This is a genomic window from Shewanella sp. BJSY2023SW001, assembly GCF_047314685.1.
GTDB classification, from domain to species: Bacteria; Pseudomonadota; Gammaproteobacteria; order Enterobacterales; family Shewanellaceae; genus Shewanella; species Shewanella indica.
Genome location: NZ_JBKORF010000049.1, coordinates 1 through 81,013 on the forward strand (window position 1 = coordinate 1; position 81,013 = coordinate 81,013).

74 protein-coding genes are annotated in these 81,013 nt (G+C 53.2%); 17 read left to right on the forward strand and 57 right to left on the reverse strand.

Annotation, left to right across the window (positions count from 1 at the left end):
• Both ACMHXH_RS10960 and ACMHXH_RS10965 read right to left on the reverse strand, forming a co-directional pair.
• Positions 1-281: transposase (locus tag ACMHXH_RS10960; protein WP_413738063.1), on the reverse strand; the 281-nt coding region annotated here is incomplete at its 3' end.
• Positions 184-639, reverse strand: coding sequence for a winged helix-turn-helix domain-containing protein (locus ACMHXH_RS10965; protein WP_413738049.1), 456 nt, complete (start codon positions 637-639; stop codon positions 184-186). The genes ACMHXH_RS10965 and ACMHXH_RS10960, both read right to left, overlap by 98 nt.
• A 461-nt stretch (positions 640-1,100) precedes the next feature.
• Between ACMHXH_RS10965 and ACMHXH_RS10970 the strand changes: the two genes are divergently transcribed.
• Positions 1,101-2,291: an NAD(P)/FAD-dependent oxidoreductase gene (locus ACMHXH_RS10970; RefSeq protein ID WP_039035186.1), complete on the forward strand. Its 1,191-nt coding sequence runs from the start codon at positions 1,101-1,103 to the stop codon at positions 2,289-2,291.
• A 61-nt stretch (positions 2,292-2,352) separates the two neighbouring features.
• Here ACMHXH_RS10970 and ACMHXH_RS10975 read toward each other — a convergent pair whose 3' ends face one another.
• The 6 genes from ACMHXH_RS10975 to ACMHXH_RS11000 form a co-directional block, all read right to left on the reverse strand.
• Complete coding sequence (locus tag ACMHXH_RS10975; RefSeq protein WP_039035185.1) at positions 2,353-5,496, reverse strand: efflux RND transporter permease subunit; 3,144 nt, start codon at positions 5,494-5,496, stop codon at positions 2,353-2,355.
• 8 nt (positions 5,497-5,504) lie between these two features.
• A complete protein-coding gene (locus ACMHXH_RS10980; protein ID WP_071477116.1) occupies positions 5,505-7,157 on the reverse strand; it encodes an efflux RND transporter periplasmic adaptor subunit in 1,653 nt (550 codons plus the stop codon).
• 26 nt (positions 7,158-7,183) lie between these two features.
• Entirely contained in the window at positions 7,184-7,504 is a 321-nt protein-coding gene (locus ACMHXH_RS10985) for a heavy metal-binding domain-containing protein (protein WP_039035183.1), read from the reverse strand.
• Positions 7,505-7,619: 115 nt separating this feature from the next.
• Positions 7,620-8,087 carry a hypothetical protein gene (locus ACMHXH_RS10990; RefSeq protein WP_226685176.1) on the reverse strand — a complete coding sequence of 156 codons (468 nt, stop codon included), beginning with the start codon at positions 8,085-8,087 and terminating at the stop codon, positions 7,620-7,622.
• 122 nt (positions 8,088-8,209) lie between these two features.
• Entirely contained in the window at positions 8,210-8,665 is a 456-nt protein-coding gene (locus ACMHXH_RS10995) for a DUF2057 family protein (RefSeq protein WP_039035182.1), read from the reverse strand.
• A gap of 69 nt (positions 8,666-8,734) precedes the next feature.
• Entirely contained in the window at positions 8,735-9,100 is a 366-nt protein-coding gene (locus tag ACMHXH_RS11000) for a hypothetical protein (protein WP_039035181.1), read from the reverse strand.
• Between the two features lie 388 nt (positions 9,101-9,488).
• Between ACMHXH_RS11000 and ACMHXH_RS11005 the strand changes: the two genes are divergently transcribed.
• Positions 9,489-10,052, forward strand: a complete 564-nt coding sequence (locus ACMHXH_RS11005; RefSeq protein ID WP_039035180.1) for a NapC/NirT family cytochrome c — start codon at positions 9,489-9,491, stop codon at positions 10,050-10,052.
• A 120-nt stretch (positions 10,053-10,172) separates the two neighbouring features.
• Here ACMHXH_RS11005 and ACMHXH_RS11010 read toward each other — a convergent pair whose 3' ends face one another.
• The 15 genes from ACMHXH_RS11010 to gspC all read right to left on the reverse strand — a co-directional run bounded on the left by ACMHXH_RS11010 (position 10,173) and on the right by gspC (position 23,746).
• Entirely contained in the window at positions 10,173-10,607 is a 435-nt protein-coding gene (locus tag ACMHXH_RS11010) for a GNAT family N-acetyltransferase (RefSeq protein WP_039035179.1), read from the reverse strand.
• Positions 10,608-10,611: 4 nt separating this feature from the next.
• Complete coding sequence (gene cysQ, locus ACMHXH_RS11015; protein WP_039035178.1) at positions 10,612-11,424, reverse strand: 3'(2'),5'-bisphosphate nucleotidase CysQ; 813 nt, start codon at positions 11,422-11,424, stop codon at positions 10,612-10,614.
• Between the two features lie 59 nt (positions 11,425-11,483).
• A complete protein-coding gene (nudE, locus tag ACMHXH_RS11020) occupies positions 11,484-12,047 on the reverse strand; it encodes an ADP compounds hydrolase NudE (RefSeq protein WP_039035177.1) in 564 nt (187 codons plus the stop codon).
• Between the two features lie 216 nt (positions 12,048-12,263).
• The gene (locus ACMHXH_RS11025) at positions 12,264-13,025 is read right to left on the reverse strand and encodes a type II secretion system protein N (protein WP_039035176.1); all 762 of its coding nucleotides are present in this window, start codon (positions 13,023-13,025) and stop codon (positions 12,264-12,266) included.
• Positions 13,026-13,034: 9 nt separating this feature from the next.
• Positions 13,035-13,514 carry a type II secretion system protein M gene (locus ACMHXH_RS11030; protein WP_039035175.1) on the reverse strand — a complete coding sequence of 160 codons (480 nt, stop codon included), beginning with the start codon at positions 13,512-13,514 and terminating at the stop codon, positions 13,035-13,037.
• Positions 13,515-14,705: a type II secretion system protein GspL gene (gspL, locus tag ACMHXH_RS11035; RefSeq protein WP_071477114.1), complete on the reverse strand. Its 1,191-nt coding sequence runs from the start codon at positions 14,703-14,705 to the stop codon at positions 13,515-13,517.
• A gap of 48 nt (positions 14,706-14,753) precedes the next feature.
• Positions 14,754-15,746 (reverse strand): type II secretion system minor pseudopilin GspK, encoded by a 993-nt coding sequence (gspK, locus tag ACMHXH_RS11040; RefSeq protein ID WP_335912513.1) that lies wholly within the window; start codon positions 15,744-15,746, stop codon positions 14,754-14,756.
• Positions 15,746-16,489: a type II secretion system minor pseudopilin GspJ gene (gene gspJ / locus ACMHXH_RS11045; protein WP_039035172.1), complete on the reverse strand. Its 744-nt coding sequence runs from the start codon at positions 16,487-16,489 to the stop codon at positions 15,746-15,748. The genes gspK and gspJ overlap by 1 nt, the downstream gene beginning before the upstream one ends.
• Positions 16,470-16,853, reverse strand: coding sequence for a type II secretion system minor pseudopilin GspI (gene gspI, locus ACMHXH_RS11050; protein ID WP_039035171.1), 384 nt, complete (start codon positions 16,851-16,853; stop codon positions 16,470-16,472). The genes gspJ and gspI overlap by 20 nt, the downstream gene beginning before the upstream one ends.
• A complete protein-coding gene (gspH, locus tag ACMHXH_RS11055) occupies positions 16,840-17,415 on the reverse strand; it encodes a type II secretion system minor pseudopilin GspH (RefSeq protein WP_039035170.1) in 576 nt (191 codons plus the stop codon). Before gspH ends, gspI begins: the two co-directional genes overlap by 14 nt.
• Before the next feature lies 1 nt (position 17,416).
• Entirely contained in the window at positions 17,417-17,851 is a 435-nt protein-coding gene (gene gspG / locus ACMHXH_RS11060; protein ID WP_039035169.1) for a type II secretion system major pseudopilin GspG, read from the reverse strand.
• Positions 17,852-17,900: 49 nt separating this feature from the next.
• On the reverse strand, positions 17,901-19,124 hold the full coding sequence (gspF, locus tag ACMHXH_RS11065; protein ID WP_335912511.1) for a type II secretion system inner membrane protein GspF: 1,224 nt from the start codon (positions 19,122-19,124) through the stop codon (positions 17,901-17,903).
• 3 nt (positions 19,125-19,127) lie between these two features.
• Positions 19,128-20,693: a type II secretion system ATPase GspE gene (gspE, locus tag ACMHXH_RS11070; protein WP_039035167.1), complete on the reverse strand. Its 1,566-nt coding sequence runs from the start codon at positions 20,691-20,693 to the stop codon at positions 19,128-19,130.
• The gene (gene gspD, locus ACMHXH_RS11075) at positions 20,686-22,809 is read right to left on the reverse strand and encodes a type II secretion system secretin GspD (protein ID WP_039035166.1); all 2,124 of its coding nucleotides are present in this window, start codon (positions 22,807-22,809) and stop codon (positions 20,686-20,688) included. Before gspD ends, gspE begins: the two co-directional genes overlap by 8 nt.
• Before the next feature lie 25 nt (positions 22,810-22,834).
• On the reverse strand, positions 22,835-23,746 hold the full coding sequence (gene gspC, locus ACMHXH_RS11080; protein WP_039035165.1) for a type II secretion system protein GspC: 912 nt from the start codon (positions 23,744-23,746) through the stop codon (positions 22,835-22,837).
• A gap of 258 nt (positions 23,747-24,004) precedes the next feature.
• Here gspC and hslR point away from each other — a divergent pair, with 258 nt between their 5' ends.
• The 4 genes from hslR to ACMHXH_RS11100 all read left to right on the forward strand — a co-directional run bounded on the left by hslR (position 24,005) and on the right by ACMHXH_RS11100 (position 28,921).
• Positions 24,005-24,403, forward strand: a complete 399-nt coding sequence (hslR, locus tag ACMHXH_RS11085) for a ribosome-associated heat shock protein Hsp15 (RefSeq protein ID WP_039035164.1) — start codon at positions 24,005-24,007, stop codon at positions 24,401-24,403.
• A 19-nt stretch (positions 24,404-24,422) separates the two neighbouring features.
• A complete protein-coding gene (hslO, locus tag ACMHXH_RS11090; protein WP_039035163.1) occupies positions 24,423-25,286 on the forward strand; it encodes an Hsp33 family molecular chaperone HslO in 864 nt (287 codons plus the stop codon).
• Between the two features lie 165 nt (positions 25,287-25,451).
• On the forward strand, positions 25,452-26,993 hold the full coding sequence (locus ACMHXH_RS11095; RefSeq protein ID WP_039035162.1) for a phosphoenolpyruvate carboxykinase: 1,542 nt from the start codon (positions 25,452-25,454) through the stop codon (positions 26,991-26,993).
• Between the two features lie 188 nt (positions 26,994-27,181).
• Positions 27,182-28,921, forward strand: a complete 1,740-nt coding sequence (locus ACMHXH_RS11100; protein WP_335912507.1) for a hypothetical protein — start codon at positions 27,182-27,184, stop codon at positions 28,919-28,921.
• A 119-nt stretch (positions 28,922-29,040) separates the two neighbouring features.
• Here ACMHXH_RS11100 and urdA read toward each other — a convergent pair whose 3' ends face one another.
• The 6 genes from urdA to ACMHXH_RS11130 all read right to left on the reverse strand — a co-directional run bounded on the left by urdA (position 29,041) and on the right by ACMHXH_RS11130 (position 35,209).
• On the reverse strand, positions 29,041-30,795 hold the full coding sequence (gene urdA, locus ACMHXH_RS11105; protein ID WP_039035160.1) for a urocanate reductase: 1,755 nt from the start codon (positions 30,793-30,795) through the stop codon (positions 29,041-29,043).
• A 42-nt stretch (positions 30,796-30,837) separates the two neighbouring features.
• On the reverse strand, positions 30,838-31,602 hold the full coding sequence (locus ACMHXH_RS11110) for an outer membrane protein OmpK (RefSeq protein ID WP_039035159.1): 765 nt from the start codon (positions 31,600-31,602) through the stop codon (positions 30,838-30,840).
• Between the two features lie 267 nt (positions 31,603-31,869).
• Positions 31,870-33,081 (reverse strand): sensor histidine kinase, encoded by a 1,212-nt coding sequence (locus tag ACMHXH_RS11115; RefSeq protein ID WP_039035158.1) that lies wholly within the window; start codon positions 33,079-33,081, stop codon positions 31,870-31,872.
• A gap of 2 nt (positions 33,082-33,083) precedes the next feature.
• On the reverse strand, positions 33,084-33,746 hold the full coding sequence (locus ACMHXH_RS11120; protein WP_335912506.1) for a response regulator transcription factor: 663 nt from the start codon (positions 33,744-33,746) through the stop codon (positions 33,084-33,086).
• 1 nt (position 33,747) lies between these two features.
• Positions 33,748-34,488 (reverse strand): helix-turn-helix transcriptional regulator, encoded by a 741-nt coding sequence (locus ACMHXH_RS11125; RefSeq protein WP_039035156.1) that lies wholly within the window; start codon positions 34,486-34,488, stop codon positions 33,748-33,750.
• 337 nt (positions 34,489-34,825) lie between these two features.
• Positions 34,826-35,209 (reverse strand): hypothetical protein, encoded by a 384-nt coding sequence (locus ACMHXH_RS11130; RefSeq protein ID WP_413738055.1) that lies wholly within the window; start codon positions 35,207-35,209, stop codon positions 34,826-34,828.
• Positions 35,210-35,572: 363 nt separating this feature from the next.
• Between ACMHXH_RS11130 and ACMHXH_RS11135 the strand changes: the two genes are divergently transcribed.
• Positions 35,573-37,387 (forward strand): M14 family metallopeptidase, encoded by a 1,815-nt coding sequence (locus ACMHXH_RS11135; RefSeq protein ID WP_413738065.1) that lies wholly within the window; start codon positions 35,573-35,575, stop codon positions 37,385-37,387.
• 32 nt (positions 37,388-37,419) lie between these two features.
• Complete coding sequence (locus tag ACMHXH_RS11140; protein ID WP_039035152.1) at positions 37,420-37,836, forward strand: GFA family protein; 417 nt, start codon at positions 37,420-37,422, stop codon at positions 37,834-37,836.
• A 75-nt stretch (positions 37,837-37,911) separates the two neighbouring features.
• Here ACMHXH_RS11140 and ACMHXH_RS11145 read toward each other — a convergent pair whose 3' ends face one another.
• The 14 genes from ACMHXH_RS11145 to ACMHXH_RS11210 all read right to left on the reverse strand — a co-directional run bounded on the left by ACMHXH_RS11145 (position 37,912) and on the right by ACMHXH_RS11210 (position 54,974).
• Positions 37,912-39,249 (reverse strand): coproporphyrinogen III oxidase family protein, encoded by a 1,338-nt coding sequence (locus ACMHXH_RS11145; RefSeq protein ID WP_144362056.1) that lies wholly within the window; start codon positions 39,247-39,249, stop codon positions 37,912-37,914.
• A gap of 257 nt (positions 39,250-39,506) precedes the next feature.
• Positions 39,507-41,093 (reverse strand): methyl-accepting chemotaxis protein, encoded by a 1,587-nt coding sequence (locus ACMHXH_RS11150; protein WP_144362057.1) that lies wholly within the window; start codon positions 41,091-41,093, stop codon positions 39,507-39,509.
• Between the two features lie 430 nt (positions 41,094-41,523).
• Entirely contained in the window at positions 41,524-42,504 is a 981-nt protein-coding gene (locus ACMHXH_RS11155) for a formate dehydrogenase subunit gamma (protein ID WP_039035150.1), read from the reverse strand.
• Between the two features lie 53 nt (positions 42,505-42,557).
• Positions 42,558-43,127 carry a formate dehydrogenase FDH3 subunit beta gene (gene fdh3B / locus ACMHXH_RS11160; protein WP_025010615.1) on the reverse strand — a complete coding sequence of 190 codons (570 nt, stop codon included), beginning with the start codon at positions 43,125-43,127 and terminating at the stop codon, positions 42,558-42,560.
• A 29-nt stretch (positions 43,128-43,156) separates the two neighbouring features.
• Positions 43,157-46,009 (reverse strand): molybdopterin-dependent oxidoreductase, encoded by a 2,853-nt coding sequence (locus ACMHXH_RS11165; RefSeq protein WP_071239161.1) that lies wholly within the window; start codon positions 46,007-46,009, stop codon positions 43,157-43,159.
• 18 nt (positions 46,010-46,027) lie between these two features.
• Positions 46,028-46,225: a twin-arginine translocation signal domain-containing protein gene (locus ACMHXH_RS11170; RefSeq protein WP_039035148.1), complete on the reverse strand. Its 198-nt coding sequence runs from the start codon at positions 46,223-46,225 to the stop codon at positions 46,028-46,030.
• Between the two features lie 373 nt (positions 46,226-46,598).
• Positions 46,599-47,597, reverse strand: coding sequence for a formate dehydrogenase subunit gamma (locus ACMHXH_RS11175; RefSeq protein WP_039035147.1), 999 nt, complete (start codon positions 47,595-47,597; stop codon positions 46,599-46,601).
• Between the two features lie 45 nt (positions 47,598-47,642).
• Positions 47,643-48,239: a formate dehydrogenase FDH3 subunit beta gene (gene fdh3B / locus ACMHXH_RS11180; protein WP_039035146.1), complete on the reverse strand. Its 597-nt coding sequence runs from the start codon at positions 48,237-48,239 to the stop codon at positions 47,643-47,645.
• 27 nt (positions 48,240-48,266) lie between these two features.
• Positions 48,267-51,116 (reverse strand): molybdopterin-dependent oxidoreductase, encoded by a 2,850-nt coding sequence (locus tag ACMHXH_RS11185; protein ID WP_335912500.1) that lies wholly within the window; start codon positions 51,114-51,116, stop codon positions 48,267-48,269.
• 18 nt (positions 51,117-51,134) lie between these two features.
• Positions 51,135-51,332 (reverse strand): twin-arginine translocation signal domain-containing protein, encoded by a 198-nt coding sequence (locus tag ACMHXH_RS11190; RefSeq protein ID WP_025010612.1) that lies wholly within the window; start codon positions 51,330-51,332, stop codon positions 51,135-51,137.
• Positions 51,333-51,407: 75 nt separating this feature from the next.
• Positions 51,408-52,064, reverse strand: a complete 657-nt coding sequence (locus tag ACMHXH_RS11195; protein ID WP_039035144.1) for a molecular chaperone — start codon at positions 52,062-52,064, stop codon at positions 51,408-51,410.
• A gap of 10 nt (positions 52,065-52,074) precedes the next feature.
• Positions 52,075-53,739, reverse strand: a complete 1,665-nt coding sequence (locus ACMHXH_RS11200; RefSeq protein ID WP_071477118.1) for a 4Fe-4S binding protein — start codon at positions 53,737-53,739, stop codon at positions 52,075-52,077.
• 150 nt (positions 53,740-53,889) lie between these two features.
• Positions 53,890-54,516: a DUF3306 domain-containing protein gene (locus tag ACMHXH_RS11205; RefSeq protein WP_101094684.1), complete on the reverse strand. Its 627-nt coding sequence runs from the start codon at positions 54,514-54,516 to the stop codon at positions 53,890-53,892.
• Positions 54,516-54,974: a DUF3305 domain-containing protein gene (locus ACMHXH_RS11210; protein WP_025010609.1), complete on the reverse strand. Its 459-nt coding sequence runs from the start codon at positions 54,972-54,974 to the stop codon at positions 54,516-54,518. The genes ACMHXH_RS11205 and ACMHXH_RS11210 overlap by 1 nt, the downstream gene beginning before the upstream one ends.
• 278 nt (positions 54,975-55,252) lie before the next feature.
• Between ACMHXH_RS11210 and ACMHXH_RS11215 the strand changes: the two genes are divergently transcribed.
• Positions 55,253-56,083, forward strand: coding sequence for a formate dehydrogenase accessory sulfurtransferase FdhD (locus ACMHXH_RS11215; protein WP_039035142.1), 831 nt, complete (start codon positions 55,253-55,255; stop codon positions 56,081-56,083).
• Between the two features lie 24 nt (positions 56,084-56,107).
• Positions 56,108-57,013, forward strand: a complete 906-nt coding sequence (locus tag ACMHXH_RS11220) for a helix-turn-helix transcriptional regulator (RefSeq protein WP_039035141.1) — start codon at positions 56,108-56,110, stop codon at positions 57,011-57,013.
• 42 nt (positions 57,014-57,055) lie between these two features.
• Here ACMHXH_RS11220 and rlmF read toward each other — a convergent pair whose 3' ends face one another.
• Positions 57,056-58,129 (reverse strand): 23S rRNA (adenine(1618)-N(6))-methyltransferase RlmF, encoded by a 1,074-nt coding sequence (rlmF, locus tag ACMHXH_RS11225; RefSeq protein ID WP_335912497.1) that lies wholly within the window; start codon positions 58,127-58,129, stop codon positions 57,056-57,058.
• Positions 58,122-58,529, reverse strand: a complete 408-nt coding sequence (locus tag ACMHXH_RS11230) for a flagellar basal body-associated protein FliL (protein ID WP_025010605.1) — start codon at positions 58,527-58,529, stop codon at positions 58,122-58,124. The genes rlmF and ACMHXH_RS11230 overlap by 8 nt, the downstream gene beginning before the upstream one ends.
• 105 nt (positions 58,530-58,634) lie before the next feature.
• Between ACMHXH_RS11230 and ACMHXH_RS11235 the strand changes: the two genes are divergently transcribed.
• Positions 58,635-59,213, forward strand: coding sequence for a chorismate--pyruvate lyase family protein (locus ACMHXH_RS11235; RefSeq protein WP_039035139.1), 579 nt, complete (start codon positions 58,635-58,637; stop codon positions 59,211-59,213).
• Positions 59,214-59,282: 69 nt separating this feature from the next.
• Here ACMHXH_RS11235 and ACMHXH_RS11240 read toward each other — a convergent pair whose 3' ends face one another.
• The 4 genes from ACMHXH_RS11240 to ACMHXH_RS11255 form a co-directional block, all read right to left on the reverse strand.
• The gene (locus tag ACMHXH_RS11240; RefSeq protein ID WP_335912495.1) at positions 59,283-62,096 is read right to left on the reverse strand and encodes an immune inhibitor A domain-containing protein; all 2,814 of its coding nucleotides are present in this window, start codon (positions 62,094-62,096) and stop codon (positions 59,283-59,285) included.
• On the reverse strand, positions 62,093-62,380 hold the full coding sequence (locus tag ACMHXH_RS11245; protein ID WP_039035137.1) for a hypothetical protein: 288 nt from the start codon (positions 62,378-62,380) through the stop codon (positions 62,093-62,095). The genes ACMHXH_RS11240 and ACMHXH_RS11245 overlap by 4 nt, the downstream gene beginning before the upstream one ends.
• A gap of 99 nt (positions 62,381-62,479) precedes the next feature.
• On the reverse strand, positions 62,480-64,609 hold the full coding sequence (locus ACMHXH_RS11250) for an MGH1-like glycoside hydrolase domain-containing protein (protein ID WP_335912493.1): 2,130 nt from the start codon (positions 64,607-64,609) through the stop codon (positions 62,480-62,482).
• A 32-nt stretch (positions 64,610-64,641) separates the two neighbouring features.
• Entirely contained in the window at positions 64,642-65,229 is a 588-nt protein-coding gene (locus ACMHXH_RS11255; RefSeq protein ID WP_039035135.1) for a YhgN family NAAT transporter, read from the reverse strand.
• A gap of 186 nt (positions 65,230-65,415) precedes the next feature.
• Between ACMHXH_RS11255 and ACMHXH_RS11260 the strand changes: the two genes are divergently transcribed.
• Together ACMHXH_RS11260 and ACMHXH_RS11265 are read left to right on the forward strand one after the other, a co-directional pair.
• Entirely contained in the window at positions 65,416-67,050 is a 1,635-nt protein-coding gene (locus tag ACMHXH_RS11260; RefSeq protein ID WP_335912491.1) for a metal transporter, read from the forward strand.
• Between the two features lie 78 nt (positions 67,051-67,128).
• Entirely contained in the window at positions 67,129-67,908 is a 780-nt protein-coding gene (locus tag ACMHXH_RS11265; RefSeq protein WP_071477102.1) for an NRDE family protein, read from the forward strand.
• Here ACMHXH_RS11265 and ACMHXH_RS11270 read toward each other — a convergent pair.
• Together ACMHXH_RS11270 and ACMHXH_RS11275 are read right to left on the reverse strand one after the other, a co-directional pair.
• Positions 67,871-68,440, reverse strand: coding sequence for a DUF3365 domain-containing protein (locus tag ACMHXH_RS11270; protein ID WP_335912489.1), 570 nt, complete (start codon positions 68,438-68,440; stop codon positions 67,871-67,873). The genes ACMHXH_RS11265 and ACMHXH_RS11270 overlap by 38 nt on opposite strands.
• A 62-nt stretch (positions 68,441-68,502) precedes the next feature.
• The gene (locus ACMHXH_RS11275) at positions 68,503-68,928 is read right to left on the reverse strand and encodes an SgcJ/EcaC family oxidoreductase (protein ID WP_319619109.1); all 426 of its coding nucleotides are present in this window, start codon (positions 68,926-68,928) and stop codon (positions 68,503-68,505) included.
• A 384-nt stretch (positions 68,929-69,312) separates the two neighbouring features.
• Here ACMHXH_RS11275 and ACMHXH_RS11280 point away from each other — a divergent pair, with 384 nt between their 5' ends.
• Both ACMHXH_RS11280 and ACMHXH_RS11285 read left to right on the forward strand, forming a co-directional pair.
• Entirely contained in the window at positions 69,313-69,870 is a 558-nt protein-coding gene (locus ACMHXH_RS11280) for a lysophospholipid acyltransferase family protein (protein ID WP_162207099.1), read from the forward strand.
• Between the two features lie 64 nt (positions 69,871-69,934).
• Positions 69,935-70,555 carry a LysE family translocator gene (locus ACMHXH_RS11285; protein WP_071477100.1) on the forward strand — a complete coding sequence of 207 codons (621 nt, stop codon included), beginning with the start codon at positions 69,935-69,937 and terminating at the stop codon, positions 70,553-70,555.
• A gap of 30 nt (positions 70,556-70,585) precedes the next feature.
• On the opposite strand, the gene ACMHXH_RS11290 is transcribed toward ACMHXH_RS11285, so the two are convergent.
• Together ACMHXH_RS11290 and ACMHXH_RS11295 are read right to left on the reverse strand one after the other, a co-directional pair.
• A complete protein-coding gene (locus ACMHXH_RS11290; protein ID WP_039035189.1) occupies positions 70,586-71,866 on the reverse strand; it encodes a mechanosensitive ion channel family protein in 1,281 nt (426 codons plus the stop codon).
• Positions 71,867-71,996: 130 nt separating this feature from the next.
• Positions 71,997-72,431, reverse strand: coding sequence for a hypothetical protein (locus ACMHXH_RS11295; protein ID WP_039035129.1), 435 nt, complete (start codon positions 72,429-72,431; stop codon positions 71,997-71,999).
• A gap of 519 nt (positions 72,432-72,950) precedes the next feature.
• Here ACMHXH_RS11295 and ACMHXH_RS11300 point away from each other — a divergent pair.
• On the forward strand, positions 72,951-73,625 hold the full coding sequence (locus ACMHXH_RS11300; protein WP_101094675.1) for a DUF3157 family protein: 675 nt from the start codon (positions 72,951-72,953) through the stop codon (positions 73,623-73,625).
• Between the two features lie 128 nt (positions 73,626-73,753).
• On the opposite strand, the gene hutH is transcribed toward ACMHXH_RS11300, so the two are convergent.
• The 3 genes from hutH to hutC are packed head-to-tail and all read right to left on the reverse strand — an operon-like array spanning position 73,754 to position 77,735.
• Positions 73,754-75,295, reverse strand: coding sequence for a histidine ammonia-lyase (hutH, locus tag ACMHXH_RS11305; protein ID WP_071477099.1), 1,542 nt, complete (start codon positions 75,293-75,295; stop codon positions 73,754-73,756).
• Positions 75,295-76,965, reverse strand: a complete 1,671-nt coding sequence (gene hutU, locus ACMHXH_RS11310; RefSeq protein WP_335912487.1) for a urocanate hydratase — start codon at positions 76,963-76,965, stop codon at positions 75,295-75,297. Before hutU ends, hutH begins: the two co-directional genes overlap by 1 nt.
• Positions 76,966-77,012: 47 nt before the next feature.
• Positions 77,013-77,735, reverse strand: a complete 723-nt coding sequence (hutC, locus tag ACMHXH_RS11315) for a histidine utilization repressor (protein WP_071477097.1) — start codon at positions 77,733-77,735, stop codon at positions 77,013-77,015.
• A 145-nt stretch (positions 77,736-77,880) separates the two neighbouring features.
• On the opposite strand from hutC, the gene hutI reads away from it, so the two are divergent.
• Positions 77,881-79,107 carry an imidazolonepropionase gene (hutI, locus tag ACMHXH_RS11320; protein WP_335912486.1) on the forward strand — a complete coding sequence of 409 codons (1,227 nt, stop codon included), beginning with the start codon at positions 77,881-77,883 and terminating at the stop codon, positions 79,105-79,107.
• A 792-nt stretch (positions 79,108-79,899) separates the two neighbouring features.
• Here the strand turns inward: hutI and ACMHXH_RS11325 are convergent.
• The gene (locus tag ACMHXH_RS11325) at positions 79,900-80,559 is read right to left on the reverse strand and encodes a pentapeptide repeat-containing protein (RefSeq protein WP_335912484.1); all 660 of its coding nucleotides are present in this window, start codon (positions 80,557-80,559) and stop codon (positions 79,900-79,902) included.
• Positions 80,560-81,013: the final 454 nt, after the last annotated feature.

Sequence of the window (81,013 nt, forward strand, 5' to 3'; positions counted from 1 at the left end):
TCCTTATTAACAAACGGCGTGATGATGGCTTCAGTTTCTCCTGTTGCGGGACAGACTGCGCCGAAGAGGTGCGCGTATTCAAACTGCTGCTGTTTTAGCGCTCTGGGTCTACTGCCTTTCGGTGCCCAGAGTCGTGTTGTTGTATTTTGCTGACCAAATCTGGCTTCGTCCTGAAACCAAATATCAATCTGGTGTGGTCGTATATGGATAGGTGTGTGAAGGATCGTTTCCAGAGTAAACTTTTTTAAAAGCGTTCTGCACGCCTTGAGTCTGTTTGGGATGCCTGGAGCGGCTGGTTATCCAGCTGAACCCCATGCCTTTGAGTAGCTTGTAGATATGATTGAGGTGGTACTCGACACCAAACTCACTCGATATGTATTGCTGGATATCAGCCCCGGTTAGCCTGCCTCCCTCATTCGATTGTGCTTTGAATTCAATATATCTGGCGAGCCTCCGCTTTTGGTCATTGGACAATGATGGTCTTTTGCCGGGTCGCTGCTTATCTTCAAGCCCTACGAGCCCTTGCTCAAGATAGTTTGAGACCCATGAGTTGACGCTGGATCTTGCCACCTTCAACTGGTTCGCTACTTGAGTACGATTACGGGATTGCAAAAATATGGACACGGCGAGTAACCGCATACGCTTTGGGGATTTTTTCTTTTTTAGAGAGGCAAAGCAAGCTTTCGGCAGTTTCAGATTTCATGGGCCAACTATAAGTGTTGAGTTGCCTACCATTAGATCAGACTTCAATGCGGATTGGTCTTAGTTTCCATCGGTAAGTTTTTTAAAAGCCGCTTGAGCTTCATCAGATTGCTTGGGGTGTTTTGAACGGCCTTGGCCGGTTTGCGCAAGCACAGTGACCATTATCAATCGATTTTAGCTGGATGATGAGGGTTTGTTGATTTTGCTCGGTATGGACGGCTTCAAAGCCTTCCCAGAGCGCAATGGTAAAGGTAAGATTCGACATCGAGAATGGTTGGGGTTGGTCATTGTTTTTGTTTGGCGACTAAACAATAACTCCAACCGTTTTCGTTTCCAGTCCACACTAATCTGCGATGAACCTTTTTTATTGCCCCTTGTTGGGCCAGAGAGTGAGCGTTATGTCAGTTAAACAGCATCAGGTGATCATTATCGGCGCTGGCGCCGCAGGGTTAATGTGTGCCCTCACTGCCGGGTATCGGGGCCGGGATGTCCTTTTGCTGGATAACGCCAAACAACTGGGGCGCAAAATTCTGATCAGTGGCGGCGGTCGCTGTAACTTCACCAATCAGAACATTGAACCGGGCGCCTACCTCTGCAGTAACCCACACTTCGTCAAGTCGGCGCTGGCTCGTTTCAGCCAGTGGGACTTTATCGCCATGGTCGAGCGGCACGGCATCGATTATCACGAGAAGACCCTTGGACAGCTGTTTTGCGATGACTCGGCCAAAGATATTGTCGATATGTTGACCACAGAGTGCGATTGGGCAGGAGTCAAAATTCAGCTGCGTACCGAAATTCTGTCTGTGGCAGCCACAGATGGTGGTTACAGCCTGCAAACCAGTGAAGGGGAATACCGTTGTAAATCTCTGGTGATAGCCACTGGTGGCTTGTCCATGCCGAAGCTCGGGGCAACACCGTTTGGATTCCGTATCGCCGAGCAGTTTGCCATCAAGGTGCTGCCGACCACTGCCGGGCTGGTTCCCTTTACCTTACAGCCTGAAGACAAGGCCAGGTTTGAAGGCCTGTCCGGCATCAGCTTGCCGGTTATCGCCAAAGCCGAATGCGGCAGGCAGTTTAGAGAGGCCATGCTATTCACCCACAGGGGTTTGTCCGGGCCGGCTGTGCTGCAGATCTCCTCCTACTGGCAGCCAGGCCAGAGTGTGCTGTTTGATTTACTGCCGGACCTGGATTTTGTCGACTGGTGCAAAACAATCACTGCTGAATCACCAAAATTGTCGCTTAAGAATGGACTATCTCGGCTGTTACCTAAGCGCTTGGTTGAGAGGCTGCAGGAGCTGGGTGAATTACCGAACAAGAACTTTAACCAACTGTCCAAGGCAGATGTGGCGGCGCTGGACAGTTATTTCCATTGCTGGCAGATCCAACCCGGCGGCACCGAGGGTTATCGCACCGCCGAGGTGACTCTGGGCGGTGTGGATACCGATGAGTTATCTTCCAAGACCATGGAGGCCAAGCGTCATCCCGGGCTCTATTTTATCGGTGAAGTGGTGGATGTCAGTGGCTGGCTCGGCGGCTATAACTTCCAGTGGGCCTGGAGTTCCGGCTACGCCGCCGGTGAAGTGGTGTAACTGAGCTCAATCCAATAAAAAACGGCTGCATTGGCAGCCGTTTTTGCGAGCATCAGTTTGCTTATTCAGCCTTGGCCTTGCTCAAGTGGCGACGGTAGATCAGCAGATAGAGCGCCGGCAGCACAAAGAGCGACAGCACTGGGGCGGTAACCATACCACCGACCATGGGCGCGGCAATCTTCTGCATCACGTCGTTGCCCGAACCTGCGCCCCACATAATAGGGAGCAGACCGAAGAAGATGGTCGCCACTGTCATCGCCTTGGGGCGGATCCGCATCACTGCACCTTCAATCAGAGCGTCCTTGAGGTCTTCCACTCTGTGGTATTCGCCTCTGTCCTGCTTGTGCTTGATGGCATTATTGAGATACACCAGCATGACCACACCAAACTCGGCGGCGACCCCGGCGAGGGCTATCATGCCCACCGCGACAGCGACCGACATGTTGTAGTCCAGCAGATACAACAACCAGGTACTGCCCACCAAGGCGAACGGCAGCGACAGCATTATGATGCTGGCCTGCATGGATGAGCCGAAGGTCATCATCAGCAGAATGAAGATCACCGCTAGCGCCATGGGGATCACTTGCTGCAGTTTGGCATCGACCCGCTGCATATATTCATACTGACCGGCAAAGCTGTAGCTGTACCTGGCAGGCAGATCCAGTTCCTGCTCCAATACCGGCTTGACGGCTTCGATATACTCACCAATGGACGTGCCGTCAATATCGACAAATACCCAGGAGATCAAACGACCATTCTCGCTCTTGAGCATAGGCGCGCCATCAGTGATTTCGATGTCGGCCAGATTGCGCAGCGGCAGATAGTGGCCACTCTTGGTGATCACCGGCAGCTCTCTGAGCTTTTCGATATTGTCACGCAACTCTCTTGGATAGCGCAGGTTGATGGGATAGCGCTCGGCACCTTGAACCGACTCACCGATATTCATGCCGCCAATGGCGTAACGTACTACGTCCTGAATATCGCTCAGGGTCATGCCATATCTGGAGGTCACCTCGAGTTTCGGTGTGATGTCTATGTAGCGGCCGCCACCCACCCGCTCGGCATAGGCCGACTTGGTATGAGGCTGAGCCGATAGAATCGCTTCTATCTGGGCCCCTATCTCCTGCAGTTGATTGACATCGGCGCCGGTGATCTTAATCCCCACTGGTGTCTTGATACCGGTAGACAGCATGTCGATACGGGTCTTGATCGGCTGTACCCAGGCGTTGGTGAGACCGGGCACTTTTACCGTACTTTGCAGCTGAGCAATGATGCCGTCGAGATCCATGCCTTCGCGCCACTGCTCTTTGGGTTTGAGCATTATGGTGGTTTCCAGCATGGTCAATGGCGCAGGATCCGTGGCGGTTTCGGCGCGGCCTACTTTGCCAAACACCCGCGCCACTTCCGGAACGGTTTTGATCAGCCGGTCGGTTTGCTGCAGCACTTCGGCGGCCTTGCTGGCGCTGATGCCCGGCAAGGCTGTTGGCATGTACAGAAGATCCCCTTCCTCGAGCTCTGGCATAAACTCGCTGCCCATATGACTCACTGGATACCAGGCACTGGCCAGCGCCACCAGAGCCGCCAGCAAGGTCAGCTTGGGGAAGCGCAGCACGGCATTGAGCATAGGTTTGTAGATGGCTATCAATACCCGGCTCAGTGGGTTGCTGCTTTCCGAGGGGATCTTGCCGCGGATAAAGAAGCCCATCAGGATAGGCACCAAGGTGATTGACAACACAGCCGCGGCCGCCATGGCAAAGGTTTTGGTATAGGCCAGAGGGCTGAACAGCCTGCCTTCCTGGGCTTCGAGGGCAAATACCGGCACAAAGCTCAGGGTAATGATCAGCAAGGAGAAGAAGAGTGCCGGGCCCACCTCAATAGAGGCTTCGGCGACAATTTTCCAATGCTCTTTGGTGTCGGGTTGGCGCTGATGGTCTTGTTTGAAATGCTCGAGGTGCTTGTGCATATTCTCGATCATCACAATGGCACCATCCACCACGGCCCCGATGGCGATAGCGATACCGCCAAGACTCATGATATTGGCGTTAACCCCCATCTTGTTCATCACAATAAAGGCGATCAGTATCGACAGTGGCAGGGTAATAACGGCCACCAGGGTCGAGCGGGCGTGCAGCAGAAACAGCAAGCAAACAATGCCGACCACTACCATCTCTTCCAACACCTTGTGCAACAAGTTGTCGACTGAGTTTTCAATCAGTTGCGATCTGTCGTAGGTGGGAACTATCTCCACGCCTTCGGGGAGACCCGCCTTGAGTTCTTCCAGCTTGGTTTTCACCGCCTCGATAGTCGCCAGGGCGTTTTCCCCATAGCGCATGACTATGATGCCACCGACGACTTCGCCCTCACCATCGAGTTCGGCTATGCCACGGCGAGATGCCGGGCCCTTGCGTACGGTGGCAACGTCTTTCAGCAGCAGCGGTGTGCCTGAGGGACTGGTGATCCCCAGCGGGATTTCACGAAAGTCCGCCAGTGTTTGACGATAGCCCTTGGCGCGCACCATGTACTCGGCTTCGGCCATCTCCACCACAGAGCCGCCGGCCTCGTTGTTGGCCTTGGTAATCGCCTGCTTGACCGAGGCGATGTCCAGCTTGTAAATCGCCAGCTTGTCCGGCTCCAGCACTATCTGATAGGTCTGTTCCATGCCACCGACAGTGGCGACTTCCGATACCCCGGCAACACTCTGCAATTCCAGCTTCAGATACCAGTCCTGCAAACTCTTGAGTTGCGAAAGGTCCAGATTACCGCTGCGGTCTACCAGGGCATATTCATAGATCCAACCGACCCCGGAGGCATCGGGCCCCAGTGAGGGTTGCACCCCTTCGGGTAAACGACTGCTTATCTGGCTCAGGTATTCCAATACCCGGGAGCGGGCCCAATAGATGTCGGTGCCATCTTCAAAGATCACATAGACATAGGAGTCACCGAACATGGAATAGCCGCGCACCGTCTTGGCCCCGGGCACGGCCAGCATGGCGGTAGACAAGGGATAGGTCACCTGTTCCTCTACCAGCTTGGGCGCCTGTCCCGGATAGGCGGTTTTGATGATGACCTGCACATCGGACAGATCCGGCAGGGCGTCGAGCGGCGTGGTACGCAGCGCCTGAATCCCCCAAACCGTCACCATCAGGGTGACAATCAGCACCATCACCCTTTGTTTGATGGAGGCTTCAATGATTTTTTTCAGCATGTTGCCTCCTAGTGCTGGTGGCCTGAGCTCAGGCGCATCAGGCTACCCTTGAGACTGGCTTCTGAATCCAACAGGAATTGCCCGGAAATCACCACGTTTTCGCCTTCATGCAGGCCTTCGAGGATCTCTGCCTTACCCTGACTCAACATGCCGACAGTGACCTTTCTGGCACTGAAACTGGCATCATCCTGTTTGACTATGACCCGATTTTCCTTGCCTGTTTGGATCAATGCTTCCTGGGGGATCACCAAAGTATCGCGTTTCGGGCCACCATAGAGGGAAACCTTGGCCAAGGTCTTGGGCCTGAGCTCCATCGCTTGATCATTGTTGAGTACCACTCTGACTCTCAGGCTGCGGGTGATGGGATCCAGTTCGGGATAGATGTAATCAATCTTGCCTTCTATGCCCTTGAGCCCCATGGCGGGGATATTGACCTCGGCGGTCTGGCCCACTTCCAGCCAGCTCTGCTCGTTTTCAAACACATCGGCAATGACCCAGACCTTGGAGAGGTCAACCAGTGACATGACCTCGGTCTGAGGTTGTATATACATGCCGTCACGCACCGCGAGTTGTTTGACTACGCCGCTTTCGCGGGCGTAGAAAGGAACCCGGTATTGGGTCTTGCCTGTCTTGGCCAGCTGTTTGATCTGCTCTTGGTTCATGCCCAGCAGTTCGAGGCGTAGCCCGGCCTTGCGCAATAGCTCTTGGTAGTTGGCACTGTTGCCTGAGCGTTTCAGCGTCTCCTGGGCCAACAGATAGTCGTCCTGGGCATTGACCAGGTCCGGTGAATAGATCTCGTACAGCAACTGACCTTTCTCGACCCTGTCACCGACAGACTCTACTTTAAGTTTTTCAATCCAGCCGTTGACCCTGGCATGGATATGATTGATTTGGCTCTCGTCATAGTCTATCTGGCCGACTGTTTTGACAAACTTCCACAGCGTGTCCCTTTCCACCTTGGCTACCTTGAGGGCCAAGGCTTGTTGCATCTGGCCTGAGACATCAATCTCAACGGTTTCCGAGTGGCCGCCCATCTCGACTTTTTCCAGATTCATGCCGCAGATGGGGCAGGTGCCGGGCACATCGCTGATGATATGCGAATGCATGGGGCAAACATATTTGATGTTACTGCCCTGATCCAGAGGAGCAGGTTTGATCTCCAATGCGGGTTTGCTCTGCTGCATGGCGTGCTGGCTATGGTCATTAGCCTGGTTTTCCGCGGCTTTAGTTTCTGTAGCCAGGGTTTCTGCAGCTTCGGCGTGACCGGCATGGGAACCTGGCTCCTCTTCTTCCTCTTCGACCAGGAACATATTGCATTTGGGGCAACGTCCCGGCTCGTGACTGGTCACTTCCGGATGCATGGGGCAAACATAGGTTTTTTGCTGAGCCTGTGTTGGTTCTGCCAGGGCTTCAGTGGCCTCATCTTTGACCAAAAACATGTTGCACTTGGGGCAGCGTCCCGGCTCATGGCTGGTGACTTCCGGATGCATGGGGCAGTAATACTCCTGGGTTGCCGTCCCATGTTGATGATCTTTGTGTTGTTCCTGCCCTTGGGGCTGATTGCCCTGGGCCATTGCCTGCATACTCCATTGCGGGCCGACAGCCAGCACCAGACTAAGCGCACAGGCCAGTCGTTGGCGTTTACGGTTTGAATCGCTCATATGCCTCATCTCCAGCTACAGCTTGTTTAGTGGTGGTGGTGTTTCTGGCCAGCTACAGGCTCAAGATTCATACCACACTTGGGGCAGGAGTCACCTTTCTTGCCTGTCACTTCAGGATGCATGGGACAGTGATAGTCGGCTTGTTGCGGTTTTTCCAGAAACATGCCGCATTTGGGGCAGGAATCGCCTTTGTTACCTGTCACCTCCGGGTGCATGGGGCAGCTATATTCGGCAGTTACCACGGCTTGTTGCTGACCGTGGTGATGATCTCGTTCACTTGCGAAGCTGGCTCTGGCCAGGGTGACAGACAATAGGGCAATAATCAGGACGCTGATAAAGGTTTTCATTGATTCACTCCGTTTGGGATACGCTTTGGCCAGGTGCAACTGTGCACTCTTGGGGCTTATCCCATTAAAAATTTGTATTTATTGGCAGATTTTGGGCACAGGTGTGCCTTGGATATCAAACTATGGGTGGCTTGATTGTCTGGCCGATAGAAACAGAGTGGAAATGAGGCATAGGCGTGGCCACGGCGGCTTCGGGCAGAGACATCACCGGCCAGGAACCGACGGCAATGAGAGTACCCGCTACGGATATCACCAGACAATGGTTACAGTCGCTCTTGCAGAATCCTTTGCCTTCACAACAATGACTCACAGTGTCGGGAAGCACTGTATCAATTTGCGAGTCATCGCAGCAGTGACTGGCATTTGTCTGTTGAGTGTGACAATCCATGGTGGCAGCCATTGAGTGTGCCGTGGAGTCCATTTTTCCGGAATGCGCTTCAGCTGTTGGCACCATCCAGTGTCCATTGGTTAGCATACCCTGCCCGAGCAATGCGAGCATGGTAAACAGAACCAGGATGTGGCGGCGAACCGATAGCATCTTGAGCTTGAACTCCAGAGAGAATGGACCCCAATAGTCTACCATGCTTTCAAAAGCTTGCCTTGATATGACTCACATCTGAAGAAGTGTGATGACATTGCTACACTTTTTCCGGCAATCATTGTTAGCAGCATGGTAGAGCCTCTGTCTCATTCCACTCTGAAAACTCAGCGGCGCAGCTGTGCCAACCAGTCGGCCATCAGGCCTCCGTGGGTCATTACCTCGGCAGGAACAGCCTGACCGGCTTCATCAACAACTTGTAACTGTGGACTGCGAATAAAGGCGTTGGCTTCTGCCTCGGTATCCAGAGTCGGTAGCTGCAGTTGCAGACTTTGTTGTTCGGCAACAGTCAGTGTCAGATAAAGAGGACCGGATTTAACCCAAGCGCCCGAGTCATCGGCATTGACGGCAAAAATGTCCCGGTATTTGAGTTCGACAACATGTTTTCCGGCGGCTAACTGGTGGCGGTCAAAGTTGGATACAGCTTGGCCATCAATAGCTTTGATCACCAGATTATCCGGCAGGTTCAACTCGGCTGCGAAACTGCCCGAAGCCATAAACAGGCTGGCAAAGATTAACAGGGCGGCGCTAAAACGAGATGCAGAAATTTTGTATGCAGACATAGTGGGAACTCCCAAAAAATATTCAGATGTAAAAACATTAACTAAAGCTTTGCGGCCGTAAGGCCAGAGTTACATCTGTGCTGAATTGGGAGGGGGTGTTTGCTGTGAGAGTATAGCGGTTTGCAAGCTCCAGCTAGGCAGGGCGATCTGCTGGCTTCCTGTCACCAACAAAGGATGGCCGGCGGTAAGCAGGCTTACCCCTGGTGTGCAGTGGCTGGCACAGTTGCCCATGGTGCCGCAATCCATACCCAGATCGCAGTCTGGGCAATGCTGCTGGCCTTGGCAGCAATCCATATCCATAACCATGCTGGTGGATGCAGATGAGTTCATGGCTGCCATTGACTGATGCTCAGACACTGAAACAGACGCGGCTGCAGGCATCACGGCCTGTCCCAGCGTCATTATCAGTGTCAGTATCAACAGCAAGCTTCTCATCGTTATCCTTTCGTTCTGGTGAAGCACGCAGTCTGTGCTTACCTCAATAGACAGACATCTTGATTAAATAGTTTCGTCTTGTCCAAAATAAAATTGTTCATTACCTCCTTAGCGTCGTCTGGATCACATTTATTGTTTCGAGAATTAGTTGTATGTTAATTATTCGATTGACTATGCTTGATTAAGCGTGTGCCATGCTTTAAGTTTAGGAAAAGTGCATATATGGCATTAACTTAAAATTCAGTCGTCATTAGGCCTTGAGAGTTAGAGCTAAGTCTCATTTTGCACTTTTCGGGTCAGATTAATGAAAGAAAACTGGTTTATAATCAAATTTCAGAACAACGAATAGCTCAATATAGATATAAGAATTTTATTTTGGAGAAGAGTGATGAACTGGCGTGCAATCTTTAAACCCAGCGCAAAGTATTCCATCCTGTCGCTACTGGTCGTCGGCATAGTGATAGGTGTTGTTGGCTACTTCGCTACCCAGCAGACGCTGCATGCAACCAGTACAGATGCGTTCTGTATGACCTGCCACAGCAACCACTCACTGAAAGATGAAGTGTTGGCATCTGCCCACGGTGGTGGTAGTGCCGGTGTTACTGTTCAGTGTCAAGACTGCCACTTGCCTCACGGTCCGGTTGACTATCTGGTGAAGAAGATCATTGTTTCCAAGGATCTCTACGGCTTCCTGACTATCGATGGCTTCAATACTCAGGAGTGGTTGGACGCTAACCGTAAAGAGCAGGCTGATAAAGCACTGAACTACTTCCGTGCCAATGACTCTGCCAACTGTCAGCATTGCCATACCCGCATCTATGAGAACCAGCCTGAAACCATGAAGAAAATGGCTGTTAGAATGCACAGCATGAACTTCAAGAAAGATCCTGAAAGCAGAAAGACCTGCGTGGATTGCCACAAGGGTGTAGCGCATCCTTATCCAAAGGGTTAATCATTTTGAGCTGGAAAAACCGCTGCTTGCAGCGGTTTTTTTATATCTGAAGTGAAGCCGGACTAGCGATCGACAGGCTTGATGGGGGCTGGAGCGATTAAACAAAACACTCGGTGTTTTTTATCTTTGCCAGCGCATCAATAGTCTGTGTTCACCAACGCCAAAATAGTCGGCTTCCAGCCCCAGGTTTTCAAACCCCATGCGGCTGTAGAGATGGCGGGCGGAATTATCCGGCGCTACCGTCAATAACAGTTCATCGACACAGTGGCTGCAATCATCCAGACAAGCACTGAGTAATTGCTTACCTATCCCTTGACCTTGTTTCGTCGGAGATACAGCCAGCGACAACAGCCAGTGCTGTCCAGGCTTTTCGCTGCTCACCCGCAGCAGGTAACCTACCAGCTGACCGTCGACAAAGCTCCCCAGAAAACCACTGGACCAAGCATCCAATGCCTGACGGAAAAAGAAGTCCGGGTAGCAATGCTCACCGAAGGTTGCCAGTTCCAAGGCCAATACTGCATCCAGATCGGCTCTGGATATTGGTCTTATCTGCATTAGATTAATCTCCGGTCAGTATCTTGTCCCATTCGAGGTTCGGGGAACCGACCACGATAAAGTTGGGGTTTTCCAACGACTCACGCTCGTTGTAGGTCAAGGGTTGCAGTTCAGTATCCATTAATTGACCACCGGCTTCTTCTATGATGATTTGCGCTGCGCCTGTATCCCACTCGCCCGTAGGGCCGACACGTACATAACAATCCGCTCTGCCCTCGGCGACCAGACAGCTCTTGAGCGCAGCGCCACCGAGCGCTACAAGTTCACAATGTTTGGGTTGGTTGAATAGCTTGAGCACGGACTGCGGATCCTGACGGCGACTGACCGCCAGGCGCAGGGCGTTATTCTGTTCTTTCGGTAACAGCTTGCTGTGAATTCGCAGCTCCGTCAGGGAAGTGCGCTTATAAGCTCCGAGTCCCGCGATGGCGTAGTAGCATACTTCGGTCATGGGCGCATAAACTACACCCATAATAGGACGGTTGTGCTCAACCAAGGCGATAATCACCGAGAAATCGCCGCTGCCGGCAATAAATTCTCCGGTGCCATCCAAGGGATCCACCAACCAGTAGCGGCGCCACTGGCTGCGTTCAGAAAGGGGAATATCAGCTGCTTCCTCAGATAATACCGGGATATCCGGTGTCAATGCCTGCAGGCTGCTGCAGATGATATTGTGGGCCGCGATATCGGCCGAGGTGACAGGGGTATTATCTTCCTTGGTTTCCTTGCTGAAACTGCCTTGTTGGTAGATCTGGCGAATTTTCTGCCCTGCTTCCATTGCAATGGCGATAACATGATCTATCAACTCTTCTGGCTTCATAACTACTCCAAACGCTTTCCATCGGATAAGCAAAAGTCAGTGGCCGGGAGTGGCCATTTTTAGGGGGATTCAGTCAGTCTCAGCTGTTTCATCGCCAAAAACAAGGCGCTGACGCTGCGTCCTTCTGAAAAATCATTCATGTCCAGCAGTTCTTGCCAGCGTTCCAGCGGCCAGGGAACCAGCTCTATCGGCTCAGGTTCATCGCCTTCCAGGCGACTCTCATAGAGATCTTCGGCCAGGAAAATTTGCATCTTACTGGCGAAATACCCGGGAGCCAGACTCAACTCCTTCAGCTTGGTCAGTTTACGGGCACCATAGCCTATCTCTTCCTGCAGTTCACGGTTGGCGGCTTCAGCGGCGGTTTCACCCGGGTCGATCAGTCCCTTGGGAAAGCCAAGCTCATAGTTGTGGGTTCCCGCGGCATACTCGCTGCCCAGCAGTAACCACTCACCATTGAGAACCGGCACCACCATAACAGCACCACGGCTGGCACTTTTCATCCGCTCGTAGTGACGTTCCTCTTGATTGGAGAAACGCAGGTGTACCTGTTCTATTTGAAACAGACGACTGCGGGCTACAACTTCGGTGTGCAATATTTCCGGCTTCTTCTGCCGCTCTGTCATAGAGGCCTCTGACGCTGACAAACTGAAAATGTGACTCAGTCTACAATGTTATACCAATTCACACGAAATAACAGAGCTGCAGAGTTTGTCGGGGCGGTGGGGTTTTTCGGATTAGTTGATTTAGATGCAAGCGTTTGCGGGTTTTCGCAAGAGTTTTAAACGGGAAAGCTCAACTTGAATAAACGGCAGCCGGGAGGAGCCCGGCTACCTACTTATTTAAAGACCCGGGATTTTGCCGTTGTAATTGATGGGGAAATATCCTTGGGGATCACGCTTGCCCAGAAATGGCAGCGCTTTTTTCAGATCTTCAGACTGAGCCTGAGTCTCACGAATGCGAGCCTTGACCTCAAGTTGTTCATTGGCCTTGAGCAGCAAGGTGCCGGCCACGCCTATGGCGTTTTTCTCCTCATCGGTCGCCAGTTGCACCTGACCGGCAACACACTGCAGGCCGAGTTCTATGTCTCCCAAGGGATATTGACCAAACTGGTTCTTGATGCCGACCCGATTGAGAAATACTTTGCCGCTGAGCGCCTCACACCAAGGCTGGCCTTGTGCCAGAGTATCCAGCAACACAGAGACATCACCGCTCACTTGAGTGCGAAATGGCAGACGACTGCCAGCCAAGAGAAACTCGGCCGGTGCTTCAAAACGCAGCTTCTCAGCGCTGATAGCGCCGGCAGCCAAGGTGACTTGCCCCTTGGCGTTGACGGCACTGGCGCGACTGCCCAGCTGGAAGTCCAGTTTGGCTTTGCCGGTCAGCAGTGCCCAGGGACTGAGCTCCCAGCTCAGCTGCTCCAACTGACGTTGTTGCAGCTTAATGACATCAATACTGCCGCTCCAGATAGTGCCGCTGACGCCACCGAGTTGCAGATTATTTGGCAGAGGCGCCAGCGAAACCGCCAACCTTGCGGGAAAGAGTGCCAGCATAAATGCCAGGTAAATCAGCACACAGAGTATTATTTTACTAATCAGTTTCAAGATTACACCTTACGACTGAGATAACTGGATTCGTCTGACTTTCACCATGCCAGGGCTATCACCTTCGGCCAGATCCAGGCTGTCCAGAGACAATCCCTGTTTCTGTACCAGATCCCCAAGATAGGAGATCAGGCTATCAAAGGGCACTTCATCCATCCAGATCTGGATCTGTTTCCCCTGTGGTGCCATGCGGGTGATCTCTAAGTCATAGCTGGCGGCACTCTGGGTCACCACAGTGCTGAGACTACCCTTGAGAGCCGGTCTGTTGCCGCTCTGTTTGATCCCGGCAATCTTATTGGCCGTCTGTTTCACAAAGCTGAGCATCTGGGTCTGAGCATTGAGGTTATTCTGTGCCTTCTGTTCGGCATTGCTTATCGGTGTCCAGATCCCCCAATAAAGGACCCCGACAGCGACTATTACTGCCATGGCCGCGACCAATTGCTGCTCCCGCTGTGCCAGAGATTCCCACCAGTTACGCAAATTTTCCATTTATTTGCTCCTTAGGGTCAGAGTACTGGTAACCGCATTTTCAGTACTGTTCATTGCCCCTCCCTCGAGATGGAATTGACGCCCGGCCAGCTCTTTGAACTGTTCTATCTGGGCGTAGCTCTTGGCCGTCACCTGCATACGGATTTCATTGCGCCCGGCATCAAATCTTAGGCTGTTGGGTTTAAGATCCGGCACTTGTTTGAATGCACCTTCCAGTCTATCCAGCATGGTAAAAAACTCGCCACCCGAGCCGCTACCCTGCAGGGCTCTGAGTTGAGATTCCAGCTGTGAGCGCAGATTGACTATCCGTGAACTGCCGGGAACCACCTGGCGATAAATGCTTTCGCTCTGGGCCTTCAAGTCATCGGCCTCGGTCTGCATCTGATGTATGTTGAGCCCTTTGTTAACCAAGCCAAGCAGCAGGGCTATGGTGGCGACGATTGCCACCCGTTTCCAAAGCAGTAGGTGCTTGCTGTATTCACGCTTGGGAACATAGGGGCCGGATAGCAGATTGATAGGTGACTTGAGCAGCCCTTTGGCCAACACCAGCATGGGCATTTCCAGCGGCATCTGCCGACACTCCAGATCCGGCCATTGAAATTCGGTATAGCAGGCCAGGCTCGGTGCTGTTTGCTGCTCTTCGAGCAACCCGGGCAGTAAGGGTTGCAGCCAGTCCTTGGGCATGCTCATACCCATGCCCTCGGCTGTACGCAGTAAGAGTTGATCTTCATAGGCCATCAGGGCCCAATCACAGTCTTCCCGCTCCAGTGCCAGACAATCCGGTACCATTTTACGCACTTTGAGCCCGGCCTCGTTCAGCCAGGAGAGCCAGTTTTGCATCTGCTCATGGGCAACCACGGCCACACTCAGGCTCTCGCCGCTGCGGGGGCCAACGACAAAGTGCAGCTCATCAACATTCTGGGCCAGGGTATCTTCAAGCAGGAAAGGCAACGCCTTGAGAGCCTGGCGTTGGCCCTTCTCCGGTAGTTCGACCGAAGTGAGCTGAATGGCACTGGCCGGCACCAACACATCGACCGGCCGATTACCGGCTCGTTGCGTCAGGGTCGCCAGCGACCGCGCATCAACCAGCTCTCCCGAGGCAATAATCTCCTGTTCCTGCTCAGACCATACGACCCAGGCGCAGGGCGAGCCCAGGTTTTTGCCTAAACGGATAAATAAGCGTTCACTCACTATTATTCTCCACAATCCCTGGCCTTGGAGGCTTAGGGGCTTGTCCTGTTATTCTTGTCCGCCATATTGCCGGGTCAACACTTCGAGATGATTCCCACCCACTATATGCAGCATACTCTCCAATCGGAACAGGGCATCATCTACCCTGGCCTTGGCCTCCAGCTTAAAAAACTTACTGTTGACCACAAAACTGGACTTGAGCTGATCATTCTTACTGGCAATCGAGGTCAAAGAACCCAGCGCCCAGAAATCTTCTATTTTGTCGAAGCCCCCCGCTGGGCGCTGGTTAATAATGCTTTCTGCTTCGCCTACCGAGATCTGGTTTTCCAGCATGCCAGCCAGCAGTGCAGCCTGCTCAACCTTGATGGTGTTGACGTTCAACAACTGTCGGTCATTTCCCGGTATGGCGCAAACATAGGGCTTTAAAATGCGATAAGTCTCTTGGTTAAAGCCAAACACAGCCCTGAGTTCACTGCTGTGGCTCATTAGCGTGTTGGCCGCCCGGTAAGGGACAACCCGCGCTTCATACTCGGCATCTTCGGCGCCAAAGGGTGAGGCTATCGAATCCTCATCCAGATAATCTTTCAACGTATGGGTCAGACGTTCGGCACCGAATTCATCCATCCCCAAGGATTCCAGCAATCCTTTGAACTGTCTGGCGGCCAGCGGCATCTTCTGCGGTTGCCCATCTGTCGTCTCTTTGCTGCTGACACTCAAGGCATTGAGGTTAAAACAGCTGCGAAGATCGGAAATGGTGCCGCCGATTTCGCCATTTTCTGCCGGGAGAATGACATCTGCCAGTGCCCAGTATTGTTGCAGATGCACCCGACCTTCAGAGTCATCCAGATCCTGTTTCAATACTTTACGCGCTAACTCTTCGGCCGAAATGGCATACCAGTAAGCTTGGTCATACTGCGCCAGATTTAAGGTTCTGCGCACTGATAACTGATTGCGCCCGGTAATACTGGTCGCCAGCACGGCCACAATCGCTACTATCAGCAGCACCACTATCAGAGCAACCCCTCTTTGTTTGCCTTTCATCAGAGTTCCTCTTTACCTTGGCCTGAGTCGTTACCCTCTTGGCCGTCCGACTCCTGCTGACCACCATCTGTATTAGTGCCGCTGTTGTTATCCCCTTTGTTAGTGTCGCCACTATTATCATTCTGTTTGTCGGCTGCCGGGGCTCCAATCGGCAACAGGAATTTGCGGCTGATAACGCCTCTGTCCTCTGTTTCTATCTCTATGGCGATCGCCTTGGGTAACTTGCTGGCATCGGCTTTACGTTGCCACTTGTCCTCGACAAAAAAGGCGTACTTTACCGATAGCACCTTGTCCATCAATACGGTTTTAATCGGCTCGGCGCCGAATTCCGGCTCTGGATAAGGATAGTACCAACGCTCAAGTCGGCCTTCCTGTACTACATAGGCCACAGACTGCAGGCTGCCTCTTGGCAGTAAACCTCCCGGGTTGAGCCACCCGAGACGAAAAAACACCAGCGCCTCGGATTCAGAGTCCAGAATATCAGTCCCGGTTTGAAACACTGTGCTGCCACGGCCGCCTTCCAGTAGCCTGGGAGTACGGGCCACCATCTGGCCCAGATCCCGCTCCAACACCCCAAAGCCCTGCTGCAGGTATTTGAGTTGCTGTGAAAAATCGCGGGTCACCTCATCGTTCTTCAGCACAGTTTGTAATACAGCATTGGCTGCCAGGCCCAACATGGCGAAGATCGCTATGGCGATCAGCATCTCCAGCAGGGTAAAGCCGCTATTCCTGCTTGAGTACATAAGAGTTCACCTGAGCGATGATCCGCTCGAATTTGTCATCATCGCTAACACTGATACGGATCATCCGAAAATTATCATCTGTGGTCTTGACCACCTCTTTGCGCCAATACCAGGTTTGGCCGGCCAGTTCGCTACGACCATCTTTGCGTCCAAGAGCAGGAAAGCCTTTTTCCAACCTGGCATCCACCATCTGGTTATCGGCCACCCACTGTGCCAGGGTGCGCTGTTCCAGAATCGGCATATTGGCAATCTGATCGCCTATGCTCTTGGTAATGGCCACCGCCGCAATGGCAAACACTGCCAGAGCGACTATCACTTCCAGCAACGTCATCCCCTTTTGCCGGGCAAGTTTATTCGAAATCATCGAACCTCCCCAGCTTGAGGCGACCCAGGCTATCACCACTGACCAACACCTCAACGGTTTCGCCCAGGCTGTCGCTGGCAATAAAGCTCAGCTCGAAAGCTGTCATTTCGCCACTTGGCAACAGCATGATCTGCGGCTCGGGAAACTTCTTTTTGTCCGCGTCCGATTCTTCGATAAAGGGCTCGTCGAACCAGGAGTCCTGCTCTTCATCTTCCTGCACCAAAGGCAGGCCTTCGAGCTCGACCGACAGTTTGATGCCTTCCGGCAACTGCTTTTCGGCCAGTAGCCTGTCCTGCTCCAGCGGTTGCCATTTGTTCTCTTTAAACAGCACGAAGTGGTACTTGTCCTTGTCCACCACTATGCCGATAAACTGGCCACTGAGTACGGTTTCATCCAGTACTGTCTCGGTGGCCGCCATAAATCTCTGCGCCTCACGGGTTAACTGTTGCTTGGGACCGCTGTCCCCCATTGTCATGGTCACAGCCGTAGCTGCCAGCCCCATCAGCAGCACTACCAACATCACTTCCAGCAGGGTAAAACCCCGTGAGTGCTTGTTTTGCATCTTATTGGAAATCTTGCAGATTCCAGTTGCCTATATCGTCTTCTGTGCCGGGCTGGCTATCAGGGCCTGAGCTGAAGACGTCAATCTTGCCGTGTTCGCCCGGGCTCATCAGTAGATAAGGATTACCCCAGGGATCCATAGGCAGACGCTTAACGTAGCCTCCGTCGCGGTAGTTACGTGGCTCAGGAGAAATGGTCGGCTTCTGGACCAGAGCTTCCAGTCCCTGTTCGGTTGTGGGGTACACGCTGTTGTCCAGCTTGTACATGTCCAGCTGGTTTTCCAATGCGACTATGTCAGACACCGCCTTTTGTTGGTCGGCCTTGTCCTTGTTACCCATCAGATTGGGTACCACCATGGAGGCCAAGATCCCCAGGATCACTATCACCACCATCACTTCCAACAGGGTAAAACCTTTCTGTCTGTTGTTGCTTTGCATTAACTTACTTCCTCCTAAAAAATCTCACATGGCTGCGGTGAAATAAGACTCAGCCACTAATCATATTGTTGAGCGCCAATATCGGTTGCAAAATTGCCAGAACAATAAACAACACTATCCCGGCCATACTCACCACCAACAGAGGTTCGAACACCCCCAAGGCGATATTGACGTTGGACTCGAACTCCCTGTCCTGGTTATCTGCGGCGCGCTCCAGCATCTGCTCCAGTTCACCACTCTTCTCACCCGAGGCTATCATATACAACATCATCGGCGGGAACAGCTTGGTATTAGTCAGTGCCGCTCCCAGACTGGTTCCCTCACGCACTCTGGCCGTGGCCTCTTCCACTGCCTGACGTACCCGCACATTCAGCAAGACCTCACTGGCAATCCGCATGCCATCAAGCAGCGGCACTGAACTGGCACTGAGGATACTCAAGGTTCGGGCAAAGCGTGACGTATTCAGCCCCTTACTGACTTTGCCCACCACAGGCAAACGTAGCAACAGCTCGTGATACTTGAGTTTGAAGGCGGGTTTGGTGAGCATCTTCTGAAACAGCAGCGCCAGCAATACTATGGCGCCGAGGACGAATAGCCCGTAATGCTGGACAAAGTCAGAGGCGGCAATCAAAAACTGAGTGGTACCGGGTAACTCCTGGCCCATATGTTCAAATTGACCAACTACTTTGGGCACTACGGCCGCCAGCAGCACGGCGATAACGCCGATAGCCACTGTGGTCAGCACTATGGGGTAGATCATCGCCTGGGTCAGCTTAGTCTTGAGCTGTTGGCGCCGCTCCGTGTAGTCCGCCAGGCGATTGAGCACCACTTCCAAATGGCCGGACTTTTCACCCGAGGCCACCATGGCGCGGTAGAGATCATCAAACACATGGGGAAACTCGGCCATGGAGTCGGCCAGCGAGTAGCCTTCCACCACTCGCGAGCGTACCGCCATCACCATGGAGGCGAGACGGTCTTTTTCGCACTGTTGGCCTACGGCCTTGAGGGCTTCTTCCACCGGCAAACCGGCAGCGACCAGAGTCGCTATCTGGCGGGTGATCAGCGCCAGTTCAGCCACAGAGATCTTCTTGCGCCGCGCCAACCAACTGCCACTGCTGGCCTTGGCTTCTTTTTCGGTGACCGGGGCGATATCCAGCGGCATCAGCTTCTGTTCACGCAGCTGACTGCGGGCCAGTCTGGCGGTATCGGCTTCGATAACCCCTTTGACCTGCTTTCCGGCTTGATTGAGCGCCTTATACTCGAATGCCGCCATGAATTACTCCTCGCGGGTCACGCGCAGCACTTCTTCCAGGGTAGTGATCCCCGCCAGCACCTTGACCATGCCATCATGGCGAATGCTGGGGTTGTGCTGACGAATATATTTTTCAATCGCCAGTTCGCCACGGCCACCGTGGATGAGTTCGCGGACGTTGTCGTCCACCAGCAGCAGTTCATGGATCCCGGTACGGCCACGATAGCCGTTATGGCCACAGCTCTTGCAGCCCTTGGCGCGATAGATCACCGCATCTTCATCGCCTATGCCCAGGAGCTCACGTTCGCGGGCATCCGGGGTATGGGCTTCCTTACACTCGTTGCATAGAGTCCGCACCAGGCGCTGGGCCAGCACCCCCAGCAGACTGGAAGACACCAGGAAAGGCTCAACGCCCATGTCCTGCAAACGGGTAATGGCACCGGAAGCCGTGTTGGTGTGCAAGGTAGAGATCACCAGGTGGCCGGTGAGTGAGGCCTGCACCGCTATCTGCGCCGTTTCCAGGTCACGGATTTCCCCTATCATCACCACATCAGGATCCTGACGCAAAATGGCCCGCAAGCCGCGGGCGAAGGTCATATCCACCTTGGTGTTGACCTGGGTCTGGCCTATGCCTTCCAGCTCGTATTCAATTGGGTCTTCAACTGTGAGTATGTTGATGTCGTTGTGATTGATTTCGGTCAGACCGGCATAGAGGGTAGTACTCTTGCCCGAACCCGTAGGGCCGGTGACCAGAATAATGCCGTGAGGTTTACGGATCAGTTCATCGAACTGGTGGCGAATACTGTCTTTCATTCCCAGTTGTGCCAAGTCCAGATTGCCAGCGTTCTTGTCCAGCAGACGCAGTACGACCCGCTCGCCGTGGCTCGATGGCATGGTCGATACCCGGACATCCACAGCGCGGCCACCGATACGCAGTGAGATCCGGCCATCCTGCGGCACCCGCTTTTCGGCGATATCCAAACGGGCCATAACCTTGATCCGCGATACCAGGAGCGAAGAAAGCTTACGGTTCGGCTTGAGTACTTCCTTGAGCACGCCATCAACCCGGAAACGCACCACCAGCTGCTTCTCATAGGTTTCAATATGAATATCCGAAGCTTCCTCTTTGATGGCTTCGGACAATAAGGCGTTGATCAGCTTGATGATGGGCGCATCATCTTCTCCTTCCAGCAGATCTTCGGTCTGCGGCATCTCTTCTGCCAGGGTAAAGAGATCCATCTCATTGCCTATGTCTTCCATCAGCTGCTGCGCCTCGGAAGAGTTACTCTGATAGGCCTGAGTCAGGTAGCGCTCAAACTCATGGGCTTCCAGTTTGTGCAGCGGCAGTTCCTGGCCGGCATAGCGACGCACCTCAAACAACACAGACAAAGGCGTTGCCTGGGTGTAATAGAGGGTCAGCCGTTCATCTTGGCCTTTACTGAGCACCAGGTTGTATCTGTGAGCAAAGGCAAACGGCAGCCGCTCACGGCTGCTTGAGTGAAACAGCTCGTCACTTTCAGCCTCGGCGGTCAGCGCCAGTTCACTGGAAACCTGGGCCAGATCGTCTGTTGGCGGCTGGACTTCAGTCATCGGCTTCGTCCTGCTTGTTTTCTTCCAAGGTCTTCAGGGTGGAGTCTGTTTTACGCATCTTGGTATCCAGTCCCTTACCCTGCTTGTAACGATCGAGGATCTCATTGACTTCGGGTGGCAGGTATTCTTCCTGGCTCCACTCTTCCAGCATGGGCACATCAGTCCTTGGCATCAGGTTGATACCACGTTCCTGCTGTTCCAGCTGCAGGGCTCGGAAGTAGTTGTATTTACGGCCGGCAATGCCTTCCATGGTGACACCATCACGGATGATGGTCGGCTTGATAAATACCATCAGGTTCTTTTTCTTCTTGCCGCTGCTGGATGACTTGAACAGATGCCCCAGAATCGGGATATCGCCCAGGAAAGGTACTTTCTGGACGCTTTCCTGTACCTCTTCATTAATTAGCCCCCCCAGCACCACGATTTGACCCGAGTCGGCCATTACGGTAGTCGTCAGGCGGCGGGTGGCAAAGGTCACGTCCACATTGGTCTTGCCGTTGATGCCGGAGACTTCCTGCTCAATGGTGAGCTTGACGGCATTGCCTTCGTTGATCTGCGGCACTACCTTGAGCTTAACCCCGACTTCTTTGCGTTCAACGGTTTGGAATGGGTTGCTGTTGCCATTGCTGGAGTTCTGCGCGCCAGTAAGGATGGGCACTTCGTCACCGACGATGAAGGAGGCTTCCTGGTTGTCCAGGGTGGTAATAGAAGGGGTCGCCAATACGTTGGAGTTGGTATCGCTGGACACCGCCTGTATCAGAGCGCCAAAGTCGCCCATGGTCACACCCCAGGCCATGCCGTTTACCTTACCGAGCGCCTGGGCCAACAGGGTGATATCGCCCTTGGTGTCAGGGTTATCGGTACAGGTCAGGTTGTCACCCGAACCGGTACAGGTCTGGGAGGCTTTCTTGTCCTGCGCATTCCAGATACCCGCACCAATTTCACCTATGGTGGGTCCCAGGTTGTTGAACTGAGTACCACCACCGGCCTCTGTGGCCCATTGGATACCGAAGCCCACATCATCCCCTTCGGCGACCTCGACTATGATGGCCTCCACCAGTACCTGGGCGCGGCGGATATCCAATTGGTTGATCACGCTCTCCAGGGTACGCATCTGATCTGGCTCAGCGCTGATCACCAGGGCATTGGTGTCTTCATGGGCCATGATATTGATTTCATTGCGGCGTTTACCGCCGGCGCTGCCGGGGGCTGGTGCTGCACCATCTTTCGCTTCCAGTTTTTGGGCAAACCCTGTCAGCACTTCCACCAGGTCTTCGGCCTTGGCATAACGCAGATAACGCACCTTGGTATTGCCTGTGCTGGCCTGTTCGGCATCGAGGCGATGAATAAGCTCTACTACCCGCTGACGACTGCGTTCATCACCACTGACCACCACGGCGTTGATCCGCTCATCGGCCACCACCTTGGGCGCCTGTCCCGGTAGCTGTGCCTGGTTGGCACTGGCGCGATAGAGGGTATCTATGATCCGCACCATCTCACCGGCAGAAGCGTATTCCAAGGGCACCACCTGCACTTCAGTGTCACCCTGCTTGTCTACCCGGCGCACGATTTCCACTAGCTTGTTGACCACATTGGCGCGGCCGGTGATCATCAATACATTGGAAGGATCATAGTTGACCACGTTGCCGCCACCGGCATTGTCATTGAGCTGACGCAGCAAAGGTGCCAGTTGCTTGGCTTCTGTGTTGTACAGCGCCACTATGCGGGTCACCATCTCGTCGCCAAGACCCGGGGTATTGTCATCGGCAACCCGAATCGAAGAGGTCTTGGCGTCTTTGTCTTTAATCACCTTGATGACATTGTTTTCCAGCTCGACCACAGCATAGCCGTAGACCTGCAGCACGTTGAGGAAAAATTGGTAATATTGCTCGTCGTTGAGCATGTCATAGCTGCGGACGTTGATTTTGCCGCGAATAGTGGGATCGACAATGATGGTCTTGTTGAGGTTTTTACCAACTATGTTGATAAACTCCTGAATATCTGTGCCTTTAAAGTTTGCCGCATATTGCTCAGACCAAGCGCTTGGCTGGGTCAGCAAGGCCGCGGTAGCTACCAGACCAGCGATAAGCTTGGTTCGAATCCGTTTATTGTTCATTATTGTGCTTTCCTCTAAACCTGCTTTATTGCGGCAAACTGAACATGATTTCAACCAACTGACCTTCGCGCTCTACCATCACAGAGACTTCGGTCAGCTCCGGCAACTGGCCCATCACCTCCAGCGCCTGACTCATATCAGTTAAATCATAACCATTGATGGATTTTGCCAGGTCATTGGGCTGGAACCCGGCATCCTTGAATAATCCGGCATCTTTGCCCGGATTGAGTCTGTACCCTTGCACTTCGCCATCCTTTTGAACCGGTGAAATTGCCAGGTAATCGGTAATCTTGCTGGGATCGGCCAGCAACTCATCGCGGGAAGCCACCAACTCGCGGCCAATGTCGGCATCACGGCGGTCAACCTTGGTCACGTCACCACCGCTGCGGGCCTGTTGCAGCTGAGCATTGGCTTGTGACTGAGTAGTATATTGCAGGCCGTCGAGCATCAGGGTTTCGTAACGACCGGCATTGGTAATAATGATACGGTCGGCATACACCTCTTTCAGCGATGCTGAGGTGCCCTTGATCTTATCGCCCAGACTGTAGGTTTCCTGGCTGCCTTGAGACTCGATAATCGCCAGGCCTTTCTGCTCGGCGCTGGACGCCACCACCCCGGTCAACAGAATCGACAGTGACGTTTTGGGCGCATCTGTGATCATTTCAGTTGAGACTTCTTTAGGCTTGGTGCTGCTGGCGTCTTTTTTGCCGAACAGCGCCAAACCATTGATACCGCTGATATCGACATTCTGTGATTGGGGACCAGACACCGGGGTTGGTGTCCAGTTGGCAGTCGGTTTTCCTGTTGGGATCAGTTTCCAGCTAATCTGTGCCGTCAAATACAGAACCAATAGCAACAATAGCCAAAACACGGCGGTGCTGGCGGGTTTTTGCGGTATGCTGCCCGTCTTGGCGATAATCTTATCCAATAAATCCATATTTTCCGGACCCTCTAATCAGGTCTCTGTTCTGATTATAATAGTGAATGAAACCTTCGCCATGCTAACTCACACTCTTGTTTGCAACAAGACCATAACAGGGGGTTGGTTGGCGAAAATTGTACGATTATGCTACCTTTGCGCGCCTGGAAAGGGTGTGAAGCGCTCCACTGTTTAACCCCGTATTGGCGGCTTGGACAAGGGGTTTATCCCCGAGTTGTGAGCTCATCCCCTTTTTCAATTATGACAGGAGTATCCATGGCCAATAGCAATGACAACGCCGAGGCGGTCCGGCTCGATAAATGGCTCTGGGCGGCGCGCTTTTACAAGACCCGCGCCCTGGCCAAAGAGATGATCAACGGCGGTAAAGTACATTACAACGGTCAAAGAGCCAAATCCAGCAAGCTGGCAGAAGTCGGTGCGCGCATTAGGTTACGCCAGGGATATGACGAAAAAGAGATCGTCATAAAAAAAGTTTCCGGTGTCCGTCAGGGAGCGGCTATCGCCCAGAGCCTGTACGAAGAAACGCCGCAGAGCATACAAAAACGGGAAAGCAATGCTGAAGCCAGAAGGCTCAACATATTGCATAATCCGGCGCCCGATACCAAGCCGGATAAGAAACAGCGGCGGCAAATCATTCGCTTCCGCGAGACCTGAATTAACTGTGAGAAACCCAATGAACCAAGATACTCTCCATCGCTATCTGTTTGATAACGCTGATGTAAGGGGTGAACTGGCCCAACTTGGTGACAGCTATCGCCAGATAATTAGCACCCATGATTACCCGGAGCGCCTTAAGGTACTGCTGGGTGAATTGCTGGCGGCGACTTCGCTGCTGACGGCAACACTGAAATTTGAAGGTGATATCAGTGTACAGCTGCAGGGGCAGGGTGGTCCGGTGTCACTGGCGGTGATCAACGGCAATAACCGTCAGGAATTAAGGGGCGTTGCCCGCTGGCAAGGCGAGATTGCCACAGATGCAACACTGGATCAGCTCTTTGGCCAAGGTTATATGGTCATCACCCTGACTCCGACCGAAGGTGAGCGTTATCAAGGGGTAGTGGCCCTGGATAAGCCCAGCATCGCAGAATGTCTTGAGAGCTACTTTGCCCAGTCGGAGCAATTGCCTACAGGTATTTGGTTATTTGCCAATGGTGAACATGCCGCCGGTATGCTGTTGCAGGTATTGCCGAGTGAGCAGAGTGAAAATACCGAGTTTGAACACCTGACTCAGCTGACCGCTACTATTAAAGCTGAAGAATTGTTCAGCCTGCCGGCTACTGAAGTCCTGCACCGTCTTTACCATCAGGAGCAGGTACGGTTGTTCGACCCAGTAAGCGTCAGCTTCAAGTGTACCTGTTCCCGTGAGCGCAGCGCTGCAGCGATCCGCACCCTGGCGAAGGAAGAGATAGACGCTATCATTCAGGAGAAGGGGCTGGTGGAGATGGGCTGTGAATATTGCAACAGTCACTACCGCTTCGATGCCATCGATATCGAAGCCATCTTTGCCAACAGTCAGACACCTAATACTCCCCAATAACGGGGGCAATATTCAGTTGTTTTTAAGAGAGCGAGTGATCGCTCTCTTTTTTTTGTCATTTTTCAGAACGTGCTCACACTTTAGCCGCGGCTTAAGTTACAATCGCGCCAACCCGACAGCAGACCGGGACTATATCAGACCTCATAATAGATGGAGACCTTACTTATGGCGGCAGAAGCAAACCGCATTCAACTCAACCTCAACAGTGCCCAACTGGTAGAGCAGGCGATTCTGCGCGGTGAAGGCAGATTAACAGCCAACGGTGCTCTGGTGGCTCAGACCGGCGAGCGCACCGGCCGTTCCCCCGCCGACCGTTTTATCGTCAAGGAGCCGGGTACCGAGGCTGATATCGAGTGGGGCGTGGTCAACCAGGCGTTTGAACCTCAGAAGTTTGCCGCCCTGTGGGAGCAAGTCGAAGCCTATCTGGCCGACAAACAAGTATTTGTCTCTGAGCTGGAAGTCGGCGCCGATGCCGAACACTACCTGCCTATCAGAGTCACGACCGAATACGCCTGGCACCAATTGTTTGCCCGTAATCTGTTTATCGTACCTGAGCACTATAACCAGAGCCACAAACCCGAGTGGCAGATCATCAACGCCCCAGGCTTTGTCTGCTCACCCGAGCGCGATGGCACTAACTCGGACGGTGCAGTGATCATCAACTTCGCCGAGCGTAAGGTACTGCTGGCCGGTATGCGCTATGCCGGTGAAATGAAAAAATCCATGTTCTCGGTACAAAACTTCCTGCTGCCGGCCAAAGATGTACTGCCTATGCATTGCTCGGCCAACGTCGGCAAAGATGGCGACACCACTCTCTTCTTTGGTCTTTCAGGTACAGGCAAGACTACATTGTCTGCCGATCCCAAGCGTTTTCTGATCGGTGATGATGAACACGGCTGGGCTGAAGGCGGCGTCTTCAATATTGAAGGCGGCTGCTATGCCAAGTGTATCGATCTCAGTCAGAAGAATGAGCCGGTGATCTGGGATGCGATTCGCTTCGGTACTGTGCTGGAAAACGTGGTGCTGGATGCTCAGCGAGTGCCTGACTACAAGGATGCCAGCCTGACCGAGAACACTCGCGCCGCTTACCCACTGGAGCATATTGCCCAGCGTAAGGAAGATAATCGTGGTAACGAGCCTCACGCCGTGGTGTTCCTCACCTGTGATGTTTCCGGCGTCTTGCCTCCGGTAGCCAAACTTAGCAAGGAGCAGGCAGCTTATCACTTCCTCTCGGGGTATACCGCCAAGGTAGGTTCCACCGAAGTGGGCTCAACCGCCGCGATTCAGTCGACTTTCTCCACCTGTTTCGGTGCTCCCTTCTTCCCTCGTCCTGCCGGGGTTTATGCCGAGCTGTTGATGAAGCGTATCCAAGCCTTCGGCAGCCAAGTTTACCTGGTGAACACAGGTTGGACCGGCGGCCCTTATGGCGTCGGCAAACGTTTCGACATTCCTGTCACCCGCGCCATAGTGGATGCCATCGTCAGCGGTGAACTCAAAGAAGTGCCGACCGAACATATCGAGCAGTTGAATCTGGATGTCCCGGTTGCCATTCCCGGCGTCGACAGCGCGCTGCTCAATCCGGTCAACACTTGGGCTGACAAGGAAGAATACGCCAAGTATGCCAAACAGTTGGCTGAATCTTTCCAGAGCAACTTCGCTAAGTATCAGGTCTCCGATGCCATTAAGGCTGCCGGTCCTAAAGCTTGATGACAGCAGTAAATGACAAAAACGGCTCCTGAATGGAGCCGTTTTTATTGGCCAATTCCTGCTCTTGTCATAAAAGGGATTTAGTCTATTCAATGGACTCGCAAAGACTTAGTGCTTTCGGGGGGTTGTGATCACCCCAAAGGCTAAGGAAAATGCACCTTCAAATTTAATTAATCACGGACGATCAAATGGTTAAACCAAAGTATCTCGCAGTACTTCTTAGCGCCACGCTGCTTTCCGCCTGCGGTAATTCCGACTCAGATGACAACCAACCACCTGTGACCAAGGATATCAGTGTTCTGGGACAGGTCAGTTATTTGGGGGCTGTAGCTGGTGCTGATGTTTGCGCCGATCTCAATCGTAACTTGTCTTGTGATGCCGATGAGCCCACAACAACAACCGACAGCGACGGCAAGTATCAGCTCGATTGGCGCAGCGATGAGCCTACGCCCGATTATTATCTGCTGGCCAGCTGGATAGCGCAGACCAGCGACAACCCCCCGGCCAAACAGCAGCACAATAAGCAGAGTGTCACTGCCCGAACCGCTGATGACGGCAGCCTGATGCTCTTTGCCCTGAACCAGCATACGGGCGCCATCAACCTGGTAACCCATTTGGAATTCAGTCGTTTCCAGCAGATGTTGCAGGCGGGCATTAGTGATGCCAAGCGCGATTCCCTGCTTAAGGAACTCAGGCAGTTATATTCTCTGCTGTTCGCCACTGAAGGCAAGACCCCCTACCAGATCCCAGCCGAGGTCACAGCAGCGCCGACCTTTGCCGAGGCCTTCTGGCTACTGCAACATATTCACGCTTTGACAGCAGCTCAGATAGAAAAGCTTCTCGGGGAAGGTAATCATGAGGCAATTCTGGCGGCCGAACAGACCCTGGCTATGACTCTGAATGAGCTGCGACACTTGATTGCTGCCAGTGGTCAGACAGCGGCGACATTCCTGGCCACAGATCCCCAAGAGGTGCGGAACAAGGTAAACAACGCCATGGTGGTCCTGGGTTATCTGGAGCCTCAGGATGATAAAACCATGAACGACAATGACTGGGTGATAGTGCTCAATGGTTTGATGGAGGATGATGAGCAAGCTCATCTGCTGGATTTGGGGCTGAGTGGCGCACCGGAGTTTTTCTCCCTGCAATATGGTGATCCCTCAAAATTTTTGATCGGTAGTGTCAACCAAGGCAAGGTTTTGGCCCAGGATATTCCTCTGGGAGATGAAGTCGCTTCCGAGTGCTGGAATACCCAAATGGAGCGCTGGATAAATGCCGAACGCAAGGATCAAGGCTATCGCCCAAGCGCGCCGGTTATCGAAGGCAATCAACTGCACACCTTCTATGATGGTACTCAGGTGCCAATCACTATGCAGGTGGACAAGTACCAGACCGGCGATGAAGACTGGCAAAGCTTGTTGGCAGGCACCCCGGCTGTCCTGCAGTTAGCCAAGCTCGAATGGCCTGGGCAGGTTTACCGCATCTGGACAGCGCAGCAAGCCGATGTGATGTGTCGCAATGAAGAGTTTGTTTCCTGGGAGATGCCGGTTGCCAACGCCGAAGCTCTCGACTCCAGGGCCTTGATTACCCTCTTTTGGCCTATAGCAACAGAGGATGAAATTACCCTGGATGGCGAACAGCGTTTTACGCTTAACTTTGGCGATGCCCCTGAAAGCTACGAGTGGCAGCTAATCCAGAGCCCGAGTGGTGCGCCTTTGTTGCAGATCACTGAGCTGCTGGACAATCCTGAGTTGGCCGACAAGGTTTTACCCAGTGAATATTTGATCCAAGGTGGCCAACTCATTGAAGTGGATATCTACCGTGCCTTTGATTTCGATGCCGGCAGGCAGCAGTTACGACTCACCTACGAGCAAAGCTTCAGCGAGCCCTTGTATCAACATCTGAAGCAATTGGCACAGGCTAATTGAATACGGTGGGATGGAAGTGAATGTTTGTTGCTATCGCCTTCAATGAAGGAATCGCGATAAAAAAACGGCCCTTACGGGCCGTTTTGAGTTCTGGGGAGATAGATGAGTTGTTTGGCGGCTTAGTTGGCGGCAGCCTGCTGACCGGCGATACGGCCAAAGACAATGATGTCAGTATAGGCGTTGCCACCCAGGCGGTTAGTACCGTGAGTCAAACCTGTCACTTCACCGGCGGCAAACAGACCTGGGATTACCTTGCCTTGTTCATTCAGCACGTGGGTCTTGGTATCTGTTACCAGACCACCCATGGTGTGGTGTACTGATGGCGTGGCTTTCAGGATCCAATATGGGCCCTTGCTCAAGTCCACCAGCCCGGCTCTGTGGTTGAAGGCTTCATCCTTACCGGTTTTCGCATAGTGGTTCACATCCTTGATGGTCTTCTTGAGGTTTTCCAGCGGAATGTTGAATACCTTGGCGGCTTCTTCAATGCTGTCTACTTCATACATCAGACCACGGCTGGTGAAGTCTTTGTATTCACCCTGGTGCATACCAATGGTACCGGCTACATCATCAATGTCCTTGTTCCACAGAACATAGGTGTAACGACCGGGTTGTTCCAGAATCGCATGGGAGATCACGTCGCGACGTTCCAGCTCTTCCACAAAGCGCTCACCGTTTTGGTTGACCAGAATCGCGCCAAAGAAACGGGAGTCGGCGATCAGGGCAATGGCTCCTGTCTCTGGGTTACAGATAGGGTAGGTTTGGATATAGCCCAGGTTACGGGTGTCGGCATGGATCTTCTCACCCATGACAATACCGTCACCTGTACCACCTGAAATACCTGTTGTACCGTAACGCTCATCCAGCTCTGGGTTGTATTGCTTGCGCATAGCCACGTTGGCAGAGAAACCACCGGTAGCGACAACAACACCGCGCTTGGCATGATAAGTGATCTTCTTGCCGTTCTTGGTCGCCTCAACACCGACCACACGGCCATTGTTGTCCATCAGCAGACGGTCGGCGGTAGTGTTGGTGTGAATAGGCAGACCGACTTCTTCGGCTTTCTTGGCAAACTTGCCGATCACTTCGGCGCCCGTGTGGCCTTTGGGGATCAGGGCGCGCTTGACGCTGTGACCACCAAACTGGAACAACTGGTTGGGATAGAACTCAACCTTAACATAGTCACGCAGCCATTCGGCGGCATTGACGGCATTGTCCACCATCACCTTGACCATCTCAGGGTCACCCTTGAAGTCGCCCCCTTTGAGTGTGTCTTGGATAAACAGCTCTTTGGAGTCGGTAATCTCCATGTTTTTCTGTACCCAGCTACCGGCTACGTTCATTTCGGCGCCGGAGATCAGTGAGTTACCACCTATGATGGGCATTTTTTCAATGATAACGGCAGAAGCACCGGCTTCCATGGCCTCCAGACCGGCACTGAAACCGGCGCCGCCTGAACCTATCACGACTACGTCATAGGTGTATTCGGCTGGTGTCAAAGCTTCATTATGCTTGGCCGTGGCACTTGCGGCTACCAGGGTCACCCCGGCAGCTTCAATACTGGCGGCTACGGCTTTCTTGAGAGCATCTGAGGTCACGGTTGCACCGGAAACCCCGTCAACTTCTACAGAGTTGTTATCTATAATGGCTTGCTTTACATCTTTGAATGCGGCGGCGGCCAACACAGGGTTTTCTTTCTGCTTCAGCACGTCGATAGCCACAATACGGCCATCCTGAATGCTGGTTTCAACCTGGATCTCACCATGCTTGCCCTGGGCAGTCCCCTGACTCTTGATGATCTCATGGGTCACCTGACAGCCGGTAATCACCACGGCAGTGGATACGGCCACGCCCAAAACGGATTTGTTCAACTGCATATTCAGTTCCTGTCGATTAAAAAAGGGAGCTTGGCTCCATTGTTAAAACTGGTATCCGAAAGCCAACCCATACTCGATACCGTCGTTGTACTGTGCGCCCCAGCTATCGTACTGAGTCAGGTGCAACTTGCCGTAGAAGGCATCGGTAAAGTGGGTCTGCCACCCTAGAATGATCTGGTGCCCATAGCTGTCGTAACTAAACAGCTTTTGGTGCTCTTCGTCCCTGTCTATCTGCGCTTCGTAGTTGACGGATAAGTTGTGCTTCAATCCGGCAAAACTCAGCGGGTATTTGGCGTTGAGCACCAGGGCGTAACCTGAAATGTCATTGAAGTTCTCATCTGTTGGTGAGAAATGACCAAAGGTATAGTTGAAGCCAACCCCATAGTTCAGTGCCAAATTGCCAAACTTACTGTTGTGCGTAACCCCCAGATAAAGGTTGTCTTCGACCAGAGTCTCACTGGCAGAGATAAAGTTCTGGGCCCAAAAGTTAAAGCCGCTTTCACCCAGTTTGTGCTCTATGATTGCCAATGCCTTTAGAGTGGTTTTACCATCTTCATTCTTCTGGTTTTCTGCGACTTCCCCCGGATTCTCCAGCTTGATATTGGCGAAATAACTGCCCCAATCGGCCAAACCCAAATGATTTAACTTGAGAAAGGGTTGGTTAAAGACGCCAGGGTTATCATCTTCGGTATCACTGGTATAAAATTTATAACCAAGATCCAGGCTGGTTTTGGTCACATCGGCCTGCACATTGGCAGAAAATGCCATAGCCAGTGCCACCCCACTCAACAACCATTTTGAGTTCATAATATTTCCTCAGACAAATAAAATGCCAAGTAATTGAAAACTTTAAACACATGAATTAGACGAGGAAATAATAATTAATTGTTGCCAATAACTGCTGTGATCTTGGTCGATTACAATCCTTAAAAAAATAAACTCTGTGGTTTAAGGAAGTAGGTGATAAGAGAACATAAATTAAGTGAAAATTCCGTCAAATAAATAAAAAAGAGACAGCGAAAGCCATCTCTTTTTAAAATGGTAATAAAATATAAGCCTAACTCACATTTTCCTTTAATCTGTAATTTCTATCTCGGCAATAAACATTTGTGGAGTTCTATATTCCTTGAACTGCCAGCCCAGTTGTTTCGCCAGCCGTTTGACCAACATTAGTCCCAGACCAAAGCCTCCCAGACTATCCTGTAAGGTCGAGTTACTGACCCTGATATGTTTACCTCTCTGCTCCACTTTGACCTCACCTGTGCCATGTTCGAGTGCGTTGCGTAGCAGATTATTGAGCATGATGGACAGAGGCTCTTTCAGCACCTGAAGTTGGGTATCGTCACAGTCCAACTGAATCATGCCCTGCTTGCCCTGAGCATGTTCCTGCTCGGCGGCCAACTGTTGCAGCAATTCAGCCGGCATCAAAGGTTGTTTCTCCAGCTGAGTGCTGCTCTTGTTGGTGAGCCAAAGCAGAGTTTCTATGATGGATTTCATCTGCGCTGTCGCTTGGCTGGCGGCCAGTACTGGCCCGGTCAACTTGCCCTTTTGCAAGGTGAGCAGCTCAAAGGATGACTGGCAGATAGCCACAGGCGTGCGCAGTTCGTGGCTGGCAAAGCGCAGGAAGTTGAGCTCCCTCTGCTGCGCTTTTTGTAATTGCTGCAACGAAGTATTGAGCGCATCCACTATCGATTGCAGCTCGGCATAGCCTTGTTTGGGAAAACTGAAGCCATTCATGCTTTGCCAGTCGTGTTGCTTGATCGCCTGACTGATTTTGTGCACCGGAGTGATTACCTGTTTTTGCATGTGAAACGCCAGGCTGGCCACCACCCCGAAGGTCATCACTATCAGCAATAAAATGGCGGTCATGTTCTTGGGTGCAAAGACAAGATCATGGGTGGCATCATAATGTAGCCATAGATACAGCGGCTGGCCTGAAGCCGTGTAGTGGACACTTAAGGCATCGATATAGGGGCCATCGAGATGCTGGTAGCGGATGCCGGTTTCTGCAGTGGGAGGCTGAAAGTCATTGATGGCTTTTATCTTATCCGGTACCCGCTGCCAGTCGGCAAATACACTGATGTTGTCGGTATCCAGCTCGGTACTGCCTTGGGTAAATACCGCCTCGGCTGCCTGGCCTGCGTTATGCAAGGTGATTTCATGCATGGAAAACATGCCGGTGCACATCATGCAAAGGGGGATGATGCTATTGATGGCCAGAGTGACCGCCAGAAAAATAAGCCCATAAATTTGATAGCTGCGCTTGAGACTGAACTTGGGCATCATCTTCAGTCACTCCTCAGGCAGAGTCCTACCCCGCGAATAGTGTGGATTAACTGGCTGTCGAACGGCTTATCCACTACCCGCCGCAACAGATGCAAATGGCTGCGCAAGCTGTCGCTGTCCGGGGGACAATCGGGCCAGAGCATACGTTCTATCTCTTCCCGCTCCACGGTTTCCGGGCTGCGGCGAGCCAGCAAAGCCAGTATCTGCCAGCCGGTGCGGCTTAGAGATAACAACTGTCCCTGGCGATAGGCTTCGTGCTTGCCAAAGTCCATCTCCAACTCACCCAATTGTAGTTTTGGCGGTGCTGGACGGCGCTGAGCCACTACCTTGATGCGGGCGACCAGCTCCTCCATGGCGAAGGGCTTAATAAGATAATCGTCGGCGCCGGCATCAAAGCCGCTCAATCTGTCATCCAGACCACTGCGGGCGGTGAGCATGATCACCGGCGTAGTAATACACTGGGCCTTCCAGCCCTGGCATGCTCGCACACCGTCCCCGTCAGGCAAGTTGAGATCCAGCACCACCACATCAAAATGCTGCTGTCTCAGCAGTTCATTGGCTTGAGCCAAGGTTTCGGCATAGTCACATTCAATACCCTTTATCGCCAGGTATTGAATGATATTGTTTGCCAACAGACGATTATCTTCGACCAGCAGTATTAACATGTCAGATCAACTCAAATTGATGGGCCAGATGGATTAGATTTGCCCTGTTGCTGGCACCCAGTTTTTTACGCATTGACTCCATATGGTATTCAACCCCACGGACACTAATGTGCAGTCGATCAGAGATCTCATGATTTTGCAGTCCGGTTGCCGCCATTCGCAGCACTTTTCTGGCGTTGGCCTTGAAGATCCGGCTTTGCAGAAACGGATTGAATCTCTGCCTGTCATGTTCAAACAATAGACTCTGAGCCAAGATCAGGGTCTGTTGCAAACGCTCAGGTTGCGGATCCGGATGACCTGAACCCAACAGCATAAAACGGCCAAACCAAGTCGGGTTGGCATAGCTGGGCACGGGGAAGCTCAGAACAGTGTCATAACCATGTTTGGCGAACAGGACTTTTACTGGGTCATCCTCTTGCCAGCGGTAACACCAGGCTTTGTTTGCGCATAAAGACTCGGCGAAATTATTGTCGCTGCGGGCATAGTGTTCCAGATAGTACTGTTGCAGGGTTGCTATCCGACAGGAGGACGCCAGTGACGCGATTGGCCTTCGTAGCCACACGGGGGCGAATAGGCCTTGATTTCCCGGGTGCTCCAAATACTCCCTGGCGTTGCTTGGCAGCCCTTGAAACCAAAACCCCTGGAATCCTTGCGCGGCAATCAAAGGACCGACGGTTTGCAGCACTTGCCTTAAACTGCTCTCTGCTTCTGTGAGTGCAGTCTTGTTCAATACTGTACTCATGCGATTACTCCTCAAGAACAAGAATCAAAGCCAAAATAACCCAGGCTATGAAGTGAACAAAGATAGTTGAAACAGATATATAGGCTAGGCTACAAAAATGTAACTCTATGTAAAGTCGCCGGTTATTTTGACGTTATTTTGACATCGATTGTTCTATGATGCCAAAACAAGCAGCAAGTTGGATATAGCGTACGCTTGACTTTAAAGCGACAGCTATGGCGCTCAAGAGCGCTAAACATCTTCCCGTATCGGTTACACGGTCGAGCAACAGTCCGCAGCAGTCCGCATCAGTTCACCACTACGCTGGCTCATTATGTCAGAGTCCAAGGCATCTGACTCAGTGCCCGAAAACCCATTGAGCAAAGGCTATTCCCGGTTCTTTCAACATAGAGCCCCGGAGGTCAATCCTACCGGGGCTTGGTTTTCTTGGAACTTCATCAGGAATTGCGTTGAGGCCTCGACATCCGGGGTAAACAACCTGTTTGCGCAGCGCCTTTAATAGTTGCTCATTCTGGGGTGACAACTGCCTGTGATTCACTTTCTTCTGCAGATCCAGCGCCACCTGCATCAGCTCAAAGCCATAGATACGTGCCACGCCATCCACTACCTTGCTGAGATTCTTACCGGCCTGGAAGCCGACGCAGAGCACACATGGGACTTGTTCGCACTTTCCCTTATTAATGTGAATGCCAAAAGCACCATTGATAATTAAAACGGCCATCACATTAAAATACTACTTTACCTATATAAGCTATTTGTCCAGCCGTTAATGATCACTGGTATAGATATAAAATTCTTTTTTAATTTTCTTAGTTAAGAAATTACAACACAGAAAATAACTTAAGAAGTGAGACTAGATATTTATTCAGACTGGACTGCAAATATGTAAATTACTGCCCTTGAATGCCATTTTTTGACATTACTTTGACGAAACAAGATTTAGGGAGGGGCAGTTTGCTTTCATTGCTATAACCACAAAATAAAGAGAGAGTCACTCCGGGTGACTTGCAGGGGTGAGTAAATTGGTTAAAGATAGAGCGCTTCAACAATAACAATATTCTGTATCCCGGAGCCTTTCATGCGCATGCTGTCCCTGCTCTGGCTCGCTGTCGCGACGTTCCCCGGCGCCGCACTTGCCGAACCAGCCACCCAAGCCAACACCTATATCAATGATGCCATTTTGCCGCCGCTCAAACCCTGGAGTGGTGCCAGCGAGGCCTTAATGCGTCCAGCCGACGACGGCTGGGCCACGCCTTTTGAGCAATCCGGCGGTATTGAAAGCCCAAGCTATCAGCAGACCTTTGCCTGGCTGGATAGGCTGATGACCCAGAGCAATAAGCTCAACAAGGTGAGCCTGGGCAAGAGCCCCCAGGGCCGTGATATCTGGATGATAGTGGCCAGCGCCGAAGGTGCCGCCACCCCGGCACAGCTGAGACGCAACCATAAGCCCAATATTCTGGTGCAAGCCGGGATCCACTCGGGTGAAATTGACGGCAAGGATGCCGGCATGATGTTATTGCGGGATATCATAGTCGGCGACAAGGCCGAGCTGTTGGAACAGGTCAACCTGCTGTTTGTACCTATTTTCAGTGTCGATGCGCACGAGCGCTCCAGCCAAAGCAACCGGGTTAATCAACGCGGCCCACTGAGCATGGGCTGGCGAACCACCAGCCAAAACATCAACCTCAATCGTGACTACGCCAAGGCCGACAGCATAGAGATGCAACACATGCTGACCGCCATCAACGACTGGCAGCCACAGCTGTATATCGATGTGCATGTCACCGACGGTATCGATTACCAATATGATGTGACCTTTGGTTACAACCTGTCTCAGGGGCTGAGCCCCGCCGGCTACAACTGGCTGCAACAGGAGTATCGCCCGGCGATAGAACAGGCGCTGACCCAGGCAGGTCATATCCCGGGACCTCTGGTCTTCGCCTTGGACAATACTGACTTGAGCAAGGGCATGTCACTGTGGAATGCTTCGGCCCGTTATTCCAACGGCTATGGCGATGCCAGACACCTGCCGACCATATTAATTGAAAACCACAGCCTCAAGCCGTTTCGGCAACGGGTGCTGGGCACTTATGTGATGCTGGAGCAAACCCTCAAGACGGTGGGGGCCAAAGCGACCAAGCTGCGTGCGGCGATAGAGAAAGACAAGTACCGCTACCCACGGCTGGTGCCCCTGACCTGGAAGTCACAAAAGCAGCAGCAGGGCTGGGATTTCAAAGGCATAGACTACCAATTGGAACAGAGCCCCATTTCGGGCAAACAAGTGGTGCGTTGGACCGGCGAGTCCAAGCTGTATCCCAACCTGCCGGTAATAGGTAATACAGAGGCGGATATCCGGGTCAGCCGCCCGGCCGCTTACTATATTCCGCCCCAGTGGCAAGAGGCGATTGCCAAGCTATCGCTGCACGGCATTCGCATGACTCGCCTGGAACAACCTCAAACACTGAAGTTGCAACAATATCGCCTCAGCGACCCCCAGTTTGCCGCCAGTGACTATGAAGGCCGCCAGAGAGTCAGTGCCAAGGCCAAACTGGAAAAGGTTGAACTCACCTTGCCTGTCGGCACGGTCAAGATAAGCACTGAGCAGCCGCTCGGCGATCTGGCGATGATACTGCTGGAGCCGCAATCGGCCGACTCACTGCTGCAGTGGGGATTATTCAACATCATATTCACCCGCACCGAGTATATTGAGGACTATGCGGTTGAACCTCTGGCACAACAGATGCTGGCCAATTCCAAAGCGCTCCAGGCCGAATTTGACCAGGCGCTCAAAGACCCGGCATTTGCCGCCGATGCCAAGGCCAGGCTGCGTTGGTTTTACGAACGCAGCCCTTACTATGATAAGGCTTACCTGGCTTATCCCGTCTATCGCGCCAGATAGGTGCTGACGATAAGCTATTCCGGAGTCGAGCGATGAAACAGCAGGATCAGTTACAGGGAGGCTGCCTGTGCGGCGCCATACGTTATCGCCTCGAGGGGGAGCCGTTCGATGCCGACCACTGTTACTGCGGTCAATGTCGCAAGAGCACAGGGGCTGTGGTAGGCAGTTGGATGGACTTCAGGCTGGAGCAACTCACTTGGCAGGGGGAAGCCGTGCGGCAATACGCCTCCTCGGCCAAGATCCGCCGCGGCTTTTGCCCAAACTGCGGCACCAGCCTGAGTTATCGCAGTCTCGATCATCCCGAGTTTATCAGCTTGAGTATTGCTTCTTTGGATGACCCAGACAGAGTGGTGCCCAGATATCATATCTACTGCGCCGACAAACCCGCCTGGTTGGAGATTAGCGACGATTGCCCCCGTTATCCCGCTAATCGCAGTCAAGGCGACTAGCCGTCGGCAGAACCTTTATTGCACAATAAAAAAATCCGCTCAGTGGCGGATTTTTGTCATTGATTGCGCCAAAGATTACATATCACAAGGCTTCAGCGGTTTACGCAGCTGCGCCCGGACATTATCCATACCGGAATAAAACTCTTTCATCATCAGCAGACCCATCATCTTGCCGTTGTCTGTGATGATCAGCTCATCCGGATTTTTAGGATCATTCTTGATAGCGCCAATCAATTTCATCGAGCTCATCTCTTTGAACAGGGCTGTGTCCAGATTAACGCCAAAGGTATCGCGGAAATACTTGCGCGACAGACGACCGGAGAACATCCCGAGCAAGAAACGATACTGCATCACATCTTTCTTGCTGTACTGCTTTTGCTGCTCAACACCCATCTTGCCACTGGCGATCCGCTCCTGATACTTGCGCAGCGAGAAAGTATTCACATGCAGGGTATCGTTAAGGAAACTGAATGAGCCTGAACCCACACCCAAGTATTCGTCGTAGTCGATTACGTATTCGTCAAAGCCTTCATCGTTGGCCTTACCAAAGGCCCAGGCCGACAACTGGTTGTACTGGCCATTAAGGGTATTGAGGATCATTCGGTACTGGTTGGCCATATCGGCCTGAGGCGCCGCCAGTTTCCCTTTGACGCTCTTGCGGGTCTGGTGGGTGATCATCAAGGGATAAGTGGTGATCTGGCGCGGATCCAGTCTGGAAGCCATATCCAAGTCATGTTGGATCACTTCGTCTGTCTGACCGCGGAAACCGAAGATCAGATCGACGTTGATAATCGGAAACAGCTCTTTGGCGGCCATGATCTTGTCGAATGTCTGCTGGCCGGTACCGAACTTTTCCAACCTGTCTGTCATCTTGAGGATGTCATCATTGAAGCTCTGCACCCCGATGGACATGCGGTCAACCAAGCCCTTGAGCTGTTTAAAGCCAGGGCTGTCCAGGTGTTGGGGATCCGATTCACAGGAGACTTCCTTGATGGAAGGGAACAGGGTCTTGGCATACTCGATAGTACGCGCCAGCTCATCTTCAAGCACTGTTGTAGTGCCGCCACCTATGTACATGGACTCGAAGTCGTAGCCCAACTGCTTGACCATATCCATCTCTTTACGCAGCGCCACAAAATAAGCGCGGGCCTTGTCTTCCTTGAACAGGAAACGATGGAAGGTACAGTAAGAGCAAAGCGTGTGGCAGAAAGGGATATGGGCATAGAGCATGTATTTCTTGCCCTCTACCGGTGCCGGCATTACATCCGCAGAAATAGTGTCCAGCCTCAGGTTCTTATCAACATAGTACTGCATCACCCGCTCCATAGCCCCCAGCATCCAGTTGGGTACTGTGATATTGGCTTGGTATGGGGTGACCAGTTGGCGATCGAGAGTTTGGATAATTGACGACATAAGGCTTCCTGTTAGTTTTGCTAATCCTTAGATACCACAATCAGTTAGATTATTTCCAAGGTACTGCCAGCTGTTTGTAGACTACCTCCTGTGGAGTAGTTAAAACGTGAACTGGCTAGAAGATAACAATACCTATCAGTATCGGAAGTGATGTTTTGTTAAGCAGATCATGTTTTAGCATTAACGGATGAAAAATCAACCTTTCGAGGGGTGTCTTTACATCAGGCAGCAAAAAGGGGTCCTTAGACCCCTTATATTCAGTTGAGCTTAAACTGTCTGACCACGCTGGAGAGCTGATCTTTGGCTGCTGCCAGTGCCGCTGTGCTGCTGAGAGTCGCCTTGCCGCTCTGATTTAGCTCCTCAACCATTTCGCGAATGACGCTGAGGTTGCGGGTAATCTCTTCAGAAACCGAACTTTGCTCTTCGGCGGCCGTAGCTATCTGAGTGCTGAGGCCATTGATATCGAACACATGCTCGGTCAGCCCCTGCAGACTTTCGGCCACCAGTGTTGTGGTATCGGCCGTTGCCTGACAGCTTTGGCGGGTACGATTCATGGCATTGACCGCCGAATCGGCGCCTTGACGCAGCTGCTCTAACATATTGTTGATCTCTGAAGTGCTGGCCTGGGTGCGTGCTGCCAATGCCCTGACTTCATCGGCCACTACGGCAAAGCCGCGCCCTTGTTCACCGGCACGGGCCGCTTCAATGGCCGCATTCAGTGCCAACAGGTTGGTTTGCTCGGCAATCTCGCCTATTACGTCCAGTACGCCGGCAATTCTGCGGGTGCTCTCATCCATCTCGGCTATGGTCTGGGAGGCACAGTCGACTTCGCTGACCAGCGCCATCACATTGTTGGAAGCCTGTTCGACCGCCTGACGGGATTCATTTCCTTGAGCTCTGGCCTTATCGGTCAACTGCGCTGCTGAAGCAGCATCGTTGGCAACCCCTTGGGCGGTAGCACTCATCTCTTCAACTGCGGTGACGACCTGGTCGGTTTCCAAGGCGTGGGCCTGCAATGCGGCCGAGTTGGACTCAGACTGCACATTGAGCTCACCGACCTGTTGCGCCATATGTTCAGAAGCTTGGGCAATGTCGCGGATCATGACTTGTAATCTGTCGCTGAGCTGGTCCAGATCGGCTGCGAGGGTGCAGAGTTCATTCTTGCCCTGGATCCCTATCTTGTGGGTCAGATCCCCTACAGCCAGCTTGGCGACAGATTGCTGGATCCGGCTGACAATAGCCACCAGATGGCGGCTCATTAAGAGTGCCATCAGCAGGGAGGTCACTATGGCAAACAGGATAAGTCCGAGCAAAATGGCTTCGGTATTATCTACCTCGGAAACCGTCATTTCGCCTAATTCCTGGTTACGCTTGGTTATCTGCGCCACCAGTTGATTGATCTCGGCACTTACCTCAGGGCCCAGATCTCGCCTTACCGGCGTCAGGACCGGCTCTGTGCCGGTTCGCTCAGCCAATGCTAATTCATCGAAATAGAGGCGGGCGTATTTGTCGATCCCGGGTTTGAGAACGGCGATTCGCGCGCCGGCATCGCTCATAAAGGCAGTGTCGAATTGGCTCAGGCGGGCTATCAGGTTATGCACCTTATCCTGATGCATGCGTACTCCTTGAGTGTTGTGCACTAAGGAAGCCAATCGCAGTTGATAGAACTCCTCGCGGATCCCGGCGAAAGTTTCGGTCAGGCTGTTGTTGTTCACCAGACGTTCGCTGGCGTCATTGAGTTGGAAAAATGCACGATAAGCAAAGATGCCGATCACTATCAGTAGCACACTGGACAGCAAAGACGGCAGCATGGATAGCATGCTGGTTCGAGTATTATTGATCATGATGGTATCTGATTGAGTGAAGGGAAATTGTGTAAGTTTGTTACGTTTGTAGAAGTATTTTACATGCGGGTGATTAAATAAGCAATTTACCACAAACAGCCTTGCCGCCATCAAGTGGTTATCTTTAAAGTATTTTGTTCTATTTTTGGATGTATGTTTTGCGTTAAAGAGGGATGTTGGTTAATCATATTTTTGTATTGCTGTGTAATTATGTTACTTTTCGCTGTGTGCCGATGGGAAAATAAGCGCTAGATTAAAATAAATTAATCTTAAAAAACAGTTGATTAAGAATTTAAGCCAACAAAGTAGCTTTATGTTTCTCTTTAGTTGGAATAAGTGCGGAATATAAAAAAATCACCTTGATATTTTTCATTATTGATAAAAAAGCCGTGTCGATTGACACGGCTTTTCAGTAGACAGAGTGCTGACCTTAGTCTCTGTATTTCAGAGTACCGTTGGCCTTGATCTCGTCATACCACAGGTTGTGGTGTTGAGTGGCCCAGTTTTCATCACAGTAACCGGAAATCATACACTCCATACCACCTTCAGACATAACAGTCGCCATGAAGATATGCACTATGGAGAAGGCACAGATGATGATGGCACTGATTGAGTGCAATACCAGAGCTATCAGGCTCAGGGTACGGCTGGGTTCAAACAGGTTGGGGAACAACAGCAGCATGCCTGAAGCAGAGATGATCAGCCCAAAGAAAGCAAAGGCCCAGAACCACATCTTCTCACCGGCGTTGGCAAAGCCGGCATCAGGGTGTTTGCCCTTGAAAGGCCCGAAGTTGATGTAACCGCCCACTACCATGAACCACTTGACGTCATACATCTTGGGCAACTGGTTCTTGGCCCACAACAGCGTCATCAGTGCCCAGCCGAACATGAAGGGAATCGCCATCACGTCGTGCACTTGCTTGGCGCCATTGACCATTGATGCCCAGAAGCCTTCACCCAGATACGGCTGGAAGAAGAAACGCCCTGCCAGCAGCACTAAGCCGGTGAGGATCAGCAGTAAGCAGGGAATTGCCCCCAGCCAGTGAATGCTCACATCAAACTTGGACCAGCGATGCACCATTTTGCCGGAGAAACCATGGTGCAGTTTGGAAATACCATTAACCATGATAAATAGGGCAAAGATGATGATCATACCGAACAATGCCAGCATCAACCCCGGTGCCAGCCAGTCGCTGCGAAGTTCCAATACCCGCAGATCATAGGTGTTGATCGGCTGGTTGTGGAACTGACTGTCGGATGTTGTATAACCCGTTGCTCCATCTTTGAGCTGAGCCCAGATCTGGGCATCGCTCGCTTGTGGTTCCACAGGTGCATCGGCACCATTGGCGAAGCATACGGCGCTGAACATGAGCGCAATAGCCAAGCCTATGTGTTTGAACCATTTGTTCATATTAACCTCTCTCACCGGCCCAGCTAAGCCGGGCCGGATATTCGTGCCGTCTGTTACTTCCAGGCGCCGTTTTCGGCACCGCGATAAGCCACACGCTCACGGTAGATGCCGGAAACCACTTCCGCATCACCGGCCAGCAGGGCCTTGGTTGCACAGAGTTCGGCGCACATAGGCAACTTGCCTTCCGCAATACGGTTGGCACCGTATTTCTGACGCTCAGCGTCCGAATGGTTTTCTTCAGGACCACCGGCACAGAAGGTACACTTGTCCATCTTGCCGCGGGAGCCGAAAGCACCTGATTTCGGGAACTGAGGTGCGCCGAATGGACAGGCATAGAGACAGTAACCACAACCGATACAGGTATCTTTGTTGTGCAGCACTATGCCGTCTTCGGTGCGGTAGAAGCAGTTGGCAGGACATACGGCCATACAAGGCGCGTCGCTGCAATGCATACAAGCCACAGAGATAGAGGCCTCGCCGGGCTGACCATCCTTGATGGTCACCACGCGGCGACGTTGGATACCCCACTCGAGAGCGGAGTCGTTTTCGTTTTTACAAGCGGTGACACAGCCATTACATTCAATGCAGCGCTTGGTATCACACAGAAATTTCATTGTAGCCATAGTGGCAATTCTCCTCGCTTAAGCTGCACTTATGCTTTGACGATCTGACAAAGCGACGCCTTGGTTTCCTGCATCTGAGTCACTGGGTCATAACCATAGGTCAGCGCAGTGTTACAGGATTCGCCCAATACGTAAGGCACTGTGCCTTCCGGATAGTTGGGCTCCAGGCTCTCGCCGTGCATGATCCCGGCAAAGTGGTAAGGCATCCAGGTCACACCAGGTTTAACCCTTGGGGTCACCATGGCTTGAACCAGAATTCGGCCGCCTTCGGCGCCTTCCAGCCATACCTTCTCACCGTCACGGATACCGCGGTCGGCAGCGTCACCAGGGTTGATCTCAACGAACATCTCCTGCTGTAGCTCTGCCAGCCATGGGTTGGCACGTGATTCTTCACCACCACCCTCGTATTCCACCAGACGACCGGAAGTCAGTACCAGTGGGTACTTGCCACTGACATCTTTCTCCTGGATAGACTTGTACAGAGTCGGTAGACGATGTACTTGCATGTCGTCATAAGTTGGATACTTGGCTACCAGATCGCGACGGGCTGTGTACAGCGGCTCGCGGTGTACTGGCACCTGATCAGGGAAGGTCCACACAATACAACGGGCCTTGGCGTTACCGTATGGGATACAACCGTGCTTGACGGCAACCCGGACAATACCGCCGGAAAGGTCGGTCTTCCAGTTCTTGCCTTCGGCTTCGGCTTTCTCTTCGGCAGTCAGCTCGTCCCACCAGCCCAATTGCTTGAGCAGCTTGTCGGAGAACTCAGGATAACCGTCCTGGATTTCAGCACCTTTGGAGAAGGAGCCTTCGGCCAGCAGGTTCTTGCCTTGATATTCCACACCGTAACGGGCACGGAAGTTACCGCCGCCGTCTTTGACGTGCTTGCTTGTGTTATAGAGGATCTGGGTACCTGGGTGCTTCATCTCAGGTGTACCCCAACATGGCCAAGGCAGACCATAAGTTTCGCCCTTGCATGGGCCACCTTCGGCTTCCAGAGTCTTGTTGGAGAAAGTGCCCCAGTTCATGGTGTGAGCTTTAATACGCTCAGGGCTCTGGCCGGACATACCGATAGTCCACATACCGCGGTTGATTTCGCGGGTGATGTCTTCGATCAGAGGCAGACCATTCTCTTTCTTGATGCGCTTGGTGTACTGCTCGGCAAAGCCCAGTTTCTGTGCCAGACGATACATGATTTCAATATCTGTCTTGGACTCAAACAGCGGCTCGATAACCTGCTCACGCCATTGGATAGAACGGCCTGAGTTGGAGATGGAACCACGGGTCTCAAACTGAGTCGCGGCAGGCAGCAGGTAGACGCCATCCTTACGACGGTGCATAACACCGGCCATAGTTGGGAATGGGTCAACAACAACGACTGTATCCATCTTGTCCAGTGCATCACGCACGTCGCGCTGACGGGTTTCAGTGTTGACTGACTGACCCCAGAAGAAGGCCAGGCGTACGTTGTCTTTCTGTGCCAGCTTTTGCTTGTCTTCCAGTACGCCGTCGTGCCAACGGGAGCAAGGAATACCCGGAGTCGTCATAGGTTCGCGGCCCAGGTAAGTCCCCTGGTCGAAGCGGCTCTTCATCCACTCCATATCCAGATCCCATACGTGGGTCCAGTGTTGCCATGCCGCAGTGGTCAGGCCGTAATAACCAGGCAGGTTATCGAACAGCAGACCCAGGTCGGTAGCGCCCTGTACGTTATCGTGACCACGGAAGATGTTGGTACCACCACCGGAAACACCCATGTTACCCAGAGCCAACTGCAGGATACAGTAAGCACGGGTGTTGGCATTACCTACGTGGTGCTGGGTACCACCCATACACCAAACCACAGTGCCTGGACGGTTATCGGCCATCATCTTGGCGGCTTGGTACAGGTACTCTTCGCTACAGCCAGTGATGTTGGCCACTTCTTTAGGTGGGAACTTCTTGGCTTCTGCACGGATGGTTTCCATCTCGAACACACGTTCTTTGATGAAGGTCTTGTCTTCCCAGCCGTTTTCGAAGATATGCCACAACATACCGTAGATAAATGGAATGTCGGTACCCGGACGGATAGAGCAATGCAGGTCGGCATGAGCTGCGGTGCGGGAGAAGCGTGGATCAACCACGATCAACTTGGCATTGTTCTTCTCTTTGGCAATCAGAATGTGCTGCATGGAAACAGGGTGTGCTTCAGCAGGGTTGGCACCAATGAAGAAGATGGCGCGGGCATTCTGAATGTCGTTGAAAGAGTTGGTTTGCGCACCATAGCCCCAGGTGTTGGCCACACCGGCTACAGTGGTAGAGTGACAAATACGGGCTGAGTGGTCGACGTTGTTGGTACCCCACATGGCAGCCAGCTTACGATACATGTAGCAGCCTTCGTTGGAGAACTTGGCACTACCCATAAAGTAAACAGAATCAGGGCCTGATTCCTGGCGGATCTTCAGCATCTTGTCACCAACTTCGTTGATGGCCTGATCCCAGCTGATACGCTTCCACTTACCGCCTTCAAGCTTCATTGGGTACTTGAGACGTTTCTCACCATGACCGTGCTCGCGCAGTGCAGCACCTTTGGCACAGTGACCACCGGCGTTGAATGGGTGATCGAAGGCAGGCTCCTGACCAGTCCAAACACCGTTTTGTACTTCGGCATACAGACCGCAACCTACGGCACAGGCACTACAAATGGTGCGTTTTACTTCTATAGGCGCATCATGAGGTACATCTTTGGCTTCGGCGCGACGTATCATGCCGGTACCCAGCATAGAGGCGGCAGCGATACCACCGGCAGTAATACCGGCATTTTTCATAAACTGACGACGGCTGATCCCCAGTTTGGGTTTGTCGGCCTTAGGGGCGACATTGGATGTGCGAGTTAACTTCATCGCTTGAGATCTCCTGGATTAGCTACGCAGGCTGTTGTAATAGCTGCGGATATGCGCTGTTTCGTGATAGCCCTTTGTCGCGGACTTCGCTTCAACAGGCTCACTGGCCTGAGCGGCATTCACCCCTGTTGCAGCAATCGCGGCACCCGCGGCACTGCCTATGGTGATAGCCTTCAGCAGGGATCTGCGGTTCAGATCTGGCTTCTGGTCTTTCATTTTCGCTCCTGATAATTTTCCCCCGCGCTGCGGGTGACTCGACACTTTTTTGTGCACTCCAGCCTATTAACAACTCAAGCTGCGCTTATGTACAAAAAAGGTAAAAAATCCGTTATATATGAATGGAGTCCTTCTTTAAGCATGGGCAATATAAGGCTTTGCAAGAGTATGGGTTTTGATCTGGGACAGTTTGAATGTAAGCCCCATGGGAGCGGCTGTTTAAAGCGTTAACTGCTTCAAACTTTCAATAAAAGGAAAATAGCGAAAGTATCAGGAGAGTGTGGATTCTGAAGTAAATGATGTTAAAAAACGGATCATAAAAAAACACCCCGGCAGGCCGGGGTGTTTGCAGTCTTAAATCAGCTCAGGGGACTCAATTTTCGCGATATTTGAGCGTACCGTTGGCCTTGATTTCGTCGTACCAGACATTGTGGTGCTGCATCGCCCAGTTTTCATCACAATAACCTGACTTCATGCACTCCATACCGCCCTCAGACAGTACGGTCGCCATCCAGATATGCACTATGGTGAAGGCGATGATCAGAATTGCACTGATACCATGCACCAACAGCGCCGCCATTGAGGCTTCGCGGGGCAAATCCAGGTTAGGCAACACCATCATGATGCCGGAAATACTGATAAACAGGCCGAAAATGGCCAGGGTCCAGAACCACATCTTCTCACCGGCGTTGGCAAAACCCGAATCCGGGTGCTTACCCTTGAAGGGGCCGAAGTTGATGTAGCCTCCCACCAGCATGAACCACTTGAGGTCATAGCTCTTGAACAGCTGATCCGGCATCCATTTCACCACCAATACCGCCCAAGAGACGATAAACAGTGGCCCGACCCAATCGTGGATCGTCTTGGAGCCATAGATCAGTGCCGCCCAAATATCGCCACTGACATAGGGTTGCAGTACATGCTTGCCCAACATGATGTTGAGCCCGGTGAAGATCAGGATAAGACAACTGATCGCCACTACCCAGTGGATGATCAGGTCAGCCTTACTCCAGCGGAACACCAACTTACCGGAAAAGCCGTGATGCAGCTTAGATGGGCCATTCACCAGGTAAAAGAGCACGAACGCCCCAAACACGCCGACTACGGCTATCGCCATAACGGGTGTCAGGTACTGATTGCGCAGTTCCTTGCCCTGATTGCCGGCCACGTTGATCAGTACGCCGGTTTCAACACCTTTGGCTGTGGTATAGCCGGATTCACCGGATTTTACCGCGCGCCAAAGATCGGCCTCACTGGTTTGCGCCTGTTGCTGGCTCGACTGTTCATCGGCGGCCATGGCTGTGGAAGCAAACCCCAGCCCGGCAACCAATACCAGCAGAGCGAACAGACTGCGCAGTGATTTGATTAACATAGTCACTCCTCGTCAGGGTGGGCCTTAGCCCACCCTCGCTCTGTCTCAGTTGATCTCACCGGTCTTGGGATTGTAGCCCCAAATTACATCAGGGTTACCCCGGGCGGCCATCCGCTCACGATAGATATTGGATACCACTTCCGCGTCACCGGCCAGCAGCGCCTTGGTGGAGCAAAGCTCGGCACACATAGGCAGCTTACCTTCGGCGATACGGTTGGCACCGTACTTCTTGCGCTCGGCTTCAGAGAAGTTTTCCTCTGGGCCACCGGCACAGAATGTACATTTATCCATCTTGCCGCGACTGCCGAAGGCGGTCTTTTTCGGGAACTGAGGCGCCCCGAAAGGACAGGCATAGAAGCAGTAGCCACAACCGATACAGGTATCTTTGTTGTGCAGCACTATGCCATCGTCAGTGCGGTAGAAGCAGTCTGCAGGACAAACGGCCATACAAGGCGCGTCGGTACAATGCATACAGGCAACTGAAATGGACGCTTCACCGGGCTGACCATCATTGATGGTCACCACGCGGCGACGCTGGATACCCCACTCGAGCGCGGAGTCGTTTTCGTTTTTACAGGCTGTGACGCAACCGTTACACTCGATGCAGCGCTTGGTGTCACATAAGAATTTCATGACTGCCATAATGGCTTATCTCCTCATCAAGTACGGTTAGGCTTTGGTGATCTGACACAGGCTGGATTTGGTTTCCTGCATCTGTGTCACCACATCATAGCCGTAAGTCAGAACCGTGTTAGCCGATTCACCTTGAACGTAAGGTACTGTACCTTCCGGATAGTTCTTCACCAGGCTCTCGCCTTCGAAGATACCGGCGAAGTGGTACGGCATGAAGCATTCACCGTTGATCACCCTTGGTGTTACCATGGCCTTAACCTTGATCTTGGCGCCTTCAGGGCTGTGTACCCAAACATCGTCGCCATCGCGTAGACCGCGGTCGGCAGCATCTCCTGGGCTGATTTCGATAAACATCTCTTGCTGCAACTCGGCCAACCAAGGGTTGGAACGGGTTTCTTCACCACCGCCTTCATATTCCACCAGACGACCAGAGGTCAGTGCCAGCGGGAAGTCTTTGGAGAAGTCCTTGTCCTGAATTGACTTGTACAGGGTCGGCAGACGCGCCACCATACGGTCTTCGTAGGTGGGGTACTTGGCGACCAGGTCACGACGAGGCGTGTATAGAGGTTCACGGTGCAACGGAATGTCGTCCGGGAAGTTCCATACGATACAACGGGCCTTGGCGTTACCATAAGGGATACAGCCGTGAGCTATGGCCACACGCTGAATGCCACCGGAAATATCGGTTTTCCAGTTTTTGCCTTCGGCGTGTTTCTTCTCTTCTTCGGTCAAGTCATCCCACCAACCCAGCTGCTTGAGCATCTTGTCGGTGAACTCAGGGTAACCGTCCTGAATCTCACTGCCTTTGGAGAAGGAACCTTCGGCAAGTATGTTGTTGCCATTGTGCTCAACACCGTAACGGGCACGGAAGTTACCACCGCCGTTGCGGACTTCACGGTCAGTACGATAGAGGATTTGAGTACCTGGATGCTTCATCTCAGGTGTGCCCCAACATGGCCATGGCAGACCATAAGTTTCACCCTTGGCTGGGCCGCCGGGTGCTTCGAGGGTATCGAAGTCGAAGGTACCCCAGTTTTCCTGGTGCATCTTCAGACGCTCAGGGCTCTGACCTGTGTAACCTATGGTCCACATACCGCGGTTGAACTCGCGGGTGACATCTTCAACCAGCGGCTCTTCACCGTTGACCTTGATGTGCTTACAGAACTCTTTCTCAACGCCCCACTTCTTGGCCAGCTTGTACATGATCACATGGTCAGGCAGCGATTCGAACAGAGGGTCGATGACCTGAGAACGCCACTGCAGTGAACGGTTGGAAGCTGACACAGAACCATAGGTTTCAAACTGAGTCGCGGCAGGCAGCAGGTAAACGCCATCTTTACGCTGGTGCATAACACCGGCCATGGTTGGGAATGGGTCAACGACGACCACAGTGTCCATCTTGTTCAGTGCTTCACGCACCTCGCGGCCACGGGTTTCGGTGTTGACAGACTGACCCCAGAAGAAGGCCAGACGGATATTGTCTTTCTGGGCAATCTTGTTCTTGTCTTCCAGCACACCGTCGTGCCAGCGGGAACAAGGAATACCGGCTGAAGTCTGTGGCTTCTGGCCCAGATACTCACCTTGGTCGAAACGGCTGTTGACCCAGGCAGGATCCAGATCCCACACATTGCACCAGTGCGCCCAGGCGCCGGTAGTCAGACCATAGTAACCAGGCAGGTTATCGAACAGCAGACCAAAGTCAGTAGCACCCTGTACGTTGTCGTGACCACGGAAGATGTTGGTACCGCCACCGGAAACACCCATATTACCCAGGGCCAACTGCAGGATACAGTAAGCACGGGTATTGGCGTTCCCCACGTGGTGCTGAGTACCACCCATACACCAAACAATAGTGCCGGGCTTGTGTTCGGCCATCATCTTGGCGACGCGACGCATCTGAGCTTCACCGACACCGGCAACATGCTCAACCTCGGCAGGGTTGTACTTCTTCACCTCTTCGCGGATACGTTCCATGCCGTAAACACGCTGATCGATAAAGCTCTGATCTTCCCAGCCGTTTTCGAAGATATGCCACAGCAGACCGTAGATGAAAGGAATGTCGGTACCGGGACGGATATGCACGTACTCGTCAGACTTGGCTGCAGTACGGGTGAAACGTGGATCAACCACTATGACTTTGGCACCGCGCTCTTTACCTACCAGAATGTGTTGCATCGCCACAGGGTGAGCTTCACTGGGGTTGGAGCCGATAAACAGCATGCACTTGGCATTGTGCATATCGTTGAAGGAGTTGGTTTGCGCACCATAGCCCCAGGTGTTGGCCACACCGGCTACAGTGGTAGAGTGACAAATACGCGCCGAGTGGTCGACGTTGTTGGTGCCCCACATGGCTGCGAGTTTGCGGTACAGGTAAGACTGTTCGTTGGAGAACTTGGCACTACCCATGAAGTATACAGAGTCAGGGCCGGATTCTTCGCGGATCTTCAGCATCTTGTCGCCGACTTCGTTGATAGCCTGCTCCCAGCTGAGACGCTTCCACTTGCCGCCTTCAAGTTTCATTGGATACTTGAGACGTTTCTCACCATGGCCGTGCTCACGCAGTGACGCGCCCTTGGCACAGTGACCACCGCGGTTGAATGGATGGTCCACGGCAGGCTCCTGCCCGGTCCAAACACCGTTTTGAACTTCGGCGTAAATGCCGCAACCCACTGAGCAGTGAGAGCAGATAGTACGCTTCACTTCGGTAGGGGCATTATGAGGAACATCTTTGGCTTCGGCTTTACGCATCATTCCTGCGCCCAGCATAGATGCTGCGGCAATCCCACCGGTAGCCAAACCGGCAGACTTAAGGAACTGACGACGATTCAGACCCAGAGCGGGCTTTGCAGCCACCGCGGCCTGGTCTGTTTTGCGGGTTAATCGCATCACATACTCTCCTTATCGTTATTTGTTACGCAGTGAGGCGTAATAATTGCGCACATGGTCAGTCTCACGGTAGCCCTCACCCTTTGGCACTTCTGGTGCTTCAGGCTTAGCCGCCAAGGCTTGACCACTGACAGTCGCAACCGCGCCTGCCGCACTGCCGATCGCCAATGCCTTGAGCAGTTGACGACGACCCATGTCGGAAGCTTGCTTCTTCATAGTGTCTCCTCGTGTTGAAGGTAGACGGGGGAAACTCCCCCGCATGCTTTAGCCCGTGTTGCCACGGGCAAATTCTTAGGCCAGCTCACTGGCCTTGGGCTGGATCTGTACCGCCGGGGTTTCCACCACAGGCGTGCTCAGCACCAGCTGTTCAAACTCATTGATTTCGGTTTCAAAGAAGGCCCGGCCGAGTTGTGCCACCACGGCGTAAAACGCGGCGGAGGGACAACGGGACAAGGTATCGAAGAAACGTATGATCCAGCTGCCGATATGGCGGCGGTAGAAGGCCAGTTGCTGGTGGGCCGGAGCTTCCAGCAGCAGTATGCCCATTACCTCGCACAGAGCGGCGACATGATCTTCCGGTTCCTTGACATTTTCTTCGCGTTCGAAGCCCAGTTGCATCAGGTCCTGACGCAGCAGAGCCAAGGGCTTGTCCATCAGCGAACCTGTCATAAACCAGCTACCGTAGGGCAGGATTTCCCCTGAGCCTACGCCGAGGAAGATGTTGAAATACTCATCTTCCAGCTGGTTACTGTCGAATTGTACGGCCGCCAACTTGAGCGCCAACCAGGCCTTGGTCATCTCACTGTCGTCATTGGCGTCGACTTCGAGGTCGCCAAGAAAACTCAGCAATTCCGGGCTGGGGTGGCGCCTTAACAGCGCCGCCAGCAGCTGATAGATATCTGCTCTAAGCTGATCGTTTTCTGATACTTCTCTTACTGTTTCGGTCATAGCGGATCTCTTATCTCAGTTGCTTTTCCGGATCCTGGAGTATGTCTTCAAACATATCCTTCACCCGGCAATCACCACACATCTTTAAGCGCTCTATGTTGGCGCTGAAAGCGCTGTGGCTTCCGACCATATCCAGCATCCGGTGCACCATAGACTGGGTCGCGAACGGCGCTCCACAACGAATACATTCGAACGGAGCTTCTTCTTTCAGGATCCGGCGCTGCTGCCGTGCAGCCTTATCCAGATTGACCTGAGGAGTCAGGCTGATCACCTTCTCCGGGCAGGCAGCCTCACATAGGCCACACTGCACACAATCCTGCTCGACAAAATACAGTGCCGGAGTGTCGCCACCGTCGGTCAGCGCCTGGGTAGGGCAGGTCGCGACACAGGACATACACAAGGTGCACTTGTCGGCATTGATATTCACCAGGCCATAGGGGATATTGCCCATGGTCAGTTGAGTATCAACATTGGCTGCTTGCTCATTGAGATGGTCGATAGCAGCGTACAGCTGGGTGCGCTTGTTACCCTCAGAGAGCACAGCAGGTACTATCACGGGCCAGTCCAGACTTACATCCAGTATAGGCCAGAGATTGGCAAGCTCGGCTTCGTCGATAACCCGAATCCTTTGAGGCTGTCCCATCTCATCCAAAATGGCATTGGCCAATCCCAGTTCGCCCTTGAGCATCTGGGTCAGGGTAGGGGCCGTAGCGCTGGTGTTGAGGATCAACACCTGGCGCGCTCCCCAAGCCAGAGAAGCCATCCAGTGATCCATGCTGGCCACAGTGACTTCTTCCAGTGCCACAGGTAGAACCTCGCCCGGCAACTCGTCATTGATCAAGGCGCCGCCCTGTCCCATGTCGTGGAACAGCACTACAGGCGCGGTTTGTGCCTGTTCGCGGAAGCGGGAAATCAACTTATTCAGGTATGAATGCAGCGCCTGAGGGGTTGGCTGGTCGTAGGCAATGGCCCCGGTTGGACAGGCATTGGTACAGCTGCCGGCGCCGTGGCACAGATAGGGGTCTATCTCAATCTGCTTGGCCACGCTCTTGATAGCATCGGCCGGACAGAAGTTGAGGCAGCGGTTACAACCATTATTGCCGTTGCGATTGTGGGCACAGAGATCGGCGTTGACCTTGACATAGCGCGGCTTGTCAAACTGGCCGATCATCTGGGGCAATTCCTGCAAGGCTTCGGCTAATTTCTGCGGATCCTGACCCACATAGAAATAGCCGGGTGGCAGCATTTCCAACTGAATTTGCGGCTCGCGGCTCAGGTCGAGGATAAGGTCAAAATGCGGCTTGCGCAGCGCAACCACACTGAGCTCGGCGGTGCCATTGTCATGTTCGACACTCACCTGGAATTGACCGAGGAAGCCTTTGATACCAATCAGCTTGTTGTAGTAGCTCTCGACATCTTCGGCGGCAGCCATTACGGCTTCGAGATGGGCCTCTTCCTGGCTGGTGATCGGCTCGTTGGCCAAGATCACTCTGCCGGCCATGGCAGACAGTTTATCTGCCGCCAGCCGGGCCAGATCCTCAGGGCCTATCACAAGGACATTCCCTTCTGTGGTGTAACTTACGGTCGGCGGGATCAGGTTTTGCAGAATCTGAGTCTGCTGGCTGACCTCACGACGCACCTGCCGCAGCGCTTGCTGGGCGGGGTTATTGCTCACACTATTGTTCACTTTGCGTTCCTGAACAGTTTATGGCGATGGCCGTATTCTTTATCTTGCTGCTTTTATTATTGATTTACAGCTTGCTATAGCCTGAATACAGCAATTCACATACCAAATTTATGGGCATTAAAGGCTGTTAAACTGACGTCAAACAACCGGCTTATGAGTTTCGGCTTCTGCATCTGTGGCATTTTGGGCCTCTGCAGTCACATCTCCGTCCAAATTGTCCGTTGGTGACTGTGGCGCAGATTGTTCGGCTAACTGCGGGGGGGCGGCCTCTGCCTCGGTTGCTGAAGTCTCTGCTTCGGCCAGGGCTTCTTCAGCCTCTTCCGGTTCCTCTTTTTCCAGCACGTGACGGAACACCTTCTTGGCCAATTCGGCCGAGGCTTCAGCGCTTAGCTTGGGCTGGTTGCTGTAATCGAGGGCGTACTCGAGCAAGCCGTCGATTTCGTTGAAGTGAGGTTGCTTCCACAGGGTGCGCAACGCGGCGGTCTTCACTGCCGGGTCGACATTCTTGGCCATAAAACTGGCGAAGCTGCCACCAACCTCGATACCACTGGGGTCGGGTAAGTCTTCGGCGGTCAGCAGTTTCTCTTCCTGGGTCTCGGTTTCTGGAAGGGGGTCGAGCGCGGTCTGAGTTTCCGGCTCTGCCTCTGCAACGGCTTCCGCTTGAGGAGGAATTTCTTGCAGCGGTTCATCGACAGGGGTTTCACCTTCCTGTACTTGCTGCTTGCGTAGCGCCCAGCGGCTCAGGAATCCACTCTTTTCGGCCATCAGTGCCTCCGAATGTTGTCTTCGGCCAATTCCTTGCGGCGGTTAACATGTTTGCGTCTGTGGGCGGTGATTTCCACTTCACCGTGACGGGTTATGAAGGCTTCAATCCAGCAGGCGATTGCCTCCGGCATCGGCATGTTCAGCACTGGGGTATCTCCTTCGAGACAGCCGGCTGCGACATTTTGGTCGGCGGAGATGGCGGCCGGGATCCAGTTGCCCTCTACATCTTCGTCACAGACGATGTAAAGCATGGGATTGTCCATATCTAGGTTAAGGCGGTAACTGGCACGCTCATCACGAAACAACTCCAGTAGGACCAGCTTGGCTCCGGGCGGCGCCTCATGGGTAGCGGGCACGATTTGGTCCAGCTCCCAGCTGATGGATGTCCAACGACCGACCTGTTTCTCCACTTTTTTCAGTGAAACGTACATGGGCCATACGCTTTCGGAATGTTGCATACTGACTCTCCCTCCCGATGGGATTATTTTCGGGCATAAGTAAGATCTCTAAGCCTTTGCAATTTTAGTGCCAGTTGCCATTTGAGAAATAAGTTTGAACTTGATCATCTATTTAAGGCTAAAAATAGGACATTTTGTCCAATATGCAATCTGGTTTGGGACATTCATGACCTGAGTGCCGCCGGCGCTTGCTGCGGATCACGCATTTTGCAGCCTGAATCCTGTGACGGTATAAATATTGCTATGCTGTGGCCCATGCTCTCTGTGAAGGTTCGATAATGACAAGTGCCAAACCCCAATTGATCAAGACCAATACCCAGGTACCTTTGACCATTGCCGTAACTGCGGTCGATGAGAATGGTCAGTTGCAGGAAAAGTTTGTTGCCTGTGAAAGGCCGCTGACGGTTTACCTCAACTGGCGACCAATAGTCACCCTGATGACCCTGGGCGCAAGAGCCGAGGCCCTGGCACTGGGTTACCTAAAGAATCAAGGCTTTATCAATGATGTATCGCAACTGGAATCTGTGATTGTTGACTGGGATGTGGCTTCCGCGGCCGTGATCACCCGGGAGCAGACTGAGGATCTGGATGCCAAACTGGCCGACAAGACAGTCACCACAGGCTGTGGCCAGGGCACTGTCTTCGGCGGCTTTATGGAAGGATTGGACGATATAGTCCTGCCGCAACCGAAACTAAAGCAGAGCATGCTTTACTCACTGTTGAAAAACATCAGTGAATACAATCAGACATACAAGAATGCCGGTGCTGTTCACGGCTGTGGTCTGTGTGAAGCGGATAAGATAAAGTCCTTTGTCGAAGATGTCGGTCGCCATAACGCGGTCGATACTCTGGCCGGTGAGATGTGGCTGGAGCAGGACAGGGGCGACAACAAGATTTTCTACACTACGGGGCGACTTACTTCCGAAATGGTTATCAAGGTCGCCAAGATGGGGATCCCTGTGCTCTTGTCCCGCAGTGGTGTTACCCAGATGGGTCTGGAATTGGCGCAGAAGCTGGGGATCACTATGGTCGCCCGCGCTAAAGGGCGCCATTTCCTGGTGTACAATGGCGCCGATAATATTGAGTTTGATGCCAGCAATCCACGCTGATACCCAAGATACCAAGGAGAAGTGATGACGGAGCCCAGTGAACTTGTCTATATGAGCGCCAAGCAGGTGGCCGAGTATCTGGACCTCAATGAAAAAAAGGTCTATGCCATGGCTAACGAACGTATGCTGCCGGCGACCAAAATCACAGGTAAGTGGCTGTTTCCAAAGATACTAATCGACCGTTGGATCATGGATTCCTGCCACAGTGGTATGTTGACCGATCGTTTGCTGATCACCGGCAGTGATGACCCCTTGTTATCGATGCAGGTGGCCAGGCTGATGGCTCAGGTTGGCAGTCGAGAACTTATTAGCTACAGCGCTACAGGTTCCCGCCTGGGGCTGGAGCTCTTGTCCAAGGGCTACGCCGATGTCTGTACCTTGCATTGGGGCAGTTTGGAGGAGCGTAATATCCGCCATACGGCGCTGCTGAAGGGGTATCCCAACCACCAGCAATGGATCATGGTTCACGGCTATAACCGCCAGCAGGGGTTGATAGTGCGGCCGGATATGCACCACAGGTGTCAGGAAGAGAGCAAGGTGTTGCAACTCTCCTGGCGCTGGGTCACCCGCCAGGGCGGTGCCGGCAGCCAGCAACATCTGGAACATTGGCTGTTGAAACAGGGTGCCAAGCTTGAGCAGCTCAACTCAGTACTCACCGCCTTCAGTGAGCGGGAGTTAGCCGGTTATATCGCCCGGGGGGATGCCGATATAGGCTTCGGTTGTCAGGCTGTCGCCATGGAGAGTGGCCTGAGCTTTGTGCCCTTGGTGACTGAGTCTTTCGACTTTGTCATGCCGCAAGGGATCTACTTCCGCCGCCAGTTGCAGCAGCTGTTCAAGATGCTCGGCGGCAGCCACACCCGGCAGATGGCTGCTCTACTCGGTGGTTACGATCTCACCGATTGCGGCCGGTTACTGTGGAGTCCGGAGTAGTTCGATTTCTCAATCCAATTTGAGGCCTGCCGTTGGTGGGCCTCAAGCCTTGAACTTCCACCACTGACATCTGGCGGCAGCATCGAAGAAACTCCAGGCCAACACCCGGGTTTGTTTATTGCCCTGTTGCATCTCCAATATCTTGACCTCTTTGGCGCCAAGTTGCTTTAACGCCTGTTGGCAGGGTTTGAGGTTGTCACCCTTGGACACCAAAGAAGAATACCACAGCACTTGTCCACCATATTCACGGCTTTCGTGAATCATACGCAGCAAGAAGCCCAACTCGCCACCATCGCACCAAAGCTCGGCCTGACAGCCGCCGAAGTTGAGTTTGGGCTCCTGACTCTGATGTTGCTCGCCGCGACTTGCCGCCAGATTGCGCTGTTTGCGTTCGCTGCCACTGCGGGCATCGGCGGCCGAGGCATGAAACGGCGGATTACAGAGGCTGAAGTCAAAACACTCCCTGCTCTGCAAAAGACCATGAAATATCTGCTCTGGCTTGGGCTGCAACCGCAGTTCAATGGCGCTGGCCAGCTTGGGATTGTGCTGTAAAACGCCGGCGACATTATCCAGCGCCACAGGGTTGATATCGGCGCCGACAAACTGCCAGCCGTAGACACTTGAGCCCAGCAAGGGGTAGATGCCATTGGCTCCCGTTCCTATATCCAGGCCGCGAATACGCCGGCCTTGGGGGATCTTACCGCTTTCTGCCAGCAGATCGGCGATATGGTGCAAATAGTCCACTCGCCCGGGAATGGGGGGGCACAGATAGCCCTCGGGCAATTGCCAACCCTGGATATGGTAATGGTGCTGCAATAAGGCGGCATTAAGGACCAAAACAGCTTGAGGCTCGGCAAAGGGAATCGAAACCTGGCCATAATCTGTGGTGATAAGATGAGGCGCGAGCGCTGGGTAACTGGCTGCCAGGGCGGCAAAGTCATAGCCCTGGCGGTGCAGGTTGCGCGGGTGCAAGCCCTTGTCTTTGGCTTTCCCGCCCGTTTTAACCGAGGTTTTGCCGGCCGTCGTCTTTGGCGGCGTTTTATTAACCTTTTTCTTTACCTCGGTCCTGGCCTTGCCTTTCGAGGTGTTGAGCCGACGCTTTTTTACCTCAGTCATACAGGTATTTGGTAAACAGCAGATTCACTACCAGCGCCCGACCGGTTTCCTGTTCCAGCAAACGATTGACTGTGTCGTAACATTCGCGACGGATCTCTTCCCTGCCGGTAAGCGACTTGACCCTGTCCTCGGGTTGGTTACCGAGAATCTCCACTATCGCGGCCCGCAGCAGGGGATCATGGTGTTGCAAGGCTACCAAGTCCTGAGGGTCTTTCACCATCAGTTCAACACTGATGCGCACAAACCCCAGCTTCTTACGATTGGAGATATAGTTGGTCACTATTTCAGGTTCAAAGCCATAGTAGGCATAGGTGTCTTCGGCGGGCTTTTCATCGGCCGCCATCACAGGCTGCAACATGCCGGCCAGCATAAAAAACAACAGTGTCAAAACGCGTTTCATATTGAGTATCAAGCTCCCGTAACTTGTGCAGACGCCCCTTGCGATCTATCTGCTTGTGGGCAAGCGTGATAGACTCCCGAGTTGTAATATTGTACCGGGTATCCGATGAGTGTGACCAGTTTAAGCTTTCCTTATGGTGAATCAATTCAGTGGTTTTCGCCAGAGCAATCACAACAACTTCCCGCAGCGCCATTGCACGATTGGCTGCTGGCGACCGGTAGTCTCACCAAGAGACTCAAGAGCTGCTGCAACCACTTTGAAGTCAAACTGCTCGGTGAAGCCATGCTGTCCACCGCCGCTCAGGAATGGCAGGGTAAGGAGCACAAAGCCATCTGGATCAGAGAGGTGTTACTCTGCCTGGATGGCACTCCCTGGGTCTTTGGCCGCACCCTGATCCCGGCAAAGCTGCTGGAGCAACAGCAGCGACTGGGTAAATTGGGTACCCGCCCTCTGGGAGAGCTGTTATTCGGTGATATCGGCTTTGAACCCGGTGCCATAGAAGTCGCCAGTTTCGATAACCATTCACGGGTCGCTTCCCTCGCAGATTCACTGTCGCAATCCACCACAGAGGCAATATGGGGCAGAAGACGTTATTTTCACTTTCAGGAGCAGCAACTGATTGTTGGTGAAATCTTCCTGCCGGCGGCGGTTGCCGCCATCAATCAAGGCCAACTTACGCCTTGAGCAAGGGCTTGTAATCCCTTTATTGAACGACCAAAAACACAAGGGACGCTTGAGCGTCCCTTATTTCTGTCAGTGCCTGCGCCGCCAGGCGATCAGCGCCAGCCCCAATAGGCTCAGGCCGCCGAGGCTACCGCCACCGCCGCCGGAACTGCTTTCAGTTGTATTGGGCACGACCGGATTGGAGACCACCAGAGTGCGACTATTGCTGCTCTGATTATTCTGTGAGTCGGTCACAACCAGGCGCACACTGTAACTGCCTGCCGCACTGTAGGTATGTGAGGGAGAAGCGATAGTGCTGCTCTGGCCGTCACCAAAGTGCCACTGATAACTGAGTTCACCGTTGCCACCGCGACTGAGGTTATTGAACTGCACGGTTAAACCTGTACCACTGATATCGAACAGTGCCGACAGAGGAATGCTAACCGTCAGCTGCAAGCTGGTCACGGTTTGCCGATTATTGGCGTCTGTCACAGTCAGTGTGACTGTGTAGTTGCCGGACTCACTGTAACTGTATTGAGGCGTCGCTTGGGTACTGCTGGCGCCGCCGACCCCAAAATCCCACAGGTAGGTGTAAGGCGCAGTACCGCCACTGAGATTAGCGCTGAAACTGACATTGCCCCCCTCCTGCTGCGCTGAAATGCTGGCACTGAGTTCTGTGCCGCTGCTGTCGCTGCGTTTACTCACCAACAGTAGCGCCTGGCTGCTGTCTGGCTCCTGGGTCAAAAGCTGCACCATAAGACCCAGCTGGGGCAACACCAGACCGGCCTGAGGCTTAAGCGGCGCGCTGTAGTCGTCGCTGTCATCAAACAGGCTATTGTTGCCAAGATGGGGGTCACCGAAAAACGCCGACTGTGGATAAATACTGAAGCTGGCATCACGAACCTGCACATCGGTATCACGGTTGCCGATCAGGTTTTGATCCGCATCCACCACCCCAATGAGGCCGTATCCCGGATGTTCAGCCACCTTGTTGTCGCTGTAGGCCAGGTTTTCGTACCACACCAAGAGTCCCGGTTCATAGCTATCTTGTTGCAGTCCGCTATCAACACCCTGATAGTTACGCAGTTGCAGCAGGTAACGCCGTGTCGCTCCCGGGCGGGTATCGTCGGTGCGGACAAAGCCGGAAAGTACCACAGTCTTGAGAGCTGTTTCGGCATTATCGCTGTAGATAAGCTTGCCATCACTCTCGAGACGTAAGTCATCGACGGCAAAGCCATAGCCACCGACCGCTTCATCGGTACGATACACCAGGCTTATTTGCTTGCTCATTCCGGCGTATGCGCTAAGGTCGAAATTCAATTCCTGCCAGCCTTGTTCCCCTTCACCACCGGATAAGGCCGCCGAGTCACCACTGATAATATTGGCGGCATTGTTGATACTGTTACTGCTCTTGGTATGGCTTCCAGCCAATGGCACCCCATCCACCAGCAGTTGCACATAGTCATAGTCCTGCTCTATCTGCCAATGGGCCTTCATCTTCAGTGTTAGCTTGGTACTCATGGGCAGTTGCAGCTCGAACGACATGGCGTTGTTGAGCTGATCGCCCTGATTCGAATAGTACTGGTATTGCCCCTGATAGGCCTGAGTAAAGGCGATGGAGTCGGACGGCAGCTTGATGGCCAGCTGGTTTACGCCATTGCTATTGGCATGCTCAAGCGACACTTGAGTGCCGTTGCTATCCAGTGCTTGATAATCCAGGGTTTGTTCGTTGACCCAGCGGCCCTTGTACCTGTCCTGTAGAAATGAGCGGGCGTAGGGGCTGAAACCACTTGGCTGGGAGCCTCTTGGGGAACCTGCCCAGCTGCCGCCGGACATCAGAGACCAGAGACCTACAGGCGAGCCATCGCTGGCTTCGGCACTGGTGTCATACTCATCCGGTAAACCGAGATCGTGACCAAATTCATGGGTACAAACACCTGTTCCGGCATCCAGCGGCTGAATGGTGTAACCGAACAGACGCATATTACTGCCGGGAATAGCCTGACCATATTGACCGGGCGCCGAGGGCACAAAGAATCTGTGTGACCAGATGGCATCATCGCCGAGCATACCGCCACCGGCCTCTTCGCCTATGCTGGAATGGAAGATCATCACATGATCCAAAATCCCATCGGCTTCATCCAGGTTGCCGTCAGCGTCGATATCATAAGGATCTTCAATATCATACTGCGCCAACTCAGCGGCGCTCATGCTGGCTACCGCAGCCGCGACCGCTTCTTCCACCAATTCAGTGGCGGCAGTGTCGTCATTGTTGTTATTTGGGTCGTTGGCACCATAGTAGGCGGCATTTTGGCTGGCTCTAAACCAGCCTTTCACATCGCCGCTGAAGAAAAAGCTCTGGCCGGAAACCGCTTGATAATATTGATAGGCAGAGGGCAGAGTTTGCCCCTGAGGTCCTGGGAAACCTGCCTCGGAAAACAACAAACCACGGTAATGGGCTACCGAGTAGTTGGCGTAATACATTTCGGTATCGCCGGGACTCAGGCGATTGTTGTTATAGGGCAAATCGGGAAAATCCACCAGCACGGCCAACACCTTGACCCGCTTGGTCACATCGGTATCGGCTACCCGCGACTGTGCCCGCATTAACTTGCTTTGACGCAGGCTGTTGCTTCGCGCCTGTTGCAGCAGTTGTTGTTCTCTGGCCTTAAGCACTTGTGCGGCCTTGCTGCCCGCTCCGGTAGATTTGGCGATGTAGGCTGCCAGCGCTTGTTGCCGCTCCTCTTCTGAGGCGTCGGCATCGAGTTCACCGCGTTTCTCCAGCCAGTAGAGGATCTGCTCTTTGTTGATCACTCCGGGATCCGCCGGAGCCGTGGCGGCCAGAGCATTGGATATGCCAAAGAGACAAGCAGCCCCCAGGGCCAATACCGACTTCAAACTCATGACTTTGGCTCCTTGATACAGTTTTCAAACTTCTGATTGCGCTGCTGAATATACTCAGAGACCTTAGCTTCGGCCTCTTGTTCACTCATTTGCTGAGTGATGATGTTGCGCTCGATTAGACTGGCTTTAATTTTAGCCCGATTTACCACAGGTGCCCCACTGCCACAGGGCAACAAAGGTTTAACCGCGCGGTTTTTATCCGCAATGGCATCGATTTCGCCATCGTTCCCTGCCTGACAGGCACCCAGAAACAAGCAGATCGCAAGAGTTGAGGGCAGTCGCACAGGCAACACCTTGTTGTTAACAGAGATGGTACAGAAGATTAACAGCGGCTGTTAAGATTGCACAGCAGAAAATCGCGGCCAATTCGCCTCATTCAGCGATTATTCAGCCTCAGACAACAAACCTTCGCTATAAAGCAACAATAAGACCGAGGCCGACCAGCTGAAGTTGGTGCCATGCAGTCCTTCACCGCTGAGTGGATGGTAGTTTTCCCGTATCGGCAGATCCCGGCTATCGGCGGCGATGGCCTCCAGCAAGCGCCGCGACATTGCACTTGCCTGCTGCCGGTAACCGTAATGCTGCAATCCCTTGATGGCAAAGAAGGCCTGATCCAGCCATACCGGCCCGCGCCAGTATCTGTCGGGAGCAAACTCCGGGCTGTCGCGGCTCACGCTCGGAAACGGCACCTGGGTACCGAAGACTTCTGGCCTAAGTTGTTGCTTTACCACCGCATCTGCCTGCTCAGGCGAAGCGACACTGGCCCACAACGGGATCCAACCTTCAGTGCCCTTATTGCCGCGGAGCAATCGCCGCTTGCCCTCGGCATCGAAACGTACATCGTAGAAGAAACCGCTGGCAGGGTCGTAAAAGGCCTGCCGAATCGCTTGTCCCAACCGCTGGGCCTGTTGCCGCAGTTGCATCGCCTCGGCTTCCCGTCCCAGCAGACTGGCCATTTGTGCCAGATATTGCTTATCGGCATAGAGAAATGCATTGAGATCGACACTCTCCTGATTGAGAGAGTAGCCGAGTAAACGCCCTTTGGTGTCGCGGTTTTCCAGTACCTGCAGGCTGTTATCGGCATCGAATCTGGGCGCATTGTCCATCCCGGACTCCCAGGCTGCCGCCTGAATGATGGCATCACGATTAAGTGCCCCGGGCTCACCGTGCAACGGATGCAGATTGGCGCCATATTCTGCCAAACCATTGCCGTCATGATCCCGGTTGCGATACCACCAGGCATGCAGGGCCATCAGTCTTGGGTAGAGCTCGGCGACAAATGCCTTATCACCGTCCTGAAGGTAGATCTCCCATACGGCCCAGGCTGCCAGTGGCGGTTTGCCATTCCGCTCATTCCAGTTGCCGCCGTCACCGCCGCGGGCTGCATCTTGGTTGTAAAACACCGCATCCGGCATGTTGCCGGCATCCTGAGGTCTGACGGGATCTTGCTCATCAAATTGATAGTCAAACATCGCCCGCACATTGGACTTGGCAAGCCAGGGCTCGACACGCGCCAAGGCTACCGCCTGTTTCCAGCTATCCCATGCCCAGATACCATTGAACCATTGATAGGTGACCGAAGGCGTTATCCCGTGGTGACGCAGGGCACCTGCCGGGCTGCGCCAGTTATGTGCCAGGGTGCTGATGGCTCTGGCCGCCATGCGCTTTTGCCCCAAGTCACCATCGGCCAACTTGGCCAGACGCCAACCCCAGCGACTATGGTTGCGCTCGGCGCTCTGCAATAACTTCGGCCACTGCAGCGGCTTTGCCTCTGCTGCGGTGTGAAAATACTGCTGGGCACTGAGAAAACTGCGCCGCTCTGAGGGAGCCAGGTTCAGCACTTCAGAACTGGCTCGGTAGCCCCGAGTGCCACGCTCTTCCAGAAAGGTGGGTTCACGGAAGCTTAAGCGGAATTTGGCATCATCGAGCAGCAGCGACCAGGTTTTTCTCAGTGGCCGAAACTGCCACTCCAGTTGATTGGTCGCAAATTGTCTGTCGGCAATCCAGGGCTTGCCTACCGCCTTGTCGAAGGGCTCTCCCTGCCACTGCAATTGCCACTGACCGGCTCGGGAGCCAGTATTTTCCAGCACAGTCTCAATCAGTGAGCTGCGCTCATCGGCAAAATAGAGCCTGGTGCTGAGGCTGAGATCTTGCCAGCGATATTCCTGATACAGGCCATCCGGGCGACTGAACAGACGTTTCTCCGCTTCGGCAAAATTCTTCGCCTGCCCTGTGCTCAACTCCAATATGCTGAGGTGCTGCAAGCTTGGCGCCAGATGCAGGCTGTATTCCTGGGCGATGATCATGGGGCCGGTGAAGCTGCCATAAAATGCAGGATTATCCGGTAGGTGATATCCATGCCAGGCCCCCATATCCATGTACACAGCGGGGATCTTCAGATTCCCGGCGGCGTCCCGCTCCAGCGCTTGCTGCGGCGTGCCTTGATAGGGCAAGAGATTGTCATAATCTCCGGCGCTCAGACTCAAAGCACAGATCAGGGCACAACTAAGCACTTTTACCTCGACTCAACAAAAGGATTAACAACTCAGGGATTCAAATATCGGGAGACACCATCGAGGAACATCTGCACCGAGATCATCACCAGCACCATGCCCATCAGACGCTCGACCGCCGTGAGCCCCTTGTCGCCCAACACCCGGGTAAATAACTTATAAAACATCAAGATAACCACGCTGGCGCCCCAGGCCGCCACCAGAGCTATGGTCCAGTCGCCCATACGGCTGCTATCCGTATGGGCCAGCAGTATCAGTGCCGCCAAAATCGAAGGACCGGCCATCAGCGGAATCGCCATCGGCACAATGAAGGGCTCTTCACCGGCAGCCAGGCCCACCACCCCACCGGGTTGGGGGAAGATCATCCTGATGGCTATCAGGAACAGAATAATGCCGCCGGCAATGCTGACCGATTCTGACTTGAGGTTGAGGAAACTCAGGATAGCTTCACCGGCATATAGAAATAACAGCATGATCAACAAGGCAAAAATAAGCTCACGGATCAACACTCGACGGCGTTTCTTGGGCTCGATATGACGCAATATAGAGGCAAAGATAGGCAAGTTGCCCAAGGGATCCATAATAAGAAACAGCATTACGGCAGCCGACAGAGTATCCATAAATATCCATTCACCAATACAACAACATAGAGTCGACTATTGTATAACTTTTTAGTCACCGGCTGTGGACTTTTATCTGTGGTCTCGGGGGGAAAATCCTTCAAGGTAAATTCCAGGTAACGGCACTGCTCATTTGCCCGGCTACTGGTATACTATGGCGTTCTCTAAACTTCAGCCGTGAAATACATGCTCTATCTTGTCGCCAGTTTTATCGCCCTGCTCCTGGGCCCGCTGTTTTACCGCTATTTCTCTTCAGGCAGCGGTTTGCAGAAGGGCTTGGACGGCTTTATTTTTGTTTCTCTTGGCGGCCTGGTATTGATCCATATCCTACCGGAACTGCTGGAGCATGGCGGCATACTGGCGATCATCTTCGTGATCCTCGGCCTTTGGGGACCCAGTGCCAGTGAGAAGTTGTTTCATCGCTACTCAGAGATCACCCATAACCTGACCCTCACGCTGGGGATCGGCGGCTTGTTGTTGCACACCATCACAGATGGCGGCGCCATGGTGCTGGCACAACAGGAAGGCAACTCCAGCCTGCTGGCGCTTGGGGTGATCATGCACAGGCTACCCGTGGGCCTGGCGATTTGGTGGTTGCTCAAACCCCAGGTAGGTACCCGTTGGGCCAGTCTGGTGTTGCTGGCCATGATGGCGCTGACATCTGTGGGCTACTTCGCCGGCGAGCAGCTGCTCAGCCATCTGAGCCTGGATAATACCGTGTACCTGCAAGCCTTTGTCACAGGCTCTATTTTGCATGTGGTGCTGCATCAGCCCCACGGCCATGGGCAGCAGACCCCAAGCAGCAAATATGAATATCAGGCCGGCATAGGCAGCCTGCTGGGGATAGGCCTGTTGGCATTGCTGCTGATGATGGATTCCGGCGGCCACCAACACGCTCACCATGACCACAGCACAGATCAACTGCTGCACTGGTTGCTGTTACTGGCTCCGGTATTGCTGGCGGCCTACGCCTTGGCCAGCATACGTTTTGCCGCAGGTTTGTCTCCTACTCAAGCTTCGCTGCCGGGACGCTGGGTTCAACGTCTCGCCGGCCCTGAAGCCTTGTTGCTGACCTTGGTGCTGCTGGGCTGGCAGTTTGCCCTGCTGCAGACCCTCGCACTCGCCGCACTGGGACTGTTTTTGAGTTATGCCCGCATTGAATTGACCGATCCCCACCCCAAAGTGCCGCAGTCCGCCTGGCATTTTGGCTTCACTCATCTGGTGGATAGAAGCGCGCCCTGGATCTTGCTCAGTTTGATCCTCGCCAATCTGATAGGTCATCCGTCAGTGCCACTGTCGCATCCGGTGGCACAAGTGCTGGTGCTGGCCTTGCTGTTTCTGCCGCTGCGTTTCTGTAATCTGGGCGCCGCCGTACTGGCGATGTCACTGGCCTACAGCGGCTGGAGCCCCTTGGCAGTAGCCTTGCCCCTGATCGCCGCACCTGTGCTTAACCTGTCACAACTCAAGTTGATGAACTGGAGTCAACGGCTCGGTATGTTGTTGCTGTTATCCATTCTGCTTAGCGGCATTGCCTGGTGGCAACCACAGTGGCGTGAGCTGGGCGATCTACCGAAAGAGATAAGCTACCCGGCACTGACGTTGCTGTGTCTGCTTTACTCCAGTAGCATACTGCGTCAGGGGCCACGTAAGTTTTTACGGGGTATGTGGCTGGTCAAAGGCCATAGCCATGACCACGGCTCGGGGCAGCACAACGACTCAGGCCACAACCATGGTTCACATAGTCATGGTTCGAGCAGCCATGATTCACACAGTCATGCTCACCATAATGGCCACGAGCATCAAGACAAAGGCTCTCACTGATTTAACCCTGTCAATTGGCGCCTTTGTTGGCTAACTTGTGGGATAAGCCCGCATTTAGACCCGGCATAAGGACAGCCCATGTGCATTCTGTTTCTGGCGCTGGATCAGCATCCGGATTATCCGCTGATCCTCTGCGCCAACCGCGATGAGTTTCATCACAGGCCCACAGCCCCGGCACATTTTTGGCCGCCACAGCAGCAACTGCTGGCGGGTAAGGATCTGCAGGCAGGTGGGACCTGGCTTGGCTGTAATCGTTTGGGAATGGTGGCCGGCCTCACCAATATCCGTCAGTCAATCTCTCAGCCGGATGGTATGCGCAGCCGCGGGGAACTGGTGCTCAAGGCGCTCAATAGCCAAACCCCAATAGAGCCGCAATGGCTCAGTGACCACAGCGACAACTACAATCCTTTCAATCTGGTTTTCGGCCAGGGCAAGCGCCTTTGGTGTTATCACAGCCCGGATAAGTCATTGCGGTGCTTGAACAGGGGTTTTCACGCCATCAGCAATGGCGCCTTGGATGAAATCTGGCCCAAGATGGCCCGCGGCGAGCAGGCGTTGGAGCGGTTGATTAGCCAATCGGCCAAGCCGGATATAGATAGGCTGCTGGCAATAATGCGTGATGAGACTCCAGCGCCGGACATCAGCCTGCCAAACACAGGAGTCAGCCTGGAATGGGAGCGACGTCTGTCATCCATCTATATTCGCCACCCGGAATACGGCACCCGGGCCACCAGCCTGATATTCATCTCCCGCGAAGGGACACTGAACTTTTACGAAGCCAGGTATGATGGCAAGGGGCGACAACTGGGGTTGGAGCAGTTCAGTTTTGCGCTGACAAACGCGGAGCCACTATGCTGATGGCGCCGCGGATCTGCCCAAGCTGATAACCTCTGGCGCTGTCATCCGGGTAGTGCTCATCCAATGCGGTTTTGACCTCGGGCGCCAATTGGCTGCCGTGACAGGTGAGGCAAAGCGGCGCTACGCCCTGGGCCTTCATAAAACGCAGCTGTGACTCGGTCTGGGCAACATGGCTCAAGGTTTGCGGATCTTCACCGGCTGCGGCCCGCTGATCGAATGACAACAATACCTGTCGCTGCCAGGTTTCTGGCTCGGCTGCCGGATTACGGGGTTTCAAGCTGACACGTTTTACCTGCCAACCGCTCTCGGCAGAGAGTTGGCGGGCGATTTCCGGCGCCTTATGGGAACAAACTTCGATAGCCGCCACCGGGCCACCTTCGGCCAGGGCTTGTTGCAGTTGCGGCTTGAGTGTTTGGGCAAAACGCTTGGCCAGCGCGGCCGCTTCGGTGTTGAAGTCTGCCGCTGTTGGCTCTGCCACGGCTTGATTCACCAGCGCAAAGGCCAGCAAGGCGGTCAGTGTGGGTTTTAACATAGGGTGCTCCATTAGATTTTTTTAATGGATTGATATTAGATAAATCTAATTCCCTATGCAAGTCAGGATGAATGATCGTGAGTGATTACCCAATGGTCGTCTTTCTTTTCCAACAGCAGGGTAAAGACTCCGGATGGGCTGTCCTTTTGTCTGAGCAAGACCCAGCGACCGGCCACCAAGGCAGAATAGTTACTCAACATCTGCACATCCTTGAGCTCCAGCTTGAGCTGGCCCATAGTCGCGTGATTCGGATAGCTACGTTTATAGGCGGCCAGCATCTTGTCCCAGCCATATTTGAACTCGCCTTTGGAGACAAACCTCAGCTTGGGATCGTGCCAGTAACCCAGCATATAGGCATCAATATTTCCCTGATTCCAGGCTTGTTGCTGACGATTGATCAGCTCGGTAATTTCATCTGTCGGTACCGCTTTAGCCGGAGCGATTGCAAGTAGCAGTACTGACAGGAGTCCAAAGATTAACTTTTTCATATTCCCTCCTTGCACTCTCCCGGAACCAGGCCAGGAAACCGTGCCGACATAGGCGTTGAGCTTCTATACAGATACTAACCTATTTGGCCCTGGATAAGGAAAGAACTGGGTAAACATTGTCTTAGTAGATTGTAAGCAAATCCACCGCGCGTTTTGAACAAACTTACGTCACGGCGATTTATAGCCAATGACGAGTCCTTGGCAAGATGTAGAACCCAGGCTTGCACAAAAGAGATAATACTGAAATTATATTTTCCCTCAGGCCTCTGCTTGGGGAAGTGCTGCCTATGTTCAGACTCCTAAGCTAATCAAGGTTGGACTGGCGGCCCACCCCAAACACTTTTGAACTATACCTTTAATCAACTCAAGGTTTGGCAACTCTCTATGTTTAAAAAAATCTGCCAATGGCTGCTGGCTCTGTTCGGCTGGCAAATTCGCGGACAACTGCCCGACTCCCAGCAATACCTGGTGATAGTGGCACCCCATACCAGTAACTGGGACTTCATTATCGGCGTACTCGCCCGTGGAGCTCTGGCGGTGAAGATCCACTTTCTCGGTAAGCATCAACTCTTTATTCCGCCCTGGGGCTGGTTTTTCAGGGCCATAGGTGGCAGGCCGGTAGACAGGCGCAAGAACAATAATCTGGTCGATGCGGTCAGCGACTTGTATCGCCTGGATCGCAACTTTAAGCTGGCGCTGGCGCCGGAGGGCACTCGCAGCCCGGTGAAACGCTGGAAGACAGGTTTCTACCATATCGCCTCCAAGGCGGGGGTGCCGATTGTGGCAGTGGGGCTGGACTTTGGTCAGAAGGCGGTGGTGATCAATCAACCCTTGATACCGAGTGCTGACATGCAGCAAGACATGGATCAGCTTATCGCCTTCTATCGCGGCATTCGCGGCCGCTTCCCCAAGGCGATCCCGGACTATTCAGCGGAAAAGTGAATCTTGTTCGGCAGGCGTCTCAGGACTATAGTGACGCTTAACCGAAAACTTTGTATACAAAATTATGGATCACCAGACCTTCCTGTTGTACCTGTTTGCGATCTTATTGATAGCCATCTCTCCCGGCCCGATCGCCATGTTGTCTATTTCTCACGGGATCCATTTTGGTAAACGCCGCAGTCTGGCAACGGCCTTGGGGAGTGTCAGTGCGGCACTGCTGTTGATGTTGGCCTCCATCGCCGGGCTGAGCGCCTTGCTGCATGCCAGCGAATACGGCTTTACCCTGCTCAAATGGTGCGGTGCCGCCTACCTTATGTATCTGGGAATTAAGCTGCTGCTCACCAAGCCCCATGCGGCCGAGCAGAGTGTTGGCCCCAAGGGACATGGTCATCCTCTCAGTCTGTTCCGGCAGGCGTTTCTGGTGGGGATCAGCAACCCCAAGGATCTGCTGTTTTTCGCCGCTCTGTTTCCACAATTTATCGATGTGACTGCGCCGCAGGGGCCACAACTGGCAGTATTGGCTTCCACCTGGGCCTTGGTAGACTTCAGCTTTGTGATGATTTACGCCTCTATGGCCAGTGTGTTGGCTTCATGGCTGAAGCGCAGTCAACGCTTGCATTGGCTGGATCGTGTCAGTGGCGGGGTGTTTGTCACCCTCGCCACTGTATTGGCCGTTAAAGATTAGGGGAGCGCTTTAGGGGAGGTGCGAATAAGCCTATGTAGGCTTATTTGCGCCGGCTCCATTATCTTTTAAGCTGCGGATATCATTGCCGGTAGGGCCCTGGAAGGCACGCAGATCGAACTGCGGCAAGATGGCAAAGATATGATCGAAGATATCCGACTGAATATCTTCATAATATGTCCAGCGGGTATCATTGGTGAAGATATATAGCTCGATCGGCAGCCCTTCAGTCGTAGGCGCCAATTGCCGCACCATCAGGGTCATCTCCTTGTGTACCTTGTCGTGGTGCTTGAGATACTCCAGCAGGTAGGCTCTGAAGGTCCCCACATTGGTCAGCCTGCGACCATTGACCGGCATTTCGATATCCGACACTTTCGCATTACATTCAGTGATCTCATGGATTTTCTTCGGCAGGTACTCTTTCAACAGGTTGATCTTCTCCAGCTTCTTCCTGTCTTCTTCGGTCAGGAAACGTATGCTGTTGATATCTATGTTGACCGAACGTTTGATTCGGCGACCGCCTGACTCAGACATGCCACGCCAGTTGCGGAAGGCATCGGATACCAGCGCATAGGCCGGGATCATGGTGATGGTCTTGTCCCAGTTGCGAACCTTGACTGTTGTCAGCGATACCTCTTCCACCGCGCCATCGGCGCCGTATTTATCCATCTGGATCCAGTCGCCTGTGCTGACCATACGGTTAGCCGCCAGCTGAATACCGGCAACAAACCCCAGAATGGTGTCCTTGAACACCAACATCACCAAACCTGTGGCGACACCCAAGCCGCTGAGGAAGTAGACAGGAGACTGGTTGGCGAGCACAGAGATGGAAATAATGATGGCGACAAAGAACAGGAACAGCTTGATCAGCTGCACAAAGCTCTTCACCGGTAGACGACGGCTAATCAGCTTAACGTCTGCCACCTCGTTGACCGCATCCAATGCCGAATAGGCGGCGCGGATCAGCAAGACGACCAGCCAGACACTGAGCAGCCTGTCGACCAGTCCGGCCAACAGTTTATGATCTGTCAGTGCTATGGGGATCAGCAGGTTGAGCACCAGCGCCGGCACCAGCATCGCCAGCTTTTCCAGCACTCTGTGGCGCATAAAGATATCGTCCCAGGTGACTTTGGAACGTTGAATCACCAGGTTCATCGCCCGCACTACACCGCGACGCACAATAAAATAAGCCAAACCTGCCAGCAGCAGGCAGGCGAGCACCATGAGCGAAGTGGACAAACCATCGGCTGGTTGGCTGTTGATCCCCAGCTGTGACAACCAGTGTGACAGTTCGAATCTTAAGTCTTTGTCCAAGTTATCCAAAATTAACCTCTCAGAGAAAAATCACTCATCCCGGCCCACAACCCAGGCCAGGTTGCAGAGTAACATACAGGTGTTAACTTTGGCTGAACAGTCGATCCCATCCTCGTTGGAAAGTGTGCGCTTAATCACCTTTCAAGGTGAGTACTATTTTGGTTCCCAGCGGCTGTTGGAAGTGCTCCAGGTGATCTATGGGAAGCCCGGAAATTGATAATTGTCTGTGATTGTACCAGTCGAGTTTCAACTCATCGTGGCGACCGGATACCACCAGCAGACCGGGGAAGCGGCGTCCCGAGTCCAGATCGGTCAAGCTTAAGTGGCTCTGCCAGTGCTTACGTCCATGCAGACTGCAGTTGGAAAAGCTGACGTCGGCCTGCCAATCTTTATTCGGTGACCAGCTGCTGAGCAGTATTGACTCTTGGCAATGCTCGCTATGGTCAGGTAGTTTGCCTACCCAACCTGCCACATGGAACAGACTCCATGAGGCCAGCAACAGGTAAAAGCATCCTCCGCCAAATTGCAGAGCCTTCGACAACCAGGCCTTGGTATTCGACGGCATACCCTCTCCAAACTATCAGATAGACTAAGAGCGGGATCATATAGTGGGGTATGTTGTAAGTAAACGCTGACCAATGAGTTACAAACTCGGTGATTGTTTCATTGAATGGTTTAATTCGCCACACAGCCGGCTGGATGTGTCATAGGACTCTTCACCGCAGCCAAAGTATAAGAGATGATAATGCCCTTTATCTTCCGGTATACCCAGCGCCAAAGTTGCCTGCAAGACAATTCTGACCCCTTTTACAGTCAAGGCTGACATATTAGCGGGCAATAACTTCACTTTCTTGCCAAGGACTTGGTCATTTGCTGCGAACTATGTCTTACATTCCAGTCTGTAAGCCGACGCAGAGCACACATGGGGCTTGTTCGCACCTTTCCTGGACAAAGGCACTTGAACATACTTCCCGTGGATTGCCGTATGCCAGGAAAGCAAGTTTATGTTTTTCGTCATTGCCAGCCCAGGTAAGCCCGGTTATTGTTGACGCCAGGATCCAGCCAAGCGCAAGCGAATTTTTTCATGTCGAAACAGAACCTTTTCAAACCCGGCTTCGCCGTCAGTGCTCTGGCGTTGCTATTGAGCTCAAGTTTTGCCGTTGCCGAACCGGCCCAGGTGGCCGAAGTCACTCTGGAAAATGGCGCCAGAGTCATACTCAAAGATGATTTTACCTGGGAATATGTGCTTACAGAGGCGGTGATCAGCGCCGCCGAACCCGAAACTGTGACTGAAGATGTGGTGGCCGAGATATCGAATACCGCAGCCAATACCGGCACCCATACTGTCGCAGTGGCGCCCAAGTCCGAGGTAAACCCAGCCGCCACGGCTGAGCAACTGACCCAGAGCGCCATGACCACTCCCGGACTGCTTGGCAAGACTGCCAGGGAAGGGGTCAGCGTTTCTCTGCTGCAGACGCAGTGGCAAGGTGACAAACTGGGCCTGACCTTCGAACTCGGCAGTAACAGCAGTGAAGATATGGTTGGCGTACTGATCAGTGTCAGCTTTTATAACGATCAGGGGCGCAAGATGAAAGAAGAGGAGCTACAGGTTTGGCGTGCCATCAAGCGTATGCCGGAAACCTATCTGCGCAAGGGCCAGCAGCGGCAATCCTCGGTGATCTGGATTGAAGGGGTAGATAAAAACCAGTGGCAGAAGCAGCTGTTGAATCTAAAGATCACAGAACTGGATGCCTGGTAACATCTGTCTCTCGGCATTGATTTATTAAAATAAATAAAGAGCGCCAGTTGGCGCTCTTTGTATTTCATATACGGACTTTTGTCCCTAAGGTGCCCAAGGGCCCTCAGACCCTTCCAGCGATTCCCGGCTCAGAGGCTGCTTGGCAGCAACTCCTTTGGCAGATAGGCGTTATAGCGCCCACTCGCCAGCAGCTCAGTGGCCTTGGTGATATCCGGACCGAAGTATCTGTCCTTGTCATAGAAGGTAACCCGCTCGCGCAGTTCAGCCTTGGCCTTGGCTACTGCCTGGCTTGGCTGCAGCGGCGCCCGGAAATCCAACCCTTGGGCCGCAGCCAGCAGTTCCACTGCCAGCACGCCGCGGGTGTTTTCCGCCATATCCTTGAGCCTGCGGGCGGCAAAGGTTGCCATGGAAACATGATCTTCCTGGTTGGCCGAGGTCGGCAAGCTGTCGACAGAGGCCGGATGAGCAAAGGTCTTGTTTTCACTGGCCAGCGCCGCGGCTGTCACCTGGGCAATCATAAAGCCCGAGTTAACCCCACCGTTTTCCACCAAGAATGGCGGCAGCTTGGAAAGATTGGAGTCGATCAGCAGCGCAATGCGGCGCTCACTGATGGCCCCCAGCTCGGCAATCGCCAGTGCCAGATTATCCGCCGCCATGGCCACAGGTTCGGCATGGAAGTTACCGCCTGAGATGATCTCGCCGGTATCTTCAAACACCAGTGGGTTATCTGTCACGCCGTTGGCTTCAATTTCCAGCACTTCGGCCGCCTGACGGATCTGCGTCAGGCAAGCGCCCATAACCTGTGGCTGACAGCGCAGAGAGTAGGGATCCTGCACCTTTTCACAATTGGCGTGTGACTCGGCAATCTCGGAGCCGCTCCCCAGCAGATGACGGAATACTGCCGCCGAGTCTATCTGGCCCTTTTGACCGCGCACCGCATGAATTCTCGGGTCGAACGGGCTGCGACTGCCCATGGCCGCCTCGACACTCATGGCGCCGACCACAGAACCGGCGGCAAACAGGTCCTCGGCATGGAACAAGCCTTCCAGTGCCAACGCCGTCGATGCCTGGGTGCCGTTGAGCAGGGCCAGGCCCTCTTTGGCAGCCAATTCAATCGGTTTCAGCCCGGCGATACTCAAGCCCTCAATGGCGGGCATGATACGCCCCTGATAACGCACTTCGCCCTCGCCGATGATCGGCAGACACATGTGCGACAGCGGCGCCAAGTCGCCCGAGGCTCCCACTGAGCCCTTCTCGGGTACGCAAGGGTAGACACCGGCATTGACCAGGGCGATCAGGAAGTTGATCACCTCGAGACGGATCCCGGAAAAACCTCGGGACAGAGAGTTGATCTTCAACACCATCATCAGCCGCACGGTTTCATCGCGCATCAATTGGCCGGTACCGGCGGCGTGGGACAACACGATAGAGCGCTGCAACAGTTCCAGATCCGCCGGGGCAATCTTGGTGTTGGCCAACAGGCCAAAGCCAGTGTTGATGCCGTAAACCGTGCGGCCCTCATCCAATACTTTTTGCACCACGGCGGCGCTGCTGTTGATAGCTGCCAGCGATTCCGGGTGCAATTGCAGCTGGGTTGGCGCGCGGCTGATGCTGCGCAGTTCAGACAGGGTCAGGCTTCCCGGTGTCAGAGTGATTTGAGTGGTCATCATCAGTCCTCCAACATAGGCAGATCCAGGCCCTGCTCTTTGGCACAGCGCTTGGCAATCTCATAGCCGGCATCGGCGTGACGCATCACGCCCGTGGCCGGATCGTTCCACAATACCCGGGATACCCGCTTGGCGGCGGCGTCGCTGCCGTCACAGAGGATCACAACCCCGGAGTGCTGACTGAAGCCCATGCCGACCCCCCCACCATGGTGCAGCGACACCCAGGTGGCGCCACCGGCAGTATTGAGCAGCGCATTGAGCAGCGGCCAGTCGGAGACGGCATCCGAGCCGTCGAGCATGGATTCGGTTTCCCGGTTGGGACTGGCCACAGAGCCGGAATCCAGGTGATCCCTGCCTATGACCACAGGCGCCGACAGCTCGCCGTTTTTCACCATTTCGTTGAAGGCCAGCGCCAGACGGGCGCGGTCTTTGAGGCCAACCCAGCAGATACGGGCCGGCAGCCCCTGGAAGGCGATACGTTCACGAGCCATATCCAGCCAGTTGTGCAGGTGTGGGTCGTCCGGAATAAGCTCTTTCACCTTCTGATCTGTCTTGTAGATATCCTCAGGGTCACCACTGAGCGCCGCCCAGCGGAACGGGCCAATGCCTTCACAGAACAGCGGCCTGATATAGGCGGGAACAAAACCGGGGAAATCGAAGGCGTTGGCCACGCCTTCGTCAAACGCCATCTGGCGGATGTTATTGCCATAGTCCAGGGTCGCGGCGCCGCGGCTTTGCAGCGCCAACATGGCCTGAACCTGCACCGCCATGGAGGCCTTGGCGGCCTTGACTACAGAAGCCTCGTCTTTGAGGCGCATCTCCTTGGCCTGCTCCAGCGTCCAGCCCTGAGGCAGATAGCCATTCAGCGGATCGTGCGCCGAAGTTTGGTCTGTCACTACATCCGGAGTAATGCCGCGCTCAACCAGCTCACTGAAGATATCGGCGGCATTGCCCAGCAAACCCACGGAAACCGGCTTGCCCTCGGCCTTGGCGGCTTCCAGCATCGCCAGTGCCTCGTCCAGGCTGTGGGCCTTCTTGTCCAGATAACGGGTACGCAGACGAAAATCGATACGGGTCTCGTCTACTTCACAGGCCAGCACAGAGAATCCGGCCATGGTACCGGCCAGAGGCTGGGCACCGCCCATACCGCCCAGGCCACCGGTCAGGATCCAGCGGCCCTTGGCGTCACCGTCGAAATGCTGCTTGGCCACGGCCACAAAGGTTTCGTAGGTGCCCTGGACTATGCCTTGGGTACCTATGTAGATCCAGGAGCCGGCGGTCATCTGGCCGTACATAGCCAGTCCTTGCTTATCCAACTCGTTGAAGTGTTCCCAGTTGGCCCAGTGGGGTACCAGGTTGGAGTTGGCGATCAGCACCCTGGGGGCATCGCTGTGGGTCTTGAATACTCCCACCGGCTTGCCAGATTGCACCAGCAAGGTTTCATCCTCTTCCAGACGCTTGAGCACCTCGACGATTTTATCGAAACACTGCCAATCGCGGGCGGCGCGGCCTATGCCGCCGTAAACCACCAGATCCTCGGGGCGCTCGGCCACATCCGGATGCAGGTTGTTCATCAGCATTCTGAGCGGCGCTTCGGTCTGCCAGCTCTTACAGTTCAGAGTGGTGCCGGTCGGCGCAATGATTTTGCGCGCCGGATCATGTCTCTTATCCATAAACTTCCATTCCTCCGTTGCTTGTCTTGTGGTTTATTTTGTTGTTTTTATTTAGGTTTATGTTCGCCTCTGAAGGTCAGATGTCCTCCGAGACGGAAGCGGCTGCCGGGATGGATCAGCCGGGCAAAACTCACCACCCCCTGGCGTGACCAGGTGCGGCGCAGTATCTGTAAACAGGGCTCGCTGGCGGGAATCGCCAAGCGGGTTCGTATCTGTTCATTGGCTACTATCGCCTCTATGGTGTGGCGTGCCTCGGTCAAAGGCGCCACCTGCGACAGATATTCATGAGGGGTCTGCAAATTGAAATCCTGCTGCAGATAGTCGGGGATTAACTGGGGGTTTACGAAGCGCTCCTCGAGCTGTAGCGGCAGCCCCTCTTCACAATGCACCAGCACCGAGTAAAACACCCGGCTGCCGGTCTCCAGCCCCAGGGCGATGGCGATAGGCGCCAGGGCCTCTATGGCGGTCAGCTCCAACACCTGCACGCTGTAACCATGGCCGCGGGCCTTGATCTCATCGGCGATATTGCGGATAGACAACATGGATGACTGCGACTTGAACTCGGCTACAAAGGTACCCAGCCCCTGACTGCGCTCCAGCACGCCGTTGTCCACCAGCTCGGTCAAGGCCCGTCTGGCCGTCATCCGGCTACACTCAAATAGCTCTGCCAGTTGGTTTTCGGAAGGCACCCTGGAGTGCTCCACCCATTCACCCGACTCAATGCGGTCTGAGATGTACTGTTTAATGCGGGCGAACTTGGCTGTGCTCATCGAATCGACTCTGTGTTGGTTTCAATCTGCTGAAAAACTCGGCTATAATCCTAACTTGTATATACAAGTAAATACAAGTTAGCTCACAAAATCACAACAATTGCCATCATTAAGGCAAGCGTAAGGCAAACAACAAGGAGCAAGCATGTCCTGGGATCAGGTTTGGATAGATATCAATATTGCCACTATGGACCCTTCTGTATCAGAGGCTTATGGCGCCATCACCGACGCGGCCCTGGCAGTAAAAGACGGCAAAATAGCCTGGATTGGCAAGCGCAGCGACCTGCCTGCCTTCGACGTGCTGGCAACTCCGGTTTACAAGGGCAAAGGCGGCTGGCTGACGCCCGGGTTGATAGATGCCCATACCCATCTGGTGTTTGCCGGTAACCGCGCCAACGAGTTCGAGCTGCGTCTCAAGGGCGCCAGCTATGAAGAAATCGCCCGTGCTGGTGGCGGTATTATCAGCACGGTCAAGGCCTGCCGTGAGGCCAGCGAGGCCGAACTGTTCGACGAGGCTCGTCGCCGCCTCAACGCCCTGGCCAAGGAAGGGGTTACTACGGTGGAGATAAAGTCGGGCTACGGGCTGGAAACCGCCACCGAACTCAAGTTGCTCAGGGTCGCCCGCGAGCTGGGCAAACACCACCATGTGGATGTGGTCACCACCTTCCTGGGCGCCCACGCCTTCCCGGCCGAATATCAAGGCCGGGAGCAGGAATATGTGCAACTGGTAATCGAGGAGATGCTGCCTCAGGTATTGGCGGAAGATCTCGCCGATGCCGTGGATGTGTTTTGTGAAAATATCGCCTTCGACCTGCAACAGACAGAAGCCATTCTCAGCGCCGCCAAGGCCAAAGGGCTGGATATCAAGTTGCACGCCGAGCAGCTCTCCAACATGGGCGGCTCAATACTGGCCGCCCGTCTGGGGGCCAAGTCTGTGGATCATATCGAGTATCTGGATGAAGCCGGGGTCAAGGCCCTGGCCGAGAGCGGCACCTGCGCCACCCTGTTGCCCGGCGCCTTTTACTTCCTGCGGGAAACCCAACTGCCACCGATAGCCTTGCTGCGCCAATATCAGGTGCCCATGGTGCTGGCCAGCGACTTCAACCCGGGGACTTCCCCCATCTGCTCAACCCTGTTGATGCTCAACCTGGGCTGCACCCTATTCCGCCTGACGCCGGAAGAAGCCTTGGCCGGTGTCACCCGCAACGCCGCCCGCGCCCTGGGTCGTGAACAGCGCATAGGCATGCTGCGCCAGGGAATGGATGCCGACTTCTGCCTGTGGCGGATCTCAACCCCAGCGGAACTCGCCTACAGCTACGGCGTGAATCCGTTGGTGGATGTCATCAAGGGGGGCAAACTTATTCATCAATAAGTTTGGCAAGTGATTGGATGGCAGGTCGCCGACCTGCTATCGGCTTGCGCGCAGGCTTCCCAGCGCCAGGGAATAGCTGCACAGCTTAGACTCATCAGTTTTAACTGGATTAGTCAGAATCCAGTCTGTCAGTTTCGTTTCCTTGACGTGACAATAGCTGACAGATTGCCCTAAATTGGTTTTGCCCCAAAATGAGTTAACACATTGTCGGTGGTTCAGTAACTAACAGACTTTCTGACCTGGCAATTTTCATCGCAACACCAGCGTGATACAACTCACAGCTCCCCAACCAAAAAACTGGATAACTATACAGTCATATTCAAATCACAATGATTTTGAACGATTTTTCTCCTGTATTTGTTGATCTGTAGCGCGATAATTGCGGCGAATTTTCACGATAATTCAATTTTCGACCATTCCACAAATAAAGCACTTATCATACAGAGATGAAACGGTTTTCAAGGGTTACAAGCCGTTTGAAGGAGGTGTCATTTTCTTCACTATGTTATGAGGGGCAAGAGCTATTTTGGAATTGAATGGTGCTTGGTTTCGGTGCACCGTAGGCGTAACTAGGAACTATTATGTGAATCCTGCCACCAAACATGGGACTGATAGCTACAACCACTTTGTACAAAATTAAAGCTACAAAAGATGAAATCGTTAACATATCCATTACCATAGGCAATACCTCCACTAACTTTGTGACCATTAACGCCTTAACCCCGCATCAGTCCGTAGACAAGCATATAGTCGTTAGTTTTTAGAGCCCCATGGGTGACAGAACCGGGGGATTTAGACGATATCATCAGCACTTGACTTACGCAATATGCCTTGAATATATGAGAGTGTATGGAACTCTCTTGTTACTAAGTTCCGTAGCTTTGGCAGGTTTTGAATAAGGAATTCATCTCCAAACTCTTCAGTCAATACCTTCAATGACAAAGTGTCTAGTTTGTTGTTTTTTCGATGTAAGACTGAGGATCTTCGAATGTGATCGTGAGTTCTTAGCTTTTCAACTTCCTGAATAAGCGCACTATTGAATTCTGCTTCATTTGGAAAAGAATTCACTACCTGAGTATTTTCTCGGTTTGCCTTAGGGATCAACTGAAGCGTTTTAGTTGATCCAATAATCATGCAATTTATGAACTTACAATCTTTGAGTTTAGCTCTGTCAAATACGTTTGCTGCCAGCATACAATTGGTAAATGTAGCTGTTTGTAAATTGCACTTCCTGAATAATGTCCCCCTTATTAGGCACTCCTTGAACTCTGCCCCGTAGAAACTGCAAAATTTGAATTTTGTTCCAATAAAAGAAGAGCTTACAAACTTTGACTTTGAAAAATTAGAATGATAGCTAGATGATTTATTGAAATTTTTATAGATAAAATTCTTTTCTCGTGCATCGTGATTAACATAGCTAAAAGCGTATCTATTTCTATCATTAGCAGTCACAATAACTCCTTAAAATATCTAACAATTAAGCAATGATTTTACCAAATCTTACTCAACTTAGTTATTCATCCATTTTGGTCTTGATGTCAATCACCTAACGACTTTGTAGATAGATAACTTTTCTGACAAATGAGCAGAACATACAGGACATCCAAAACACTTTCTGAGCTGCAAGGAAGCTCGTTGCAGGGGCAGTCTCTGATAAATAACGACGTATTTTTGGAAGTAGGCTCTCTGAGACGAGTAATTTGCATGCTTCATACAAACAAACATACAGGACATCCAAAACACTTTCTGAGCTGCAAGGAAGCTCGTTGCAGGGGCAGTCTCTGATAAATAACGACGTATTTTTGGAAGTAGGCTCTCTGAGACGAGTAATTTGCATGCTTCATACAAACAAACATACAGGACATCCAAAACACTTTCTGAGCTGCAAGGAAGCTCGTTGCAGGGG

What these genes read in the sequence shown, in the direction of transcription:
- hutI (WP_335912486.1), top strand. Translation starts at nt 77,881, where the DNA reads ATGTCCTGGGATCAGGTTTGGATAGATATCAATATTGCCACTATGGAC.
- ACMHXH_RS11275 (WP_319619109.1), bottom strand. Translation starts at nt 68,928, where the DNA reads ATGAAAAAGTTAATCTTTGGACTCCTGTCAGTACTGCTACTTGCAATC.
- hslO (WP_039035163.1), top strand. Translation starts at nt 24,423, where the DNA reads ATGAACCAAGATACTCTCCATCGCTATCTGTTTGATAACGCTGATGTA.
- ACMHXH_RS11265 (WP_071477102.1), top strand. Translation starts at nt 67,129, where the DNA reads ATGTGCATTCTGTTTCTGGCGCTGGATCAGCATCCGGATTATCCGCTG.
- fdh3B (WP_025010615.1), bottom strand. Translation starts at nt 43,127, where the DNA reads ATGGCTACAATGAAATTTCTGTGTGATACCAAGCGCTGCATTGAATGT.
- ACMHXH_RS11235 (WP_039035139.1), top strand. Translation starts at nt 58,635, where the DNA reads ATGAGTGTGACCAGTTTAAGCTTTCCTTATGGTGAATCAATTCAGTGG.
- ACMHXH_RS11005 (WP_039035180.1), top strand. Translation starts at nt 9,489, where the DNA reads ATGAACTGGCGTGCAATCTTTAAACCCAGCGCAAAGTATTCCATCCTG.
- ACMHXH_RS11155 (WP_039035150.1), bottom strand. Translation starts at nt 42,504, where the DNA reads ATGAACAAATGGTTCAAACACATAGGCTTGGCTATTGCGCTCATGTTC.
- ACMHXH_RS10970 (WP_039035186.1), top strand. Translation starts at nt 1,101, where the DNA reads ATGTCAGTTAAACAGCATCAGGTGATCATTATCGGCGCTGGCGCCGCA.
- fdh3B (WP_039035146.1), bottom strand. Translation starts at nt 48,239, where the DNA reads ATGGCAGTCATGAAATTCTTATGTGACACCAAGCGCTGCATCGAGTGT.
- gspK (WP_335912513.1), bottom strand. Translation starts at nt 15,746, where the DNA reads ATGAAAGGCAAACAAAGAGGGGTTGCTCTGATAGTGGTGCTGCTGATA.
- ACMHXH_RS11145 (WP_144362056.1), bottom strand. Translation starts at nt 39,249, where the DNA reads ATGTCGTCAATTATCCAAACTCTCGATCGCCAACTGGTCACCCCATAC.
- hslR (WP_039035164.1), top strand. Translation starts at nt 24,005, where the DNA reads ATGGCCAATAGCAATGACAACGCCGAGGCGGTCCGGCTCGATAAATGG.
- ACMHXH_RS11120 (WP_335912506.1), bottom strand. Translation starts at nt 33,746, where the DNA reads ATGTTAATACTGCTGGTCGAAGATAATCGTCTGTTGGCAAACAATATC.
- ACMHXH_RS11095 (WP_039035162.1), top strand. Translation starts at nt 25,452, where the DNA reads ATGGCGGCAGAAGCAAACCGCATTCAACTCAACCTCAACAGTGCCCAA.
- ACMHXH_RS11130 (WP_413738055.1), bottom strand. Translation starts at nt 35,209, where the DNA reads ATGGCCGTTTTAATTATCAATGGTGCTTTTGGCATTCACATTAATAAG.
- ACMHXH_RS11135 (WP_413738065.1), top strand. Translation starts at nt 35,573, where the DNA reads ATGCTGTCCCTGCTCTGGCTCGCTGTCGCGACGTTCCCCGGCGCCGCA.
- ACMHXH_RS11255 (WP_039035135.1), bottom strand. Translation starts at nt 65,229, where the DNA reads ATGGATACTCTGTCGGCTGCCGTAATGCTGTTTCTTATTATGGATCCC.
- ACMHXH_RS10990 (WP_226685176.1), bottom strand. Translation starts at nt 8,087, where the DNA reads ATGGTAGACTATTGGGGTCCATTCTCTCTGGAGTTCAAGCTCAAGATG.
- ACMHXH_RS11030 (WP_039035175.1), bottom strand. Translation starts at nt 13,514, where the DNA reads ATGGAAAATTTGCGTAACTGGTGGGAATCTCTGGCACAGCGGGAGCAG.
- ACMHXH_RS11240 (WP_335912495.1), bottom strand. Translation starts at nt 62,096, where the DNA reads ATGAGTTTGAAGTCGGTATTGGCCCTGGGGGCTGCTTGTCTCTTTGGC.
- hutH (WP_071477099.1), bottom strand. Translation starts at nt 75,295, where the DNA reads ATGATGACCACTCAAATCACTCTGACACCGGGAAGCCTGACCCTGTCT.
- gspC (WP_039035165.1), bottom strand. Translation starts at nt 23,746, where the DNA reads ATGGATTTATTGGATAAGATTATCGCCAAGACGGGCAGCATACCGCAA.
- ACMHXH_RS11190 (WP_025010612.1), bottom strand. Translation starts at nt 51,332, where the DNA reads ATGAAGAAGCAAGCTTCCGACATGGGTCGTCGTCAACTGCTCAAGGCA.
- gspH (WP_039035170.1), bottom strand. Translation starts at nt 17,415, where the DNA reads ATGCAAAACAAGCACTCACGGGGTTTTACCCTGCTGGAAGTGATGTTG.
- ACMHXH_RS11125 (WP_039035156.1), bottom strand. Translation starts at nt 34,488, where the DNA reads ATGAGTACAGTATTGAACAAGACTGCACTCACAGAAGCAGAGAGCAGT.
- ACMHXH_RS11010 (WP_039035179.1), bottom strand. Translation starts at nt 10,607, where the DNA reads ATGCAGATAAGACCAATATCCAGAGCCGATCTGGATGCAGTATTGGCC.
- ACMHXH_RS11280 (WP_162207099.1), top strand. Translation starts at nt 69,313, where the DNA reads ATGTTTAAAAAAATCTGCCAATGGCTGCTGGCTCTGTTCGGCTGGCAA.
- ACMHXH_RS10985 (WP_039035183.1), bottom strand. Translation starts at nt 7,504, where the DNA reads ATGAAAACCTTTATCAGCGTCCTGATTATTGCCCTATTGTCTGTCACC.
- ACMHXH_RS11205 (WP_101094684.1), bottom strand. Translation starts at nt 54,516, where the DNA reads ATGGCCGAAAAGAGTGGATTCCTGAGCCGCTGGGCGCTACGCAAGCAG.
- ACMHXH_RS11000 (WP_039035181.1), bottom strand. Translation starts at nt 9,100, where the DNA reads ATGAGAAGCTTGCTGTTGATACTGACACTGATAATGACGCTGGGACAG.
- ACMHXH_RS11230 (WP_025010605.1), bottom strand. Translation starts at nt 58,529, where the DNA reads ATGAAACGCGTTTTGACACTGTTGTTTTTTATGCTGGCCGGCATGTTG.
- nudE (WP_039035177.1), bottom strand. Translation starts at nt 12,047, where the DNA reads ATGACAGAGCGGCAGAAGAAGCCGGAAATATTGCACACCGAAGTTGTA.
- ACMHXH_RS11295 (WP_039035129.1), bottom strand. Translation starts at nt 72,431, where the DNA reads ATGCCGTCGAATACCAAGGCCTGGTTGTCGAAGGCTCTGCAATTTGGC.
- ACMHXH_RS10980 (WP_071477116.1), bottom strand. Translation starts at nt 7,157, where the DNA reads ATGAGCGATTCAAACCGTAAACGCCAACGACTGGCCTGTGCGCTTAGT.
- hutC (WP_071477097.1), bottom strand. Translation starts at nt 77,735, where the DNA reads ATGAGCACAGCCAAGTTCGCCCGCATTAAACAGTACATCTCAGACCGC.
- gspE (WP_039035167.1), bottom strand. Translation starts at nt 20,693, where the DNA reads ATGACTGAAGTCCAGCCGCCAACAGACGATCTGGCCCAGGTTTCCAGT.
- ACMHXH_RS11100 (WP_335912507.1), top strand. Translation starts at nt 27,182, where the DNA reads ATGGTTAAACCAAAGTATCTCGCAGTACTTCTTAGCGCCACGCTGCTT.
- ACMHXH_RS11150 (WP_144362057.1), bottom strand. Translation starts at nt 41,093, where the DNA reads ATGATCAATAATACTCGAACCAGCATGCTATCCATGCTGCCGTCTTTG.
- cysQ (WP_039035178.1), bottom strand. Translation starts at nt 11,424, where the DNA reads ATGAAGCCAGAAGAGTTGATAGATCATGTTATCGCCATTGCAATGGAA.
- ACMHXH_RS10975 (WP_039035185.1), bottom strand. Translation starts at nt 5,496, where the DNA reads ATGCTGAAAAAAATCATTGAAGCCTCCATCAAACAAAGGGTGATGGTG.
- ACMHXH_RS11195 (WP_039035144.1), bottom strand. Translation starts at nt 52,064, where the DNA reads ATGACCGAAACAGTAAGAGAAGTATCAGAAAACGATCAGCTTAGAGCA.
- hutU (WP_335912487.1), bottom strand. Translation starts at nt 76,965, where the DNA reads ATGGATAAGAGACATGATCCGGCGCGCAAAATCATTGCGCCGACCGGC.
- ACMHXH_RS11110 (WP_039035159.1), bottom strand. Translation starts at nt 31,602, where the DNA reads ATGAACTCAAAATGGTTGTTGAGTGGGGTGGCACTGGCTATGGCATTT.
- ACMHXH_RS10965 (WP_413738049.1), bottom strand. Translation starts at nt 639, where the DNA reads ATGCGGTTACTCGCCGTGTCCATATTTTTGCAATCCCGTAATCGTACT.
- gspG (WP_039035169.1), bottom strand. Translation starts at nt 17,851, where the DNA reads ATGCAAAGCAACAACAGACAGAAAGGTTTTACCCTGTTGGAAGTGATG.
- ACMHXH_RS11175 (WP_039035147.1), bottom strand. Translation starts at nt 47,597, where the DNA reads ATGTTAATCAAATCACTGCGCAGTCTGTTCGCTCTGCTGGTATTGGTT.
- gspD (WP_039035166.1), bottom strand. Translation starts at nt 22,809, where the DNA reads ATGAACAATAAACGGATTCGAACCAAGCTTATCGCTGGTCTGGTAGCT.
- urdA (WP_039035160.1), bottom strand. Translation starts at nt 30,795, where the DNA reads ATGCAGTTGAACAAATCCGTTTTGGGCGTGGCCGTATCCACTGCCGTG.
- ACMHXH_RS11215 (WP_039035142.1), top strand. Translation starts at nt 55,253, where the DNA reads ATGACAAGTGCCAAACCCCAATTGATCAAGACCAATACCCAGGTACCT.
- ACMHXH_RS10995 (WP_039035182.1), bottom strand. Translation starts at nt 8,665, where the DNA reads ATGTCTGCATACAAAATTTCTGCATCTCGTTTTAGCGCCGCCCTGTTA.
- gspF (WP_335912511.1), bottom strand. Translation starts at nt 19,124, where the DNA reads ATGGCGGCATTCGAGTATAAGGCGCTCAATCAAGCCGGAAAGCAGGTC.
- ACMHXH_RS11185 (WP_335912500.1), bottom strand. Translation starts at nt 51,116, where the DNA reads ATGCGATTAACCCGCAAAACAGACCAGGCCGCGGTGGCTGCAAAGCCC.
- ACMHXH_RS11260 (WP_335912491.1), top strand. Translation starts at nt 65,416, where the DNA reads ATGCTCTATCTTGTCGCCAGTTTTATCGCCCTGCTCCTGGGCCCGCTG.
- ACMHXH_RS11165 (WP_071239161.1), bottom strand. Translation starts at nt 46,009, where the DNA reads ATGAAGTTAACTCGCACATCCAATGTCGCCCCTAAGGCCGACAAACCC.
- ACMHXH_RS11115 (WP_039035158.1), bottom strand. Translation starts at nt 33,081, where the DNA reads ATGATGCCCAAGTTCAGTCTCAAGCGCAGCTATCAAATTTATGGGCTT.
- gspI (WP_039035171.1), bottom strand. Translation starts at nt 16,853, where the DNA reads ATGATTTCGAATAAACTTGCCCGGCAAAAGGGGATGACGTTGCTGGAA.
- ACMHXH_RS11285 (WP_071477100.1), top strand. Translation starts at nt 69,935, where the DNA reads ATGGATCACCAGACCTTCCTGTTGTACCTGTTTGCGATCTTATTGATA.
- ACMHXH_RS11300 (WP_101094675.1), top strand. Translation starts at nt 72,951, where the DNA reads ATGTCGAAACAGAACCTTTTCAAACCCGGCTTCGCCGTCAGTGCTCTG.
- ACMHXH_RS11270 (WP_335912489.1), bottom strand. Translation starts at nt 68,440, where the DNA reads ATGTTAAAACCCACACTGACCGCCTTGCTGGCCTTTGCGCTGGTGAAT.
- ACMHXH_RS11220 (WP_039035141.1), top strand. Translation starts at nt 56,108, where the DNA reads ATGACGGAGCCCAGTGAACTTGTCTATATGAGCGCCAAGCAGGTGGCC.
- ACMHXH_RS11210 (WP_025010609.1), bottom strand. Translation starts at nt 54,974, where the DNA reads ATGCAACATTCCGAAAGCGTATGGCCCATGTACGTTTCACTGAAAAAA.
- ACMHXH_RS11140 (WP_039035152.1), top strand. Translation starts at nt 37,420, where the DNA reads ATGAAACAGCAGGATCAGTTACAGGGAGGCTGCCTGTGCGGCGCCATA.
- gspJ (WP_039035172.1), bottom strand. Translation starts at nt 16,489, where the DNA reads ATGTACTCAAGCAGGAATAGCGGCTTTACCCTGCTGGAGATGCTGATC.
- rlmF (WP_335912497.1), bottom strand. Translation starts at nt 58,129, where the DNA reads ATGACTGAGGTAAAAAAGCGTCGGCTCAACACCTCGAAAGGCAAGGCC.
- ACMHXH_RS11170 (WP_039035148.1), bottom strand. Translation starts at nt 46,225, where the DNA reads ATGAAAGACCAGAAGCCAGATCTGAACCGCAGATCCCTGCTGAAGGCT.